Here is a 115,343-nt window from a genome sequence, read left to right on the forward strand (position 1 = left end):
CTCGGTGACCAGCTCGGGGCTATGCTCTCCCACGGTTCTTCGCTCGGCGACCAGCTCGGGGCCATACTCTCCCACGGTTCTTCGCTCGGCGACCAACTCGGCTCGAAACTCGGCTCCTCGCTCGGCGTTATACTCGGTTCCGGCATCTCACTTGGTGTGATACTCGGCACCGGTTTCTCACTCGGTGTGATACTCGGCATCGGTTTCTCACTCGGTGCGACGCTCGGACGATAGAAATTGTCATCATCGTCATCATCGTCTCCGGAATCATACTGATTTCCGCTGTCACTGTTGCCCTTGTTTCCGCCGAGACTCAGCGGGTTGGCGATGTCTGACACGACAGTGCCTTCCGGAATACTATGATGCTTATCCTGCGGATCATATTCCACCGTGTTTCCGTTGAAATCCGTAATCGGAACGCCATTCTCCGCGCATGCCTCATACGTTGTCAGAACACGCTGCTCCTCTGCCGCATGAAGGGCGTAATGCGTATAATAGCTTACGATGTCATCTCCGAATACATTTCGAAGATCTTCGTATGCAGAAAAATACGCATTTACGTCAAAATTTGCGTTGCAGCATCTCGCCTCATAGATTCCCTTTGTGACGAAATGTTCAAACAGCTTTTCCGGATCTGTCCCCAGCTGGTCCACAACATCCTTGTTTAATTCTGCATACACTTTTGCATCAAACATTAGCCGGAGACCGTCCATGTCCTCCGCCGTGACCTGATGCGGTGCGGCATTGACCATAAATGTCATCCTCGTGCCAATCAGCATCGCACTCAGACCGATCACTGCCAATCGCTTTGATAGCCTTTTTTTCTTCACCTTTTCATCCTTCCCTTGTTATAAATTTGTTTTTATATAAAAATAATAAAAACACTGATTCACCGAAATGATTCTCCTAAAACGGCTATCCGTCAGAGAATCCGCTTATCAATGATATATCTTGGCCTTTTTTTCGTCTCCATATAGATTTTTCCGATATACTCTCCGATCACGCCCAGAGAAAGCATCTGACAGCCGGAAACAAAACAGATGATACTCGTCGTACTTGCCCAGCCCCAAACAGTCTTTCCGCAAATGGCCTGGATCACAGCCCACATTACTCCGAGAAAACTGATGAGAGAAATAATGAAACCAAGAAGTGTCACAAGCCGGATCGGTTTGACAGAAAGACTCGTAATCCCGTCAAATGCCAGCGCCAGCATCTTTTTCAGCGGATAATGGCTCTCTCCGGCAATTCTTTCCCTGCGCTCATAGAATACGGTAGTGCTGCGGAATCCCACCAGCGGGATGAGCCCGCGAAGAAAAAGATTCACTTCCTCAAACTCCGCAAATTTCTCAAGAACCCGTTTTGAAATCAGTCGATAATCCGCATGATTAAAGACAACCTCCGCTCCCATGCGATTCATCAGATGATAAAAACCTTCCGCCGTTGTTCGCTTAAAAAAGCTGTCCGTATCTCTTTTGCTTCGAACACCGTAAACCACCTCATACCCTTCCATGTATGCGCGGACCATCTCATCCATGGCATCAATGTCATCCTGTCCGTCGCAGTCAATGGAAATGGTAATGTCACATCGTTCCTTCGACTCCATCAGTCCTGCAAGCAGAGCATTCTGATGTCCCCGGTTACGGCTCAGCGAAATTCCCCTGTAATGGGAATCCTGCTCCGTCAGTTTCTGAATAATGCTCCAGGTATCATCCCGGCTCCCATCATTTACAAACAGGATCCGGCTTTCATCCCGAATCATCCCCCTGTTCACAAGCGATTGAATCTTTTCCAAAAACATCGTACATGTAATTGGCAGAACTTCCTGCTCGTTGTAACAGGGAATCACAATCCAGAGTATTGGTTTCTCGTCCATGCTTTTTCCTAAAAAAATCAATTTTTATGGCAAAATTCTTTTATTCTATATTGTTATAGACTTTATGTACGATAGTGTCAATTATTTTCTTCGTATTTTTGTCTATATTGCACCAAAAAGCAACTTTTTGGTAATGAAATGCATTCAGATTTCTGATCTCAGCCATAAGGCACCGTAAAGTGGCATCTTCCCGGCAGCGGCGTGCGCATCCTCGCGGAGCGTTTTTTGTTTCATCGGGAATTTCGGAGAAATTTACGATGAAACAAAAAAAAAGAACGACAGGTTTTCTGCCGTTCTTCCCGATCAAATTCATCTTCTGTTTTCAGATGATATGCGCCAATTCGTCCGTGCTTCTCTTCGGCACGTAATAATTCCGGTTCTCATCCACATAATACTTCAATTCCCCGTTTTCCGGCACGTCAACGATATGGCTTTCACATGCCGGTTTTCCGAGCGCGATCATCATACGGATGCTGTATCCGTCCGGAAGATCCAGAATCTTCGCAATTGCCGGCGCATCAATCGCGCCCATGATGCAGCTTCCGATGCCCCGGCTGTATGCCGTCATGACCAGACTCTCCACCGCAATTCCGGCATCCACATCGGACCACGGACCGGATTCCGGGGTTTTCACGATTGCGATCCAGGCTGTCGGCTGTTCATGCTTCTTCGGCGTACCGATTTCTTTCGGAAGCATGGCCGCCCATTTTACCAGAGGCTGAATGCGTTCCACCGTCTCCGGTTCCCGGACTGCGACAAACCGCAGCGTCTGATGATTTCCCGCACTGGATACCATTCGCACGTTATCCAGCATCTCCAGAATCACTTCTTCCGGCACCGGTTCCTGCAGAAATCTGCGATAGGTTCTGCATCCCTGAAAAAGCCGGCCAAGTTCCATGTCCGAACCTCCCCTCTATGATCGAAAACCGTTATGTTTCTCCTGCATCCTTTGATCGGAGATCGCTGTCTGCGCGACCGTCAGACCTCTCCGGCGGCCTGCCACATCTGTCTTTTTCCGGCTCGCCTTTCATCACCCTTCTTCTTTTGCCTCACCTGCCGCCATCGGAATCTTTCCGCTCTCAAGACGCGCACGGATAATCTCCGGCAGAACCCCGGTGCCGAAATTCAGCATCCGGTTCACACGGCTGATTGTGGCGCTGCTGGCATTTGTCTTCTTTGCAATCTCCGTATACACCTCATCATTCATAAGAAGGGAAGCGACATCAAATCTCTGTTCCATCGTCTGAAGTTCGGTCGCTGCACACAGATCCTCAAAAAAACGTTTGCACTCATCGACATCCTTCAGATCCAGGATTGCCTCATAGAGTGCCATACTGTGTTCTCGCTTCTGGTTTCTCGGCATAGAATAACCTCCCAAACATCTTCTGTCATGTATCCGACCGTTCATCACGTTTTTCAATACGTATTATTTACTTTCGAATATGATACCTCTATTATATTCTCTTTGCTTTTCCTTTACAACGCTTAAATGCTTTAAAGCATGCCATGCAAAAATTTCATCTTTTCTCTAATTTCAAGTTATGTTCTCGTCATTCGGCAGGGCGTTATCGGAATTCCAATCACTGCAGCCGGTCAAGCGTTCCGAACGTATATCCCTGGTTTTCCCATCCGGTCAGTAATTCATCCAGAATTTCCGTGTTGGTCTTCGATACGGCGTGGAGAAGAATTACCGCGCCCGGATGAATTCTCCGGTTCAGCGTCGCCAGCGCAGACGCATGATCTGGCTGTTTCTTCGTATCGTAATCACCGTATGCGACAGTCCAATAGATCGTCTTATAACCCATGGCCTGTGCCTGTGCATAGATCGCATCCGAATAACCGCCCTCCGGCGCGCGGAAATACCGCGGCATTTCCAGTCCGGTAATCTCCTGAAAGAGATCGGAATTCTTCTTCAGCTGATTCCAGAATGCCTCATGTGTCGTGATTGTATTCATGTGCGGATGACTCCAGGTGTGATTTCCGACAATATGCCCCTCATTCACCATTCTCCTGACCAGCTCCGGCTGCGTCTGCATGAATTCCCCGGTGCAGAAAAATGTTGTCTGAATGCCGTGCTTCGCCAATGTGTCCAGAATTGCCGGCGTATATCCGTTCTCATATCCCTCGTCAAAGGTGAGATACAGCACTTTGGATTCCGTGTCCGAAGACCGGGAATATGCACCGTATGTGTGCATCTTTGCCTCGTCGTCATTGCCCTTCGGCACCGCATTCGGCGTCGGCTGGTAGTTGCCCCACTGGCCTTTCGCGCCACCCGCGGGAGCAGCCTGAAGATCGGCCCACGCCTGATCGTCCGGCTTGACCGCAGTCTGATAATCGTATCCGCCTTTCCGGTTCTCTGTATTCTGCCCGGTCACAATGCTTCCCGCCTGCCGGCCGGCCCCCGTGCTTTCCACGGCCGAACCGGTCCTGTCGCCTGCCGGAACATTTCGTTTTTCCGCCTCCAATGCCGGCCCCGTCGCCTGTTTTCCGTTTGTTCCCGCATATACGGTTCCCGCTGCCGCGGCGGTGATGGCCGCAGCCATTGTCAGTCCGATCCATCTCGTTTTCTTCATATTCCGGTTCCCCTCTTCGCACTCCCGTTCGGATGATACTGTCCGATTCCATCCACGGGAACTCTTCTGCATATATAGTATTATTGTACACTAATTTTCTTCGTCGGGGTAGGATTGCCGCAAATCACACAGACGGATTTGCGCCCGCTTCCTGTCTTTTGCGGTCCGGAATTGGCGGAGCATTTTTGTTCCACAGGAATTCCGAAGAATTTCTCCTGTGAAACGAGACAAAACACGCTTCTCGAATTTCGCTCGTCATCGCGGCAGTCACCAGAGTCTCGCACAAGCGCAGGCTTTTGCTCGTTGCTCGCGTACAGAAAAAAGAGGACCTCCGATTCAAAATCGGAAGTCCTCTCATATTCTCTGTTATAACAACGGACCGATGGTATCCGGGGATATTTTCCTGCGGATTACATCATTCCCGGCTGCGGTGCCGGCATAGCCGGAGCCGGCTCCTTGATGGTAGCAACCGCCGCCTCGGTTGTGAGGAAGGTGGAAGCTACGGAAGTAGCGTTCTGAAGAGCGGATCTGGAAACCTTGGTCGGATCCAGGATACCGTTCTCGATCATGTCAACATAAACCTCGTTGTAAGCATCGAAGCCCTGACCCTCGCCAGACTCCTTTACCTTGTTGACGATTACGGCGCCCTCAAGTCCTGCGTTGATGGCGATCTGAGTCAGCGGAGCTTCCAGTGCCTTCAGGATAATCTTCGCACCGGTCTTCTCGTCACCTTCCAGTTCTGCAGCAACGGCCTCAACAGCCTTCTCTGCGTGGATGTATGCGGAACCGCCGCCGGATACAACACCCTCTTCCACGGCTGCTCTTGCAGCGTTGAGAGCATCTTCCATTCTCAGCTTTGCTTCCTTCATCTCTGTCTCGGTTGCAGCGCCGACGCGGATAACCGCAACACCGCCTGCGAGCTTAGCCAGTCTCTCCTGAAGCTTCTCCTTATCGAAGGAAGAAGTGGTCTCCTCAAGCTGAGCCTTAATCTGAGCGATTCTGTCAGCAATTGCGCTCTTGTCGCCCTCGCCGTCAACAATGGTGGTGTTCTCCTTCTGGATCTTTACGGACTTGGCACGTCCAAGCTGCTGGATGGTTGCATCCTTCAGCTCAAGGCCGAGCTCGCTGGAGATAACCTCACCGCCGGTCAGGATTGCAATATCCTTCAGCATCTCTTTTCTTCTGTCACCGTAACCCGGAGCCTTAACCGCAACAACATCAAAGGTTCCTCTCAGCTTGTTGACGATCAGGGTTGTCAGAGCCTCACCCTCAACATCCTCTGCAACGATCAGAAGCTTCGCGCCCATCTTTACGATCTGCTCCAGAAGCGGAAGGATTTCCTGAATGTTGGAGATCTTCTTGTCGGTGATCAGGATGTACGGATCTTCGAGATTTGCCTCCATTTTCTCCATATCATTGCACATGTAAGCAGATACATAACCTCTGTCGAACTGCATACCTTCAACCAGGTCAAGCTCTGTCATCATGGTCTTGGACTCTTCGATGGTGATGACACCGTCTTTGGAAACCTTCTCCATTGCGTCAGCAACCATCTTGCCGACTTCTTCATCTGCGGAAGAGATAGCGGCAACTCTTGCGATGTCGTCCTGACCCTTAACCGGGTGGCTCATCTTCTTGATCGCCTCAACAGCAGCATCGGTAGCCTTCTTCATTCCCTTTCTGAGAACGATCGGGTTTGCGCCTGCTTCCAGGTTCTTCATGCCTTCGTTGATCATTGCCTGAGCAAGAACGGTTGCGGTTGTGGTACCGTCACCGGCAACATCGTTGGTCTTGGTTGCAACTTCACGAACCAGCTGAGCGCCCATGTTCTCATATGCATCGGCAAGCTCGATCTCCTTTGCGATGGTAACACCGTCGTTGGTGATCAGCGGAGCGCCGTATGCCTTGTCCAGAACGACATTTCTTCCCTTCGGTCCGATGGTTACCTTAACAGTATCTGCAAGCTGATTTACGCCGGCTGCCAGAGCCTTTCTGGCGTCAACTCCGAATTTAAGTTCCTTTGCCATGATCATTACCTCCGAATCACGATCCCGCTGTTTTCCGCGGAATCCTCTGTTCAATTTCTATGCTTATCTGTTCCGGTCAACAAATCAGTCCAGAACGCACTTGATGTCTTTCTGCTCAACAACAACGTACTTCTCGTCCTTGCTGATCTCGATCTCTGTGCCGCTGTACTTTCCATAGATTACCTTGTCGCCAACCTTAACCTGCATGGTAACCTTGGTTCCGTCTGCAAGCTCTCCCGGTCCTACTGCGACAACTTCTGCCTGCTGCGGCTTTTCTTTCTCTCCGCCCGGAAGAACGATGCCGGAAGCGGTCTTCTCCTCTTCAACGATCGGCTTTAAAACAACATTGTCAAATAACGGTCTTGCTGTCATTACTTGCTTCCTCCTCAGCTGTAAAAAATGTATGTGCCAAGGTCCCTTTCAGGGCCTTTTCTGATCACAAGACAAGTTATAGCACGCTTTGTTAGCAGTGTCAACATTTGAGTGCTAATAATTTTATAATCCTCTCAGAGCCGCAGGCCAGAGGCATCCATCGCATACGGATATCCGCTTCTCACGCCTTATCTGATACGGATCCGCGAACATTTTATCGGTAGGATATCAGTTCTTCCACTTCCTTGCGGAGCGGTGCTTTCGGCTCCTGTGCCGGATGTCCGATCAGAATGAGAGCGGATACACTCTGTCCCTCCGGAACATTGACCGTTTCTTTTACTTTGTCCTCATCGAACACACCGAGAATCACCGTGCCAAGACCGATGTCATGCGCTGCAAGGCAAAATGCCTCCGCCGCGATGCCTGCGTCAAAGGACTGCCAGTGAGTTCCCTTTGTGGTGGAAAATGAGCCGTCCTTCTCAAATCCGGAACGCTTCTCCACCGTTGTCTCCACAATCAGCGCCGCTGCGCTGTTAATGTTGTTGCGGTTGAATTCAAAATCGCACACACACTCGTTTGCGATCCGCTCTTTCATCTCCTTGTCAAAGACCGCAATATACCGCGTTGTCTGTGTATTCTTCCAGCTCGGCGCAAATCTCGCCGCTTCCACACAGCGCTTGATGTCCTCTCTGGTCACCGGTTCGTCCGTATATTTTCGAATGCTTCTTCTTGTGACAATATTTTCCATTGTTTCCATAAATAGTATCCTCCTCATCATTCTCTCACGGCAGTCCTCCCGGCCGTCCCGGGCGGATCCTAACGGCGAACCGTCTCCCTTCCGTTCCCGGCGCAGAAACACAGCAGTTCAACACCTCAGCAGCTCAGCAATTCATCTGCGCGGCAGTTCGGCAGATCCGCAGTTCAACAATTCTGCCGCACCGTAGCTCGGCTGTTCAGCAACTCAGCCGTTCAGCAGTTCCGAAACCGCCGCTTCGTATTCTGCCATCTTTTTTGCTTTCCGGACTTTCTTCAGCTTCTTTTCATCCTCCGGGAACCGGTCTCCGAGATACGCCCAGAGTTCCTTCATCCGGAACAGAATATTATTGTCTTCCGGAATCTCCTGACGGTAGCGTCGAAGGAGTTCTGCATGAAACCGACGGATCTCATCCCGCGACGCCGCTGCCCCTCCGGCACATTCCCTCTGAAGCGCCGGGTTCGCGACAATCCCGCGTCCCAGCATCACCGCCTCCAGCTTCGGGAAGTCCGACGCCGGAAACCTTGCTTCCAGATTCTGCATCTCTTCTTTTGAAAAAATGTTTCCGTTATAGCATACCGGCATGACCGCATCGCGGCACGCAACGGCAAATGCATCCAGATCCGGCTCTCCGCCGTATTTCGCGGCAAGCGTCCTCGCATGAATGCTGAGCTCCGCGATCGGATACCGGTTATAAATCTCCGTCAGTGTCTTCATCTCCGATGCATCGGTAATGCCGAGGCGCGTCTTGACCGAAAGGCGGATCCGTCCGGAAAGCCCTTTCTGATTCAATCCGTCAAAGGTGTCTTCCAGAAACATATCGAGCGCCGTCGGGTCTTTCAGCATTCCGGCGCCCTTTCCCTTGGTCACAACCGTCGGTGAAGGACAGCCGAGATTCAGATTCACTTCCCGGTATCCTTTTTCCGCAAAGATCTCCATCGCCCACACAAGGCTCTCCGCATGAGAGGTCAGAACCTGCGGGATCAGACATCCGGTCTCATCATTGGCCGGATCGGTATCCCGAATCTCCCGTTTCCGCATCGTCATGTTCGGACCGACAGCCACAAACGGCGTGTAATAGCGGTCCATCCCCGGAAAAATCTGTGAATGTGCATTCCGGAACGGATATCCGGTGACGCCCTCCATTGGCGCAAAATAATATCGCATAATTCTTCCTCCAAGCGATAACAGTATACCACGAAAAGTACAAGCCGTGGGAGCGCTTGTGCTCATACGGCGGCGCGACGTGACACCGGGCCCGAACGGTACCAATGTACCGTAAAAAACACGAGCCTCAGAGCCATATAATATAGTTTTGATATACTTTGTTTTTTATTCCAGGCAAATTTTCTGTTAGTTATTCAACTACAAACTATATTTTTCTTGTATTATATTCTATCTTATCTTCTGTTTTCATGTGACTATCATTTTCAACGTCCGATATTATCCTTTTTCTTGGGTATCATTCCAATCAAGTAGCAATATATGGTAAAAGACTATTTTATTTCCTCGCAATTCCGAAATAGTTTTGCATTCTATGATTGATAATATATTTTTTCTATCATATAATGAGAATGCATTATCAGGCGAGCATACATTTCCGTTTACGCTCACCTATTCACGCACCGAAACCAACACCAGAAAGGTCGTTCAGAAACCATGAGCCGCAAAGACGAATGCGGGCTGTTCGGAAGTCTCTACTACTATCTCAAGGAGAATGTTTCCATCTTCCGGCGCGCAGAGGAATTTTACAGTTTCATAACGTCTGACCGCAGCTCCGCCGGCAAAAATCCGAGAAAGATCAGTTACTTTATTCGGTATGACTGCCTGACGGAGAAGGTTTCGCACGCCCTGATATCCGAACTCCGCGACAAAGACACCTACATGAAACGTTTTTCGGATATCACTATGCAGATGAACTATATGCAGCTCTCGGTACTCTCCGCCTCTCTTGCGGAGTTCGTCCGGAAGACCGACGTATACTGCAGCCGGATCCCTCAGGGAAATGCGGCAAACAACGAATTTCTGCCGTATCCGCCTGCGCTGCGCGAGGATCTCGCGCTCCGTCTTTCCTCTTCCGGCCCGGCCGATCCGGCGGAGGCCGATCCGGATCATGCCGCCGAACTGCTGTATCTCTATATCTTTTTTGCCGCCTCGAAGATTCTTCCGGAAAAAGCCGCATCTGCCGCGTTTCCGGAATACGGCGCGGCGGAGTACGCCCGCCTCGTGACCGATCGATATCCTTCCGGTGGCGAAGCCGCGGTCCTTGCGGAAAAAGCACTCGCCGACCGCGATGAATCGCCCAATCCGACCGCGTCCTTCCACTGCGGCATACGCCTGCTCGTGGAAACCACGGGGCATAAGCAGACGACGGATCCCGGAGCAGCATTCCGCTATTTTTGCCGTTCTGCCGGAATCCTTTCGCCGGACGGACTCCGCAAAAACGCGCAGAAGACCGCCAAAACCGCTGCCATGCTTCCGAACAGCGGTGCCTACGGTCCGGCACTCTGGGGAATCGCGCACATTGTCTTCAGTTACCGCCGGCCTCTCGCCGGCCGGAATAACCCGCTGGAAAACTGTGCGGAAATCCCGGATCTGGAAATGTTTTCCGCCGAAGAGCGGATTCGCTGCGCGATATCCTTTGCCTCTTCGGCAGCGCAGTCTCCCGATCCGGGGGCGGCGCTCTGTCTCCTTGGCCGGATCAGCAGGGAAGTCCCGGAAAACCGCCGTGAAGAATTCTCTCTTCAGGCACCGGATTACTACTTCCGCAAATCTGCGGAAAGCGGATATATCTATGCGGAGACCAATGCCGCCGCTGAATGCGCGGACCGGATACGGTCCGGTTCCGCTGATGTCTCCCCGCTCCTTCAGGACTACGAGCAGCACCTGCTTCGGGCCGCAGACTTCGGCATCGGATGGGCCGCGAACCGGCTCGGCCTGTTTTATCTGGACGGCCGTATCTTTCCTTCCGTTCCGGAAGAATCTGCAGGCCGGAGCCGTTTTCCGGAGCATTCCGACCGGGAGCGGGCCCTCCGGTATCTGAACCGGGCCGCAGAAGGACTTCCGGGGAAATCCTCCTCCTGGGCGCTCGCAAACCGGCTTGCCTATATTCCGGAATACTACAGCGGAGATATGCCGTCCATCATGCGGGATCTGGAAGAGATTGCCTCGCTTGGCAATGCGGAAGCCCTGCGTTTCCTGCAGAAAGAGCTGAACACAGACTCCCCTTACAGCAGCCGGAATACCCCGGTCATTCTGCTCTATCTCGAGCAGCTGATCCGGGAAGAGTAAGGCTGCATTATATAGTTTTTTCTATATGGAAAATATAATTTTTCTATTTATATTTTTTTACTTTTGTGTTACCATGTGTGTGGCATCATAGATTTTATGATAGTTTTGGTTTATTGATCGTTCGAGGGCAAGGGCCATGGTCAGAAAAGATTATAAATTATGTACGACCTACTCCGTCGAAGGCAATACCGCGAGGGTCGTTAAAACACAAGTAATTGATCTCACCGAGCGAAGAAAAAAAGAACAGCAGAAGGCATCCGGTTTCCGATGCGCCAGAGTGCGCTCGATCGGCCCGGGTTACGCTGCCGTTTTTTTCGCAGCCTGCCTGATCACCCTTTTTATCTGTCTGAATTACATCCGCGTATATTCTTCCATCACGGCACATCAGCGAAGAATTGATGCACTTCAGACCGAAATCCAGACCCTGCACAGCGAAAATGTTGCCGCGCAGACCGATCTGGAATTGAAAACCGATCTCTCCTATGTTGCTCTCGCCGCAAAACGCGACCTTCATATGGTTGTGCCGAATGAGGATCAGCTGATGTACTATGACCGGTCGGAACAGGAATATGTCCGCCAGAGAGAAGATCTCCCGCCGCGTTAAAGAAGTGCTTTCGGCTTTCCGTTTCTCTGACATCGTTTACAGAAAAAACTTCTTTTGATATGACCACAGAAATGGCCCCTGCCGGTTCCCGGCAGAGGCCATTTCGCATCTGTTATTTCACATCTGATTATATGTTTTTATCTCTTTTATTATCCTATATATCTTTTATGTTATATGGTTTTATCCCCGTCACAGTTACCCGCTTTTCCGGCTCATTTGCCCTTTTTTCCCTCTTCCGCATTCTTCATGCTGAGAGAAATCTTCTTCCGCTCCACGTCAACCGAGAGCACGCGGACTTTCACCACATCTCCGACGCTCACCACATCCAGTGGATTCTTAACAAAGCGGTCTGCCAGCTGTGAGATATGCACGAGGCCGTCCTGATGCACGCCGATATCGACAAAAGCGCCGAAATCCACGATATTGCGGACCGTACCGGTCAGAATCATGCCCTCTTTCAGACTTTCCAGATCCATGACATCCTGACGGAGCACCGGTGCCGGCGCATCTTCTCTCGGGTCGCGTCCCGGTTTGGAGAGCTCGTCAATGACATCCTTCAGCGTGTATTCGCCGAGCCCTGTCTGCTCCGACAGTTTCTTCAGATCCTCCTTCCGGATCTTCTGCGCGATGGAACGGGTCACGCCGCTCGCAAGATCCTCCTCGCTGCATCCGAAATGTGCCAGCAGCGTTCTCGCTGCCTCATAGCTTTCCGGATGCACCCCGGTCATATCCAGCGGTTCTTTTCCGCCGCGGATTCGCAGAAATCCCGCGCATTGCTCATAGGCTTTCGGGCCCAGCTTCGGCACCTTGAGGAGTTCCTTTCGAGTGGAAAATGCGCCATGTTCCTCACGGTACTTTACAATATTCTCCGCCACCGTCGCGGAGATTCCAGAGATAAAGGACAGCAGAACCGCCGATGCGGTATTCAGATTGACTCCGACGCTGTTGACCGCATCCTCCACAACGCCGCGAAGCGCCTCATCCATCCGTTTCTCATTCATATCGTGCTGGTACTGGCCGACGCCGATGGCCTTCGGATCGATCTTCACGAGCTCTGCCAGCGGATCCTGAAGACGTCTCGCGATGGATGCGCTGCTCCGCTGACCCACATCAAAATTCGGGAATTCCTTCGCCGCCGTCTCACTGGCGGAATACACGCTCGCGCCCGCTTCGCTGACGATGGCATATTTTACCGGAAGTTTCGTTCTGCGCAGAAAATCGGCGATGATCTTCTCCGATTCTCTGGACGCGGTTCCGTTGCCCACCGAGATCACATCGACATGGTAGCGGCGGATCAGTTTCTCCAGAACCTCTTCCGCCTCTTTTACCTTATTCTGCGGTGCCGTCGGGTAAATGACGGTAGTCGCAAGAATCTTTCCCTCCGGGTCGGAAACCGCGAGCTTACAGCCCGTGCGGAATGCCGGATCCCATCCGAGAACCGTCTTCCCGGACAGCGGCGGCTGCAGAAGGAGCTGGCGGAGGTTCGCACCGAACACGCCGATCGCGCCCTCTTCCGCCTTCGCAGTGAGTTCCCCGCGCACTTCGGTCGTCACCTGCGGTAGGATCAATCTCTTCCATGCATCCTTCGCCGCCTCTTTCCGGTACGGCACGCCGCTTGCCCTGCGGTCGCAGTGAAGTCTTCTCTCCATGTGGCGCAGCACATCCTCTTCCGGCACGTCGATCGATACCGTGAGGAATTCCTCCTTCTCGCCACGGTTCAGCGCAAGAACCCGGTGTCCCGGAATCGAGCGGACCGGCTCGCGGAAGTCCTCGTAATTGGCGTAGACTGCCTCCCTCGCCTCGAGCTTCTGATTGACGGGAGCTTCCTCCGCCGCGCCTTTTGCCGCTCTGCGTTTTCTCTTTACCGTCACGATCTCGCCTTTTTCTTCCGCAGTCTTCCGGATCCATGTCCGCTCTTCCGGGCTGTCCGAGATCTCTTCCGCAATGATGTCCTGCGCCATCTGAAGCGCCTGCGCGGCATCTGCGATGCCCTTCTCCGCATCGACATACTTTCCGGCCTCTGCCTGCGCATCACCGTTCGCCCGGTCATCCATCAGGAATTTTGCCAGCGGCTCCAGGCCTTTTTCACGGGCGATCATCGCTCTGGTCCGCCGCTTCGGCCGGTACGGGCGATACAGGTCTTCCAGTTCGGCGTTCGTCTGCGCCTTCTCGATCGCCTCCGCCAGTGCCGGCGTCATTTTCCCCTGTGATTCGATCGTCGAGATTACCGTCCCCTTCCGGTCCTCCAATGCCCGCAGGTAGGTCAGTCTCTCCGCGAATTTTCGCAGTACCGTGTCATCCAGCGCTCCCGTCGCTTCTTTCCGGTATCTGGCGATAAATGGAATCGTGCTGCCTTCATCGATCAGGCGGATTACTGCCTCCGTCTGCCAGTTCTTGATTTCGAGTTCACCTGAAATAATTTTTGTAATATCCATAGCGACTATTTTACCTTACCGCGCGTTTGTGTGCAATCTGTATGATTCCACCCCCGCAGTCCTTGAATTTTAGCAGCCTTCGTATTAGAATTATGTAAAGAATGCGGTCATGTCTTTTGCCCGCATTTCCCGTATTTCTGGCGATATTGAAACATACATCATTTATAGAGAAGGAGATCTATCATGAAACGTACAGGAAAATTAGTTGTACTCGCCGCAATCGCCGGTGCTGTCGCTGCAGGAGTTTCTTATATCTTACAGTACAAGTCCTTTCATAAGGAGCTGAGTGAGGATTTCCACGAATTTGAGAATGACTTCGATGAGTTCGATGATGAGGAGGATCTGGCCGAATCCAAGAGCAGCAGAAATTACGTCTCTCTGAACTCCAAGAAAACAGACGATGCAGAGAACGGTGCGGATGAAAAAGCCAGCACCGCGGATGAGGCCTGCGAATGTCCGGAAAAGACCGGCGATACTGCTAAGGCTTCCGGTGACGCTGCAGTAACCGACAGCGAATGTGCTGCTCCGGCTTCCGCCGAGACTGCCGGCACAGCCGCTGAGGAAGCTGCTGACACTGCAGAGGTTTCCGCCGACAAGACAGAAGAGGTCTGATTATGGTTCAGAGCCTGAAGCGTTCCATGGAGATTCTGGAACTCCTCCGGGACAACACTCATAAATACACCATCGCGGAGATTTCCGCGAAGGCAGAGCTTCCGCCGAGCACTGTCCACCGCATTCTACAGACATTCTGTGAGATGCGCTACGTGACCAGAGACGAATCCTCGCATACCTACGAGCTCGGTCCGGCGCTGATACCGCTGGGCCGGTCGGCTGCCGGCAACTACAGGATTCAGGATGCGGCGCTCCCGCTCCTGAAAAAACTGGCATTCACCACGCGGGAAGACACCTATCTGGTCATCCGCGTCGGCGACAAGGGCCTCGTTCTTCAGAAAGTGGACGGCCCGAACCATCTGAAAGTCGTTGAAGAATTCGGCTATGAGCTGGATCTTCACTGCGGCGCGATCCGCAAAGTTCTTCTCGCCTTCCAGCCGAAGGACTATATTGACTACTATCTTGAAAAATGCGTCCCGAATCCGGACGCATTTCCGCAGATCAGCAGCCGCGCCCTGAAGGTCGAGCTGGATGAGATCCGCCGGGACGGAATCGCCTGTTCCTACGGCGAATATGTCCACGATGCCTGCGGAATCGGCTCTCCGGTCTTCGGGCCGGACGGAAAGATCGAAGCGTCGGTCGGCATCATTGTCCCGCACTCCAGAATTGCGGAAAAAGTTCAGCTGGATCGCCTGAAGAAAGAAGTTGCTTCCTGCGCCTCCGAGCTGTCGTATTTCCTTGGGAATGCGTTGCCGAGACGGTGACGGTAATTTCAATCAAAAATATTCTTTCACGAAAAAAATGGCCGAAGAGATCATCTTCAGCCATTTTCTTTTACGAAACCAACCGTTATAAGCCCATCATAGCGAGTACAATAAATATTCCGCAGGATACAAAGGGGATCACAATCTGTGTGACTGCAATATCAAAATAAGCTTCTTTATGAGTAAGCTTGCAGATATTAAGAAGCGTTATCTGAGCTCCCTGATGGGGAAGTGTATCCAGTGTACCTGCTGCAATTGTGGCAATACGATGAATATACTCCAGTTTTGCGCCAAGACTGACATACGTGCTTGTCAAAGCATTGAACGCAACTCCCATACCTCCGGATGCCGAACCGCAGGCGCCCGCACATACCGCTACGGTAATCATGACGAAAACTAATGACGGCATATGAAGTCCCTTAAGTATCTCAACAAGGTTTGCAAACGCCTCCGTGTTTTTTATAACACCGCCGAATCCGACAACGATGGCCGTGTTCAAAATAGAAACTCCGGAATCTGCTGCTCCTTTGTTGAAAATTCCAATCCACGCTTCCAATCCCCCTGTTACGTGGCGGAACATAAGAATGACAGCTAATACAATACCCGAAAATACAGAAGTTTCAACCGGTAGTTTTACGGCATTGAACAGCACCAGAATGAATATAATCGGAAGTAAAGCGAAAACCACATTCGGAAGATTCTCCCTCGCATTGCAGTTGAGATCTTCTGCCGTGAGCTGGGTCTTAAGTCTGCTGTCATCAAAAAAATACCCATTCTTTGTAAAACTTCTTGACCGCCACTCAAGCCATACAGAAATCATCAAAAACTCAGCTGCTGTCACGATCAGCGAAGGAACAAATGCTGCCATTGACGGTGTTTTAAGGCTTGTCATGGCAATAACGTTCTGAACAGACGGAGATCCCGGAGCGGTCATTGACCACGTCCAGCATCCTGCGGAGATGGCTGCCGGAATTAATCGTCTGGTCAGATTCGATTCTTTAAACAGGTTTACCGCGATCGGATAAACAACGAAAAAAACCACAAAACCACTGACACCACCAAATGTTAACACACCGGTGATAACCATAATGAGTGGAGCAACATATTTACCTTTGCACAGGCTGCTGATCCATCTTGCGATGGATTCAGCAGCGCCTGTGAACTGGTAAACAGCGCCAAAGATTGCTCCTACAAAGAACATCAAAAAATAATTTGAAACATATTCTGCCGCAGCCGGCATAAACATGGTTTTCAAACTGTCCAGTATCCCCATTTGGCTACAGATCAGTACAAATATCGTAACCACCGGAGCCAGGACCAGAGCACTTACCTGTTTGAATGCAAGAAGCGCAAACAGGATAACCGCAATTAATAGCGCAAAAATACCCACGTCCATAATTTTTCACTCCTATATAGTTTTGTACCCCCTTATCTAAACAGAGCACCTCCGACAATGAGCTGCTGAATTTCGTTGGTTCCTTCGTAGATCTGCGTAATCTTGGCATCACGCATCATACGCTCAACATGATACTCTTTCATGTAGCCGTTTCCGCCCATGAACTGTACTGCCCACTCGGTAACTTCCATAGCTACATTCGTACACATGAATTTCGCCTTTGCAGCAGACTGATTATAGCTCTTTCCCGTATCATGATCCGTTGCTGCTTTATAAAGCATATACTTAGCAGCCTCAATCTTCATGGAGAGCTCAGCCATCTTAAACTGAGGATACTGGAACTTGGCAATCGGTGTGTTGAACTGCTGTCTTTCCTTCATATAATTCTTAGCGATCTCAAAAGCACCTTCCGCAATTCCAAGTCCCTGAGCGGCCACGCCGATACGTCCGCAATCCAGTGTCTTCATCGCGGTCTTGAACCCGTTGCCATCCATAGCAACCTTGCAGGATGCCGGCACACGGCAGTTCTCAAAGATAACTTCCGAAACCTGTGCGCAGCGGATACCCATTTTATTCTCAATCTTTCCGGTTCTGACACCCGGGGTGTTTCTGTCTACGATAAAGCAGGCAAGCCCCTTCGACTTCTTTTCCGGCTCGGTCAACGCATATACTGCAGTATATCTTGCAAGCGGTCCGTTTGTGTTAAAGCACTTCAAACCATTAATGATGTAATCGTCTCCATCCTTTACCGCTGTTGTGATGCAGCCGCCAGCATCTGATCCGGCATTCGGCTCAGTAAGGCCAAATGATCCAAGGCACTCACCCTTCAGTACTTCAGGAAGGAATTTCTTTTTCTGCTCGTCCGTTGCATCGGAATTCCATACAGATCCGCCGTAAAGCGATGTTGTTACGGAATAAGAAATACCAAATGAAGCATCCACTTTCGAAACTTCCTCAACGGCAAGTGCGTACTCCATATATCCGAGTCCCTGACCGCCATACTCCTTCGGATACGGAAGACCGATAAGGCCAAGCTTGCCGGCTTTGTGAAATGCTTCCATCGGGAACTCCCCGGCCTCATCTCTCTCAATGACTCCCGGAAGTAATTCTTCCTGAGCAAATTTTCTGGCTGTCTCCTGGATTGCTAACTGCTGTTCTGTTAATTCGAAATTCATAATTCCCTCCTAAAGTCTGTTTTCAATATTCTTTCCGGTGGCTTTACCAAGTTGATATTTTTGATATTCTTATTCTTCTGATAAAGTTCTGATAAAGCCTCCATTGTCTCTCCGTTCTATGAATCAGACAATTCTTCGACTGTCTAATAGTTCGCGTGCTATTTGTTTGTGCTTACAATAGTCCAATAATTTTTGGTTGTCAATACAATTTTGTTTTTTTTTGTAATTTTTGGTATTGACATTTTGTTTTATATGGTCAATAATGACTACCGTAAACGATCTTTTTTAGATTGTTTTGTTTGTTTTTCTGATGTTTCGGTCATATAAGGCGCATATCGTTATAAGTTTTTATCGAAGACGAATGCGACCCGTACCATTCCGCTATTTCACCGGATTCATGGCCGTCATCAGAGTTTTTTACCCCATTTAGTTCGCGCGTAAACTATTTGTTCTATTAACTTTTTGCAAGGTTTTTAAGTTTATGGTTTTTTACAACCAAGGAGGATAAACCAAATGGAAAACCTGGTAATGGAAGTGGAAAATGAAATTGCTGTAGTAACGATCAACAGACCAAAGTCACTTAATTCGTTAAACAGCGCCACCCTGCAGGAGATATATGAGTGCTTCACTGATATCGCTTCCCGGAAGGATATCAAGGTTGTCATTCTCACCGGCAGCGGCCAGAAAGCATTTGTAGCCGGTGCTGATATTTCAGAGATGGTTAACGCGACCCCGGCCGAAGGAAAAACAATGGGCATGGTTGCCTACAAGGCGTTCAAGCAGATTGAAGAATGCCCGCAGGTTGTCATCGCTGCGGTAAACGGTTATGCGCTCGGCGGCGGATGTGAGATTTCCATGGCATGCGATATCCGTATCGCGTCTGACAACGCAAAATTCGGTCAGCCGGAAGTAAACCTTGGCATCCTTCCGGGATTCGGCGGAACACAGAGACTTGCCCGTCTCGTCGGTAAGGGACGCGCAAAAGAGCTCATCTTCACCGCAGATATGATCAGCGCAGAGGAAGCTTACCGAATCGGTCTCGCAAATCATGTGGTTCCGCAGGCAGAGCTCATTGATTACTGCAAGGAAATGGCGAAAAAGATTATCAGCAAAGCAAGTTATGGGGTATCTCTTGCAAAACAGTCTATTAACGTAGGTCTTGATGTTGATCTTGCCAGCGGCTTACAGCTTGAAGCCAACCTGTTCGGACTTGCCTTCTCTACTCATGACAAAAAAGAAGGCATGAATGCCTTTCTCGAAAAACGTCCGGCTGAATTAACCGACTTCTAATAAACCCATTTACTCCCCATGGCAGCGATTTCGCTCCTTTCGAAATCGCTGCCTTATATCATAAGAAGTTACATCGGGAAATTCCAAAAAGCATTTGGATTTGGAGGCAAACATGAGAAAAACTCCTATTATTTCAGCTAAAGAAGCTGCTGCCATGGTCAAGGACAACATGACGCTTTCCAGTTCGGGTTTTGTGGCAAGCTGCATGCCCGAGACATTAAATAAAGCCCTGGAGGCTCGTTTCCTTGAGACCGGTTCTCCCAGAAATCTGACACTGTTATATGCCGCTGCTCAGGGTAACCGAGACGGTTCCGGCGCGGATCATCTTGCCCATGAAGGACTTCTCAAACGTGTTGTCGGCGGACATTACAATATGGCTCCCAAAATCGGCGAGCTTATCCTTTCGGGTAAAATCGAAGGATATAACTTCCCGCAGGGCACACTCTCTCAGCTTTTCCGGGATATCGCTGCTCATAAACCCGGCACCATCACACATGTCGGACTGAATACTTTCGTCGATCCGAGACTTTCCGGCGGAAAACTGAATAATGTTACCAAAGAAGATCTTGTAGAAGTCATCGACGTTCTCGGTGAAGAGCGGCTCATTTATAAATCCATGAACGTTGACATTGCCTTTCTCCGCGGCACTTACGCCGACGAATGCGGAAACGTGACCGTTGAACATGAGGTCGCTTCCACAGAAGTAACCGCCATCGCTCAGGCGGCGAAAAACACCGGTGGCAAGGTCATTGTGCAGGTAGAAAAAGTTGTAAAAGCGGGAACTTTGGATCCGAAACTTGTAAAAATCCCGGGAATCTATGTCGATGCCATCGTGATCGCAGAATGCCCTGAAGATCATGAGCAGTGCAGAACCTGCGCATTTGACGGATCGATGTCCGGACAGTTTCATGTACTTCTTGATGCAGATTCTACCCCCGCCAAACTGGACGCAAAGAAAATTATCGGTCGGCGAGCAGCGCTTGAGCTTACCGAGGGTTCCGTCGTAAACCTTGGAATCGGCGCCCCGGAGTATGTTGCTGTTGTCGCTAACGAGGAAGGCATCGGCGACTATATGACAATGACGGTGGAAGCCGGTGCGGTTGGCGGAATTCCTGCCGGAGGTCCGAAATTCGGAGGATCGGTAAACGCAGACGCCATTCTGGACCAGAACGTTCAATTTGACTTCTACGACGGCGGCGGCGTTGATTTAGCCTTCCTTGGTCTTGCCGAAGCAGATAAAGACGGAAATATAAATGTCAGCAAATTTGGTCCCCGTCTCGCAGGATGCGGCGGTTTCATCAACATCACGCAGAATGCGAAAAAAGTATTCTATTGCGGAACCTTCACGGCCGGAGGTCTGAAAGTCAGATGTGAAAACGGAAAGCTGGTTATCGATCAGGAAGGGAAAAATGTAAAACTGAAAGATGCCGTTGAGCAGATTACTTTCTCCGGAAAATATGCCGTAAAAGTAAAACAACCTGTAATGTATATCACCGAAAGAGCTGTTTTTGAGCTTACAGAGAATGGAATGCGTCTCGCCGAGATAGCCCCCGGAGTTGACCTTCAGAAAGATATTCTCGATTTGATGGAGTTTAAGCCGATCATCGACAAAGATCTTAAAGAAATGGACCCGCGTATTTTCAAAGATGAGCTCATGGGACTTAAATAACAAGAAGAACGAAATATCACGTAAAAATGAACACACTTGTAATTCTGAGAAACCTCTTTAACAATCCTGATTTGTTCGATGAAGAACAATATCTGTCCACCAGCGATATCAACGTGATTCTTGAAGCCCTTCACTTGCGCAAGCAGTGTGGAGGGCTTGTCTCGGCAATACTTTTTGCCGAAGATGTTGAAGAAAGTCAAAAGACTCTTATGAAGGCATACACCTATGGCGTGGACAAAGCCGTACATGTTGCATTTCAGAATTTTGACTTTTCACGCACAGACCGACTGGGAGATATTATTGCAAAAACGATAGAAACACATTTTACCGATTATGATCTGATCATGTTTGGCAGACTGGCCTACGACGGTGATGCTGTAACACTGGCTACCCGTGTATCGGAAAAGCTTCACATCCCTCGTGTGACCTACAGTGAAAACTGTATATACAATGGCTCCAAAATGATGAACACAAAATTTATATCTGCGGACCGTCACCTGTCAACCTGCCACTCGCTTCCATTATTGGTACACTCCATCCGGAAAGACGGTTTGCGGCGCCAGCCTTATATATCGGATATCATCTCCACTTACAGTGAGAAAAAAATCATCAAATTAGCCGGTGATCCTATGGAAGAGCTTCTGCCTTCTTCTCTATATAGAAGCACCTGTGATTTTGTGTGTGACGAAAGCCTGGCAAAGTCGAATGCACAGACATTGACGATGTTAAACGGCTCCAATGATATGGAATCCGCACAGAATCTAATCAATCTATTAAAGGAGTTAGGTTACCGTGCAAAAGAATACAATCAATAAACATATCATATGTGTTGTGGAAACCGGCAATAGCTGCCAAAACTCCGCGTTATATAAAAAAGCGAAAGAAATCATTCCTCTCAATGCTGCTGCCGATGATTTCGAAATAATTAGTATAGCAACTCCGGACTATAAGGAGTATAATTATAACGATGATAACGCTGTAATTAATATTCTTACGCAAAAACTGGCAGCGGTTCATGCATCACTTGTATTGTTTCCGTCGACATTTATTTACAGAAGCATTGCTTCCGCGGTCGCTGCATGTCTGAGTCGCGCACTTTTAACCGACTGTACGGCAATCGATTTCAAAAACAATTCCTTTTATGGTCTAAAACCTTCACTGGACGGAAAAAGTATGTCCCGTTACATATTTCATGGTCTCACTCCATATATCGCCGTCATGAAAGATGTCGCAGGAAGCAGTGGGATCCAAAATGCGGAGATTATTTTTTCAGGTGGTCGAGGTTTAATGAACTCCGATTCGTTCAGTGCACTCAGAAAACTGGCCAATTGTTACGGCGCATCCGTAGGTGCATCAAGACCCGTAGTCGATCTTGGGTGGGCCGGTGCCGATGAACAGGTCGGTCAGACCGGAAGTTTTGTTCACCCCAGAGTTTACGTTGCTTTCGGTATTTCCGGAGCTATTCAGCATCTGGCGGGTATGAAAGACAGTCAATATATCATTGCTGTCAACAACAACAAATTCTCTCCAATTTTTCAATTCAGTGATTATGCCATTGAAGCAGATGATAATTCCATCATAAGGAATATGCTTCAGCTGTTAGGCGTAAAACTGTAAAAACTATTAGAACAGGATATCAAATATGAAGATTGAAGAATGTATCAATTACTTGTTGACAGGTGCTCAGCACAAAGTATTTCAGAAAATGAAAAATGAGCTCAAAGAGTACGATTTAACACCTATTCAGTATGGTGTTTTGAAATGTATCTGGCAATTTGGAATGACAAATCCCAAAGAGATCGCAGACTTTCACAACATCGAGAATTCCACCATGTCCGGGATTCTTGAACGCATGGAATCCAAGGGTCTCATCAAAAGAGAAATTGACGATAATGATCGCCGATACATAAAAATCACTCTGACCGAGACATCAAAAGCGCTGGAATACAGTGCAAACAAGGTTATTGACAAAGTCAATGCTCTGGCTTTGAAGGATTTCACTCCGGAGGAAACCGAGACACTAAAAAATATGCTCAGGAGAATAGTCGATACCGAGTATGACGAATAATTCAAAAAAGATCTGTCACATTCGTTGATTTAAAAGAACTTCCCGTGCTTTTGGCACTCTGGGAAAATTATCATTACCGGCCGTCAGTCTGTCGCAGATTGGCCGCCGGCATCTTTTTTTAACCGGCAGAGCCGGTATTCGATGTAGTTTCCGGCATGTGAGTTCCTGTGTTTTCTGTTTGTGGATTTAATTTGTCAGGACGGACATGTATTTTTTCTAAATACCGTTCTCTTGGATACATAGAATCGCTTCGTTTTTTTTGCGGATATCCGAAATTATTTCTTCCGCTTTTCTGGATCATTTCAAATGTAAAATCTCATTTCTGCAAGAATGATTGACAAACTGTCCAATTCGGATATATTCTCATTATATACTAACCGAATTGGATAGTATTCCATTTAAGAGAGGTTGAAAAAAAACATGGCATACGCGATCAAAGAATTACGGATGGCGACCGGTCTGTCGCAGGCAACGTTTGCAGCCGAATACGGCATTCCCGTCAGCACCCTCCGGAAATGGGAACAGGGCGAGGCGTCTCCGGCCCCCTACGTGGTCACACTATTGGCCAAAGCGATTCCCTCCGTGAACAAATCTCTCCGGTCCATCACCCATACCGACGGATCCCGGTATTTCTATGACGAAAACCGGAAAATGGTATACGACAAAACCGGAAACGGAATCCGGATCCGGGAAGATCTGGAAGGAGTCAAAGAGCAGAATCTCGGCCTTTATCTGCACGATCTGTTTGAATCATTTTATGAAATTCAGGATCGCTTCAACCGGGACTGCATGTATGACAAAAAAGACGATATTATCTGGACGTGAGAAAAGAGGTGGCACTATTGGCATCCGAAGCAAAAGAATACTTCTTAATGCACAAGAATATCCGTGTCTGCCTGATGCAGATCTCGGACGAAGGCATCCTGAGCAACGTGCGTCGAAATGAGGCTGCTGCCGCACATTTCCCGCTCGGTGGGCAGATGAACAATATGAGATTTCATGACTGGTGGCGGGATCGTGCCATTCCCAAAAGCCGGCACGGAGCAAAGACCGCTCTTCAGCGTCTGGGCTATTCTTCTACCAGCAATGCATTGGTTAATAACCTTGCTCTCAGCCTGTCCGACTGCTATTGGATTATGCCCCGCGGCGAATCGCTGACTTGGGAGGACGCCAATCTGTTTACCAACGATTTTGTTGACACATTCGGCGACATTACCCTAAACCGGGACCACATGATCGACCTGCGAAAAGAAACCCGATTCAACTGTGCCACTTCCCAAGGGGAGCTACAGAAAAAATGGTGCATCGCCAAAGACGGCCGTCGCTACATGATCAAGGGAAATTACGGTTCATCCTATCAGCAGAGTCTCAATGAGATCTTCGCTTCAAGCCTGCACGAAGCGCAGAACTGGAAGCAGTATACCCCGTATTATCCGGCCAAAGTCCAGGTGGACGGAAACCGGGAAGGCCTCGGCTGTATGTGCTACGATTTCTGCAGTGAAAATATCGAAAGCATCAGCGCATGGGAGCTGCTGCAGACCGTAAAAACCCGTCAGAACGAATCTCTGTATTATCCGCTGAGGGATGTATGCCTGAAACTGGGAATGTCAGAAAAGACATTCACCGATTTTATGGATTATCAGATCATGACGGATTATCTGCTGAGCAATACGGACCGGCACATGAATAATATTTCCGTCCTTCGGAATCCGGACACATTGGAGATCCTTGGTTTTACACCCATCTACGATTCCGGAAACTCTATGTTTTACAATGTCCCGTATGATCAGCTGAACTTCGTTCGATTCGACAGCATCCAAACCCATTCTTTCATCGAGAAAGAAGTTCGTCTGCTTCAATATGTACAAAACCGAAACCTGTTTGATCCGGAAAAAGCCGACCTGGATTTTTCCATCTATAAAGAGGATGTGACCGAAAATCAGATCCGAATCCCCAAGCTGCGGGAATTGTATCTGCGCAAACTGGAAAAACTCCGGATCTTCCAGAACGGAAAGGACATCTGGAAAACGCAGGGGCACCGTTAATTTTGAAGGCACCACTATTATCCATAAAAATCTGGATAGTGGTGCCTTTTTCCTGTCAAGAGCTCAGCTTCTTCTTTTTCTTTCCTTCTTGAAATCCTCTAAATCTTTATCCGTAATCATCTTAAACGGAATATAATCATATTCCATCGTATCTGGTTTATTTTTCTTGATATCTTCCCATGTACATATACAATCATGGAGTTTTTTGTTATCGTCCCGCTTTTCGTCGTATCTCCATCCATGGGTAATCTGGTAAATGACCCAACGCCTATGCTCGATTTTCGAGAGAATCTCTTTAAGTTCCTCTTCTCCCTTCTGCTTTTGTTTTTCTTTTATCATTATCCATTTTCTGTTGTCCTGGTTCATACTCTGATACAAGGTGGATTGACGCTTATAATTTCCATTAATGTTCTTCCATGCCTCTTCCCATTCTGTAAAATGTTTCTCGTCCACATCTGATTCTTCATTCGCTGAAACCTTTTCTCTCCGGCCCGAACTCAAATCATTATACTTACCGTGAAATCGAATCGCATTTTTGATGAGTGTCTTATTCTGTAATGCCTCATATGAAAAAACTGTCTTATCTCTTCCGAAAAAAGATACTCCGATATCCTCTGCTTTCTCTTTCCTGTCCAAATCAGACGCATCTTGTATCACAAAAATAATTGTTGCTTTATTATTACTATCCTGACTAATCTCTTTTTTCGGCTCACCACCTTTGGATTCGTCCCGATTCTCCGAATCTTTCCTTGGATTTAGTGTTCTTTCAATGTTCAAAATCAGTGATATTAAATCATTTTGTTTTCCCAACGTTACAACCACATATGAAAACGGCATATCCTCATTGCACTTTTCGAAAGCTTTCTTGAACTGAACATTCAGAATATCGGTTTCCCAAAAATGAATTTCTACCGTTCCATCCATCCTAAAACTCTTTCCATGCGGAAATTTCAGGATGTATTCATTTACTTCTTCGTCGCCATATAGTTTCGATCTTTTGTGTTCTATAATATCCGTGGCCTCTGTCGAAAATCTTGTCAAAAAATAGTCCAAGCAGTTTTTCACGGAGCGATCATAAACATCCACTCGTATCTTGGAATCCGCCGATAACACAGCCATATTTAACGCAGAAATAAGAATATTCTGGCCAAACACTCCGAAGCCGACGATTCCGATATGGACATCCCTGTTCTCGTTTATTCTCGAGTCATATATGGGGTAGTCCATCAACATTTTATTTGCTGCCTTTTCATTAATATTGACAGGAATAAAACGAATTGACTTATCATCCGGACACCTGAGTTTTTCAATTTTTTCTGCCCACTCTGTATTATTCATGCAAACATAGACATCTAATGAATCATTCTTGAGACAGTTGTTCTGGCATTCTACGATTATTTGAGCCATTTCGTAGTCTATCAAATCATTTTCATCGCACAGAACAATACCGGAATACTGACTCAACTCCCTGTTTTTTTTGAGCCAATCTCTCCCATCCCGATAACCGGTTTTCGCAGAAATTCCCCGTTCCATATATGAGATTCTTTTGTCACCGCTTATGGCCTCTGTCATAACGGTTGTTACATTGCAATCGTTCGATAAAGAATTCAAGAATTCTTCGTAGTCTTCTCCGCTTCCCAAAACAAGAAGTCTGTGCTGTTTAATCGAAGCCGACTTAACCATCCCCTTTAAGAACGCATATGGCCCTCTGATCAAAGCAAATAATGCTGCCATCGTACAGAACGGTGCCAGCAAAACAGCAACACAATATGCATACGTGAGGATCTCCAGCAGAATGCCGTCCATCCCATCCGTTCGATGCATTTTCAGGAATTCCACAGCCTGAACCTGTTTGATATCCGGATCAAGTTTAAACGCTTTGATAATGTTCTGAAGATTCAAAGAAACCCTAAGAAACAAATTTTCTGTTTCATAGTAGTATACAAAGCCTTCTGTCACGCAAAGCGCAAACACGAAGACCATCGCTATCCAAAGCCAATCTCTTGTTTTTCCTCTTTTCATATCCCATCCAATCTAAATAAGCCGGAATAATGAATTGGCATCCAACTCAAATTCCGGCTTATCTGTAATTACGGCAAGCAATTCAACTTGAAATTTTTAGATCTACCTGAAAACCTATCGATTATCTGTTGCTCAATCCTTTGATCAACTCCCAGCTCCTAAAAATCATCTCATTGTCCTTGGTATTAAACCCGACTTCTCGATTCTCATATTTTTTCAAGACATCTCCGATTGTCAGATTTCTAGGCAGTTTTTCAAAAATATCGCTGTTCGCTCCAAGTTTTCCGCTTCCTTTAAAGTTCCCATTCGCATCATAATAATCTGCCGGACGGTCTTCTGGCCGAACAGCTTTTCTTGCATTGGAAGACCAAGTCCACTGGCTTGCACCGAATCCAACAGTATTCGGATCGCAGTCTTTTGCTACCGCATACTTGCAGTAGTTATACACAGCTTTCCGCAATATATCTTCCTTCTTCATGGCAGGTGAATCACATCCGCCTAAAAGTGACGCCATAAAATAGTCAAAGAGTTGTGCTGTTACGGTTTTATCCTTCCTCACTTTTCTAAGCTCCATGCAGAAGTTAACATTTTCACAGATTTTTTCGAACTCTGCTAACGTAGTGTCTTCGTTGAACGAATCTTGTTCAACGGTAAATCCAAATGGATCATTGCCACCATCACTTTGACTAACCCCGAAACCAAACGGATTATTGCCACCATCATCTTCTCTAACGCAGAAGCCAAATGGATCATTGCTAGCATCGTCTTGAATATCTAAACCATTCCCTTCTGTTACATCTTCATTGAAATCTATATCTTCAAATTCAGTTTCATTTTCATTGAAATCTATATCTTCAAATTCAGTTTCATTTTCATTGAAATCTATATCTTCAAATTCAGTTTCATCGAAATCTATAACAGAATCATCCTCTGAATTTGAAAACCACTCCTTTATCTCATCTTTTTCTGCAAAAACGCTACCTTTACTTTGACCATATTTTTGATCCACTGACTCAATTGTTTTAATTAGGTTAGATATAAAGTTTTGATCATTTTCATCATAATAATTAATGTTTTTTGCAATAATTCCTTTATTATCATCAAACCAAGTTGCTACCCTCTTTTTGTCCAAATCCTGCAAATCTTTTATATTAAGTTCCTTATTGTCGATTTTAGATTTTGTAAATCCATTTTCTATACACTTCACAATTTGATCCCACTCTGTTTTTTGTATTTTACACTTTTCTTGAAAACTATCCACCGCCTGCTCTAAATAAGTTCCCATAGATGACGCATTTTCAGTGAAAATTGGAATGATCTCTAGTGGCGTTCTTTCCCCATCTATCCAATGATAACCAACAGTATTATCATCCTGAGAAATCAGCAATTCAATCATTGTTGCATAACTCAAAATATACTCTTTACTAAAAAATGCCAATACCGCGTGACACTTTGAATCCATTAAATGTTTGTTTACATTATTAAGCCAGCTATCATTATTGGTCTCAAAGTCGTTGTCACAGTATACTCTTAGTCCTTTCTCATGTAATTTGACTACTATCTTCTCAAATACTGTTCTCCAATTTGCGCTTGCGTAACTCACAAATACATATGGTTTTGTATAATCCACTTTCTCACAATGAATGTTTTTTTTCATGAATTCTGTTCGTTCGTTTCTTTCCTTTTTTTCCATTTCTATAATCCTCCCTTACATCCTATAAATTCTCAGCCCATCAAACATCCTCAACATCGCGAGCATACACTCCATAGGCTCTGTATCTTTGTCCTGCTCTTCTTTATCCAATCTCTTATAGTTTGCCAAAGCATCCTCATCAGAAACCTCAAAGCCTGTGAATTCCGGAATCATATCCTTATGCTGACGAACCAGTTCTCTCTTCTCTTTCTCCGGTGTTCCATAGGTCCATCCCATGTCATAGTGTTCCTGAAGCCATCTCTGATGCTCAAGAACACCGATCTTCAGAAGTTCATCCCTGTTAAAGTTCTCGATCCGGTCGTAATCCACATCTTTATTCGTGTAAAAGCAGCCGATCTCACTCAAATACTTTGCAAATGCTTTTGCCTGATTGATATTGGAAAGTTTGTATTCCAGAGAGAGCTTTTTAAAACTTTCAACATAGCGGTCTTTTACTTCATCGTTGTTCAGGAACTGCTCTTCCTTACCGGCCGCTTTCATTTTCTTCCAATCTGCGCTTTCCCAACGGGCATTCAGTACAACCGCAAAATTATAGAGGTTGATAAAACTGCTGTCAGACAGTGAACCTCGGTTGCCGACGTGAGGATTTTTCGTAATTCTTGTATCTACACCTAACGTGATTTCACTCAGATCGACAATCCGTTCAATATCCGCCTGAAACTCCGATTTGCCGTTTTCAGTAATATACATTCCGGAATACGCCTTTAATTTCGGACATTTTTCTCCTTTTCTCTGTCCATCCTGCATCCACTGAACGTAACGGTCTTTAAACAGATTTATTTTTCCGTTTTCACTTTCATCGTACAGGTACGTCGCCTGAATATGGTCGTCTGTAAAATCGAACGTACAACCCATCGGATGCAGTTCTTTTTTCGAATTTCTACCATAAGCGGTTCTGTCCCAGCACTGAAGTTCATCGCAAAGCATCAGCATATACGCAAGCGGATGGAATTCTGCTCTTAACGGATGAATCTTGTTCTTATAGTCTGCGATACAGAATTTATACAGACTGTTATGCATCAAGATCGCCGTCAGCGCATCCAGATGCTCCGGCTCCATCGGAAGCTGCATCTCCGCAAACAATTTCTTAAACAAGACCGTGGCGCTGAAATACGCATGATCCATGAAGAAATTGAATTTTTCAGGTTTCGTCGGCTTTTCTGTCAGATACTCCAGCATTTTATCTTCTGTAAAACCATACTCCTGGCCCAATTTGTCACTCAGAAGATAGGCATACAGCTCATTTGTCGAATCGAATTCTTTGTCATTAAAGATCTTTCTGAGCTGATTTCTTGCCGATTCCTCCTTAATCTGAACCAGACTGTCCAGAGATCGATATGCCACAAACGGTCGATCGCTTCGTTTTTCGTCCGAAACCTCAAAATAGGAACATACCTGTTCAAACGGCAATTCAAAGGGATATCCAATATCATGGAACAGAGACGCCAGTCCCCAGAATTTCAGATAATGAGCTGCCGCCTCAGCATCATCTGTAAGAGCATAGTTTTTTTTATACGTCGCCCGATACTTCGTATTGGTCTCATAGATTGCAAGGCCCAAAGAAAAGACGTATACCGAATGAACGTAATGATCGCGGTGCTTCATTAGCAGTCCGCTGCCATTTGCCTCAAATTCCGAGAGCAATTCGATCATCCGTCTTGTTTTTTCGTAATCGCCGATAAACATTTCCAGATAGCAGAAATAAACATCAAATGCATCGTCTTTTCTGCCGGATTTCAAAAATCGATCGAGCGCATTTTCAAGGCATAAACGGTCGATGTCCTTTTCCATATTCAACGGGATCTGATTTGCCTTCAGACTTGTTCCTTCAAAATCCGCAGGTTCTTCAGACCTTACTTCTGTTTTACTTTTATCGAATCTCAGTTTTGTACATCGCTCTCGAATAAAAGAGAGTACCGCTCCTTCCAGTGAATTCGGGAGCTGTTCGATCCGTTTAATTCTTGAATTATCAAGCATCGAATAAGCCATAGAATCCTCCACATTGTTATTTCATGACACTTTTTTAAGTGTACCCCCCCCCCGACTCACAAAAGTCAATTCTCATTCCAATATTCATACAATTTAAGATATGTTTTCAGCAGACTGCACAACACGTGAAAACATTTTTTGACATATGTATTTGGTATATATAACGATGTGAAGAACAATATCGAGCAACTCCGTGACACGCAAGCAGAGCTGCCAAGTGCTAACTGGAAGGAATCAACAATATTTAGCGATAGTCTCCAAGGTTTCTTGCAAGCGCGAACTTAGACTCTTTGCTCAAATAAAAACCTCCTGCACCGTATCGTTCCCAATACCGTGCAGGAGGTGTATCCTAATATTCCATAGAAAGAAAGTGACATCGTAAGAATCATTCAAAATGTCACTTACAATGTCACCTATGATGTCATTAATCAAAATGAATCTTCGGAAAGATTTCTGACCGGGCATACCAGTCGTATCCTCTCTTTTTATATAGTTCCTTCCGTACCGAATCACAGATATGTACAAATCCGATATGCCGCTTGTATCCGGAAAAATAGAATGCAACCACTTTATCCACCCAAATTACATCCTCAATCGGAATAAACTGATTTGCTAGTGCTTTTTTCTTGGCCTCGGGATCCTTGAAATTTTCAATTTCTCGGAGTTTTTCCGCACGGCTTCTCTCATAATCTCTTATCTCATCTGCGCCTGGTTTTGGAAAAACCGGGAGATGATTCATCTCCAGATCTTTTTTAACTTGTCTGAGCAGAAAACGATTGTATTCCTGAGATTTTTCTTTCTTCCGGTATATCTCCCGATGTGTCAACCAATTCTGTAGTTCGCATCGTTTACAGTCCGCATAACGAAAAGCTTTTTTTAGCAAATCCTGTATTCCCATATTCTGTCCTCACATTCATTCTCATGCTGAGAAGTCTTCTTATCCTCCTACTCATCATCCATCTCTACCGCTGTCGCGTAATCAGACAATGATATGTTTTCCCGACGTTTCTTATCCAATTGGATCCATTCATCCAACGTCAGCGGAACATAGTCCGAAAACATGCAGAAACAATTGATCATCTGGCATGGAATCCCGACCGGTTCATCATATCCCAAAACCGGCCGCTTATATTGTTCAATCCGCTTTTGATGTTCATTTACGATGTACTCATCAAAAGTATTGTGAACATGACCGTAAAGCATATACACTTTTGGCTCACCCTCACCGTTTCGGCGATACTGTCCGTTATAACACATGATGGGATAATGTGAAAGTATGATCTTCCGCTTGTTATCATTCAGTTCCTTATAATGCTCTATCCACTTAAATTTGCTTCTGTCGAACTCCTTGTTTTTGAGATATCGGTCATGGTTTCCTATGATCAAATACTTCTTTCCTTTAAGCCTTCCAAGGATCCTGTTCACCTCAGCAATATCTCTCGACATGCAAAAATCTCCTAGGATCACAACCTCGTCTCCCGAACGCACCCTTGAATTCCATTGCTTTATCATATATTCGTTCATGGCTTCACCGCTCTCAAAGCCACGGCGATCCATTCGCTGATTCAGATTGCTATGGCAAAAATGCAGATCTGCAATATAATAACGCATTCTAGATCCCCCTTCTTCTCCATCTCTTTTTTCAACATGGGCCCCATTCTCCTACTGAGCATAAACTTATCTGCATTTTATTGTACTCCTCAGAATGGTAAATTATACACCTTGCGTTCGGCTACATCCTTCTCACTACCGTACTCATTCAGGATCTTAACCTGTTAAAAATATGCGCCGTCAGAATCACAGAGAAAAAGCGGTCACCACGCCCGTTGACCGCTTTTTTCTCTGCAAATATTTCAAGTCCAATGCTTCTTTAACTCCTTGTAGAAATTTTCATGCGTACCCGCCAAAATGACAACCACGGTTTCATCATTTACATATTCTACAGTATACGCGACTCTATAATCCGTTTTGTTATATCTGAAAGCATAGGTTGAGATTCCTTCCAAATCTCCAACCTTCGCATCTCCTACCATTGGATCCGCAATTATTTCATCTATGGCATCTTTAAACAGACTTTTAAGTTTTTTGTCCTTTAACTTCTTTAGGTATTTACCTGCAGCAGGAGAAATAATCAGTTTCGCCACACATTACTCCTCCCCACCAAAGACATCATCATATGACATTGATTCGATCTCTCCGGTTGCCATCCTATGAGCATCGTCTATCATCTTTTTGACCGCAGGTCTTACCTTCGATTGTCTAGCCTTAAACTCTTCAAGTAATTCCTGACCAGAATACCCTTCTCTTATTAAATCTGAAAGTATTTCCTCTGCAAATTCTCCATTTGATTCTAACCGCGCCGGACGTATTACCAGCTCATTATCTCTTATAATACATTCTGCTTTATCTCCAAAACCAAGTTTTGCAAAAAAAGCTCCAGGAATAGTCAACTGCCTTTTCGAAGATATGCTTATTATTTTTCTATTCATCTCAGTTATCATAGTCATCCTCCCGAAAATGGCGCTGATATTTTCTTTGTTTCTTTGTTTCATTGTATCTCATTTTCTTTATCGATTCAATTGTCTTTACGTAAATTATCGTCCGAAAACGTAAAAACAAGTAGTCTAACGATTGGCCAAAGCGATCCCCTCCGTGAACAAATCTCTCCGGTCCATCACCCAAACCGACGGATCCCGGTATTTCTATGACGCAAACCGGAAAAACTTCGGATCTTCCAGAATGGGAAGGATATCTGGAAAACGCAGAGCTACCGACAAAAAAATCCCCGGCCAGACCGCTTTCGCGGCCCGGTCGGGGATTTTTAAACACGTCTCTTTTCAGAATTACTTCTTGATCGGAGCGTCCTTCTCTACGATGAATGTGTGAAGAGTATCGTTAGCCTTCAGCCATGCAAGATAGTTCTTTGCATCTTCCTCATCACGGAAGGTAGCCTTCAGGAACTTTGTCGGCTCAGCAAGAAGGCCGCACTTGTAACCTGTATCATTGGTCTGATAAAGTTTAAACTTGAAATCTGCCATTGTTGTTCACAACCTGCCTTTCTTACTTTCTGAGCTCAAGAACGTCTGCAAATGCCTGCAGAGATGTCTTAGCCTGACCGAAGTCGCGCATCTGCATAGCAACACCGAGTTTTACGTGCGGGATGTTTGCATCGTTGAGAGCCTTCTTCAGGTACGGATACTCCATCTCCTCCGGATCGCAGAACTGAGTCATGAATACAACTACACCCTGTGCGCCGTTATCCTGTGCAAGACGTGCAACGTGCTCGCCGCGGCGGTTCTCGTTGGACTTCTCGTCGAAGAGGATGGTATCGTAGTCCTGACGGCTGAACTGTACAGCCAGATCTCTCATCGGATCGTTGGTCTCCGGTGCATCGGTGCGGAAGGAACGTGTCCACTGAGCCACATCATCAGCAGCGATCGCAATGTTGTACTCATCAAACAGCTTCAGAAGCTCCGGGTTGTCGCAGATGATACCGGAAAGAACAACCTTTGTGCCCTTCCAGTCACATGCCGGAAGCTTAACCAGCTCTGCGTTGAGCTCGTTCAGCTTTGCGGTGTACTCATCTTTCAGCATGAAGTTTGCAGCCTTGAGAACTGCGCTTCTCATACATGCATTGACAACGTCGCAGTGATCATTTGCCAGTGTGGAGAAGAGGCGGCGTGCCTTGCGGCTCTGGTTGTAAACCTTGATTGCCTTCTTCAGAGCATCCATATCGGTTGCCTTGCCGGCGATCTTCTCAAGGTGCTCTCTTACGTTATTGTACTGATCCAGTGTGAACTGAATACCGAACTCCGGAACTCTGTTCTGCGGATGAGACAGGAAGATCGGTTCCGGCTTGCCGTACTTCTCAAATGCTGCCTTGAAGTTCTGGGATGCCGGACGAAGGGTATCACACGGAGTCGGGGTGATGATACCGGACAGGCCATCAAATGTGCCGTCCATGTACATCTCGAAGGAAGTCTGTACAAGGTCACAATAGAATGTAAGGAAATACTCTTTTGCCTTGGAAACAGTCTTTGTGTTGGAACCCCAGATTCCGAACGGAACCATATCAAGGGCATAAACCAGCTCTTCCGGTGCATAGTACGGAAGGATACCGATTACCTTCTTGCCCTGGTCCATGTATGCTTTCATCTGCTTGCCCGGATTGGAAGCAATCTCGTTAAACTCGTTTAATAATTCTTCAACTCTGCTCATGATTACGCCTCCTGTCCTTTCGCAGCCATTCTCTTCTGTCTGTTCTCTTCCATTGCCTCAACCAGACCCTGAACACGTGTCATGTACTGAGCCTCGTTGAAGTTACGCGGATCTGCCTGGTCTCCGTCGAAGGATACACACGGTACACCCATGTCGTCTGTGAATCTTCTCATCATCTCAGACATGTAACCGGACCACGGCTTGCAGGAACGGTTGTTGTGAATCAGAGCGCCGTCAACGTGGTTCGCCTTCATGAGGCCTTCACGCCATGCAACACCCTGCTCCATGGATACGGAGTTCGGAGCCTTGTAGTATGCTCTGCAGAGTCCGTCCAGGTTGTCCAGAGAATCGGAATCGTATACGAAACCGAATGCCGGAGCGTAAACAACGGCGGTAACGTTTACACCATTCTCCTTCAGCGGCTTGAACAGAGTCTTCAGCTCCGGCCAGCACGGAATTCCCTCGAAGAGAACTCTGTACTTCTCAGCGAACGGTGCTCTTGTCTCGCCCTTAGCCACTACTTCTGCAAGGTTCTGATCGAGAAGCTCAAATGCCTCTGCAGCTGCTACCTTACCACGAGCGGTAACGACATCAGCCATGTGGTTGAACAGATCGAAACCGGACATCGGAGCCGGATCGTACTGAAGATAATCACAGACTTTTAACCATGCCTTTGCGGTACGGTTTGCGTTATGACATGCCTCTTTGAACTTCTTCTCGGAGAACTTGGTTCCAGCGATCTTCTCAAGCTTCTTGATGGCATCGAGGAACTGACCCTTGATGTAAGCAACCTGGGAGTCATCTACTTCCATGTTGTTGTTGTACGGTACATCGATCATGATCAGCGGGATGTTGTGCATTCTTGCAATATTCTCATACCACTTTGTCATGTCGTTACAGATATTGTTACAGCAGAGTACGAAGTCCGGCATCGGAACACGGCGTGTCTCGTTTGTGGTCTCGTAACCAGCTGCATAAGCAAGAGAAATACGGGTATATCCGCAGATATCCGGATCATATCCCATGTCCTCTGCATACTCGCACATACGCTGACCATCGTGACGTGCGCCGATACCAGCAGCCTGGTTCTCCGGATATACAACAGCGAGGTCAAGAGCCTCACAGATCTCGCACGGGAACTTGGAAGAAGACCAACCTACCGGTCTGCCTGCCTTCTTAGCATCCCACGCTGCCTGATAAACATCGTTTACAACCTTGCGGAGTGCAAGTACGCCCGGAAGTTCCGGCTTCTTAACTTTTTTCGCCGGTGCCGGAGCTGCTGCAGCATTTACATTTTCTGCCATAATATAATTCTCCTTTCAAAAACATCCGCTTTCACCATGAAAACCGATGATTTTTAACGTGTTGCCTTCTGATAAGCGAACAGAGCCGCGCCCAGTGCGCCTACATACTGTGTCATCGGGTCTGTGTGAATCACATGGCCCAGTTCTTCCTCGAGAGCATTGACTACTCCGGAGTTCTGCGCTACACCGCCGGTCATCATGACATCGTCACGAACGCCGACACGATGTGCCAGTCCGACAACTCTTGCCGCAACGGAGTGATGAACACCATTGATGATATCGCATTTATGTGTACCGAGGGCAAGCTGGCTGATAACCTCACTCTCTGCAAATACCGTACAGGTGGAGCTGATATCAACCCGCTGAGTTGACTGCGCGCCCAGATCTCCGAGCTCGCTGGTCTTAACCTCCAGAACGCCAGCCATTACATCCAGGAATCGTCCGGTTCCGGCTGCACATTTATCATTCATCTGGAAATTGACCATTGCGCCATTTTCAATCTGAATTACCTTAACGTCCTGACCGCCGATATCGATAACTGTCTTGACCGACGGGAGAAGGAAAAATGCTCCCTTGGCGTGACAGCTCAGCTCGGACATGTTGTGATCGACAATTTTCAGGGAGTTACGGCCATATCCTGTACCCATAATGTATGCCATATCCTCTTTGGTCATACCGGCATCATCGAATACCGCCTGAATCGCTCTCTCCGGACCGGATGTACCGGTTCCCACGTCAATCAGAGATTTACCGACGATCTCTGTACCGTTCTTCAGCACGATTGCCTTGGAAGCGGTTGAGCCAACGTCGATTCCCATCGTGTAAATATCACCCATGATGCAACCTCCGTCTCTAAGTGATGTTTTATCGCCTGACTTTTTTCATTATATCATGTTCGCAACGTAAAACAGCCAAAAACAACAATATTATTGTGCATGTTCACCGATGAAATTATGGAATCGTTTTTCATTCCTTCAGTGTATTGCATAGGATATGCCGTTTTTTGCATTATCGTTCCGACATTAATTTCGTCAGTTTCGGATAAAATATCAGTAAACGAATGCAATGAAGAATAAAAGGAACGGACCGCATTTGCCGCATAGCCGGCAATATGCGGTCCGCATTGCTCTCGTCTTATCTCCGGAACCAGCCCCACCAACCTGCCTTAATTGCCGGTGTCTCGGAGCGGAACGAATAACTTATCCTTTTTATGTCCGTTCAATCAGACGGACTCATTGCTTCAAACGGGGCGAAACACGCTTCGCGGTTTTCGCTCATTTTCTGCGCAGATTACTTCTCGTAGTTCATCTCGAAATCACGCTGGGATCTCGGAGTGATCATCTGGTGCATCGGGCAGATGGACTGCGGGTTCTGATAAGCAGCCTCTGTGAATGCCTGCATGTACGGACGGATCTCTGTCATGTCAACGATCTCGTCTACCATACCCATCTTAGCGGTGTAAGCCGGAGCGGACTTTGTCTCGTAATCCTCGATCAGGTTGTTCATCTTATCGATAACCGGCTGAAGGTCGTTGCCAGCCTTCTGCTCCTTCACAAGTCTTCTGGAGTACAGAGCGTTTGCAGCTGTTACACCCGGCATTACATAGTACTTGGAAACTGCAGTACCAATGGAGAATGCGTTGTTGTCATTACCCTGCGGACCGCCAAGTACGTAGTGAGCCGCTGCGGAAGCAACACGGAGTGTTACCTCGAGAGACGGCATACCGGAGTTCTGGATGGAATAGATCAGGGACTGACCAAGACCAAGAAGCTCAGCCTTCTCTGCGTCATCACCTACATCGATACCGGTTGTATCCTGCAGCCAGATCAGCGGAATGCGGTCACGTGCGCACAGAGTTACGAACTCGTTCATCTTGATGAGACCTTCACGGTAAAGCTTACCACCTACGGAAACGTGGCCCTGGCCGCCGTTCTCATAGTACTTCGGATAGTTCATCAGAATACCCTGAACGTTTGCGATGATACCAACAAGGAGACCATTTACCTTTGCAAGACCTGTGGTCATCTCCGGTCCGTATGTCTTCTTGTACTCAAGGTACTGGGAGTCATCGACAAGACGAGCGATAACCTCGCGAACGTCGTACGGCTTCTTGCTGTTTGCCGGGATGAGGCTGTAAAGATCCTCAGCCGGGAACTTCGGAGCCTTCGGGCTGTCAACGCGGAAGAACTCAAGGTTGTATGCCGGCAGATAGCTTACATACTTCTTGATGCCCTCGATTACGCCGTAATCGTCCTGATATACCTCACGGAAGAATCCGGTCTCGTCGTAGTGAACCGGAACGGAACCCGGAGCCGGAACCTTGTTGTTCTTGTTAGCCTCAAGGTTATCGATGATACCCTGAGCAACTTCCATATCAACTCTGCCCTTCGGGTTCATACCGGAAAGGATACCAGCGCCGCCGACTGCCATGTTCGCATCCTTGTGAGCGATCAGGATGGTCGGGGAGATGGAGTGATAGCCGCCGCCTGCCGGGTTTGTTCCGTAGATACCTACGATTACCGGAAGACCGAGCTGGTTGAGTTCTGCATTGCGGAAGAACGGTGTACCGCCGCCGCGTCTGTTCGGATATACCAGATCCTGTACCGGGAAATCAACGCCGGAGCAGTTCAGGAGGTATACAACCGGAACGTGGAGGATCTTAGCAGCATCGGAAGCACGAAGAAGGTTCTCAGCCTGTCCCGGAACCCATGCGCCAGCGATCTTCTTGTTATCGGAAGCGATAACCATAACCCACTTGCCGCCAACACGTGCAAGACCCTTTGTGATGGATGTGTCACCAAACTTGTTGTCGCTCGGGTTGAACAGAGAGTTCAGGGAGCAGAATGTGCCCGGATCTACGAGAGCGTTGATTCTCTGCATAGCAGTGAGCTGGCCCTTTGCGTTCAGCTTCTCCTCGGTTGTGATACCAGCAGCGCGGGTAGCCTCAACCTTCTCCTGAATCTGCTTCTCAACAGTCTTGATCTCCTGCTCGTTCTCAGCGTTTGCTGCCGGAATAGCCTTTCCGAGTGTCGGCATATTCTGGAAGTAATTCGGCATAGAATAGAAATCCATTTTAAATCTCCTTATTTATACGGACGCCGGGGCGCTCTCGGGGAAATGTCTCCGAAAGCGCTCTGGCGCAATGCTTCGGCTTTGAAACATTGTTCTCTGTATGATATATCTGGTCTTCGATATCTGGTCTTAGTTTGCTTCCGGTACCGGAACCTTGATAAATACCTGATCCGGGTCGATCTCTTCACGGATCATCTTGATAACCTCCGGATCCGGTGCATCGAGCTTAACTGCTCTGGATACATCGATATCAAATCCGGTGTTCTCGATAACCTCTTCCGGAGAAGAAGACTCATAGTAACCTGCAAGGTACATTCTCTTTGTCTTCTCATCAAACTTCATAACACCGAGGTCAGTAACAACTGCCTGCGGGCCGCGGTTTGCCGGAAGTCCGAGTTTTGCACGGCCGTCCGGTCCGTCGATCCAACCCGGAGAAGTTACGTAATCGATCTTCTGCATGAATCTTCTCTTCTCGTGCTGGATCATGATTACGGTGTTGGTGAAGGTAGCGATTGCGTTTGCGCCGCCGGAACCGGTGAATCTTGTCTTCGGATGGTTGTACTCACCGATGCAGGTGGAGTTAACGTTTCCGTACGGGTCGATCTGAGCGCCGCCGATGAAACCGATCATTCTATCGGAATCGTGAAGCCACTCGTTTGTCTCGAATCCGATGAAACGGATATTCGGCCACTGAACGCCGCAGTGTGCCATGAAACGAAGGTCACCTACAGAACGCGGAACCTCGATCGGGGAGCAGTCCATAAGACCGGACTCTACGACAAGGTTGCAGTTCGGAGCGTAAACTCTCTTAGCTACGGAAGCGCCGATCAGCGGAAGACCGGTACCTACGATTGCGATCTGGCCATCATGGAGCATCTTTGCAAGGGTGATAGCCTGCATTTCCTTATTGGTGTAATTTGTATAATCTGCCATGATTAGTCCTCCTTAGCTACATCTGTATGATAACCATAGCCCTCTGTTACTTTCAGGTTGAGAAGGCGCTTAACACCCAGCTTCTCCAGGTACTCATCCTGGTCCTTAACGTCGTAGATCCACTCATTCAGGAATGTGTGGAAGTCTTCCTCTGTCTTGGAAGCTGCGCCATAAGCCTTAAGGAATGCGTTATCATAATCATAGTAATCGTAGCACTGTGTCGGATGAGCACCGTACGGAACTACGCAGACAGCGTCTACAGTGAAGCACGGAAGCTTTGTCTTGGTCGGATCACGACGGATCTCCTCGTTGCTTACGAGCTCTTCGCAAGTAACGATGGTCTTCTTTGCTGCAACAGCAATATCAACATCGTGGAACTCATCGCCGAGAAGTACGCAGGTACCGTCCGGGGATGCCTTCTGAACGTGGATGATTGCGGTATCAAGCTGCGGAACCGGAAGAGCAACAACCTTCTCGCCCTTCTTGAACGGGTTCTCTACGTATACAAACTTATCCTCGGTAAGGCCCGGGATCGTCTTACGTACTTCCTTGGAGATTCCCCACTCGTCTACAAGACCGGAACCGATCATGAAGCGAACCGGAAGGAACGGAAGTCCGAGAGATGCAGCGTGGAGCATGTACATGATAGCATCCTGAGAATAGTCCTCATAGATGAGCTCTCCAGACTCGATCTTCTTTCTGAAACGGCGGGAAACGTTGGTTACACCGGAATCTGCGGTATAGCAGTTGATGTAAGCTTTTACGCGGTTCTCACCGATCATCATATCCCAGTCAGATCCTGCCGGACCTGCCCATACGATGAAATCTTTCTGTCCCTGACGAAGGATTTCACGAACAGCAGCCATCGGCTTCTTGTTTGTTGTGAATCCACCGAAGGAGATCTGGTCGCCAGACTGTACGTACTTGGCAACTGCATCATGTAAAGACATTACTTTATTACTCACAATAAAGCCTCCTTTTGTAAAACTTTTAAAGCATCTTATTTATACAAACTGCGGGGCGTCTCCGCGCCCGGGCTGGCACACACCCCAGCCGGGCGCGCTTTACGCGCGTCTTCGTGTCTGCCTGTGAAGCAGCATATGAAGCGGTGGGAGTCATCAGCCTACGGCCGGTGACTACCCCGCAGTGCATAACAATTTAATATGGATTTGTGGCTCGCGCTTTGAATACTTCAGAACTGTACTCTTATGTATATCAGCCCTTGAAAAGAACCATGAAGAAACCGGCTGCAACCGCAGAACCGATAACTCCGGCAACGTTCGGGCCCATAGCATTCATCAGAAGGAAGTTTGCCGGATCAGCTTCGGATCCAACCTTCTGAGCGATACGAGCTGCCATCGGAACGGCAGATACGCCTGCAGAACCGATCAGCGGATTGATCTTCTTTCCTGTGCAGATGTACATGATCTTACCAAGGATAAGGCCGCCGGCAGTAGCAAAACCGAATGCAAGAAGACCAAGAGCAATGATAGCCAGGGTCTGCGGTCTCAGGAATACCGGACCGGTTGCAGTGGAACCTACGCCTACGCCAAGGAAGATGGTAACAATGTTGCACAGCTGGTTTGTTGCAGTATCAACAAGACGATCTACAACTCCGGACTCCTTGAACAGGTTTCCGAGCATCAGCATACCAAGAAGCGGTGCTACGGACGGAAGGAGAAGGGATGTGAAGAGAGCTACGAATACCGGGAATACAATCTTCTCTGCCTTTGTTACGGCACGAAGCTGCGGCATTCTTGTCTTTCTCTCTTCAAGAGTTGTCATTGCCTTCATGATCGGCGGCTGGATCATCGGGATCAGCGCCATGTAGGAATATGCAGCAACGGCGATCGGGGACATCAGCTCCGGCGCCAGGTTGTTTGCAAGGTAAATCGCGGTCGGGCCGTCTGCACCACCGATGATACCGATGGAAGCTGCCTGCTGCGGTGTGAACATTCCTGTGATGATTGCAAGACAGAACGCAACATAGATACCGAACTGAGCTGCCGCACCGAGGATCAGAGCGATCGGGTTCGCGATCAGCGGTCCGAAGTCTGTCATCGCACCGATGCAGAGGAACATCAGACACGGGAACAGGTTACATTTCTCACCCATGAACAGGATGTGAAGAAGTCCGGAATCATACCAGGCACCGCCGTTTGCTGTTGCATCGTATGCAAGGTTTGCAGCCGGAAGGTTTGTCAGGAGCATACCGAACGCGATCGGCAGAAGCAGAAGCGGCTCGAACTCCTTTACAATTGCCAGGTAGATCAGGATGAAAGAAACAGCGATCATGACGCACTGCTCCCACTGCAGAGACGCGAAACCGGACTCAGCAGCAAGACTCGTCAGAATTCCAATAAAATCCATTACTTGCCTCCTGTCAATTAGTTAAGGGTCATCAGAACTGCGCCGGTATCAACAGAATCGCCGGCCTTTACGTTAACGGAAGCAACGGTTCCGTCCTGCGGAGCTACGATCTCGTTCTCCATCTTCATAGCTTCCATGACAATTACGCACTCGCCGTACTTAACTGCCTGTCCAACATTTGCGTTAACCTTCAGGATCTTGCCCGGCATCGGAGCTTCAACGGAAGCTGCGCCTGCTGCTGCCGGAGCTGCCGCCGGAGCCGGTGCTGCCGCCGGAGCCGGAGCTGCTGCCGGAGCCGGAGCTGCTGCCGGAGCCGGTGCTGCCGCAACCGGTGCGGACTGCGGAAGTGCTACTGCCTGCGGAGCTGCAACACCGTTGCGGTCCAGAGACTTGTAGCCGTTCACCTGCTGTACTTCTACTTCATATTTTTTTCCATTGATGGTAGCAATGTACTTCATATCGTTTTTATCCTTTCCCTTGATTTCCTGCGGATCAATTCAGAGTAGCAAGGACAGCGCCGGTATCAACCATGTCGCCAGCCTTTACATTAACGGAAGCAACGGTGCCGTCCTGCGGAGCTACGATCTCATTTTCCATCTTCATAGCCTCCATAACGATGACACACTCACCATACTTAACTGCCTGTCCGGATGTAACATTAACCTTAAGGATCTTACCCGGCATCGGAGCTTCAACATTAACGGAACCTGCACCTGCCGGAGCTGCTGCCGGAGCCGGAGCTGCCGCCGGAGCCGGTGCTGCTGCCTGAACCGGAGCGGTAGCCGGAGCTACGGCCGGAGCCGGTGCTGCGATCGGTGCTGTCGGAGCTGCCTGTGCCTCACCGAATCTCGGGATCGGTGCATAAGCGTCAACTCTCTCTAATTCAACTTCGTAATTCTTACCGTTCAGAGTAGCTGTGTACTTCATAACTGCGGTAACCTTCCTTTCAAAAATCCTTCATTCCCAGAAATAAATTATCTGATCTCCGTAACTTTTGTGATCTGGAACTCATCCGGCTGACTGCCGAGATCCTCTGCAATGGTAGCTGCGAGAACTGCAAGAAGTTCCTTGTCTGCCTCGTCATTTACTACCGGAGCAGCAGCTGCTGCCTTAACCGGCTGCTGTTTCTTTGTTCCCGCAATGCTTCCGACTACGGAAGAAATGATTGCGATAGCGAACATCAGAATGAGCAGCATGATGAAAACGACAGCCAATCCGCTGACAGAGACAACCAGAGCGGTAGGAATGTTCATTGTGGTTGCTGTATACATCTGGACTACACCTCCTTTGAAATATGACCCGCGGCTGGAAAAGGCCGCAATGCAAAGTTAAGATTCCGTATTATGGAACGTATTCCATTTTCAAAAGGGCAAAATATAAAAAAGGGAGATTGCCCTCCTGCAAGATTTGTCCACATTCACAGAATCTGCCCTTTTTCCTTTTGGAATTATAGCGTATGTGCTATGGAAAGTCAACGAACTTCCTTACGAAATCATAATCTTTCATTAATCTACGGTAAACTTCAAATCGACTTTCCAGGAATACGCAATACTGCCCATAAATGAGCAGAAAAACACCGCATCGGCGATGATCTGCATTAGATATATCGACGGTGCGGTGATGGATTATTACTATATTATAGTGTTTATATTGGCAGGTTATCTCTCTGCATCCTTCTCCGTTTTGATATAGAGAAATTTCTATATATAAACACGGTCTTTGTCAGAGTTTCTTCCTTACTTCTGCACTTTGAAAGAGCTCTTCAGCGGAACAATTCGGTTGAATACCGGCTGGCCTTCTTTGCTGTCCTTGCAGTCAACGCAGTAGAAACCGTCGCGGACAAACTGGAAACGATCAAATTCTTTTGCCTTCTGAAGGCCCGGCTCCAGATATGCGTCCTCGATCACGGTCAGGCTGTGCGGATTCAGGTTCAGCGTGCCGTCGGCATTAAGCTTGCCCTTCTCTTCGTCAACCAGGTTTTCATAGAGACGAACCGTTGCCTTGAATGCGGTCTTTGCCGCAACCCAGTGGATGGTGCCCTTAACCTTTCTGGTCGCGCAGTCGCCTCCGCGGGTCTCCGGATCGTAGGTCGCGTGAACTGCGGTGATGTTGCCGTCCGCATCTTTATCAACGCCGGTGCAGGTTACAAAATATGCATTCATCAGGCGGACTTCATTGCCCGGATACAGTCTTCTGTACTTCTTCTCCGGAACTTCCATGAAGTCGTCCTGCTCGATCCAGAGTTCTCTGCCGAACGGAACTTTTCTGCTTCCAAGAGTCTCATTCTCGGTATTGTTGGAAACCTCCAGCTCCTCGATCTGATCCTCCGGATAGTTGTCGATGATCAGTTTCAGCGGATGAAGAACTGCCATGACGCGCTCCGCCTTCAGTTTCAGATCGTCGCGGATGCAGCTCTCAAGAGATGCGCTGTCGATGGAGTTGTCTGCCTTGGATACACCGGCAAGCTCTACGAACTTCTGAATGGACTCCGGTGTATATCCTCTTCTTCTCAGAGCGGCGATGGTAACCAGTCTCGGGTCATCCCAGCCGTCAACCACCTTGTCCTCAACCAGCTTTTTGATGTAGCGCTTTCCGGTCACCACGTTGGTCAGGTACATCTTTGCAAACTCGATCTGTCTCGGCGGATTCTCGAATTCACACTCCCGGACAACCCAGTCATATAACGGTCTGTGATCCTCGAACTCGAGCGTACAGATGGAATGGGTGATTCCCTCAACCGCATCCTCGATCGGATGTGCAAAATCGTACATCGGGTAAATGCACCATTTGTCACCGGTGTTGTGGTGATGCTGGCGAGCCACGCGGTAGATAACCGGGTCTCTCATGTTGATGTTCGGAGACGCCATGTCGATCTTCGCGCGGAGAACTTTCTCTCCGTCCTTATACATTCCGTTCTTCATGTTTTCAAAGAGTTCCAGATTCTCTTCCACGGAACGGTTCCGGTACGGGCTCTCTTTGCCCGGATGAGTGAAATCACCGCGGTACTCGCGGATCTCGTCTGCCGTCAGATCGCAGACAAAAGCCTTTCCCTTCTTAATAAGAAGGACCGCGCACTCATACATTTTTTCAAAGTAGTTGGATGCATAGAAGACTTCGTCGCCGAAATCCGCACCGAGCCACTTTACATCCGCGATGATGGACTGAACGAATTCGGTCTTCTCCTTTGTCGGGTTGGTGTCATCAAAGCGGAAATTGAACTTGCCGCCATATTCTTTCGCAAGACCGTAATTCAGAAGAATCGATTTTGCATGGCCGATGTGAAGATATCCGTTCGGCTCCGGCGGAAAACGGGTCTGGACATGGTCGTAAACTCCCTCCGCAAGGTCCTTGTCGATCTCTCGCTCGATAAAGTTTTTGCTTACCGGCTCTTTGGACTCCTCTTCTGTTTTTTTCGTAATGTCCTCCATACTCTTCCTCCCGTATTATCCGCACAGACAGCGGTAATTTGTATAAATATATCGAATAAATGATATCATATTTGCGCATCTGCCGCACCAACTTTTTTCCTTCGGAATATTCTGTTTCGGAAATTCTGCGCACCGCAATGCGGTATCTTTCACTCAGCGGCGTGTGCATCCCCGCGGACCGCATTTGGTTATACCGGAAATACGAAACGCTTTTCGTTATACAGACAATGTGGACCGTTTTTTCTGCTATGCCGGAAATGAGGAACGTTCTTCCGCTATACAGGAAATGAGGACCGCTTTTCCGGCACAGCAAAAAGGAAGCACCTTCGTGCTTCCTTCATCGTTTCGTGAGGCATCGGGGACTCGAACCCCGGACAACTTGATTAAAAGTCAAGTGCTCTACCACCTGAGCTAATACCCCGAATCATAAACCAGACTGGGCCAGTTGGATTCGGACCAACGCTGCAGGAGTCAAAGTCCTGTGCCTTAACCGCTTGGCTATGGCCCAAAATATTCTCCTTGTCCAGTAAGGAAAGGGTGGATAGTGGGACTCGAACCCACGATCTCCAGATCCACAATCTGGCGCGTTAACCGACTACGCCATACCCACCATATTTGATTGTCTTACAATCAATGACCCAGCGGGGATTCGAACCCCGGACACACGGCTTAGAAGGCCGTTGCTCTATCCAGCTGAGCTACTGAGTCATTCGCTGTCGATCGCTCAACAGCAAAAGTAGTATACTAAACATCCGAACCAATGTCAAGCATGTTTTTTATATTTTTTTAATTGGTTTGACATCTCCGACATTTTAAAGGTAATAATGCCCGATCTCCATCTCACCGTTTTCATCGATCTCGAGGATCGCAAACGTGGGTCTGCGCCCCTCCTGCCGCGGATAGGAGATGCTGCCCGGATTCAGCACAGTCAGTCCGTCTTCCCGGCCGAGATACGGCTTATGCGTATGACCGAACATGGCAATTTTTGCTCCTCTCGCCTCCGCTTCGTCCGCCAGACGCTCCGGTCCCATGGAGACACCGTACCGGTGTCCGTGCGTGATAAACGTGCGGTACGGACCGATCATAAACTCTTCCTCTCCCGGAAGTCCCGTAAAGAAATCATTATTGCCCTGAACCATATGGATCTCACATCCGGGGCTTGCCTCCTCGCACCAGCTGCGAATCATTTCATCGCTTCCCTCTCCGTCTCCGAGATGAATCATCATATCAAACGGGGCGGTTCCCTGTATCACTTCCAGCAGATTCCCGTCTTTTCGATGGGAGTCGCTCACAATCAGAACTTTCATCGGTTTTCCTTTTTCAAAATCCGCATGTTTTCGGTGACCGCTGCCTCAGCCGATCTCCAGCTTTTTCACGAGAATCTCCCGCATCGCGCGAAGCGCTTTTCCGCGGTGGCTGATGGCGTTCTTCTCCTCTTCCGTGATCTCGGCACTTGTCTTTCCGTATTCCAGAAGATACAGAATCGGATCGTAGCCAAAGCCCCCATTTCCGGCTACCTTCTCCGCGATCACGCCTTCCATTGTCTCCTCGGCGTGTTCCACCGATCCGTCCGGAAGGACTGCGCAGATATTGGCCACGAACCGTGCGGTTCTTGCGCCGCCGGCCTGATTTACACGCTCGATCAGATTTGCATTTTTTTCCTCGTACGAATGTCCCTCCATATATCTCGCTGACAGAACCCCGGGCTCACCGCCGAGGCAGTCGATCACAAGACCCGAATCGTCCGCGAGAACGATGCCTCCGGTCTTTTCCCAAACGGTCTTTGCCTTGATCTCGCTGTTGGCGGCAAAAGAGTCCGCTCCCTCTTCGATCTCGCCTTCAAAACCGGCTTCCCGCATCGTCATGATTTCAAAGCCGAGTCCGTCCATGATCTCACGGATCTCGCGGATCTTATTCTTGTTTCCGGTTGCAAATACGATTCTGTTCATTTCCAAATCCTTCTTTTTTCTCTTCGTGACGACAAGTGGATATCCCTATGGTTTTCCCTGCATTTTTTTCATTTTACCCCACTTTAATTCTTCCGTCACGTGTTTTTGAGAATGCTTCCGAAGGTCACCCCTCCGCCAGTTATTTTTTCGAAACCGCCCCTGATATCAATCTCCAACCGGTTGGTCTTTTCCGGATCGTCGCAATACGAGTATGCCATATTCTCTGCCGTACTCTTTAACATCGCGAGCGACAGTTCATTTTCCGTATTGTTGATATCAAACGCTTTCCCCCGGTATGTAACAGCAATCCGGCACTTTTCATCATGAGCCGCATACTCTACCTCTACATGGATATCCGGTTTTTCAAATTCCGGGAAAAGAATCTGCTGCAAAAGTTCCTCCAAGGAAAGGCGAATGCGGTATTTCAATGCCGGTTTGACATCATTCTGCATCAGATATTTGTCCAGCTCGGCATGGAAACCGATAAAGTCATAATCACGGCCGTCAATCACTTTTTCAAAGACCTTAAGTCTCTTAATAAACCGTCTGGTCCGCTCTTTCTTCGGGTTATCAAAAATCTCTTCCGGAGTTCCCTCCTCGTAGATTCCTCCCTGATCCATATAGAACACCCGGTTTGATATGGCCCTGGCAAAATTCATCTCATGGGTAACGATCATCATCGTCTTTCCGCTTTTTGACAGATCCCGGATGACCGCCTGCACCTCAGAGACCATGGCCGGATCAAGCGCGCTGGTAGGCTCGTCCAGCAAAATGACATCGGGATCCATGCACAAACACCTTGCAATCGCCACCCTCTGCTTTTGTCCGCCCGACAGTTCGTCCGGATAACGAAGCGCCTTTTCCCTGAGTCCCACTCTCTGAAGAAGTTCCATGGCTTTGTCATAAGCCTCCTGACGGCTTTTCCCTTTCAGCTCCATGGGCGCCAGCATCAGGTTCTCGATCACCGTAAGATGTCCGAACAGATTGAAGGACTGAAATACCATGCCGATCTTCTGTCTTGCTTTTTTTATATCATAGCCCTTAGCGGTTATATCCTCCCCTTCAAACAGGATCTGTCCGGAGGTCGGCGGATCCAGCAGATTGATGCATCGGATCAGAGTCGATTTTCCCGTACCCGACGGTCCGATCACCGAGATCACATCTCCCCGATGAATGGTCACCGACAGATCTTTCAGAGGAGTGGCCGTTTGAAATTGTTTGGTAATGCTTCTGATCTCAATCATCTGTCTTTACCCCCTTTAAAATTTCTGCCTCGCTTCGTTTTTTCGGGTTCGTGCTGATCTCGATCCGGCTTACAGCCGCCGTAAGTATACCGCCCAGAATAAAATAGATAATGGCGACCGCAATCAGCGGGAAGAACGCTTCATAGGTGCGTCCCCGAACGATATCTCCCATCTTCGTGAGATCCTGAACAGCGATATATCCAACTACCGCAGTCGCTTTGATCAGAGATATCACCTCAGCCTTGTAGGAAGGCAGAAAATGCGGGATGGCCTGAGGCAAAATGATCCGAAAGAACGTCCTCATATCACTGAACCCGAGGGCATACGCAGCTTCCTTCTGCCCGACGTCCACTGCTCCCACGCCCATTTTCAGCATTCCGAATACTGCAACTCCAAAGACTAGGGTAAATGCGATGACCGATACAACTGCGCCGTCAATGGAGGATTTTGCAAAAATGACATAATAAAGAATCATCAAAAGCACGACCACCGGCATCCCCTGTATCAGCCATACAAAAAAGTCCGCCGCTCTGTTCGGAATAACCCCTCCGTTTCTGCAGAGCATATACACCAGAAAACCTAAAATCGTACCAAGCAGGATGGAAGCGACGGTTATCACGACCGTGGTCAGGATCCCTTCCAGAAACAATTGATAACGGTTCTCCCGGATGAAGGTCTTTTCAAAACTTGAGATAATCTTTGAAAGGAAGGAAGCATCCGCAACCGGATCTTTCCGGAGAACAACGGCGATCGTTCTGCTGTCATAATAGGGCTCGCTGAAATACACGCTCTCCGCTCTCTCCTCCGTGATCGTGACTGCCGAGACCGCCAGATCACATTTACCGCTTTGAACCGCAGGAAGCACCCCGTTAAAATCCATATTCACAACAGAAAGACCATAACCGTATTCCTTACAGAACTTCGCTACGATATCGATATCAAAACCGACCGCACGACCGTCTTTCATATATTCAAAAGGCGGATAAGCCACCTCGCTCGCAACGCTCAGCATTCCCTTTTCAGCCGGAAGGGAGGAGTAATCCTCTCCAACCTTTATGGACTCATCATCAGAAAACCAGATATCGCTGATCTCTCTTAAACTTCCGTCCTCTTTTTTCTTTAAGAGGTAGGCGTCAAACTCCTGTTTTAAAGACATTCCCCTGTCATTTTTGGGAAATACCACGCCATACTGCATCTCTTCAAGGTATTCGGGAATATAGGTAAGCATGTTATCTTCCTTCATGACATCCCGGATGCTTGGCTCTTCCACAATAAAAGCGTCGATCTTTCCTGTTTTTAATGCCACGGTAAGATCAGCCAGAGTGGAAAAATAAGTGATATCCACTTCCCCTATCGTTTCTGCGGCAAGCGTATCAAAATAGGTTCCGGTCTGAACTCCTACCTTTTTTCCTTTCAGTTCCGCTAATTTCCCGTATACCCCGCCGCCCGGCACAATTTCAGGAGAAAGTTCCTTTTCATTGGAAGCGCCGGTGCCTTTCCCGTTGTAATCCTTCCAGCCGATCGCCTCCGATGTCCGGACTTCTTCGTTTTCTCCTTCCTGCCCCGCAGCAAAGACGGTCCGACCTGCGAAGGGCATAAGAAACAGAATAAAAAGCATCACAAGAAACATTATCCCCTTTTTCCCGCTATGATCCATGGAGTTCCCCATACCGTAACCTCCTTCTCAAATCGAGTCGACTTTTTCAGCAGTCTCACCGATCGCGCCGCCATATTGACTGATTATTGCATTGTTTTTTATATTTTTCCCTCTTTTTTTATATATTACAATATGTTTGTATGACAAATCAACGAGTCGAAACACGCTTCGCGAATTTCAAGCGTTTCGCGGCAGTCGCCAGGGCCTCACGTAAGCGTGGGTTTTGGCGAATTAGCCTCGCAAAAACAAAAATCGAGCAGGGACGGTTCCTCTGCTCGATTTCTGCTGAATCATGTCTTCTCTGAAATTGATTGATTCCTCTTTCGGATCCCCGGGCCGGTCAGCGGCGTGTGCATCCTCGCCGATCATTTTTATGGTTCACAGGAAATCTCTTTTTTTCTCTTCGGCGGTTTCTTTCCCATAAAGGAATAGAAGTAAGTCTTCATCATTCCATTGTAAATCTTCCGATTTTTGTCCGCCTTGCGTCCGATATCTTTCTCCGCCTTCTCGTAGGACGTAATCATAAACATGGACCAGTCGTCCAGATTACGGAACCGCTCACCAAGCGCGCGGTAGATCGCCGGAAGGTCTCTCTTCTCCTCCAGGCGCTCGCCGTACGGCGGGTTGGTGATGATAAATCCGTATTTCTTCGGATGGCTCAGGTTCGCCACCGGTCTCTGCTGGAAGTGAATCAGGTGATCCACGCCCGCTCTCTCGGCGTTCTCTCTCGCCACTTTGATGATATCCGGGTCAATGTCGTAGCCCTGAATGTCACATTCGACATCCTCTTTTACCTGATCCTGTGCCTCATCGATCGCATCGTACCAGCACTTTTTCGGAATCAGATGGTTCCAGTTTTCCGACAGAAACGACCGGTTCATCCCCGGTGCGATTCCGGCCGCGATCATCGCCGCCTCGATCAGGAACGTGCCCGATCCGCAGAACGGGTCCACCAGGATCCGGTCCGGATGCCACGGCGTAAGAAGAATCAGGGCTGCCGCCAATGTCTCCGTGATCGGAGCCGCTCCCTGCATCAGGCGGTATCCTCTCTTATGAAGGGAATCGCCGCTCGTATCGATGCCGACCACGCATCGGTCTTTCATAAAAAACACGCGCAACGGGAACTCGGCGCCGGTCTCCGGCATGCGGTCCATGTGATAGACATCCTGCATGTGATTTGCCAGCGCCCGTTTCATGATCCTCTGAATATCCGAGGTGGAAAAGAGCTTACTGTTGATGGAGGACGCTTTCTTCACCCAGCATTTCGCATCCTGCGGAAGATACTCCTCCCACGGAATTGCCCTGGTCTCCTCAAAAAGCTCATCGAATGTATTTGCATAAAAGTCGCCCACCTTCAGCAGCACGCGCTCTGCGGTCCGAAGGAAAATGTTGGCGCGGGCGATCGCCGACGCATCCCCGCGGAACGTTACTCTTCCGTTCTCGACTTCCACGATCTCATATCCGAGATCCGTGATCTCACGTTTCAGCACGGACTCAAGTCCGAAATGGCACGGTGCCAGAAGTTCAAATTTTGTCACTGTTTTCTCCCGTCTAAGACAGTATCCCGCCGGATAACGTCAACGTCTTTTTCCTGAATTATAACCTGGACTATAATATTAGCGTGTTCCGCAAAACGTGTCAATCTCGGCCATTTTCAGTTCAAACCAGAATTCCACACCGTCTTCCGTATTCGAGACGCCGTACGCCTGATGGTGCGCATCCATGATCGCCTTCACAATCGAAAGTCCGATTCCGCTTCCGCCGTACGCGCGGGTCCGCGCCTTGTCTACCTTATAGAACTTCTGCCACAGCTTTCCGAGTTCCTCCTGCGGAATATTCTTTCCGGAATTGTATACGGTCGTCCGGACAATGCCGCGCTCCGCGTCCTCTTCGGTCCGGATCGAGATCACCCTCTCGCCCTCCACGTGGTTCACCGCATTGTTCAGATAGTTCGTGATCACCTGTTCAATCTGGAATTCATCCGCGCATACCATCTCCGTCCCTTCCGCCTCAAAATCCACCTTCAGGTTCTTTTCTTTCAGTCGGATCTGGTTTGCGCCGATCACGCCGCGGACGACATCATTCAGATCAAAATTATGGAATTCCGAGCGCTCCCGTCCGAACTCGAGTGCCGTCAGTGTCAGGAGCTGACGGACCATCTTATTCATCTTGTTTGCCTCGTCCATGATCACACCGCAGTAATAATCACGGTTTTCCGGGTCTTCCGCCATTCCCTCGACCAGTCCTTCCGCATATCCCTGAATCAGGGCGATCGGTGTCTTCAGCTCGTGGGAGACATTCGCGATAAACTCTTTTCGGAGTTCATCGATCTTCTCTTTTTCTTCAATATCTTTCTGGAGCTGTTCATTGGCTCCCTTCAGTTCCTCAATCGTACGGCTCAGCCGATCGGAAAGAACATTCATATTCTTTCCGAGCGTCGTCACCTCCGCCGCCGCATTTTTCCGATCCTGATATTTTGCCGTAAAATCAAGTTTCGACATACGCTCGGACAATTTCGAAAGATCCGCCAACGGTTCCGTGATCCTGCGGGTGATCAGATAGATCAGGATACTGCCGACAATGATCACGATCAGGCCGACCCGCAACAGGAATCGGTTGGAAATGACGGACGACTCACGAATGGAGTCCAGCGGGATCGCCATGATGAAGACGGTTCCATTATCCGTAAAAAATCCCCAGCTCTCCAGCGATTTGGTTTTCGAAAAGGCATCGAACGCCGTCTGGATCTTATAGTTATCCTCCTCATACAGAACATCCAGGTCCTTCGGATACTGGCCGATGATGTAGCGCTGGACACGGTCGCGGAGTTTTCTCGCATCCGCCGTGGATGTGAGAAGCGTCTCGTTCCGAAGGCTGTCGTAGATCACAATCGAAATGCCGGAGGTGTCACGCAGACGGCGCACCGTTTCCGCCACCGTCGGATCGGTCGCAATACTGAAATCGTCATCCGGATCCTCCGGCCTCTCCTGTTCCTCTGTTCCGGCGGTCGTCTGCTCATCGGTTCTCCCGTCAGCCGCCTGCTGCTGTGCTGCCCCCGCGGTTGCCTGTTCATCTGTTCTCCCGTCAGCCGCCTGCTGCTGTGCTGCCCCCGCGGTCGCCTGCCGTTCCGATGTCCCGGCTGTTTTCTGTTCCTCCGCCGCGCCGGCCGTTTTCTGCTCATCTGCTGTCCCGGCCGCATCCTGCTCATCCTCCGCGGCCGTCGGATTCCGATGGTTTCCGCTCTGCTCCGGCATTTTCACCGTTCTGTCGTCATCCGGAAGCTGGTTCAGCGGCTTTTTTTCGAAGGGTCCGCGCGCATCATCTCCCGTAATCAGGGTCACCCCGTCTCCCGGCTCCGGCAAGCTTTCCATTTCCGCCGCCTGATCTTTCCCACCGCTTCCGGCCGAATTCTGTTCTCTCTCCACAGCGCTCTGAACGACGGCATTGATTTCCTCATATGCGTCTTTCAGGACCTGAACCTTATAATTCCGGTAATATCCCTCCAGAAACCAGGTATTTGCAGCCAGAACCGACCCAAACAGCACGACGGTAACGGCCACAAAGATCAATGTCACGCGAAACCGCAGCGATCTCGGATTTACTGTATTTTTCATAGAAAATGTCCTCGCATCTCCCTTTCAGGCAAGATTTTTCCGGGAATCCCTCCGGATCGTCTCCGAAAGGAGCCGTAAACGGATCAGTGTTCCGGAAGGAACTTATATCCCATCCCCCAGACGGTCTTTATGTAGTCGCCGTCCGGGCCAAGTTTACTGCGAAGCTTCTTCACATGGGTATCGATCGTTCGCGCGTCCCCATAGTAGTCATAATTCCAGACATTGTTCAGGATCTTCTCCCGGGAGAGTGCCTGACCCTGATTTTCCACAAAATACGTGAGAAGCTCAAATTCTTTAAAGCTCAGATCCACCACTTCGCCTTCCACGCGAACCAGATGAGCGGACTTATCGATGTTGATGCCGCCGACCTCGATCACATCCGAAGTTCCGCTTCCGCTCCGCCGAAGGATCGCCTCCACGCGGGCCACCAGAATCTTCGGGCTGAACGGCTTTGCGATGTACTCATCCGCTCCGAGTCCAAATCCGTTCAGTTCATCGTTTTCTTCCGTGCGTGCTGTCAGCATGATAACCGGCACCTGCGAGTATTTGCGGATCGTCCGCAGAACATCCCAACCGTCCATTCTCGGCATCATGACATCCAAAATGATCAGCTGGATATCCTTCTGGTCAAAGAAGATCTCTACTGCCTGTTCGCCGTCTTCCGCTTCCACGACCGTGAAATCTTTCAGTGTCAAAAAGTCTCCGACCAGCTTTCGCATGCGGGCCTCATCGTCAACAATCAAAATTTTCGGTTTATCCATAACGGTCACCTCTCTATTCTCATCTGCCGGATCCGCCGACTCCGGCTTTCCGACTCTGTAAATGTTCGCTGTGATCACATCATAGCAAAGGACCGCCCCGAATTCCATACGGTTCACAGAAACTACATAGTCTGCTTCCTTCCGATGTATGTGCGGAGCACATACATGAAGTTTTTGTCATAGGTTATTTCGGAAACGGAATATTTTAGATGGGTTTCCGGACAGAACAAAAATCCGGCCGATTATCCCTTAGGATTCATCGACCGGTGCAGAGCAAATGATAAAAACAGCATTATTCCGAAAGCTCGGAGGTGCAGTGCGGGCATCTGGTTGCCTCAAGCGGAATCTCTGTCTTGCAGAACGGGCAGATCTTTGTAGTAGGCGCCGCCGGAGCCTCTTCTTCCTTCTTTTTGGTCGATTCCACAATCCGGTTCACAATCTTGACCAGCCAGAATACCACAAACGCCATGATCAGGAAATTGATCACCGCCGTGATAAACTTACCGTAACTGATTACCGCCTCACCGGAAAGCGGAAGAACGTACTGATCGAAGTTTGCTCCCCCGAAAAGACCAAGGATCGGGGAAATGATATCATCCGTCAGCGATTTTGTGATATTGGAGAACGCGCCGCCAATGATCACGCCGACAGCCATGTTCATCACATTGCCGCGTGCGACAAACTCACCAAACTCCTTCATAAATCCCTTTTTTCCCTCTGCCATTCTCATACCTCCCCAAATTCGATTTCACGGAAAACTGCGTTCTGTCTCATATGATCGCGGAGCGTTTTTTCATAGGAAATGCGGAACACTTTCCTGTGAAAAAAACAAAAATTTTCCTTCAACACAGATATTATATATCAAATTCATTCTTACATACAGTTTTTTATGTAAATTTTCGACAAACACAAAACTCCCCCAAAGGAGAGGGAATCCACGATTCCTTCGCCCCCGGGGGAGTCCGTATGATGTTTCATGGTTCAAAACATCCGATCATTCTTTCGATTCGGTTTTTGTTCCGCGTTACGATATTCCGCGCTTTGTCAGCATCGCTTTTTTCCGCAATCTATCGGCATCGCGTTATTCTGTACTTTGTCCTTCCCACAGTTTTCCGCGGTTTATTCCGCATCCTCTGCGGTCTCATCCTGCGGCTTAACGGCAATGCCGAGCTCATCGAGCTGCTTTACGTCAACTTCGGACGGAGCCTCCATCATCAGGCAGGACGCATCCTTAACCTTCGGGAACGCGATGACATCGCGGATGGAATCCGCTTCCACCATCAGCATGACCAGACGGTCCAGTCCGTAGGCAAGGCCGGCGTGCGGCGGTACTCCGTACTTGAACGCGTCAAGCAGGAAGCCGAACTGCTCCTGAGCCTTCTCCTTGGTGAATCCCAGAACTTCCAGCATCTTCTCCTGAATGTGTCCCTGATGGATACGGACGGAACCACCGCCGATCTCATTTCCGTTCAGGGTGATATCGTAAGCCTTTGCGCGGACTGCACCCGGATCGGTATCAATCTTGTCCAGGTCTTCCTCCATCGGCATCGTAAACGGATGATGCATCGCGACAAAGCGCTCCTCCTCGTCGGACCACTCCAACAGCGGGAACTCGGTTACCCAAAGGAAACGATAGTCGTCTTTTCTGGTCAATTCGAGCTGACGCGCCATCTCCAGACGGAGTGCGCCGAGCACCTGGAATACGATCTTGTTGCGGTCAGCCGCAAACAGAAGAAGGTCTCCGGCTTTCGCGCCCATGGCCTCGATCAGGGCCTTCTCGATCTCCGGTGTCAGGAACTTCGCGAAAGAAGACTTGGTTGTGCCGTCTTCCTTCAGTGCCAGCCATGCAAGACCCTTTGCGCCGTTGCCCTTTGCGAACTCTACGAGAGCGTCGATCTTCTTTCTCGGCATCTCGCCCTGACCCTCGACATTGATACCGCGGACACTGCCGCCGGCCTCAAGCGCGCTCTTGAACACCACAAATTCGGAGTCTTTTACAACATCGGAAACGTTCTTCAGCTCCATGCCAAAACGGATATCCGGTTTATCGGAGCCGAAACGCTCCATACACTCTTTCCAGGTCATTCTCTGGATCGGAGTCGGAATGTCGATGCCCTTTACTTCCTTAAAGAGCTTCTTCAGAAAACGCTCATTGACATCGATAACGTCTTCCACGTCCACGAAGGAAAGCTCCATATCGACCTGTGTGAACTCCGGCTGACGGTCCGCGCGGAGATCCTCGTCACGGTAGCAGCGTGCGATCTGGAAGTAACGGTCATAGCCCGCTACCATCAGAAGCTGCTTTAAAAGCTGCGGAGACTGCGGAAGAGCATAGAAATTGCCCGGGTGCATACGGCTCGGAACCAGATAGTCTCTCGCGCCTTCCGGTGTGGACTTGATCAGCGTCGGGGTCTCCACCTCGAGGAAACCTTCCTCCGCGAAGAAGTTTCTCGCCACGTTCGCAATCTTGGATCGGGTCATCAGATTTCTCTGGATATCCGGTCTTCTGAGGTCCAGATATCTGTATTTGAAGCGAAGATCCTCTCTTGTCTTGGAGTTCTCCTCGATCGGGAACGGCGGGGTCTCTGCCTCGGCAAGAATGCGAAGGGTCTTCGCCACGATCTCAATGTGTCCGGTCGGGATCTTGTCGTTCACTGCGGAACGTGCTCTTACCTCACCCTCAACGGCGATGACGTATTCCGCATGAAGTTTCCCCGCCTTCTCATAATACTCATTTCCGCAGTTTTCTTCCTCGAAAACGATCTGAAGAATACCGGAGCGGTCTCTGAGATCCGTGAAAATGATGCTTCCTTTATTTCTGCTTCTCTGAACCCAGCCCATAACGGTGACGTTTTCGCCGATATTTGCCTCACTCAGCTCGGTGCACCGATGTGTGCGATGCAGTCCGGCCATCGATTCTGCCATGATATGTTCCTCCTAAATCATGAAATACAATCTATTCTCGAGCAGCGGGATCCCCCGCTGTCTGCTCTTCTTTCGAAGAACCTTTTTACAGATCCTTCTTATAGAACTCGACAAACTCCCCGAATCCGTTCTCCACGAACTGATCCTTCTGGAATTTCTTGTTCTTCGCCATCATTGCAAGCGCTACCTTGTGGCCCTTGCCGCGCTCTTCCTCGGCTGCCGCGATGACTTTGCGGAACTGCGCCGCGTCCAGTCCCTTCTCGTAAAGGAAAGCCTTTGCCACTTTCTTCTCCGGAACTTTGAAGCCCTGATCCATCAGGATCGTGATGATGCGCTCGAATCCGATGGAAATGCCGCAGGCCGGGGTGTCCTGGCCGGTGAATTTTCCGACAAGCTGATCGTAACGGCCGCCGCCGGATACGGATCCGCCGAAGCCTTCCATGGAAACCTCAAAAATGGTTCCGGTGTAATATCCCATACCGCGGACGAGGGTCGGGTCAAACTCAAGATTGAAATCGAGCGTGGTGACTGCCTTTGCCGTCTCCATGATCTCCGCCAGATTTGCGGCTTTGGCCGGATCCATAGCGGAAGCGATTCTCTCGCCGAGCTCACGGACGCCGTCCGGAGTGTTTTTGATGGAGCCGAGAAGATCCACATACCTGTCGACCGAATCCTGCGCGTATCCATTGTCCAGAAGCTCCTGTTTTACGCCGTCCAGCCCGATCTTGTCCATCTTATCCAGCGTGATGAAGACATCCATGGTCCTGTCTTCCGGGAAGCCGCAGTAATCCGCCATTCCCTTGAGGATGGCACGGTCATTGACACGGACGGTGAGCTTGTTGTCCGGAAGGATTCTCTTGAGCGTCTTGGTGATCGCAAGGATCGACTCGATCTCAACCTGATTGGTCGGATCGCCCAGAACATCGATATCGCACTGTACGAACTGACGGAAACGTCCCTTCTGCGGACGGTCCGCGCGCCATACGCTTCCGACCTGCAGTGCCTTGAACGGCTGCGGAAGGGAAGCCGCGTTGTTGGAGTAGTATCTGCACAGCGGAAGGGTCAGGTCATAGCGAAGACCGGAATCCGCGATTTCATCCCATTTGTTCTCATCCAGAGCACTCTGGAGCTTATCGCCTCTCTTCATGATCTTGAAGATCAGCTTCTCGTTGTCTCCGCCCTGCTTGCTGGTAAGGTTCTCAATATGTTCAACGCACGGTGTCTCGATGGTCGAGTAGCCGTACTCGCGGTATGTATCTTTGATAATGCCCAGAACGTAGTCTCTGATCTCCATCTCTGCCGGCAGAATGTCTTTCATGCCGGTAACCGGTTTCTTCTTTAAAGCCATGGTATCCTCCTTCGATTGCTCTCGGCGAAAAATTTCACAAATTTAAGTATAGCGGAATTGTCGCTATTTTCAAGTAAATGTTTCCCTGTACGCGCCGCGCTCCCCGCTCCGGTTTACGGCCTCTCTCTGCCGTCCGGATTCTGTCACGGGCTCTGTTACTGATTCTGTCGTGAGTCCCGTCACAGGCTCTGTCCCGGATTCTGTCACGGGTTCTGTCACGGATTTTCTAAGATTCTCTGCTTTTTTGTGAATTTTTACGCCTGTGCGTTTTGGAACAATCAACCGATCATCCCAAAAAGCTGTTCTTTTCGCCCGATCATCTCATCCACGCGGTCGATGTACTGCTGCACGTCTTTGCAGTTTTCGGCCCGCTCGTGGCGGTTTTCAGCCGGGATCAGGAACTTGGTTGTCGTGCCCGCTCCGCAGGCCATGATCGTCTGCTTTTCCTCCATAATCAGGATGTTGTAAAGGCACTCTTTTCCCGGTGCCGCATAGCCGACATTTTCAAAATTTCCCGCCATGTTCTTCTGACGGTAGAGATAATACGGAACAAGTCCCATCTCCTTCGCCGTCTTCCGGGTCTCGTCGATCATCTCGCCGGTATTCGTGATCCTGTAATCCTTATACTGATCCTTCATGGTATTGAGCCGGGCCGCACGCTTGATGGCCAGCGAGTGCACCGTCAGGCTGTCCGGCGCCAGTTCCCGGATTTTGGAGAGGGTCGTCTGCACCTGCTCCATATCCTCCCCCGGAAGACCGACGATGATATCCATGTTGATGTTGTCCATGCCGAGTTCCCGCGCGATGCGGAATTTCTCAATCACCTCGTCCACCGTGTGGTGGCGGCCGATGAGCTTCAGCGTCTCCTGATTCATGGTCTGCGGGTTGATGGAAATGCGGGTGATCCCGTGTTTTTTCAGCACGCGGAGTTTCTCTTCCGTGATGGAATCCGGCCGTCCCGCTTCCACCGTGAACTCCTGCACCCGGTCCATGGGAAATGTTGTCTTCACTTCCGTGATCAGACGGTCCAGATGCTCCGCGTCCAGTGAGGTCGGCGTGCCGCCGCCGAAATAGACGGTTTCCAGCGGTCTGCCTTTCATCTTCTCCGCCACATAATGAAGTTCTTTGAACAGCGCCTCGAAATAGCTGTCCAGCTTTTTCTGCCAGACGCCGATCGGAAAGGACGTAAAGGAACAGTAAAGGCAGGTCGTCGGACAGAAGGGAATGCCGACGTAAAGGCTGTATCCGTTCTCGTAATCCAGAGCGGAGAGAAGTTTTTTCTCCCGCGACGCCACTTCGATGGCAAGTTCCGTCTTCTCTTCTCCGGTGAAATACACGGTATGCATGTAGTCCCGGATCTCATCCTCCGTCTTTCCCTCTTCCAGCATGGTCAGGGCAATCTTCGTCGGACGGATGCCGGTGAGCGTTCCCCAGGGAAGCTCCGTTCCGGTGATAGCATGAAGAATCCGGTAAAGCCGCCGCTTGATCTCGTCTTTCGCGAGTTTCCGCACCGAGCGGTCAACCGCGAATTCCGCATTTTCCTTCCGGACCGTTTTTCCCGCGGCCTGCTCGCTCACTTCCAGCAGAAAAGTCCCGTCGCCCTGCGTTCCCTTTACAAGGATATGAGATGCCGCCGCATCCTTCTCCTCATGAGAGAAATCCTCTCCCGGAAAGAACGCCATCAGAAGTTCGCGGATGTCCTGCTCGAAAGAATTGTCATTTAAAAGGATGGTGATCATATATCTGTCTCCCAGCTCGCATATTTCGCGAGCACATTGTAAATCTTTTCGTATCCGATCTGCGTCTCGTTCATGTGGCCCGGATACGCGGTCACATCATCCGGCAGTTTGAAGAGAATCTGGCATACGGAATGCGCGATCTGCTGCATGCTTCCGGTCGGCATATCCGTGCGTCCGCAGGAGCGGTAAAAGAGAGTGTCTCCGCAGAAGAGAACCTTTTCCGCCTCTTCGTAAAAACAGCAGCTTCCCTCCGTGTGTCCCGGCGTGTGAAGGACCTTCAGTTTCAGTCCCGCCAGTTCCAGGACATCCCCGTCCTTTACCCACACATCGGCGGCATAGCTTGTTCCGCGTCCCGGTCCGAAGACATAGAGATCGCCGGAAAGATTCTTCGCCGGATCGGCCAGAACCGCCTTCTCTTTGTCACAGGCATATACCTTTGCATTCAGCGCGCTCCGTACTTCTTCCATCGCGCCGGTGTGGTCGTAATGTCCGTGAGTCAGAAGAATCGCCTCGATCTTCATATTTTTCTTTGCTATTTCGCGAAGGATCCGGTCCGCTTCCGCACCCGGATCGATCAGAATTCCCGGAACCGGGCCGTTTCCCGGCTTAAAACCGGACACCAGATAGCAGTTGGTATCAATGTTGCCGACACAGATGGTCTGAATAAACATATTTTGTCCTCCAGGCTCAAGCAGACAAGCTTGCTTGTCTATTTGAACCGTCAATCAAAGTTTGAAAGTTTTCTTTCAAACTTTTGTCCTCCAGGTTCAGGCAGGCCGGCTTGCCGGTCTGTCCGAGCCACTTGCCAAAGTCGGATAGTTTTCTTTCAAACGTTTTCTTTTGTCATGACACAGGAACGCCCGGCCCGGATGCCCACGGAAGACAGCCGGAACCGGGCGGTAATTTAATAGAATAACCCTCAAAGCGTGTTTCGTCTCGTTCGTCAGCCGGCGCTCCGGACAATGTCGAGAACGCCTTCGATCTGGCGGAGTTTCTCTGCGATCGATGCCAGTTCGTCTTTGCTGTGAATGTCGAAGGAACAGATGATCGTCGCTTTCCCCTGCTTGTTGACCTTGACATTCATGCTCTGGATATCGATATTGCGCTCGCTGAACACCTTGGAGATATCGACAAACATACCGACACGGTTGTTCGCGTAAATGCGGATCTCGGTGGTGTATTTCTCGGTACCGTTCGTATCCTCCGGTGCCTGCCACTCGGCATCCGTCATTCTCTCCCGCTCATCTTCCGGAAGGCTCAGGATGTTGATGCAGTCGCTCCGGTGAATCGTGATTCCGCGGCCTCTGGTGACAAATCCCTTGATCTCGTCTCCCGGAACCGGGTTGCAGCATTTTGCAAAACGCACGGACAGATCGCCGAGACCCTTGACGATAATTCCGGTCTTTGCCTTGCTTCTTCTGACCGGCGTGATCGGGATCTTGTTGCCGTCGGCCTGAATTGTATCCAAAATCGTCTCATCGGTGATATTCTTGCGCTCGATGGCCTTCTTGGCCTCGACCATCTTGTTGATGACCTGACCTTCCTTGATTCCCCCGTGGCCGACGGAAGCCAGAACAGATTCCCAGTCGCGGTAGGAATAGCGCTGGAGCACTTTTTCCTGATATTCCGGCTTGTTGATCGAACCGATCTCGATTCCCTTCGATTTACAGTAATGATCCAGAAGTTCGCGTCCCCGCTGGATATTATCCTCACGAAGCTCGGACTTGAACCATTGGTTGATCTTGTTTCTCGCCTGCGTGCTCCGCACGAAATTCATCCAGTCGCGGCTCGGTCCCTTCGAGTTCTGCGACGTGACAACCTCGATGCGGTCGCCGTTCTGAATCACATAGTTGATCGGAACCTGCTGTCCGTTGACGCGGGCGCCCACCATCTTGTTGCCGACCGCGCTGTGGATCGAATACGCGAAGTCGATGGGGGTCGATCCCTTCGGGAGATTCTTGACATCTCCGGTGGGCGTGAAACAGTAAACGCTGTCCTGGAACAGGTCAAGATCGCTCTTGAGCATGTTCATGAACTCGTGGTTGTCGGACATATCCTGCTGCCACTCGAGGATCTGACGCAGCCAGGACAGTTTCGCCTCGGTGTTGTCGATGTTGTTCTTCTCGAGGCTTCCGCCGCTCTCCTTATATTTCCAGTGCGCCGCGATACCGTATTCGGCGGTGCGGTGCATCTCATACGTGCGGATCTGGATCTCGAAGGGCTGGCCCGTCCGGCTGATCAGGGTCGTGTGAAGCGACTGGTACATATTCGGCTTCGGCATCGCGATATAGTCTTTGAAGCGGCCCGGAATCGGTTTGTACATCTCATGGATAACGCCCAGCGCCGCATAACAGTCTTTCACATTGTCCACCAGAATACGGATTGCGAACAGATCGTAGATCTGGTCCAGCGTCTTGTTCTGATTGACCATCTTTTTGTAAATGCTGAAGAAATGCTTTACGCGGCCGGTAACCTTGCAGCTGATCTCCTGCTTTTTCATCTCCTCGGAGACTTCATGCATGATCGAGTTGATAAAACTCTCTCTGCTTCCTTTACGGCTTGCGACCTTCTCCTCCAGCTCTTTGTATTTTTCCGGTTCCAGATACCGCAGCGAGAGATCATCGAGCTCCGTCTTGATCCGGCTGATACCGAGACGGTCGGCGATCGGAGCATAGATGTCCATCGTCTCTCTGGCCTTCTCCTGCTGTTTTGCCGGCGTCATGTACTGGAGCGTTCTCATGTTGTGGAGACGGTCGGCCAGTTTGATCAGAATAACGCGGATATCCTTCGCCATCGCGAGGAACATTTTCCTCAGATTCTCCGCCTGAATATCGAGTTTATCCTTGTGCCAGGAGATCTGTGTCAGTTTGGTGACGCCGTCCACGAGTTCCGCGACTTCCACGCCGAATTCGTCCTTCACCTGATCGTAGGTCATGGAAGTGTCTTCCACCACATCGTGCAGAATACCGGCGGTCAGAGTCTCCTTGTCCAGCTCAAGATCCGCCAGAATAATCGCCACACAGATCGGGTGAATAATGTAAGGTTCTCCGGACTTTCTCTTCTGATCCTTATGATTTTCAAAAGCGATGCGGTATGCCTTTTCGATCATGCTGAGATCATCCGACGGATGATATCTTCGAATAGCAGCAATCAGTTGCTCGTAAAGGACCTCCGGACTTGTGAAATCAGAAGGATGTTCGATCTTCTGCTCCGCCTTTGCAGGCGTCATTTCCACTTTCGTGGTCTGTTCCGTATTCTCCATGCAAAGCGCCTCCTATCCCCAAGTCCTGCATCGGACGGTACCATTTCCTCATCAAAAGTTTAAAGCATTGTAATGTTACTATTATAAATAATACCAGCTGAAAATGCAATATGCCGGGGATCTCCTCCCCGGCATAGCAAATGGTTTTCTGCGTTATTTTCCCGGATAGGTAATGAGCGCAGCCACCTCTGTATCTTCGTTTTTCTTTCTTCCCTCAAGGCCGGCCAGTTCCATGACAAAACACATCTTCACAACCTCGCCGCCCATTTTTCTCACGAGTTTTTTGATCGCTTCCACGGTTCCGCCCGTCGCCAGCAGATCATCCACAATGACAACCTTCTGTCCGGGCATAATAGCGTCCGCATGCATTTCCTGCTCCGCGCTTCCGTACTCCAGATCATAGCTGACCGACACGGTCTTCCACGGAAGTTTTCCCTTCTTTCTCACCGGAACAAATCCCTTACGCATCTTATATGCGACCGGAACGCCAAAGATAAATCCCCGCGACTCCGGGCCGACTACAATATCAAAATCAACATCCTTCAGCATGTCGCAGAGTCCGTCCACCGACATCTGCAGTCCGTCCGGATCCTTGATAAGCGTCGTGATATCACGGAAAATGATGCCCGGTTCCGGAAAATCCGGAATATTTCTGACGTACTCTTCAAGCTTCTTCATCAATGTGTTCTCCTTCTAATTCTGACTCCTCAGAGTGAATATTACCCTTTGATATCCGCGCGGTTCTCCGGTCTCTCCTTCGCCCGAAAACAGCCAGCAGTATCACCAGCAGTACCGCTGCGCCGCTGACCGCAGCGCCCGGGATGAGTCCCTGCGGCATATACCGGAGTTCAATCGTATGTGTGCCCGGATCAAGCTTCACTTTACTTAACGACCCAAAAGCCTCATTTATTATACTCTTTTTTCCGTCAACAGTCACGCTCCAGCCTTTATCATACGGAATGGAGAGAAGAAGATCCCCTCCCTTCGCCGTCGTGACGGTCCCCGAAAGAAAACTGTCCTTCCACTCCGAGACATCCAGCTGTTCTTTTCCGAGCACCGACGTGACCTGCTTCAGCGCGTCATAATCGTAGCGGTAGACGGTTCCGCGCGGCTCTTCATTGACCGGTGAGGTGGATTCGAGAGAGACATACTGCCCCGCATTCACATATCCTACCGGAATCAGATAATCCCGCTGCAGATCTTCATACGTCCTGGTCCGTCCGTTCACGGTCAGCTTCGCCTTTTTGACGGAACGGTTGCTCAGACGGATATAATACGTTCCCGACTCCTCTGCCGTAAAGGACAGCATTCCGGATTTTTCCTGAGAGATCACGCTGTTCATCAGAGGATCAAATCCGAGGATCTCCGCCAGATGATTCTGTACCTCCGGGGCAATGGAGCCGCTCAGTTTCCACTCTTTCTCAAGGCCTTCCGGCATCACAAAACCGACGGAGAGAACATCCGGATTCTCATACAGGTACATTCCCGCGGATTCCTGAATAAAGTGGAGATTCGGGTCATTCTGTTCGCTGTTGTATAAGGTATAACGGATTGAAAACAGACTGTTCACCAGCGGAGTCACGCCCTGCGTGCTGTATGCATTGACCGAACCCTCACATCCGAGTTTGGAAAACAGCGACGTCATATTGGCATCCGTCATGGACGAAAACAGCGACGGGGACGGAAAATTCATCCATGCGCCGTCATTTTTCGTGCGATAATCCCTCTTGTCAATGCGGTAGAAACCGACATCGGTCGGCCGTTCCCCGGTCAGCATCCGGATTCCGGCATTGTCCGCCGTGTAGGATGCCCGGCTTGTGGTCGGCACGCTGGTGATCATCGTGTTCGCCAGATTCTCACCGAACGCCGCAAGGATGAGAAGCACTGCCATTACCTCTGCCGAAAACCTTCTTTTTTCGTACAGATACATGAGCGCCGCGTACAGTCCGAGCAGCCCCAGCGCCGCGTAGAAGACCGGGAATTTAAATGCGTCATCCGTCACCGTCTTCTCTGCCAGCAGTACAAACACGATCCCTCCGGCAAGAAACATCCCGATCCGCCGTCCGCTCAGCTCATCCAGATTCTGATAGGCACGGCAGCACATGGTCAGAAGAAGCGCAATGTAGATGAACGACTGACGGCACGGAAGACTGTTCGGATAATGAAAACCGTGCCAGATAAAGTTCAGCATGTTGATCGAGAAGCTCGCATAAAAGAAGATCAGAAGCGCTCCATTGACCAGCTTCTGCTTCCGATCGATCCGGCGGCTCGCGAAATACATCGGCACCATCAGGAACACCGCGGTGCCGCAGAAAACATTCGGCCAGTGATCCAGTCCCGTCTCGACCGTAACGCCGCACATGTGTCGGGCGATCATATCAAAAATCGGGAAATACGTCTCCCAGGTCTTCGGAAAATCCATGTCCGCCGACGCCGTGCGCTGCAGCGCAGCAATCTCCGGAAACAGCATCACCGCCGCCAGCGCGCCGGCCAGAAGAGAATAGAAGACAAACCGGCCGATCGTTGCCCAGAATTTCTTCCACGGGCACATCCCCCGCAGAATCAGAAGACAGCCAAAATACACGATCATAAACAGGCAGATCATGATCGAAATATAGTAATTTGAAAGGATCGAGAAACCCAGCGTCACACCGTAAAAGAGTCCCTTACCCTCAAATACGAGGCGCTCCAGCCCGAGCAGAATCAGCGGAAAGATCAGGATGCAGTCGAGCCACATGATATTCCAGCTGTACGCCGCCTGATATCCCGACAGTGCATAAAACACGCCGAAGATCCCCGCGCCGAACATCGGCGCCCCCAGATGATGGTTCAGATAATAGGTGAAGGTCACGCCGGAAAGGGCAATCTTCAGCACGATCAGGGCCGTGATAAACTCGATCAGATGTGCCTTTGGAATCAGCGCGACGATCCAGTTGACCGGGCTCGCGAGATAATACGCGTAAAGGGCACTGAAATTGACGCCCATTCCGATATCCCAGCTGTAGAGAAGACTTCCTCCGTGCTGGAGCTTATACTGCAGTTCGGAAAAAAACGGCGCATACTGATGATACAGGTCCGTGCGCAGAAACTGATTGTCGCCAAACGGCCAGATTCTGCGGTTCACGAAGGTGACCAGCATCACCAGAACCGGCAGAAAGAATGCGACAAAATATCCTTCCTCCGCTTCCATTCCCGGAATGATGAAGAGATCTCTCAGCCAGCGGAGCACGCCGTTCTTCTCGCCGGTCATCCTCCGGCTTCGGATCTCCGTCTTCTGTTCCTCGTCCATGTCAACCTCCTTGGACATTTTTTATCATGTTTCAGGGCAAGTTTCCGTCGTTCCGCGGCAGCCGCCGGTCCCCCATAAAAGGCCTTTGCTCTGCCGCCGCAAATAAAGATCAAACGCCCTGATATTATAACATAAAGAGTAAAGTCCGCAAGCGGACTTCGGCTTCCCGTACCCTCACTCCGGAGGGGAGCCCATTAGGGCTTCGACTTCCCCCTCATTTCTCAGGGAACCCTGCGGACTTTGACTTCCCCATCCCTCATTCCTCAGGAGATCCTGCGGACTTTGCGCGCCTCCGGATCATTTTCCATCATATGCACTCAACTCGAAACCGGCATCGCCAAGTGCTCCAACATCTGAAAACGCGCCGGAAAATTCCGGCGCGCAGGATAGTCTGTTTCTTTGTTATTCTGTATTTATTCCATATTTTCAAGCATGACATCGATCGTGGTGATCCGTGCGGAAAGTGCAAAGATCTCCGCCGCCTTCTTCAGCTCTTCCAGAGACGGGAAGGACGGAGCGATACGGATGTTGCTGTCGTGCGGATCTTTGTGATACGGATAGGTCGCGCCGGCATCCGTCATGGTCACGCCGCACTTCTTGCAGCGGGCAACAATGCGCTTTGCCGTGCCGTCCATTCCGGTGAAGGAGATGAAATATCCGCCCTTCGGTTTTGTCCAGGAACCGATGCCGAGGCCTCCGAGCTCTCTCTCTAAAATCTCCTCAACCGCCTCGAACTTCGGCCGAAGGATGTCCGCATGTTTTCTCATGTGTTCATTCATGCCCTTGATATCGCCGAAGAACCGCACATGGCGAAGCTGGTTTACTTTATCGTGGCCGATCGTCTGAACCTTCAGCTGCTTCCGGATATCATCCAGATTGTTGTGGGATGCCGCGATCGCAGCGATACCGCTTCCCGGGAACGTGATCTTGGATGTGGAGCTGAATTTGTAGACAATGTCCGGATTGCCGGCCTTTTTACATGCATTGAGGATCTCCGGCACAAAATCATGATCATTGTCATACAGATGATGAATGCTGTAAGCGTTGTCCCAGTAGATTCTGAAGTCCGGTGCCGCCGGTTTCAGATGGGCAAAACGGTCAACCACCTCCGCGGAGTAAGAGTTTCCGGTCGGGTTCGAATACTTCGGAACGCACCAGATTCCCTTTACTTCCGGATCATTGTTGACATACATCTCAACCATATCCATATCCGGACCGTCCGGAAGCATCGGTATGTTGATCAGCTCAAAGCCAAAGAACTCGGTGATGCCAAAATGACGGTCATAGCCCGGAACCACGCAGAGCCATTTCACCTTGTCGAGTTTACACCACGGGGTATTGCCCATGACGCCGTGCGTGAACGAACGGGAGATCTGATCGTACATCACGTTCAGACTGGAGTTTCCATAGATGATAACCTGCTCCGGCGATACTTCCATCATATCGCTGATCAGCTGTTTCGCCTCCGGAAGTCCTTCGAGAACGCCGTAATTCCGGCAGTCGCTGCCATCATCGCTGCGCAGATCGCATTCGCTGTTCAGGACGTCCATCATTCCCATGGAGAGATCGAGCTGCTCGGAACATGGCTTTCCTCTCGACATGTTCAGCTGCAAGTTCTTGTCCTGAAACTCATGATACTTTACCTTGAGCTCTTTGCGGAGCACCTTGAGTTCGTCTTTCGTCATCTCGGAGAATGGCTTCATTATTAATTCCTCCTGCGTCATTCACTTGGTCAACAGGCTGCACGGCATCGATTGTAACAGAAAACTGTCAATTCTGTCATTTCAATGATGTTCAATTTTATCATTAAAACTTTTCATGTACAAGGGAATTTTCCGATGCGAAACCGCCTAAATCGCATTCCCGATTCCTTTCTTTTCTGTCAGAAAGCACCAATTAATGTAAGGAATTCTTATGGTGACGGGTCTGACCCCCGGTGATATGATAGGTGCGATGTAAACATCAAATCTTTTAATTTTTTATGTCTGGGGGATTAATTTATGAAATGTCCGAATTGTGGTGCAGAAGTGAAAGATGGCTCTTTATTCTGCGACGCCTGCGGTTACAAATTCGAAACCGCTGCAGCTAATTCAACCGCCGCTTCCGGTGTTCCGGCCGAGGAGAACGTTCCGGCAAAGAAAACCGGGAAAATGATTCCGATCGTGATCGGCGGCGCTGTCGTAGTCGGAGCTGCAGCATTTTTCGCCAGCAATTTCCTGAAGCCGAATAACAATAAATTCATTGATCTTCAGGCTGCAGCAATCAAATCCGCTTATCTTGATCCGCTGGAGACCATGTATAAGCCGATGAAGGATAAGGTCTCCACCGACCTCACTCTGACCGCAAAAATGCCTGGAGCAGGCCAGATGTCCGACGTTCTCGACAAGACCGCGCTCATCATGAAAATGGACGGAGACAAGCAGAACTGCACTATGAACGTTGCATTCCGCTACAACAACGCCGATGTCCTGACCGGTCTTCTCTACACCGACGGCAAGAAGATCGACATGGCTTCCCCGTCTCTGAACAACAAGGTTTACAGCGGCAATCTCGTTGAAATGACCAAGAAACTGACCGGCCATAACGATGACTCGATCAGCTTTGACGATATCAATGAGCTCCAGCTCAGCGAAGAAAAGCAGAAAGAGATCGCAAAGCGCTACGGCGATCTTATCCGCGGAGTTCTGACAGACAAGAACCTGACCATTGAGAAAAATCAGAAGCTCGATTTCTCCGTATCCGCGATCACTTCCGAGGACGCAAAGAATGCTCTGGACGGCAAGTCCTTCACAAAGTACACCTTTGTTCCGACTGAGGAGGATTACAAGACTCTGATGCAGAAGCTCGGTGATACGCTCGAGAAAGACACCGATCTCAAAGACTGGTACACAAAGTATCAGGAATACGAGAAGATGGCGTATCCGCAGATGCCGACCTATGACGAGATCCTGAGCAAAGTCAAAGAGAACGGAGACAATGCCTCCAAGAACCTGACCGACCTTGAACTGAAATGGACCGTATATGCCGATGACAAGCAGGCACGCTACATCCGCGTCGAGACAAAGAATGCCTCCGCATTTGAGATGGCCTTTGCAGAGGACGGTGCTCAGACGGCAGACTGCATCACCTTCGGAGATGATTTTGCCTTCTGCAACAGCTTCACCAAGAACGGTTCTGTATGCAGCGGTTCCATGAGCTTTAACAACTACAAGCTCAACTATAACAACGTCGACACTTCCAAGCCGTCTGTAATGGGTCTCTTCTATGGTTCCTACAATGCTGAGGGCGTATCTCTCGAAGTGAAGGAAGCAGACAACGCAACCGATTATGAAGTGAAGGTAATGGGCGCGACCATCAACCTGAATGCAACCAACTCTTCCACCGCAGTGAAGCCGGAAGGCGATGTGGTTGATATCTCCAACTACACCGAGGAAGACTATCAGAATCTTGTGATGGAACTTTCCAACGATTTCCAGCAGCTCATGATGAGCGATCCGAATCTTCAGGAGCTGGCAATGATTGCTTTCGGCGGAATGTTCTAAGCAGCGTTACCTCATCTTTTTCCGGTTTGTCAACGTTTTCCGGTCACTGGATCTCACAGAAAGATCCGGCGGCATAACGTCAGCGGCCTGTGCGGCCTGTACCAACAGGCAGCACAGGCCGCTCTGCATTTACGCGAGCAAAAAGCCAAAACCCACGTTCCAGTGAGGCCTTGGCGACTGCCGCGAAACGCTCGAAACTCGCGAAACGTGTTTCGACTCGTTTTATGAATCAACTATCCTAACTTTAAAATCAGTCACCAAAAGAAAGAACGATATGAATCACACTTACTGCACGCTCTCCGGCGTAACCAAAACCTTTCACTCCCGGTCCGGAAACCGGACGGTCGGTCCCATTGACCTCGAGCTCCGCGCGGGAGAAGTTCTCGGAATCCGGGGAATCAACGGCGCCGGAAAAAGTACCGTCATGAACATGATCGCCGGAATGATCCGTCCGGACCAGGGAACCGTCCGTTTTGCTCCCGAGGTCCGGAACCGGATCGGCTATGTCCCCCAGGAGCTCTCTCTTTACGAGACCCTGACCTGCCGCGACAATCTTCGTTTCTGGGGCCGGGCTGCAGGCCTGCCCGGAAAACAGATCGTCACCCGCGCATCCTGGCTCCTTCACGAACTGAATCTGGACGAATGGGCCGATGTGGCGGTCTCTGCCTGCTCCGGCGGAACAAAACGCCGGCTTCATCTTGCCACAGCGCTGATGCTTCTCCCGAAGATTCTTCTTCTCGATGAGCCGAGCGTCGGCGCAGATGAAGATTCCGCCGATTCTATCCTGCAGACGATTCTTCATTTGAAGACGCTCGGTCTCAGCATCATTCTGATCAGCCACCGGAAAGGCGATCTGGAACGGGTCTGCGACCGGATCCTGACACTGGAAAACGGCGCTATTTCTTCCGAAGAAACACCCCAGCACTGAGAAAGGTTCCGATATGTCAGGATTTAAAGCATGTTTATTCAAAGATCTGAAACTGTTTTTCAAGCGGGCTGGGATTCTCTCCCTTCTCCTGCCCCTTCTTCTCTACGCAGCCATGTACTTCGGCTTCCGGAGTTTTTCTTCCTCGGCGGCGGTTCAGCCGTTCCCGATCGCGATCCGCGACGAGGACAATACTCTGATGTCCCGCAATCTCATCCTGCAGATGAAAGACATCCCGATGTTCTCCGAAGTCCGCGTTTTAGAGAACGGTGAAACCGACCGGGAAGTTCTGGAGCAGGGAGCTGCCGCTGTGGTCACGATCCCTCAGTACCTTTTTTACAAAATGTATGCAGTGGAGGAGTGCCCGGTAGACGTCGCCATCAATGACCGCATGGAACTTCCGTCCGCCCTCTTCCGCTCGATTTTCGGTTCCATCATGAGTATCATGGAGAGTGATGAGAGTTCTTTCCGCGGAGCATACCGCTATATGTACACCCTTCAGCACGGTCCGGAAGCGGCGGAACGCGATCTCGAAGATCCGGCGATCCGCGAAGAGATCAACCGCAAGGCATCCGCCGAGCTCCTCTCTGATGCCCTCGGCCGCCAGACGCTCTTCGACACTGAATACTCCGCTTCTCGTATCATGATCACCTCCGTACTGAGAGATATTCTCGCCGGCATTTTCCTGATCATGGTTCTCGGTTATGCGGTGACCGCGCTGAAAACCATCCCGGAAGAACGCCGTCTCGGCGTGATACCCCGGCTCGAGGCTCTCGGACACAGCAGCATCGTCTTCTACCTGTCCAAACTGATCACGGTTTTCCTCCTTCTGCTGCCGATCCTTTTCGGACTCTTCTGTCTCCTCCCCCGGAAGGCATTCTGGATGATTCTTCCGTGGACGGCACTTTTCATCCTGCTCGGCTTTCTCGAAATCCTGCTGATTGCCGAGATTGCCCGTGACAGCCGTTGGATCCAGCAGATCGGAAATCTCTTCCTTTTGCTGATGCTCATCAGCGGAGGAACCTTCTGGCCGCGTGCCGCCCTGCCCGGATTTCTCCGCGCAGTTTCGGGTCTATCGGTCTCCTACTATTTTTCCGAGATTCTGGAGATCGCGTCGAACCGGATGCTGTACACGCCGGAACGCCTCATAAAAAACACCTGCACCCCGCCGATGATCCTCTGCGGAATTCTGGTCCTGCTCATCCTGATCATCAAGCTGACCCGGAAGCTCCGCCCCATCTCTTCATATGCGGTTTCTGCATCCGATATGACGTCTCCCGGCGCCCCGGATACCACCGTGGTCGATTCTGCAGGAGCCGGACACTCTTCCGACACAGGATCCGCCGCAACCGAAGGTCTCTTCCCGGTACTCTCTCTTTCCGGATGGAAAGCTCTGGTCTTCTTCGGAAGTCCGTTCCGGATGATTCTGATCCTTCTCTTCTCCGGCATTCTGCTCTTTTCGGTGGAGACAGCCGTCTCGAGAAGACAGAACTCCGTCCGGATCTCGGTTCGGGACCTGGACCAGACGGAATACTCGGAAGAACTGATCCAAACCCTCGGAGCGCAGGAGGGCGTGACCATCACCGACGCCGGCGGCATTTTCTCCCTTGAAGCAGAACCGGAAGGCACACTGACGATCCCACAGGGATTCGGAAATCTCATTGCAGCCGGAAAACCGCTGACCGTTCACTATGAAGCGGCGCGGGACACCTATTCCGAACAGAGCACACGGGAAATCATCTCCGGCGCGGTCATCTCGGAAAAAAGTCTGTACAAATCACGGGCCATGGTGGAAAAAGAGATCGGCCGGACACTGTCGGATGAGGAATTTTCTGACATGAAAGAAATGATCCGCGCGGAACGCGCATCCATGCCGGATTCATACCAGATCCGGACGCTTTCCGAGCTAAAAGAGGCCGGTTCTTCCGCCCGGGAGCCCGCCGTTTCCGATCCGGTACAGGAAGAGTTCTCCGGTAATGCAAGCGGTTCTGATCCGAACCCTTCACACACGGATTACTCCGACACATCCTCCCGCGGTTCAGAAAAGAAGGCCTCTCTCTCCTCCACCGGCATCGTGGAGACCTTCCTTCCGGATACCTGGACCTTCTCCATCTTAGTGGTGACGATCCTTTCGCTCACCTACACCTCTGTCCGGGGAAGCAAAAGCATGCGGGCGGCGGACCGGAGGCTCCGAACCATGCCGCATGGCCCGATCCGGGCAGTTGTTTCCGATACTCTGCCGATCGCAGGTCTTCTTCTGATCATCCAGTTTACGGGACTTGCCCTCGGCAAAAATCTGAATCCTTATGCGGCGTTTTCCTCCGTCCTGTTCTCCGTTCTCATGGCGCAGTTCGGACTCTGGATCTCATCCGTGGTTTCCACGGAAGGCCGCGTTGACGGCCTGGCCTGCTTTCTGTCGATTATGATCCTTCTGATCGGCGGATGCTTTCTCGATCTCTCGGTTCTCTCCGACGGGATTCGGACGGTTACCTGGATTTCGCCGGCAGGTCTTGCCCGTGCAGTCATGAAGAAAAATGCCCTGGCCGCAGGACTCCTTCTACTGGAGAATATCCTCCTGACCGTGATCCTGCTGAGAAAGCGGGACCTCGGTTAAGGAAAACGATCCGGTCTTAGCAAATGTTCCGCTAATTGTCGTGCCCATGCAGAAAGCCGCGCAGCTGGTTCCGATCCTCCAAAGGATCCGGTTCCCGCTGCGCGGCTCTTCTTATGTTCTGTATTTTATTTTGTTCCGCGCAATTTCAGATTGAGAATCTTCTTCCGGTAGATGCGAATCATCAGAATCGTGGTCATGATGACAGACACGATCTCCGCGATCGCAAAGGAATACCAAACCGCGTCCAGTCCAAACATCCGCGCCAGAATCCACGCGGCCGGAACCAGACAGAACAGCTGACGGGCTACCGAGACGATCAGGCTGTAGACGCCATTGCCCAGCGCCTGGAACATGGAGCCGGTAACAATCGCATATCCCGCAAAAGTGAAGGAAAGGCTGATGGTCCGGAGTGCCGGAACACCGATCTCCAGCATCTGATCCGACGCATTGAAGAGCAGAAGGAGATCTGCGGTCTTCAGCTGGAAGATGAGAAGTCCCGCGAACATGATGATGACAGCAATCACAACGCCAGCGCGGTATGTCTGCATGATTCTCTTCTTGTTGCCCGCGCCGTAGTTATACGCGACGATCGGGATAAAACCGTTGTTCAGACCGAAAACCGGCATGAAGATAAAGGACTGAAGTTTGAAGTATACGCCGAGGACAGAAACCGCCGTCTCGGAAAAGGTGATCAGAATCCGGTTCATAAAAAAAGTCATAACGGACACGATCGCCTGCATGATAATGCTCGGAACGCCGACCGCATAGATGGTGCGGATCGTGCGCAGATCCGGGTGGAAGTCCTTCCAGGAAATCTGCACATCCGGATTCTTCCTGTGGTTGATGATGATCGCCATGATGCCCGCGACAAACTGGCCGCAGACCGTCGCATACGCCGCGCCCGCAATGCCGAGTTTCGGGAAACCGAACAGACCGAAGATCATAATCGGATCCAGAATAATATTCGTGATCGCACCGGAAAGCTGAGTGACCATGGACAGCAGCGTCCGTCCCGTAGCCTGCATGATTCGTTCAAAACACATTTCCGCAAATATGCCGACGGACAGGACCAGACAGATCCGGAGATAGGTTGTACCCATCTGCGCAACTTCCAGCGTCGGGGTCTGGCTGTGAAAATATGCCTTCGCGCCGAAAAGGCCGATCAGCGCGAATACGATCGCTCCGCATCCGGCAAGGAAAATGCCGTTTTCCGCCGTGATGTTGGCCGCCGCCTGATTCTTTTCCCCGAGCGAGCGGGAAAGAAGCGCATTCATGCCGACGCAGGTACCCGCGCTCACCGCAATGATCAGCGCCTGAATCGGGAACGCCAGCGAAACCGCCGTCAGCGCATTCTCACTGATTCTCGCGACAAAAATGCTGTCGACAATGTTATATAACGCCTGAACCAGCATTGAAATCATCATTGGAAGGGACATGCCGATCAGCAGACGGTTGACCGGCGTGGTTCCCATTTTGTTTTCTGCCATTGTTCTTCCTCCTGTTTTTCTTTTGTTCACATCCCAGTTCATATTTATGCGCACCGGCAGTGCGTCTGTGCCGGAAAATCCATATCCGAAACCGCATCTCATGATCTCTCATGAATTATTTCGTTGAATTCTGTAGATGTTCATAACCGTAACCATTCTATTATAGATGAATCCATCCCTCTGTCAATAAAGAGGTTCTGCCTGTTTTTTCCGGCTTCCGTGTTATAATATGGGAACGTGTAAAAAAAGGTGATGAAAGGAAAACCAATCCATGAAATACGAATACCCCTCTGTCTATGAAACCTTCCGGTGTATCGGCGGCGCCTGTCCGGACACCTGCTGCGCCGGCTGGGAAGTCGACATCGATCCCGATACCTATGACTATTATATGGAAACGGAAGGCGAATTCGGCCGGCGTCTCCGCAGTCACATGACCGAAGATGAAGACGGGGACATCTTTTTCCCTCTGACGCCGGAAGGTCGGTGCCCGTTCCTGAACCGGCAGGATCTCTGCGACATCTTCTCTGAACTTGGCGAGGAAAGTCTCTGCCGCGTCTGCACCGAATATCCTCGCTACTATCTCCCGGTGGGAGACTACGAGCAGATTGACATGAGTCTTTCCTGCATGGAAGTCGGCCGCCTCTTTTTCTCCGATCCGGAACCGGTCCGCTATCTCACACAGGAAGATATCATGGACGGTGATCCGATAAGCGCGGAAGAAACTGCCAGACGGGACGACATTCTCGAGCGCCGGAACGAAATGCTCTCCTTCATGCAGGAGGCAGCTTCCGGAACAGCTGACGAGCGCTTTGAAGCTCTTCTTTCCCGCTTTCCGGAACTTTCCCCCGAATCGGACGAAGAACTCCTCACAGCCATGGATCAGCTCGAACTCATCGACGAACGTTGGAACGATATCATGATCCCGATCCGCGCAAATCTCACAGCCATCCAAAGACAGGAACCGGCGTTTCTGGACCATGCCGACCCGGAATTTGACCGGTGGACCGGAAAGCTCATCTCGTATTTTCTCTTCCGCTACTGCCTGAATGTCTTCTCAAGCGGAAACTGGGAGAATGAAATGCGTTTCATTCGCCGCAGTCTCCGTTTCATCCGTCTGATGTGCATTGCCCGGGCAGCAGGACTTCTTCCGCGGTCTTCCTACGACGGACGCCTTTCCGGACAGGAAGAGAAAAACCACTGCAACAGTTTCACGCAAAATGATATGATCGACATCGCCCATCTCTATTCCAAACAGGTGGAACACTCGGACGGCAATGTGGAACTGCTGCGGAAGTTTATTAAATAACAGGAATTATCCTCAAATTATTAGTAATTTTTGGTATTTACTTACCAAAAATTTTCCATTAATTTCATTAATCATCACGAAATGTTAGTTTTACATCTGTACATTGGTATCATCAAAAGGTATAATGAGCATAATGTAAATACAGCAAATTATATAACAAATATATTTTGAATCCCGTTTCTTTGATAAATTCAAAAAATAATTCTTTTCATTATTTTATCGTGCGGTTGACTATCATATTTTTTGTTATAAAATTTATTTTATGATTATAATGTTTTGAGATTGGTTTTCCATTTCAGGCACAAACACAACGACTCTGAGGAAATGCGTTCGAACCGCTATAACACAACAGTTCGGACGCTGTTTTTATACATTGGGAAAAGGAGGCAGGACAGATGGCGAATACACCGCACGGGCTCGATTTTATGGAACCGACATTCATCCGTGAATCGGATCGCAATGATTTCTATCGGGCAAAATTTCGACGTTTCTGTCATTCATCCTTCGTGTCCATGACGCTCTCCATGCTCGTCGCTTTCGGTTTTTTCTTTGTCAACATCGCAACAGAGAAAATATCCAATGTGGCACTTCTTCTTTTCATGGATGCCCTGCCGCTCATCTCATGGCTCATCCTTTATTTCGCTCTGATTCGCCGAAAAAATATTCATTACCGCTGGAAGATCAAATCGATGTATTTCTGTGCCTGGCTGACACTGCTCTGCATCCTGATTTCGCATTATGCGCTCGATTTCACGGGTGCCCTGGTCGTGGATCTCACCCTCGCACACCTGATCGTATTCGGAATCGGCATCAGCGCGCCGGTCAGGGAAATTTCAAAGCTCTCCATTTCCTTCTCCATCATCGAGCTCATGGCGTTGTTCGCATTTCCGGGCATCTGTGCCAGTTTCATCCTCGCGGTCTGTATCACGATGTCTTCCGGAATCTCTGTCATGCTCTATAATCTCGAAGAGGCCTATGCGGACCTGTATCTTTCCAAGCGAAAGATCGAGTATGATATGTTCCACGATCCGCTGACCGGAACCTTCAACCGCAACAAATGGAATGCGCTTTCAGCGGACCGCCGCGTCAACCGCCGAAACGAAACGGTTCTTCTGATGATGGACATTGATAAATTCAAGTCGGTCAATGACTGCTACGGCCACGACATCGGCGACAAGACACTGCAGCGGACGGCCAATATCGTTCAGTCCTGCCTGCGCAATGAGGACATCATCATCCGGACCGGCGGCGAGGAATTCCTGGTCATCCTTTACAACACCACCGTCGCAAAAGCCTATCAGATCGCGGAGCGGATGCGCACCGCCATCGAGGGCGCATCCTTTGAAAAGGTGAAGCACATCACCATTTCCATCGGTCTGAGCGACAATACGAAATCCGATTTTGACGACGCCTTCAAAAAAGCGGACATCGCGCTCTACCAGTCCAAGAAAAAAGGCCGCAACTGCGTTACGGTCTATGATCTGACGATGGATGAAGACTGTGCCCTGTCCACGATCTGATGAAGCCGTGGCGTGGCTTTGGCGAGTCAGCCGCGTAAATACAATACGCTCTGTTGTGAACTTTCCTTCACAGCAGAGCGTATTTTTCACTTCTGAAACAGATGATATTTACAGGATGTAATGTTTACAAGGTCTTGCCGGGTCCGAGTCTGTCTCCTCAGCCTTCCGTTGCAAGTTCCGCATATTTTGCTTCGTTCTTTTCCTTGTAGTGGTGTGCGTCCTCCAGCATCATCGCTTTCACCTTCATGAGACGGATCTGCGTGGATCGCTCATTCTCATCCAGTTTCATCGTGATGTACTTGATGATCCTCTGGCACTCCGGAATCGTCACATGCTCCAGCGCATTTACACGCCGGCGTGTCTTCTCGATCTCGGAAGCCATCAGCTGACAGGATTTCTCGATCTCCGCCAGTCTCAGCATATCCGGAAGAATATCGGCGAGGGATTTGACCGCCCCGTCGAGATCGCCGGATGTAAATGCGAAACCGTAGGAGTAAATGTCATTGGCGTCCGCCGTCTTCGTCTTTGTCGTATAGACCGGGATATTCACGCTCATGACGTTCTTGTATCCGATGTCCAGATCGACGGCCTGCTTCGGCGTCATCAGCGCGGTAGACAGGGTCTGCTGGTCCATTCCGGCCTTGGCAACAACAAAATTCCGGTTGGCGTCGCGGATTCCTTCTTCCACTTTCAGACGAAGTTCCATATTTTCACGTACCAGATCGAAGAACTGGCGCATCAGCTCATCCCGCTTATCCTTGAGGAGCTTGTGGCCCCGGAGGGCCATCACCAGCTTCTTTTTGGTCTTCGCGAGCTCCATTCTGGTCGGTATGATCTGTGAAGATGCCATAATCCTTCACCTCCTCAGACTTTTCCGTAATACTCATCCAGGAACTTATCGTTAATTCTCTTCAGCTCGGTTCTCGGCAGCTCACTCATCAGCTTCCAGCCGATGGTCAGCGTCTCTTCGATGGAACGGTCCGTGGTATATCCCTGGGAAACATATTCCTTCTCAAAATTATCCGCAAACTTTGCATACTTCAGGTCAATCTCGGTCAGCGCCGCCTCGCCGAGGATGGTCATAAGCTCTTTCGCATCTTTTCCTCGCGCGTATGCCGCGAACAGCTGGTTCATGACATTGGCGTGATCGGCACGGGTCTTTCCCTCACCGATACCTTTATCCTTCAGTCGGGAAAGCGACGGCAGAACGTCAATCGGCGGCTGGATTCCCTTGCGGTAGAGATCACGGCTCAGCATGATCTGTCCCTCGGTGATGTATCCGGTCAGATCCGGGATCGGATGGGTCTTATCGTCCTCCGGCATGGTCAGAATCGGGATCATGGTAATGGAACCGTTCTTTCCTCTCTGACGGCCGGCACGCTCATACAGCGTCGCAAGGTCGGTGTACATGTATCCCGGATATCCGCGGCGTCCCGGAACCTCTTTACGGGCTGCGGAAACCTCACGGAGCGCATCGGCATAGTTTGTGATATCGGTCAGGATAACCAGAACCTGCATATCCTTCTCAAACGCCAGATACTCCGCTGCGGTCAGTGCCATTCGCGGGGTGGAAATACGCTCGATCGCCGGGTCATTTGCCAGATTGACAAACATAACGGTACGGTCAATGGAGCCGGCCTCACGGAAGGACTGCTCGAAATAGTTCGCCTCCTCAAAGGTGATTCCCATCGCGGCAAAGACTACCGCAAACTTCTCATTGTCGCCGCGAACCTTCGCCTGACGCGCGATCTGCGCCGCCAGATTCGAGTGCGGAAGACCGGAAGCCGAGAAGATCGGAAGCTTCTGACCTCTTACCAGTGTGTTCAGGCCGTCGATGGCGCTGACACCGGTCTGAATGAACTCCTGCGGATAGGCGCGGGCTACCGGGTTCATCGGAAGTCCGTTGATATCGCGGCGCTCCTCCGGAAGAATCTCCGGACCGCCGTCGATCGGTCTGCCCAGACCGTCGAAGACACGGCCGAGCATATCTTCGGATACGCCAAGTTCCATGGCGCGTCCAAGGAATCTTACTTTACTGTTGGAAAGGTTGATACCGGTCGCACTCTCAAAGAGCTGAACCAGAGCATTTCCGCCGTCGATCTCGAGAACACGGCAGCCTCTGGTCTCTCCGTTGGCAAGCTCGATCTCACCCAGTTCCTCATATGCGACGCCCTCGACGCCGTGTACCAGCATCAGCGGGCCGGCAACTTCCTGTATCGTCCTATACTCCTTCGGCATGATCAGTCACCCTCCTTCACTGCTGCTGCGATTTCATCGATAAGCTGCTGCTGAACCTTCTTGTAGGTATCTTCGATCTGGTCCTCCGGAACGTATTTGAAACGTCCGATCGCCTCTCTCACCTCGAGATCGATCAGCTTCTGCAGCGGCGCGTTCTTACCGAGTGCCGCCTCGGACTCGGTGTAATATGCGATAACCAGCTTCTCAAGAAGATACTGTTTCCGAAGCGATGTGTAAGTGTCGACATCGTCGAAAGAGTTCTGGTGCAGGAAGTCCTCACGGATCGATCTTGCCGCCTCCATCTTCAGACGGTCTCTCGGTGAGAGCGCGTCCATGCCGACCATCTGCACAATCTCGTTCAGCTTCGACTCATCCTGAAGGATGCTCATCATCTGCTGGCGGTTGCTCATCCAGTCATCGGATACATTTTTGTCAAACCACTTTCCCATGTTGTCGAGATACAGGGAATAGGATGTCAGCCAGTTGATCGCCGGGAAATGTCTCTGGTACGCAAGGTTTGCGTCCAGCGCCCAGAATACCTTGACGATTCGCAGCGTCGCCTGGGATACCGGCTCGGAGATATCACCGCCCGGAGGCGAAACCGCACCGATAACGGAAAGCGCGCCTTCTCTTGCATCGCGTCCAAGAGCGACAACCTGTCCCGCTCTCTCGTAGAACTGGGCAAGTCTCGATCCAAGGTAGGCCGGATAACCTTCCTCACCCGGCATCTCTTCCAGTCGGCCGGACATCTCTCGGAGCGCCTCGGCCCATCGTGAGGTGGAATCCGCCATCAGCGCGACAGAATAACCCATGTCGCGGAAATACTCCGCGATCGTGATACCGGTGTAAATGGATGCCTCTCGCGCCGCTACCGGCATATCCGAGGTGTTCGCGATCAGAACGGTTCTCTCCATCAGGGAGTTTCCGGTCTTCGGATCCTTCAATTCCGGGAACTCATTCAGAACGTCGGTCATCTCATTTCCACGCTCGCCGCATCCGATGTAGACGATGATATCCGCATCGGCCCATTTTGCCAGCTGATGCTGGATAACGGTCTTGCCGGATCCGAACGGGCCCGGTACGGCTGCTACGCCGCCCTTCGCGATGGGGAAGAATACGTCGACAACACGCTGACCGGTTACCAGCGGGGTCTGCGGCGGAATCTTCTTCGCATACGGTCTCTCTTTTCGAACCGGCCATCTCTGCATCATGGTCAGCTCGCGCTCGGAGCCGTCTTTCAGTGTCACAACCGCCACCACGTCATCCACGTGGAAGCTGCCTTCTTTGATTTCTTTAACCGTTCCGGTGACTCCCACCGGTACAAGAATCTTGTGAAGTACCGCGCGGGTCTCCTGAACGGTTCCGAATACGTCGCCCTCGGTGACTTCATCACCGACCGCAACCTGCGGCTTGAAATCCCATGCGGCTTCTCTCTTTAAGGACGGAACCGCAACACCTCTCTGAAGGCTGTTGGAGCCGGCTGCTTTCAGGATATCATCCAGCGGACGCTGAATTCCGTCGTAAATGCTGCCGATCAGTCCCGGTCCAAGTTCTACCGACATCGGTGCGCCGGTGGACTCTACCGGCTCACCCGGTTTCAGCCCTGCCGTCTCCTCATATACCTGAATGGACGCCTGGTCTCCATGCATCTCAATGATCTCGCCGATCAGTTTCTGGTCGCTTACTCGAACGACATCGAACATGTCGGCATCGCGCATGCCCGTGGCGATAACCAGCGGACCGGCAATTTTTTTGATCAGACCTGTACTCATATCGAATCTCTCCCTTTCTTGGCTAAGCTCTGCTTTTCCGGTGCGGAAATCCTCCTCACCGGATCTCTTCCGGTCAGTTCTGTCCGCCGAACAGGATATCGGAACCGACTGCCTGTTCTACCGACTTCTTTACGTTTTCCACGCCTGCTCCGGTGTTGCCCGAAACGCCCGGGATCGGTATGATCGCCGGAATCGCGCTCTCCGCATATTTATCGGCTTCTGACCCCAAAAGCGTCTTGGCCTTTTCGGTGATGTAGATTATTCCATAGGTTCCGGAAGCCAGCTCATGAAGCTTTTCCACTGCCTCTTCCGCGGTTTTGACAGGGAAGATATCAAGACCGAGCGAGGCGAACCCATAAACACTGTCATAGTCCCCTAAAACTCCGATCTTATACATACATTTCCCTTACCCTTTCCCGGATTGCTTCTTCCTTCAGTCCGTTCTCTTTTCCGGAAAGAATGATTCTTACCGTCTTGATCTCATTCTGTCTGGCGATGACCCATGCAAACACCGGTCCGATCGTGAACGGGTTGTATTTCTGCGGTTTCATGGTCTCGATAACCCGGTTGTCGCACCAGCGCTCAAAGGCGGACATCGAATCGGAAAGCGCTTCCGCACCTTCGCTGTACGAGGTCTGGCCAATGTATTCTTTCACGCTGTCAAATCCGCCTGCTGCCGCTCTCGCCAGATGTCCCGCATCCAGCGATCCGCAGGCCGCGAGGGCCCGATTCAGAAATTCCAGTGATTTTCCGGTCTTCGCGCCGCGCACGGCAGTGCGGATATCCGCCACCGCCACGGTCTCCTCCGCGTAATCGCGGACAATACTCTCTTTCGCGTTCTTTCCCGCCGAAAGGATGGCCTCCAGACACGCCCGATCGATAATCATATCCGAGAGCTGGGCATCTCCCGTATGGAGCAGCGTGTCCGCCGCCTCCTGCGCCGCTTCGCGCATGGAATCCGGAAGTCTGTCCCAGTTTTTTCCCTGTGCGATCTCTTCCATCGCTTTTCCCGGGATGGCTGCATCCTCATAATAGATTCCCGGAACCGAAACGCCGGTGCAGCTGCTCCGGACGGCCGCTTTCAGATTGTGAAAGGTCTTCGGAAGAGACAGCACATCGAAATTGTCCAGTCCGACGCGAAGTTCGGAGACAACTTCCCAGATCTTGCTCTCTTCCGCAGCGAGGAGCTCATCGGCCCCCTCCGACTCGGAAGGATGGCCCCAGCCGCGTTCCCTCAGGAACTGCAGGCTCGCTGCCATATCCGGCATTGCGATCAGCTGATCGATCACCGAACCCGTGAAGAGCGAGACCTCCAACGCGCGGATGCGTGCAACCGCGTAGGTATATTTTTCGCTCATTCTTTTCCTCCTGATTATGATGATTTGTTTCCCTGCGGACATGCCGGCATCCGGCATTTTCCGCACGGCGGAAACGGTTGTCAGATATCAATAATACTTTTATTGGAAAAGAATCCTGCGCACGCAGTCCGAGAGCTCATCGCGGCGGGTCTCAAAAATAGTCCGCAGCGTGCAGTTCTCCTCCATGCCGTCATAGTCGAGGACGAAGCCGCCTCCGACCGCCTTGTCCGAGCGCTCCACCGTGAGCTTTCCGCCGGCCTTCTGTGCCAGTTCGGAAACCTGCGCCGGGAAGTCTGCCGGCATGTTATCGTAATCCTTCGCGGAGAGAAGGAATCTGCCTTCCCTTCCGGAAGCATTTTTTGCCAGAAGTTTCAGAAGGAACGGATAATAGCGGTCCGGAGCCATATTGGCCAGCTCCGCCTTTGCCGCTTCAAGAACTTCCGTGATGGCATTCTGACGGGCAGTCAGACGCGCGGTTCTGCGCTTCATGTCTGCTCCGGAGATTGCTCTCTGGCGCTCCCCCTCCGCTTTTGTCTCCGCGTGGGCTTTTGCGTCCGCAATCTCCTTCTTTGCCTCTTCCTCTGCCAGTGCCACGGTCTCCGCTGCGCCCTTTTCCGCTGCAGCGATCTTCTGCTCCGCTTCTTCCTTCGCCTCCAGCAGGATACGTTCCTTAATCTTCTCTATTCCTGCCATATGATGCTCTCCTTCCTCTATCAAACGTTGATCGCAGATACCGAAAGGATGGAAATCAGGAGTGCCAGGATGGCATAGGTCTCAACCATGGCCGGGAACAGCATTGCCTTACCGAACTGATCCGGCTTCTTTGCTACGATGCCGATACTTGCCGCTGCGGTCTGTCCCTGGGATCTTCCGGAGATCAGGCCTACAATTCCGATCGGCAGGCAAGCTGCAAGGATCAGAAGTCCGGTCTGTAAATCCATCGCTGCCGGTGTTCCGCCGAGAAGGCCGATCTTGGAGAGCGTGATGAATCCGACCAGAAGGCCGTAGATACCCTGAGTACCCGGAAGAAGCTGAAGAATCAGAACCTTCGCGAACTTACCCGGATCTTCGGTTACAACTCCTGCTGCCGCCTGACCTGCGACCGCTACACCGAGAGCGGAACCCGCACCTGCCAGAAATACTGCGATTGCTGCGCCAAGTAATGCAAAAAATACTCCTAAGTTTTCCATATGATTTTTCCTCCTGAACTCTGTGTTCTGAGTAGCTTTAACGTTATTTATAATGTTATTTGGTGTCATCCACCGGCACCGTCACATATTTGGTCTCCGCATGGAACGGATCAAACGGCTTGCCGCTTCCGTCATAGAACTTGCCGAAGAACTCGACATACTGAAGACGGTTGGTGTGAACGTATGCGCCGAGAATATTGATTGCCATATTCAGCAGATGTCCCGCGACAAAGACGATCGCAAAGATCACCGCCCCAACGACTCCGCTTCCTGCCATCGATCCCATCTGGTTGATAACCGATGCGATAACGCCGGTTGCCAGTCCCAGTGCGAGAAGTCTGGAATAGGACAGAACATCCGACAGCCAGCTTGTCACGCCATATACTTCATAGAGTCCCAGAAGGAGCCGGAGAACCGGATTCTTCTGATCTCTCTGTGAAAACAGGATCAGACCCACAAGACCGATGATCGCCATCGGCTGCGCCGCCGCTCCCAGACCTGCCGGGAGAGTGATCTGTCCGCCTGCAATGGATGCGAAGAGGCTGCTCGGAAGAAGCATCAGGATGAGGCCGCCCAGGAAAATGTACCAGAGCACCACATCACAGAAGAATCCGACCGTATCGCCCATCTTCAGCTCGTTGTATCCCTTGATTCCGAGACCCACAAAAAGATGAATCAGGCCGAACAGCATGCTGTAGAGAAGAAGTCTCATCGGATCGTTCAGCGGTACGAACCAGAGCGCCGGAATCGAAACCGTCTTTCCGAAGAATACTCTCGCCACCACATCAACCACATCGCCGAAATATCCTCCGAAGAGGACGCCCCAGACGAGGGTTGAGATACCGCAGTATCCGAACATGGTCATGGTTTTCTTCATTCCCGGATCCATGTCTTTGTACTTCCCGATCAGGAAAAAGCATGCGATCGCGATAATCGCTCCGTATGCCGCATCCGAGAGCATCATTCCGAAGAAGAACACATAGAAGAACGACATGATCGTCGTCGGATCCATTTCTTTTCGGGACGGAAGTCCGTAGGATGCGACCACGCCCTCCGTTGTCGCGGAGAACGCATTGTTGCTGAGGATCGTCGGAGCGTTTTCATCGTCCGGCGGAACCTCGTCCGCTTCAAAGGAACAATCAAACGGCTTCACCAGCATCGCCAGAAGCGGAACATTGTCTTCCGCCGCATAGCCGGTAATCACGAATGCGGATTTTGACCGCGGGATCTTTCCGAGAGCGTCGTAATTCACTGCCCGTACGCGGCCGAGATCGCTGACGACCTCCAGATTTCCGCGTATCTGCGCCTTTTCGGCTATCTTCATTTCAAGATCTTTTGCTTTCTGATCCAGATCTTCCGCCTGTTTCAGGAGATGCTCGATCTTTCCGGCCGGCGTCTCATCCGTGTTCTGCCAGAATTTCGAAAATCCCGCGCTCCGCAGCGCATCTTCCACACGGCCGGCATCCGACTTCATGCAGATGATTGTCACACAGGTCTGATCCTGATCTTCCGTGATGATGCTCGGATCGACGGCATCAAGCCCGTCGCACTTCTCCGAAATAATCCGGAAAATCGCTCCGACATCCGTTCCGGGCGGCATGGTTCCCGCAAAATATGCGGTCCGCTCCGTGCCCGACAGATTCATCGGAACGCCGAGGTTCTTCCACGGTTTCAGTGTTTCCGCCTGATTCCGGAGTTTTGCGGCTTCCGCATTCGCCGCGGCAATCTCTTTTGCGAGACCGGTGATCTCCGACGCGGCGTTCAGAACCGTTTCCCGATCTTTTTCGGCGTTCTCCCACTCAGCCGGCGATACCTTCCGCTTTCCTTCCAGGCTTGCAAACATCGACTTTTTTACCGGCGCGTACTGGTCGAGGACTGCCAGAGCCTGCTCGCAGGCCGCTGTCTCACGCTCGCTTTTCGATTTCTCGTCCGCGGCGGAGATCACCTCAAACCCGTCATCCTCCGGAACATCCGCCAGCTGCATCAGACCGCTGGACTGCAGTTTCCTGAGGATCGCCTTCCGATCCTGATTCAGCGCGCAGATCACGATTTTACGTATCTGCAAAACCGCCATACACGTATCCTCCTTTGTTCTTAAACTCCAACTGCTTCGAACTTACTCCGTCAGAATACGGAGGACCGCCTCGACAGCCTCACTCTTTTTTGCTTCCGCTGCCCTGACCAGATCTTCTGCTTCCTGCGCGGCTTCTTTTTCCGCGTCATTTCGCATCCGCTCTGCCTCCGAAGCAGCTGCCTGCGCGATCTCCGCAGCAGTCCCGGCGGCTTTCTGCTTCGCATCTTCTTTGATGTGCGCCGCCTTCTCGTCCGCCTCCTGCATGAGACTGTGACATTTGTCCGCTGCCTCTTTCAGAATGCGTTCCGCTTCCGTCTCGGCTTCTCTGACTGCCTTCATGGTATCTTCCACCATAAATCCGCATCGCCTCCTTGTTGTTTTCTTGTCACTACCATGTCATACCCGAAGAGTGCGGGATACCGTCTCCTCTTGCTGCTTTGTATCCAATATAATACAATTTCGTATTTTTGTACATGAAATTCTCGTTTATTTATCAGATTTAAACATTATATTTTGATAGTACGCATCTTTTATCGTTTTGCATCTGACAATTAAACATGATTATATCGGATACCCCCTTTTTTTCTTGTCTTTCGTCCCTTATACTCGGAATTTGCAGATATGTACAGTTGTATTTCGTAACCATATCCAATAATTCATTTTATAATGACTGCTGACAGAAAACTCAATATACAATTATATCGGCAGTTTCATGCAGAATATTCATTCTTTTTCTCATCGGATCCGTTTCTGCCATCCGCCCTGCGCTCTCCCGTCCCCGGATCCCCGGCAGATCCGGATTTTCTTTCCCGAAAAAAGCCCGATCTTTCCCAAAATCAAATTGACGAAGCATCACTCTGGGTTGTATATTATAGAAAGTACGGTTATGACTTTTATCCTTTAAAGTTATGTTCATAAAAAGTGCTGAATTGATTTTTGCAGTTCATTTCTTCCGCCGCATGACGAACTGGCCGCATACCGTGCAGAGCCGTTCCTGCGGCAGAACCAATTCCGTTCGCCAATGGAAAAGTCCCGACCGGACAAATAATATCTTGGGAGAAAACAAATCTATGAAAGAAAGAGAGAAACTTGCATCCCGACTGGGCTTCATCTTCCTGTCGGCAGGATGTGCCATCGGACTCGGCAATGTCTGGCGGTTCCCTTACATCACCGGACAGTACGGCGGCGCCGCCTTCGTTCTGATCTACATCCTCTTCATGCTGCTTTTGAGCGGTCCGATCATGGTAATGGAATTCGCGGTCGGACGCGGCTCCGGAAAGAGTGTTGCAAAATCGTTCCACGTTCTGGAACCTGCGGGAACGAAATGGCACATTTTCAGCTATTTCGCAATGGCCGGAAATTACCTCCTGATCATGTTCTATTCCACGATCTCCGGCTGGGTCATCGCCTACCTTTATAAAATGCTGCGGGGCGAGTTCACCGGAAAAAGCAGTGAGGAGATCGCGCAGATCTTTGCCGACCTGACCGTTGATCCGGTCCAGTGTGTGTTCTGGATGATCGTCATCGTCTCCATCGGCTGCGCGGTATGCGCCCTCGGTCTTCAGAACGGCGTTGAAAAGATCACAAAAGTCATGCTGATCCTTGCGATCCGCTCCGTCACACTGTCCGGCGGCGGAGAAGGCATTAAATTCTACCTCATCCCGGACTTCAACCGAATGAGGGAGGCCGGCATCGTCAATGCCATCTATGCGGCCATGGGGCAGGCATTCTTTACGCTCTCCGTCGGCATGGGCGGTATGGCCATCTTCGGAAGCTACATCGGCAAAGAACACTCCCTGACGGGTGAGTCGGTCAATGTCGTCATTCTGGATACCTTTGTGGCTCTGACCGCAGGCTTCATCATTTTCCCGGCGTGCTTCTCCTACGGTGTCGACGCCGGCGCGGGACCGGGCCTCATCTTCATCACCCTCCCGAATATCTTCAAAGATATGCCGGGCGGACAGATCTGGGGAGCGCTGTTCTTCGTGTTCATGAGCTTTGCGGCCCTCTCCACCATCATCGGCGTATTTGAAAACATCATGGCCTTCGGCATCGACCTCTTTGGCCTGACCCGAAAAAAGGCCGTAGCGATCAATTTTGTCGCTCTCATCGTTCTGAGTATTCCGGCTGCCATCGGCGGAAGCGTACTCGCCTGGTTCCAGCCCTTCGGCCCGGGAAGCGCGGTGCTCGATCTGGAAGATTTTCTGGTCAGCAACTGCATCATGCCGCTCGGAGCGCTCCTCTACCTCTTCTTCTGCACCCGCAACATCGGCTGGGGCTGGAAGAACTTCCTTGCAGAGGCCAATACCGGAAAAGGACTTCGCTTTCCGGCGGCAATGTATCCGTTTGTCGCTTATATTCTTCCGGTCATCGTGCTTGTGATCTTCGTGTTTGGCATTGTTCAGAAGTTTGCCTGAACGCCGGACAGAAACAATATCCGCAGAACGTCTGCGAAAAAAACGGCATCCGCCGCGGGGATGATTCTTCCCGCGGCGGATGCCGTTTTTGTGTTATATCGTCTTTGTGATATCCTTTCGATGCGCTTTATTTTGCGGTTATTCCGCCACCGGTCTCTGAACAACCGGTACGTCTTCCTTGAGATTTCTCTCGATCCGCTTTCCTCTTGCCGCTCTTGCAACCACCGCATTCAGTGCGATCAGCGCTACAAGGTTCGGCAGAACCATCAGACCGTTAAAGAGATCCGACAGGTTCCATACCAGATCGACCTTCAACAGGGATCCGAGGAAAATGCAGGCAACCACGATCACGGAGAACGGCTTCACCGCACGGCTTCCGAAAAGCTGTGTCACATTGGCTGCCGCAAAGAAATACCAGCCGATGATGGTGGAAAATGCAAAGAACAGAAGGCAGAGCGCCACGAAAACCGAACCGAATCCGCCAAAGGCCGTGCCAAACGCCGACTGTGCAACCGGGGTACCGCTGACACCGTTCGAGATCATTCCGTCCAGAACTCCGGAAGAAAGAATGACCAGTGCCGTAACCGTAAGAACGATAAAGGTATCCAGGAATACGCCGACCATCGCGGTCTCACCCTGCTCCTGCGGGTGCTTAACCTTTGCCATCGCGTGAGCATGAGGGGTGGAACCCATACCGGCTTCGTTGGAGAAAAGGCCTCTCGCCACGCCGAAACGCATTGCCATACGGATAGTCATTCCGGCAACAGCACCGCCGACTGCCTTCGGGCTGAACGCGCCGATGAAAATGGATGCAACCGCTCCCGGAAGGTTGCGGAAGTTGATGGCAAGAACGATTACGCTTCCGATCAGATACAGTGCTGCCATCATCGGAACAACCTTCTCGGTGAAGGAAGCGATTCGTCCGATACCGCCCAGGAAAATGAAGGCTGCGATGACTGCGATCGCAATGCCGACTGCGAACTTCGGCGCGCCGAACGCGGTATAGAATGCGTCACTGATGGAATTGGACTGAACCATGTTGCCCATGAAACCAAGCGCACAGATGATGGCTACAGAGAAGAATCCGCCGAGGAACTTTCCGAAGCCGCCCGGAAATGCCTCCCGGATATAATATACCGGGCCGCCGGTGATGTTGCCATCATCGTCTCTGACACGGGTCTTCTGTGCCAGAATCGCCTCACCGTAGATGGTCGCCATGCCGAAGAATGCGGCGATCCACATCCAGAAGATTGCGCCCGGTCCGCCGGATACCAGAGCTGTCGCACAGCCGGCGATATTGCCGGTGCCGACCTGCGCCGCAATCGCGGTGGAAAGCGCCTGGAACGAGCTCATGCCGTCCTTTCCGGCTTTCTCTCCGTTCAGGCTGAAGCCGCCGAATACGCGATGCCACGCCTGCGGGAATCTCCGGATCTGCACAAAGCCGGTGCGGATCGTGAAGAAGATGCCGGTTCCGACCAGAACATACAACAGAATGTTGTTCCAGACGAAATCATTGACCAGTACTACGATGTCATTCAGTTTGTCCATGTTTGTCCCCCTCTGAGAAATGTGATTGCAGGTGGGACGCAGAATTAAGCGGGAATCGTTCGGGACTGTTTTACTAAGTGCTGTAAACGCGGAAACGTAGCTCCACTAAACTCGGCTTCGCCTGCCTCAGCACGCTATTTCACTAAGGCGGCATAGCCGCCAAGTGAAATATGTGTCGTTAAGGGTCGCTGCGTGGCTCGCACTAAGCTCGGAAATACCTGCCTCAGCACGCTATTTCACTAAGGCAGCACAGCTGCCAAGTGAAATATGTGTCGCTAAGTGCTCTGCACAAAAAAACCGGCATTTCCGCACAAAAACACGAAAATCCGGCTCTGAAAAACAGCCCTGCTGAATAGATCCAGCAGAACTTTTCCTAATACTCTGTCCTTTTGCCTGAGAGATTCGGCATGCATATCAGCATGTTTCCTTGCACCTTCGGCACTCCTTTTCGGAGATTCTCCAGAGCCCACTCCGTTTTTAGTCCTCGTCTCCTGAGAGACACCTGAGAGTTTTACTCCTTCGGCGGAGGCCGGAGCCTCACTTTTCTAAAAACTTCTACGTCGCTTGTATTAAATTGACATCAACATACCATAACATCCGGTTCATGTCAAATATAATTTCATGTCTCTGTCGGCACTCACCGTATCTGACGTCAGGGAAGGTTTGAAAGTTTACTTTCAAACTTTCGCCTGCGGAATCTGGTATAATAAACAGAGAGCATTCTTGAGAGTTAACAAATCTTGGTTTCCTGTCGATGAATTACAGTGATCGAACAACACAATTTTTGTCAGGCAGTTTTATTAAAACAGGATATGTATCATACAAACGAAAATCAACTCACTAAATTTAAGCGATTGGGAGATCTTTCCCTTTTTAAGTTCATTGAATATCTGCCATCCATGGTTTTATCCAATATATCTGCGTTACTTATGGTGACGGTAAACGGGCTGGTGGTCGGCAATTTTTTAGGAAATGATGCTCTTGCGGCTGTCACGGTTTTTGCCCCCCTGATCTTAATCGTCGGGGCCTTTTCGGTAATGGTTTCCTATGGAATCGGAATAAGTCTGTCAACATCGATCGGCAGTAATGAAGTCACACAGATTCACCAGGTCAAGACCGCATCCTTCTGGCTGATCATCTGCTGTTCTGTTTTTGCGGCCATTTTCCAGATACCGCTTTTCTGGATTCTTCTGAAAGCATACCGGCTTCCGGACTCAATTTATGCTCTGTCATGGCAGTATGCATTCGGAGCCATGCTTTCGACTCCGTTAAGCATGATTTCAACAATCGGTTCCAATATGCTGCAGATTTCCGGCAACCCCAAAATACTGACCAGACTTACTGTCCTGGAGGGATTCGTCAATCTTCTTCTTAATCTTTTGTTTGTCGGCTTACTGCACACGGGAATAGCAGGCGCAAGTCTGGGAACAGCCTGTGCCAACTTCATCAGGGCCGGTGCAACTCTGATTTGTCTGCTGCGATATACCGATATGATTTGCTGTCGGCGATGCAGCTATGGTTTTGCAGAATATATCCGAATCCTGAAACTGGGCGTACCCAATGCAGTATCTTCACTTTTGAATGCATTTCAGGATTACCTGTTTATGCAGATTTTGATTTTGGTTTTCGGAAAAAATGCTGGGACGATCGATGCCATCTGCACATTCAGTTTTTCCGTTTTAAATGGCCTGACTATGGGAATCCTTGACGCACTGCGGCCGATCGCAGGACTTCTTAGCGGTGCCGGTGACCGGGATGGATTGAAGATTTTAATGCGTCAGACTGCGCAATTCATTGCCGGAATAATCGGTGCGATCACGTTGGCAAATGAACTTTTTCCGGGTTTTCTGTTTACACTTCACGGAATCAAAGATATTCCTCCGGGCGGTATCGCTTCTTTTCGTATTTTTTCATTGTATCTGCTGCCATATGCGTTTGCCAACTTTTTCCTTCTTTTTCTTGTAACCAGAAAGGATGTTGAGTATACCACAAAAATAACCGTAATAAGTAACATTTTTCAGCCCCTCGTTGGTCTTCTCATCATGAAAGTATGCAGCGCACCATGGGTATATCTGTCATATAGCATAACCGCCGTTTTGCTGCTCATTCCTTATATGCTTCGTTATCGCTGTTTATCCGAACGGGAAAAGCGTGAAGCGGAAACCTGCAGGGACACTGTCCTTTATATGAGTGTGAAACCTCACGAGGCTGTGGAGGCGTCCCGTGCGATCCGAGAATTTGCCGATGAACAGAGAATCCATAAAAAAATCGCGTACCGGATTGCATTGTGTATGGAAGAAATGGTTGCTTATGTGGAATATGTCAACAAAAAAAATATTGCCGCCCAGATCATCATCCGGTTCAAAGAAAGCGGGGATGCGACCTTTGCCATCATGGACAATGGAAAATGTATCGCATACCAAATGGAAGAAGATCGTGAAAAGGGGCTGAGCACCAATAATTATGTACTCATGCAGCGTTTGGCGAAAGATGTGAAATATCAATATGTGCTGAATATGAACTATACCATTCTGGAATTCGCTTAAACACACGGTATGATCTGCAAAGACGATACTGATTTTGGCAAATGTCTTCCTATGACTTTGCATGGACATCCAGCAGTTATCGTGCGCTGAAGCCACCCGCAATCGCGGCACAATTTGATCTCAATCAAGGAAATAATCCGGAATTAATTCAAAATAAAGGATGTGCATTCCGTCACAGAAACTGTCGGCCATCACTTGCATTCAGCAAAAAAAGACTTATACTGAAACTGTTATCTGCGAAAAACGGCTCAGTCTAAGGCTGCTATCTAAGGAGAAATGTATGAAGGAATTCAAACCGTTCAAGGAAGGCAAAGTAAGAGAGATCTATGATATTGATGACGCGCTCGTTATGGTTGCAACCGACCGTATCTCTGCATTCGATGTCATTCTGAAGAACAAGGTTGTCGGAAAGGGCAAAGTACTGACCCAGATGTCCCGCTTCTGGTTCGATCTCACAAAGGACATTCTTCCGAACCACATGAAGAGTGTTGATACAAAGGATATGCCGGAATTTTTCCAGCAGCCTCAGTTTGACGGAAACAGCATGCTCTGCCGGAAACTGAATATGATTCCGATCGAGTGCATCGTTCGCGGATACATCACCGGAAGCGGTTGGGAGAGCTACAAAAAAGACGGAACGGTCTGCGGAATCCGCCTTCCGGAAGGTCTGAAAGAATGCGACAAGCTTCCGGAACCGATCTACACCCCGTCCACCAAGGCCGAGATCGGTGATCACGACGAAAACATCAGCTATGAGCAGTCCATCTCCGTGCTGGAGAAGGCATACCCGGGTCACGGTGAGGAATACGCCGCAAAGATCCGCGACTGCACCATCGCTCTTTATAGAAAATGCGCCGATTACGCCCTCTCCAAAGGCATCATCATCGCCGATACCAAGTTTGAGTTCGGCCTGGACGAGAACGGAAATGTCGTCCTCGGCGACGAGATGCTCACCCCGGACAGCAGCCGCTTCTGGCCGCTGGAAGGCTACGAGGCAGGCCATTCCCAGCCGTCCTTCGACAAACAGTTCGTCCGCGACTGGCTGAAGGCAAATCCGGACAGCAACTACGATCTTCCGCAGGAGATCATTGACAAGACCATCGCAAAGTACAAAGAGGCCTATAAGCTTCTGACCGGAAAAGATCTGTAAGAACGAGACGAAACACGCTTCGCGGGTTTCGCTCGTTATCGCGGCAGTTGCCAAGGCCTTGTGCAAGCACAGGCTTTGGCTCGTTGATCGCGCAATAAAAAAATCCGCTGGACTCCGAATCCGGAATCCGGCGGACTTTTTTTACGCGGCTGACCTGCCCCGTTCAGAAATCATCCCGAAAATCCACTCGATGCGCATACCACAGCGCATCGATCGCAACGCCTTCCTTCCACTCTCTCTGTTTCCGGATCATTTCCTCACGCATACTGAGATTCGCGCTGATGCCGATCATCACGGTCAAAAGCGCCGCCGCCCAGACATAATTGGCCCGGATCGACAGAAACTCGAGAATCAGAAACATAATCATCAGAAGCATCGATACCGCAAAGGTCGTCCAAAGAACCCAGCGGCAATACCGTTCCATCCGTCTTTCACTCATCGGTTCCAGCACTGCGGCTCTTCCGGTCTGTCCGTTCATCACAAACCATACCTTCCGTTTCCCCTGCGGGGCAACTGTAAAATACACCGGAAGATACGCTCTCTCAAAATCCATATTGGTTGTGTGGAGCCGTGAACTGCGCGCCGTCATCCCGTCCGGTTCTTCCTGGTCCAGCACAAATGCCGATCTGGCCGCGCTCTCCATCTTTGAGCGGATCCGTCCGCTCATCTCCCGAATCGTCTCGGTTGCCACCGAAGCCGGATGTTCAAACAGGTGCTCGGTGCGGAACCGCTCTTTACAGCGGCTGTCAAACGGGCCGATGGTGTCGATCATTGTATCCGGAAGTTCATTCAGCGCATCCTGCGGAACGCCCCTGAGAGTCACGCCGCCGAACCGGTTCAGTTTCACCGGCATCTCATGCGTCCCCCTGTAGTTCCGGTGATACTCCACTCTGCCGCTGACGTCGCCGCTGCACAGATAGAACGGAATGTACATACCGTAAATGTTGCGCTCCATACGCGTCGGCGATTTGGACGTCCGGATCAGTCCCTGACGCTCCATTCTCCGAAACGCTTCCACTGCGTCCTCTCTTGTCTTCCGGAACGGAACAATATAGGACGCCCAGTTTTCCGCGCGTTTCTTCGGTTCCACTTCCATCAGTCCGTTGCAGAACGGGCATAGAAACCCTTTAAAATCCTTTGCTCCCAGCATTCTGGATCCGCACCGGCCGCACTCCCATACCGCGATTCCGTCATCGGGCATTTCTCCCGACCGTTCATTGAAAATTCGATCCGGCCGCTCATCGGACATTCTTTCCGGCTGTTCCTCGGACATTCCATCCGGCCGCTCATCCCGGTCCGGTTCCTCGGCTGCCGCTTCCGGTATCTCCCCCGGCGGAAGTTCCGATTCCCGATCCCCTGCTGAATGGCCGGCGTTACGCTCCGAATCCATATATTCTTCTTCCCCGAACCCCGGCTCGTTAGACTGTTCCGACAGTTCTTCCGCCTCGGCATAGGACATTTTTTCAAAAGCGATTCCTTCGGCCAATGTCCCCTGCGCATCTCCTCTTATGCGCTCCGCCAGAACATCCTCATAATCATTCAGCCCGTCATAGACCGCCGCTCTCGCATGCTTCCTGTAATCCAGTGTAAGCGCCGATCTTGGCTTGTCCGCCGATCCTGTATCTGTCTTGTTCTCTGAACTCATGTTTCTCAGATTCCACTTCTATTGTTATTTCTGCTGGCCGGTCCCCTCAAAGATCGCATTGAAGAGATGATCCACATCATCCTTCGTCCATGTGATCTCTCCGGTATAACCCGCATCGGCCAAAAGGCTCTTTCCGCCTTCTCCTGCCGTCTCTTTCGCGCTGTCATAGATACGCTGCACCGCGATTGCAAATGATTTCCTGTCCGCGGTCGCGTTGGTAAATTTCTCCGTCTCGCGCATGATACTGTCGCCCGACGGCTTCGTCTTCACATACCATTCCATCAGAGATGCCGCACGGGACGCTGCTCTCAGCGAGATTCCCGCCGCTCCCTCGGCATAATTCTCCCGGATATCGCTCAGAATCTCCGTCAGCTTTCCGCCGCCTTCCGGCACCTGCTCCGCCACCGAGCTCGCCACCGTCTCCTGCGCGTCCTGCGTCGTGGTTTCCGCCGGAACAAGCTCCGTGCTCTCTTTTGCCTCCGCCTCAGTGGTCTCTGCCGCCGATGCGGTATCCGCCTTGCTTCCGCAGGCAGTTCCGGCCGCCGCAAGCACGACGAACGCCGATGCCAGCATCATATTTCTCAGAACGGGTCTGTGCTTTCTCATTTTATCAAAAAAATACATTCCTGCCATGATTCTCCTCCTCTGACGTGCGCGGAAACCGCCGTGTGCCATTTCTCCTTTTCCATCCTAACACACAATGGTGAAGGAAACTTTAACGGAAACTTACGATTCGGCTAATCCGCAGGAAATTCTTCGTCAGTCTCTTCCGAGTGAGAGGTCATAGGTCTCCGGCGCGTAGTAGATCACGCGGGTTCCGCCGTCCTCAAAGGAAAACGGCACATACAGGAGATCCTTCATCGCTTCCATCACGGCTTCGCGGTGTTCCGGCGTGACATAGAACAGCACAAATCCGCCGCCGCCCGCGCCCAGAAGTTTTCCGCCGAGCGCTCCGGCCTCGAGGCCCTTCTGATAGATTCCGTCGATCGAATCCGTCGAAACCTTGCTTCCGGTCTGCCGCTTCAGTCTCCAGGTCACATCCAGAAGACGCCCGAACTCGTCGAGATCCGCATGGCGGTCCTCCAGCACATGCTCCGCCTCATCCACCAGACGGTACATTTCGAGAAGCTGCGCTGTCTTGTCGCCGCTTGTGATATGATTGGTCTTCTGCACTTCCGAGGAAAGGCGCGTGAATCCGGTAAAGAACAGCATCAGATTCTCGTTGAGCTGCCGCTTTCTCTCCGGGGAAATGATGACCGGCTTCACTTCATACCGGTCCCCGGAAAAGTTGATGCGGTTCAGACCGCCGAAGCTTGCCGCAATCTGATCCTGCCATCCGCCGGCTTCCCGGCAGAGTTCCCGTTCCAGATAAATGGCGTCGTCCGACAGTTTCTTCTTGTCCGCATATTTTCCCTTCAGCGCGTAAAACGCGTTCAGCATGCCGACCGCGAACGAACTGCTGGTCCCGAGTCCGCTTCTCGCCGGAAGATCCGCCTCATAGGTCAGACGGATCTCATGCATGTCCAGCATCTTCATCGCATTCCGAACGGCCGGATGATCGATCTCATCCACCGCTTTCACGCGCTCAATCCTCGAATAGGACAGCTCTGTCGTGTAGTCGAAGAAGCGCGGAAGATGCCGCACATTCACATAACAGTATTTGTCAAATGTCGTCGACAGCACCGCGCCGCCGTGTTCCCGGAAAAACTCCGGTATATCGGTACCGCCGCCGAAAAACGACATTCGAAACGGCGTCTTGGTAATGATCATTCGGTTGTCTCCTCCTTATCCGGTTCCAGTGTTATTTCCGCTGCCGGCTCCGGTTTCTGTTCTGTCTCTTCCGGGTCTTTTCCTGCTGCCGGCTCGGTTTTCTGTTCTTCCGGTTCCGTCTGCGCCGCAGCCATGTCAGATGCGGCCGTACTCTTCTGTTCTTCCGTGTCCATCCGGCGGAAACCAAGTCCGACGGCAATCAGAAGCCACAGAATCGGGGCAACGATCGGAAGGTTGATATTGACGCTTGCCTGCGAAAGGTAAGCGATGCAGCCTGCGGCAATCGCAAAGATATACGGTCTTCTTCCCGCCGACTTCAGCATTTCAGCAATGGAACTCAGCATAAACGCGATATACGAAACGGTTCCGACAATGCCGATCGTCAGAAGAAGCTGAATGTACTCATTGTGCGCCGCATCGTAGTACTGTCTGGTATATTCGATGGTCTCTTCGCGATAGGCATACGTCACGATGCCAAATGTCTCCGGACCGTAACCGATCAGCTTTTTCAGAAACGGCAGCTGATGAAATACATGCATGCTGATCCTCCAGACGATACCCCGGTTCGTTCCCCAGGAATCGCTGAAAACCAGATACTGGGCAAACTTTGCATACCGCTCCGCATGTCCCGCGAAATTGGCGTCATACAGGACAAAGCAGAATCCTGCCGCGCAGACCGCAATAAAGCCGCCCCAGAGGCGAACCATCCATTTCGGCATTTCCGGCGTCTTCGCCCGGTATGCGAAAAAGCAGGTGATGGCACAGATCACGGCCTCAAGCCAGAACAGTTTCTTCAGTCCTCCGCTCTTGATCAGATGAACGATCAGACCGTCGATTATTCCGTGGTTTCTGACCGGAACGGTTTCGCTGATGTACCGCATCCACAGCACCGCGCCGAGAAAGGCGAGAATCACCATGAGATAGCTGAACACACCCTTTTTCGTGCGGAAGGCCATAAACGGCAGAACCGCAAAGATCACACCGATGGAAATCCAGGCATTGTCGCTCTGTCCGGTAAAGAGAGCGGCAAACGCAAGAGTCAGAACCACAAAGTAAAAAAGCCTTTTCCACAGTTTTTCCGTCACGCAGAAAAGTCCGGCCGAAACCGCCAGCACAATGCCGACGTAAGCAGTGTAATTATTGACATTTCCGATGGATGATGTGAACAGACCGATCGCGGAATCCGCGATATACTGCGCCTTGAAGCGGAAAATATCCATGTTGAAAAAGTCAGTCAGCCCCCAGATCATGACCGGAAGACTTCCCAGACAGAAGACGTCCAGAATCCACGGACCGCTCTTCCAGTTTTTCGCGATCAGAACCGTCGTGAGCGCATACAGGGAAAGCAGGAAAAGCCCCGTAAAGCGGCCTTCATTTCCCCAGAAAGACTCGTAGAGATAATCCGATGTCACCGTTGAGAGAACAATGACAATGTAATACACCAGAAGAAGTTTCCATGGAAGTGCAAGTTCCCGGAACCATCCGGCAATCGCCGTTCCAAGCGGCTTCTTACCGGAAGCAGTCCCGGCTTCCCTCTTTCTTTGCACCGCCATCAGGATCAGCGACACCGCGCTGAAGATTGCGGCGGATCCCCAATACAAAAGGTACCGGAAGGACATAATATCCGTATAATAGTGATTACACCAGAGCAGAAAGACAGTTGTCAGAAAAACCGCAAACACGGCCGTCACAGCCGCCAGCGGCTCCATCCGCCTCTCCTTTTTTGTTTCATTCAGCATTTCTTTATCCTCTTTGTTTCGTTCATTCTGTTTTGCCGGCCGGAATCCATGTCATTCCGCCTCTTCCGGCACGATCATCCGGATCCGTTTCGGGCAGACCGAGATGTCGATTTCTTCCGGCGCTCCGCCGTACTCTCCGTCCAGCGTCCAGGCCGCGCCGTCCACAACTCTGATGTGAAGGCGGTCCGTGCGGAACACCTTGACATAATCCCCGTCCATTTTTCCGGAGGCAAGCGCCGTCAGAATCTCACGGACATCCCCCAGAGAATCCGGGGCCTGAATCAGTGTCACCTCGAAGACCCCGTCGTCCATCTCCGACTTGCGGATTAACGGGGACGGTATCCCTGCGATTGACGTCGTATTGCTGATGGCGCCGTAAAGGTATTTCCCCTCCTCGCGTTCGCCGTCATGTTCAATCACCAGATGGCACCGCATGGCGATGGACTCCGGAAACGTGACAATACTCTGCAGAAGATACGCCGCATAACCCAGGACATTCTTGGATGCCTGATTGGTCTCGTAACTCACCTGCGTGAACGCCCCGAACGCGGCGACATAGTTGAAATACCGGTCGTTGAACCGGCCGATATCATAGGCAAATGTCGTTCCCGCCGACAGCGCCCGGCAGTATTCCTCGGGCTCGGCCGGAATTCCGAGGCTTCGCGCGAAATCATTCGTGCTTCCCGTCGGAAGATACGCAATGGGCTCACGGATTCCCGCCTGAACCACACTGTTTACCACATGGTTGAGCGTTCCGTCGCCACCGACGCACATGATGATGTCAAAGCGTCCCACGCACTGCTGAATGATCTTCTCCGACGTCATTCCTCTGTCCGGAACGATCGGATATGTCGTCACCTCAAAGCCGGCAAGTGTCAGTTCTTTCAGAATTTCAAACATCCGGTTCTTTGCCTGCCCCGTCCCGGAGCCTGCATTGAGCAGCAAAAGAACTTTTTTCATATCCGTCACCTGTTTCTTTCCGCGTTCCTTACGGTTACGCCAGTTCCTCGCGGCATTTCGCCAGCGCGGCCGCGATCACCGCGTCCATATCGTAATACTTGTACTCGCCGAGTCTTCCGCCGAAGATGATCTTCTTCTCATCCGACGCCATTTTCCGGTACTCCTCGTAGAGTGCGCCGTTTTTCGCGTCATTGACCGGATAATACGGCTCATCTCCCGGTTTCCACTCCGAGCTGAACTCCCGGCTGATCACCGTCTTCGGGAGATCATTTCCCTGGCCGTCTTTTCCGAATTCAAACCACTTGTGCTCAATGATGCGGGTCCACGGCGTCTCGCGGTCCGTATAATTGACAGCGGCATTGCCCTGGAAATTCGGGATGTCCAGAAGTTCCGTTTCAAAACGGACGGAGCGGTACTCCAGCGCGCCGAGAGCATAATCAAAATACGCGTCGATGGCGCCGGTGTACACCACGCGGTCTGCCATCGCGTCGAATTCCTCTTTGTTCTTCAGATAATCCTCACCGAGGCGGACCTCCACACCCTCCAGCATGTTCGCCACCATTCTGGTGTATCCACCGACCGGAATTCCCTGATAGAGTGCGTTGAAATAATTGTTGTCAAACGTCAGGCGCACCGGAAGTCTCTTGATGATAAAGGCCGGAAGCTCCGTGCACGGACGCCCCCACTGCTTCTCGGTATATCCCTTGATCAGCTTCTCATAAATATCCGTTCCGATCAGAGAAATGGCCTGTTCCTCAAGGTTTTCCGGCACAAATTCGCTGTCCACGGAAAATCCCCGCTCGGTCTGCTTCTCCGCGATGTACTCGCGCTTCTGTTCCTCGATCTTCTCCCGTGCCTCTTCCGGCGTCACAACACCCCACATCTTATTGAAGGTATACATATTGAACGGAAGAGAATACAGCTCACCGCGGTAGTTGGCCACCGGCGAGTTGGTGAAACGGTTGAACTCCGCAAACTTCGTCACATAATCCCACACTTCACGGTTATTGGTATGGAAAATGTGTGCGCCGTATTTGTGAACATGAATGCCCTCCACATCCTCCGTATATACATTTCCCGCGATGTTCGGGCGGCGGTCAATCACCAGCACCCGTTTTCCCGCCTTCTTTGCCTCCTGAGCAAAGACAGCACCGTAAAGCCCTGCGCCTACAATCAGATAATCGTATTTCATGGCTTTTCTCCTCTTTCTGTAATTTATCTTTATTATCCTTTATTTATCTCTATTATCTTTAATTTGTGTTTATGATGCGTCCGGACCGGAATCCTTCTGTCTCCCCGGACTCCGCCCGGAGCTATCGTCGATCGGCCACGGTCAAAATCCGCTCCCGCAACATTCCACGGATGAAATTCCCATCACCGGATCAACAATCCGGATGAATTTTCCTATATGCTCCCGGCAGTCTATCTTAAAAAGTATACCACAGCGAAGGTTTTCTGTGTTCATCTTTCGAATTTTGCAAGATTTATCCCGGAATCCCATCTTTTCACGCGAAGGTCTCTCTTTTTGCCATGCGGAAAAAGAACACATTTTTTTCACATTTCGAACATAATTCGGAAACATTTTCGGGATAAGATTAGGCCATGATAACGAACAGCCAATCGTTATCACACCACAATTTTTTTCATAACACGGTGGGCGCTTCACGGTGCCCACCCCTCCCCTGTTTTCATTACAAAATTCTGTCCGTTTTACGGAAACTGTTTTATTCCTCCCGAAACTTTTTTATAATAGAGTGACACAAGGATAGAAGCCGTGCTTTCCGTCTGCCTTCCGCATCCGGGACCGGCCTGAAATCACACAGGGAGGAATTCGTTATGACAATTCGCAGCATCCGCCTGACCGCGCTTCCGGTTCTGATCGCCGCCATGCTGTTTTCATCCGGCACATCGGCGTTCGCAGCATCCAAGGACGACAGAGAAGTGGTCAAGGTTGTTTCCGTAAGCCTTAATTTTTCCAATCCGGAGCCGGGCGATCCCGTCGATAAGGATATGGAAGACTCCGTCTCTGTCGATGACGGCACTTATGAGATCTCGGAAGCGGAGTACACCACCAAAAAAGAAGAGTGGGAATACAATGACAAGCCGGTTCTGAAGATCAAGGTCAAGATCCCGAAGGACGATCAGGATGACTATAAATTCAAGAGCAAAGCAAAGCTGAAGCTGGAAAAGGGCGATGTGAAGGTCGACCGGAGTGAGATTTCCAACAGTTCCACCTCCGCCACCGTTACAGTCTATCTGAGACCGGTCAGCGGAAAGGCCGAGGCAACTTCCGATCTCCGCTGGGATGAGCGTTACACCGCAAACTGGGAGAAGGTGGACAATGTGCAGTCCTACACGCTCCGCCTCTACCGCAATTCCACCCAGATCGCGGATATCGACACCACGGCAACGCACCTGAATCTGGCTTCCTATATGACCACACCGGGCAAGTACAGCTTCCGCATCCGCTCCAACGCCGGCGGCACAGCCAAGGACAACAGCCGGTTCACCGAGAAGAGCGATTACAAGACGATCACACAGGAGAACATTCCGACGGAAGAAGACATCCGCCAGGGCGACATTTCCCTGCCGGTCTGGGTTCGTGACGGCGACAGCTGGTACATCGACCAGGGCGGTCAGAAGCTCCACAATACCTGGTTCCAGGATACGGACGGCAACTGGTATTATCTCGGTGCCGACACCTACATGAAGACCGGATTGTTTAAGGACAATGACGGCAATCAGTATTATCTGAACACGCAGGATCAGCCGGGCGATAACATTCCGCTCGGAGCGATGCGGACCGGCTGGCTGACCTACCACGACCGTACCTACTATCTGAATCCGAACGAGGGCGGACCGAAGGGGTCCATGCTCGTCAATACAACCGTCACCATCGACGGAAAAGAATGCACTTTCAATGAGGATGGCGTTCTTCAGCAGTAACCCAACGATCCGACGCTGTTTCACAGACAGTCTTCTCCCCGCAGGTCCTCCCGGTCCTGTGGGGATTTTTATGTCATCCAAACATCTTCCCGGCACCCTATGCCGTTAAAAACGCTCATTGCAGATGCGTTCATCGCAGGTGCTCCCATGGCGGTTCTCCTGTTTTTCACATTTTTTCCACACTTCACCCACGCTTCCTTCACATTTTTTCGATAGACTTCAGACATCTCATAAATCACACTCCTAAAACAAACTGTCGAAACAAACAAGGAGGCCCCTATGAAAATGAATAAATTCAAGGCAACCGCACTTACCCTGATGACTGCCGGAACCCTTGCCGTATCCGCATTTCCGTCACTCGCCTCAACATCCGGCGAGAAGGTTTCCACCGTCAAAATCAACCTGAACCTCGAGAACATCCCTGCAATGGGCGATGAGGTCGATGACGATCTGGACGGCGAAGTTACCTCAGCCGAAGATGCCTACAGCATTACCGATGTCGAGTATTACAACAGTGATGATGAATGGGAATACGGCGATAACCCGGTCATCAAGGCAGTTGTCGAAATCAATGACGAGGATGACTACTATTTCCCGTCTGGCGTCAAAGTGAAAATCTCAAACAAGAACGTTTCCGTCAGCAGTGTTTCCATCAGCCGTTCCAGCTCCAGCAAGGCAAAGATCACCATCAAGCTGAAGCAGATTGACGGCGATCTGGATGCACCGGAAGAACCGGAATGGTCTAGTTCCGGCGTCGCGTCCTGGTCGGAGAGCGATTACGCATCCTCTTATTCCGTAAAACTCTACCGGGGAAGCAGCACTGTCACCACCATCTCCACCACATCGACCTACTATGATTTTTCCAGCTATATGACCACAGCCGGCTATTACACCTTCAAGGTCAAGGCCGTCGCCAGCGATACCAGCGACAACAGTAGCTGGAGTGACGAATCCGACGAGCTCTATGTCAGCAGCGATACCGCGTCTTATAACAAAACGCACGCCTCAACGACCCTTTCCACCGCCAGTCCCGCATCCACCTCTTCCGGCTGGCAGTCCGACTCAAACGGCTGGTACTATGTCCAGAACGGAACGGCACTCCGCTCCACCTGGTTTCAGGATTCCGACGGAAGATGGTACTATCTGAACTCCAACGGCTATATGCACACCGGATGGTTCCAGGATTCTGACGGAAGATGGTACTACATGAACCCGAACGCAGGCGGCCCTCAGGGTTCCATGATGACCGGACTTGTGACCATCGGAAACTATACCTACTATCTCAATCCGAATTCCGGCGGACCGAAGGGTTCCATGGTGACCGGCTATGTCACCATCGACGGAACACAGTATTACTTTGATCCGGTCAGCGGTGCCGCGCGATAATACATACTCTCATAAAAGCCCCCTGTCCTCTGCGGCGGGGGGCTTTCGGCATTGTCCAAACAGCGGAAAACGTAGTAAAATATCCTCATACTACTGAAATGACAAAAGAGGAAGATTCCATGAACCCGATTTCATCATTTTTCCGCATTTTCTCTGTCTGTATTTCCGGCACATGCCTGATTATTCTCTGTGTTCTGACTTCCTGCGCTTCTCCGGCAGATTCATCCTCGATGGCTGCCGGAAAGGATCATCTTCTCGTTGTGCATATGCCATTTCCGGACCGGACCTACACGCCGATCATCCGCGAATTTGAACGTCGAACCGGCATCTGGGTCGAGACGGATACAGCGGAGCATGCCGATCTGATCCTCGGAGGTGACAGTTTTCTTCTTCGCTCCGAGCCGGGCCGCTATGAACGCATCATTCCATTTTCCGCATCTCCGATCGTCATCGTCTATAATCCCCGCCTGATCCGGATGGCACCGCCCAACGGCTGGCTGAGCCTTTTTGACGCTATGTGGACAGGCCGGATCGCATACGAGGATCCTTCCGTCTCTGCGGTATCCATGGCTGCTCTGTGCGCCATGGCGCAGTCACTCTCCGCCGAGTCCGTCGAAGATCCGGATGCTTTGGCAGCCTACGGCATCGGTGCAAATCCGGCCGGAATCGCCTCGTCCTGGTTTCACCAGTTAGACCGGAAAACCGTTCCGGACGCGGATTCCGTCATCACCTCCGTCACAGACGGATCCTGCTATGCGGGGATCACCTCCGAAGCCCGAGCCCTGAACGCAAAATGGGCCGGTCTTGACATCACCATTGTCTATCCGGCCGAGGGCACGTCCGTCCACACCTCCTGCACGGCGATCGTCAAGGGATGTTCACATCCGGAAAATGCTCGAAAATTCGAAGAATTTCTGCAGACCGACGATGTACAGCGCTATCTTCCGGACCGTATCGGAAGCCGGAGTCCGTACTCGGCGGCGGAATATCTTACTTCCGCCTATGATCAGTCCGACAATTCCATGCTTCTTCACCGAGAGACAGACGACACCTCTTCCCTCCGGATAGAACCGAAGCTCAGGCCTCTCTCCAAAATCCCGCTTCTCCGCGACCACGAAGAATGGTCGTCGGGACAATGGAAAACACTTCTAAGTGCCTGGCTTTCCGCCTCCGGCGATGAAAACATGAAACGGACCGGCCGCCCGGCCGTTCTTTCCGACCACCCGGGCGATTACGAAGGCGCAGCGGATCCGGCGTACATTTCGTCCGGACTTCTCTCCTCAAAAGGAGGTGTGCGATGAACCTGAACAACTGGATCCGAAGTTCCTTCCGCCACCGGCTTTTCGCCGCAACGATGCTCTCCGTCCTCCTTCCGGTCCTTCTCTGCAGTATCCTGGTATTCACCGTTTCGCTCCGTCAGAGCCGTCTTTTCCTTCGGGGACACGCGGAATCCGACCTTTCCGATGTATCCGCCGCGGTAACCGGATTTTCCCGCGATCTTTCCGAAGCCGAGGACTTTCTGCAGAAAAGCACGCTCGTCCGGAGCACACTCCGATGCGAAACCTGGAATTCCGGCGCGCTCTACTCCGTGCTTCTGAAAAAGACACATTCCATCCGCAGGTATGCCGATTTTTCGATTCTTGACCGGAGCGGAACCGTGCGCTTTACGACCGCCTCCGCCTCGCCTGCCGTCTCGGAGTCTCTCCCTCTCGACTGGGGCATTCTCCGGCTCGCCCGGGAATACCATCGCAAAACAGGAGCAGAAACCATCGTCACCGGAGCCGGCGAAGACGGCGGTCTGGATCAGGCGGTTCTCCTGACCTCCTATGACGGTGAGGAACTCGGCTACATTTTGATCCACAGTTCGATCGATCAGATGGCATCCCTTTTGACCGGCACCTACTCGGACGGCAATGATGTCTTTCTTCTGGATTCCTCCTGGCGGCTGATCTACAGTTCCCGTCGGCCGGCGGACGATAATCTGATCAACCGGCTCCGGTCCGCATATCTCCGGAGCGGGGCAGACGGGAACCGCCCGTATGAGCTGGACCCGGCCGAGAGTTACAGTGGCTCCTATAATTACACGTTCACGAACATTGACCCGACCGGAATCACGGCAGTCCTTCAGCAGCCGAAACTCTTCACCACCGCAGTCACACAGACGTTCATCTTTATCAGTGTTTCGATTGCACTCACCGGGCTTCTTCTCGGTCTGTTCACGACCTGGAAGCTCAGCCGGCTTATCTCGGAGCCGGTCCTCGATCTGGACCGTGCCATGAAACAGGCGATGAACGGGGATTATTCGGTCCGGATCGACAGCAGCCGCACCGATGAGATGGGGCATCTTGCCCGCTCCTTCAACCATATGCTAAAGGAACACGCGCTCAACCTTGAGCGCTCCGTTCAGCGCCAGAAAGAGCTGAATGAGACACAGATCCGCATGCTTCAGGCACAGCTGAATCCGCATTTTCTGTACAACACGCTGGATACGTTAAAATGGCTCGGCGTTTCTCACGGTGTTCCGGATATCGCGGCGTTGTCCACGTCCCTCGCGACTCTGCTCCGCGCCAGCATCTCGGACTCGCGGCTGATCACCCTCGATGAAGAACTCGATCTCGTGGAACGCTATCTCGCCATCCAGTCCATCCGGTTCGAGGACCGTTTCACCTGTGAGATTGACGTGGACGAGCGGTTCCGCAGCTGTCTGATTCCCAAGCTCGTCCTTCAGCCCGTTGTGGAAAATGCGGTCGTTCACGGTGTCGCCGACATGGACGAAGGTTACATCAAGATCACAGCGGAAGAGAAATTCGAGGACGCCAGCCGCCATGTACTCGTCCTCACGGTATCCGACAACGGAACCGGCATGCCGCCGGAAACCCTGAACATCATCAACAGCGGCGGTTCCCTGAAGCCGCGGGGACATCTCGGATGCTACAATGTCGGAAAAATCATCCGGCTCTACTACGGAGAAGCCTACGGGCTCTATGCCGCTTCGTCTTCCGGGCGCGGAACCGTGATCACCCTGCGGCTTCCGCTGGAGACACCAGATCCTGCGGGAGATCCTGCCGCTCATATCTATCCGCAATAATCTTCTGTAAGAAACGCAGCCAAACCCTGCGTCTGCAATCTGAATCGGAAACGGAGAAATCATCATGCTGAAAATACTGATTGTGGACGACGAAGCCGTCGTCCGTCACGGAATCGCGCTCGGCATTGACTGGGCGCAGGAAGGCTGTGCCGTCGTAGCGGAAGCAGCCAACGGTACCGACGGAATTGAAGCCGTGCACCGGTATCATCCGAATCTCATCATCACGGACGTCCGTATGCCCCATATGGACGGGCTGGAGATGATGAAGCAGCTCCGGGCTGAGGGATGTGAGGCCCACGCCATCATCCTGACCGCCTACAGCGACTTCGAATACGCCCGCAGCGCCATCCAGTTCGGTGCGGTGGACTATCTTCTGAAGCCCTTCGAAAATGAAGACCTGATCGCTTCCGTCCGAAAAGTTCTCGAACTCGACCGGCGGCAGGCTTCCGTCGGCACCGATCCGCTGAAAGCTCTGCCGAAAGGCGACAAGAGCCGCATCGTCATGCAGGCCATGAGCTACATCGCGGAACATTATGCCGATCAGGGCATCAACATCAGCACCATCGCCGAGGCAGTCAGCGTCAGCGAAGGTCATCTCAGCCACGCCTTCAAAAAGGAGACCAGCTACACCGTCAACAATTATCTGACCGGTTACCGCGTACATCAGGCCATCCGGCTTCTGAAAGATCCGACCATCCGCGTCTACGAGGTGGCAGAACAGGTCGGTTACCGGGACGTTGCCTATTTCTGCAGTATTTTCAAGAAAAACACCGGTGTCTCTCCGTCGGAATATCAGGATCACTGGCACGCACCGGTGGACGGATTCTGATGGATCCTACGGGGCCGTTTGGCTCCGTTTTTTTATCTATTATTTCTATATTTTCTTTGTTATATTTTTGCCCGTTGTGCATTTTGATGGCAAAATCGCAGAATCCTTCTATAAATCGCAGTTTTCTCCCATTCAATTTTGCCATCCGTTTGGATAAAATGTGATTATACGCGGGATCAATGGTGGTCCCCGAAAACAAAGGGAGGAAATGTATATGAATTTCAAGAAATTTACAGCATTATCACTCACCGCCGCCATGGCAGCATCCATGGCCGCATGCGGAGGATCTTCTTCCACCGCCACCACAACGGCAGCTGCACAGCAGCCGTCCGAGTCTGCAGCAGAGACAACGGCGGCCGCTTCCGCAGAGAAGAAGGATTATTCCGACTACACCATCCGCATCTATTCCAACTCCAACTCCACCGAGCGCACCACATGGCTCATCAAGGAAGCGGAAGACGCGGGATTCAAGATCAGCATCGACGATAACTCTGTTATCTCCGGCGATACCGCAGCCGTTCAGGCAGCCAACGAGAAGAAGGACGGCGACATCGTCTTCGGTCTGAACGAGACCAGATGGTCCCAGATCATCGGCGGCGAATACGAGAACTTAAAGCTCGTGGACTGGGCTCCGTCCTGGAAAGACAAAGTCGGCTCCTACAAATTTGACAACGCGGCATACGGCCTGGTTGTTCAGGGTTCTCTCCTTCTGTACCGAACCGATGACCTCGGAACCAACGGCAAAGAGCTCAAGTTCGACCACTGGGCGGACATGATGGATGCCGGCTACAGCTGGTACCGTCAGAACAAGGTCGGCGGAACCACCAACACCAACATCAACAACTCTCTTCTCTACGCATACGTTGATCCGAGTTCCCCGGCCGGCGGCATTTCCGTTGACGGATGGAAGATGCTGTGGAAATACTGCGCAGACGGAAAGTTCTCCTCTGACGACACCTACAAATACGGCTTTGACCCGCTGAACAAGGGCGATGTGGCAGTATCTTCCTTCTACACCTCTTCCCTCTACGGAAAGATCGATGCGGCGGCAGAAAACTCCGACAAGCCGTTAAAGGGCACCACAAAACCGGAGAACTGGGCACTGGCAGATGTCAAGGACGGCGTATTCTACATCGCAGAGTACATCGGCGTTCTGGACAAAAAGGATCGTACCCCGGAGCAGACCGAGGCAGTCAAGGCATTTGCTGACTGGTTCGGAAGCGCTGATGTTCAGGCTGCATGGGGCGAAGAATTCGACTCCTTCCCGTGCAACGAGGACGCAGCGAACACCCTGTATCCGGACGGCATTCCGGCGCTCTACACACAGCCGAACATGGCCCAGCAGACGGTTGACGGCATGACCTACGCCGAGTATGCTTCCAAGCACAACGCAGAGTGGACCAACATCGAGACCAACCTCGGCTACTTCTGGGCAGATGCAGCCGGCGCAGCAAAAGAGCCGGATTGGGACAAGCTTGACTGGGCTACCCTGACACAGAAGAAGGGCAACTGATCCCTCGAATGAAAGAACAAAGTCCGCATGAGGACTTCGGCTCCTCGTCCCCTCTTTCCGGAGGGGATCCTGACGGACCGTGTGAGACGGCGGGCGCAGATGCCCGCCGTTTTGTGTTTCATAGGAAATTTCTCCGAAATTCCCTATGAAACACAAAACGCCCCGCGGACTTTGTTCTCTGAAAAGCCTCCATGGAAGGCATTTTGCCGCATCCCGAAAGAGCCTTTTGAGAATGTTTTCGGTCCGGAACCATCCGGAGCCATCCGCAAACTTCCTTCCATGGAAGCTTTTCCCGAACCAGCAAACGGATATGACTAATACCAATAGTAGGAGAACCATCTATGTCAATGATCGAATTAAAGAATATCGTCGTAAAATTCGGCGATTTCACGGCACTCCGTGACATCAACATTCAGGTTCAGGAAGGAGAATTCTTTACCTTCCTCGGGCCGTCCGGCTGCGGAAAAACCACCACGCTCCGGACCATCACCGGTTTTATCGAACCGGCAGAGGGCCGGGTCTTTGTCAATGACCGCGACATCACGAATGTCCCCATCGAACAGCGCAACGTCGGCATTGTCTTCCAGAGCTATGCGCTCTTCCCGACGATGACCGTATATGATAACATCGCCTTCGGTTTAAAGCTCAAGAAACTCTCCAAAACCGAGATCGCCGAAAAGGTGCGCACCATCGCGAAAAAAGTCGATCTCACCGAAGAACAGCTCGGCAAGGCGGTTTCCCAGCTTTCCGGCGGACAGCAGCAGCGTGTCGCCATCGCGAGAGCTCTGGTCACCAATCCGGCCATCATCTGCATGGACGAGCCCCTGAGCAATCTGGACGCCAAACTCCGCGTCCAGCTCCGGAATGAGCTAAAGAAAATGCAGAAGGAATTCGGCATCACGACCATCTACGTCACCCATGATCAGGAGGAGGCCCTGACGCTCTCCGACCGCATCGCCGTCTTCAACAAGGGCGTGGTGGAGCAGATCGGAACTCCGAATGAGATCTACAATCACTCCAAAAGTGAGTTCGTCTGCAACTTCATCGGCGACATCGATCCGATCGAGCCGCAGCTCGGCAGGCGAATCGCGGAAACGATGCAGGCGAATCCGACCGCTTATCCGCCGGAGCTTCCGATCCTCAGCACCTCAGACCGCAACTACATCCGCCTCGAGCGTCTTCACGTCAATGTGCCCGCAAAACCGGGCCAGCTGGAGATCCCGGGCGTCGTGGAAAGCATGGAATACTATGGTCTCTACATAAAGTATTATATTCATGCCGAGGGTCAGACTGTCAAAGTAATCGAGAAAAATGACGGAATCAATATCTATGGAGCCGGAGAACATGTCCATATTGTTCTCGATCCGAAGGATATCATGTTCTATAAGCCGACTGATTATTCCGAAAATATGTAGACAGTCCGGTTTATTCCGAACAGACTGGAGGAAATGATATGAATACTGCCAAAACGAATTCCATCACGACCGATTACATCGTCCGGATGGTCGGCATCGCATTTTTTGCCTACCTTTTCTTCGGCTTTATGCTGATGCCGTGTCTGAATACTCTTTCCAGCATCTTTCTGACGAAAAATGCCTCCGGCGAGATCGACCCGTTTGCGGTAATCCGGTTCTTCCTGGCCGGAAGCATGGGCAAATATGTCTGGAATGCTTTAAAGCTCGCGATCTGTCTGGTCATAACCGTCAATGTCGTCGGCATCAGCCTGGTGCTCCTGACCGAATACTTTGACATCAGGGGATCCAAAATTCTGCGTCTCGGATATGCGACGACGATGATCTATTCCGGAATCGCACTCGGAACCGGATACCTCTTCCTCTATGCCCAGGACGGCGTGGTGACCGGTTTTCTCTCACAGATTTTTCCGAATATGAACACAGAATGGTTCACCGGATTCCGGGCCGTTCTCTTCACCATGACCTTCGCATGTACCAGCAACCATATGCTTTTTCTAAGAAACGCAATCCGCGGGATCGATTACAACACGGTGGAAGCGGCCCGCAATATGGGGGCAAATCCCTTCCAGGTTCTGGTCAGAGTAGTCATGCCGACTCTGATTCCGACCCTCTTCTCACTGACCATCATGACCTTCATCACCGGTCTCTGCGCCATGAGTGCCCCGACCCTGATGGGTTATGACACCATCAATCCGGAGATCGTCCGTCTGGCCGGTTCCTCCGTTGCGGACGAATCCTTCCCGCAGGCAAGAGCAGCGCTCCTGTCCATCATCCTCGCCTGCTTCACCATTGTCCTGCTCACCGTGCTCTCCGCCTACGAGCGGCGCGGCCATTACCTCTCCGTCTCCAAGACGAAAGCCCGGCTCCAGAAGCAGAAACTCAACAACAAGGCGGTCAATGTGCTCATGCACATTTATGCCTACGTACTCTTTGTCATCTACATGATGCCGGTGGTAATGATCGTCATCTTCTCGTTCCAGACCTACTCGGCTGTCCGCAACCGCCAGCTCGACCTGACACAGTGGACCACCCTGAACTTCTTCGGAACCGCAGATTACGAATACATGACAAACCGCGGAAAATACAAGACCAGACCGGGTTCCATCTCCGGTGTCTTCAGCAACGAGGCAACGCTCGGCGGCATTAACCTCAGCTTTATCCTGTCTGCTCTTGCGGCAGCCATCGCCTGCGTCATCGTCGTTGCGGCCTGCACCTATATCTTCAACAAATACCATAAAAAACTCGGCATCATCATGGAGTACGCCCTGCTCTTCCCGTGGTTGCTTCCGACCATTCTGATCTGCTATTCCTACCGGACATTTTTCAACAGTTCCGATGTATGGTATGTCGGCTTCCAGAATCTCTACTTCGGAAATAATGTCCGGTTCCTCCTGGTCATGGCCTACATCGTGACGAAACTTCCCTTCTCGCTGCGAATGGTCAAAGCCTCGTTTTATGCGATCGATGAGGAACTCGAAGATGCCGCCAAAAATCTCGGTGCATCTTCCATCTACACCTTTATGAGAGTAAAGCTTCCGATCATTCTGCCGAGCGTTCTCGCGGTATTTGCGCTGAATTTCAACGCACTCTTTACCGAGTACGATATGTCGGCGACTTTCGCCAGCACGCAGGCCACCTCCTACGCCATGATCATTCAGGCGATGACGAGAGAAGAAGGCCTCTACGGTTACAACATCAACGCATCCGGCCGCCGGTGCGCTTCCACCGTCTTCATCATGATCATTTCCGGCCTGATCCTCTATCTGGTCTACGGCGTCGGCGCGCGGGATCTCGGTGAAAGACTGGAGGCAAAAGAAAAGAGAAAGCGCCGGATCGCGAAGTTCACCCGGTTCTTTGGATTTTCATCCGGAAAGTCTTCCGAGAACCGCGTTGAAAAGATCGAAACAACGTCGGAGCAGAAAAAATCAGAAATCTGACCGGAAGGTGACATCTTCCATTTCCGCAGCATGCGCATCTTCGCAGATCGTTTTGTGGTATAGGGAATCCGGAATTTCGGAGAGATTTCCTATACCACCAAAAAAGCTTCGCCGGGTTTATCCCGTCGAAGCTTTTTTGGTCTTACCGAATCTTCAAACACCTGTCTTTTTACCTGTCTCCGGATCCGAATGCGCCGTTCCCCGCGATTCTTTACCTCTCTTCCGCAACCGCAATGCCTCTTTCCCGCATCTCTCTGCGGAGTCTTTTCGCATCGCCGTAAAAGACGATCCCCTGCATGCCGGTGATTATCGCGCCCTCAATATTCCACGGCGCGTCATCCACAAACAGTGATTCCTTCGGAACCAGCCCGAAGTGCGCGCAAAATGCCTCATAGATCTCGTGCGACGGTTTCATCAGTTTCCAGTCCGCCGAGATAAATTTCCCGTCAAAACAGTCCGATGCCGGCAGGCGATCAAAAAACTCATGCACATGCGACGATGCATTGGAGAGCAGATAGATCCGGTATCCGTTCTTCTTCAGTTCACGGACAAGCTCCTCCATTCCCGGAATCTTCGGACTCC

General features: G+C 50.7%; 90 protein-coding genes, 4 tRNA genes, 2 pseudogenes and 1 riboswitch (1 of these 97 only partly in view). Of the genes and pseudogenes, 27 read left to right on the forward strand and 69 right to left on the reverse strand.

Annotated elements, in window-relative coordinates:
• The 9 genes and pseudogenes from BR86_RS16105 to BR86_RS0113800 all read right to left on the reverse strand — a co-directional run.
• Positions 1–830, reverse strand: a pseudogene (locus BR86_RS16105) (hypothetical protein); the annotation flags it as partial.
• A gap of 92 nt (positions 831–922) precedes the next feature.
• Positions 923–1,873: a glycosyltransferase family 2 protein gene (locus tag BR86_RS0113755; RefSeq protein ID WP_031474844.1), complete on the reverse strand. Its 951-nt coding sequence runs from the start codon at positions 1,871–1,873 to the stop codon at positions 923–925.
• A gap of 322 nt (positions 1,874–2,195) precedes the next feature.
• Positions 2,196–2,771: a nitroreductase family protein gene (locus tag BR86_RS0113765; protein ID WP_031474848.1), complete on the reverse strand. Its 576-nt coding sequence runs from the start codon at positions 2,769–2,771 to the stop codon at positions 2,196–2,198.
• 132 nt (positions 2,772–2,903) lie between these two features.
• Positions 2,904–3,236 (reverse strand): YerC/YecD family TrpR-related protein, encoded by a 333-nt coding sequence (locus BR86_RS0113775; protein ID WP_031474850.1) that lies wholly within the window; start codon positions 3,234–3,236, stop codon positions 2,904–2,906.
• A 217-nt stretch (positions 3,237–3,453) separates the two neighbouring features.
• Positions 3,454–4,446, reverse strand: a complete 993-nt coding sequence (locus BR86_RS15420; protein WP_161767337.1) for a polysaccharide deacetylase family protein — start codon at positions 4,444–4,446, stop codon at positions 3,454–3,456.
• A gap of 410 nt (positions 4,447–4,856) precedes the next feature.
• Positions 4,857–6,473, reverse strand: coding sequence for a chaperonin GroEL (gene groL, locus BR86_RS0113785; protein WP_031474854.1), 1,617 nt, complete (start codon positions 6,471–6,473; stop codon positions 4,857–4,859).
• Between the two features lie 84 nt (positions 6,474–6,557).
• Positions 6,558–6,845 carry a co-chaperone GroES gene (locus BR86_RS0113790; RefSeq protein ID WP_031474856.1) on the reverse strand — a complete coding sequence of 96 codons (288 nt, stop codon included), beginning with the start codon at positions 6,843–6,845 and terminating at the stop codon, positions 6,558–6,560.
• A 214-nt stretch (positions 6,846–7,059) separates the two neighbouring features.
• The gene (locus BR86_RS0113795) at positions 7,060–7,602 is read right to left on the reverse strand and encodes a nitroreductase family protein (protein ID WP_031474858.1); all 543 of its coding nucleotides are present in this window, start codon (positions 7,600–7,602) and stop codon (positions 7,060–7,062) included.
• Between the two features lie 204 nt (positions 7,603–7,806).
• Positions 7,807–8,766: a tRNA dihydrouridine synthase gene (locus tag BR86_RS0113800; RefSeq protein ID WP_038288888.1), complete on the reverse strand. Its 960-nt coding sequence runs from the start codon at positions 8,764–8,766 to the stop codon at positions 7,807–7,809.
• Positions 8,767–9,258: 492 nt separating this feature from the next.
• Here BR86_RS0113800 and BR86_RS0113805 point away from each other — a divergent pair, with 492 nt between their 5' ends.
• Positions 9,259–10,890, forward strand: a complete 1,632-nt coding sequence (locus BR86_RS0113805) for an SEL1-like repeat protein (protein WP_031474862.1) — start codon at positions 9,259–9,261, stop codon at positions 10,888–10,890.
• 136 nt (positions 10,891–11,026) lie between these two features.
• Positions 11,027–11,494, forward strand: a complete 468-nt coding sequence (locus tag BR86_RS15425) for an FtsB family cell division protein (RefSeq protein ID WP_051684832.1) — start codon at positions 11,027–11,029, stop codon at positions 11,492–11,494.
• A 212-nt stretch (positions 11,495–11,706) separates the two neighbouring features.
• Here the strand turns inward: BR86_RS15425 and BR86_RS0113815 are convergent, their stop codons facing one another.
• Positions 11,707–13,929, reverse strand: a complete 2,223-nt coding sequence (locus BR86_RS0113815; protein WP_031474866.1) for a Tex family protein — start codon at positions 13,927–13,929, stop codon at positions 11,707–11,709.
• Positions 13,930–14,112: 183 nt separating this feature from the next.
• Here BR86_RS0113815 and BR86_RS15430 point away from each other — a divergent pair, with 183 nt between their 5' ends.
• Both BR86_RS15430 and BR86_RS0113825 read left to right on the forward strand, forming a co-directional pair.
• A complete protein-coding gene (locus BR86_RS15430) occupies positions 14,113–14,541 on the forward strand; it encodes a hypothetical protein (protein ID WP_051684833.1) in 429 nt (142 codons plus the stop codon).
• Positions 14,542–14,543: 2 nt separating this feature from the next.
• On the forward strand, positions 14,544–15,305 hold the full coding sequence (locus BR86_RS0113825) for an IclR family transcriptional regulator (RefSeq protein WP_031474870.1): 762 nt from the start codon (positions 14,544–14,546) through the stop codon (positions 15,303–15,305).
• Positions 15,306–15,390: 85 nt separating this feature from the next.
• Here BR86_RS0113825 and BR86_RS0113830 read toward each other — a convergent pair whose 3' ends face one another.
• Entirely contained in the window at positions 15,391–16,701 is a 1,311-nt protein-coding gene (locus BR86_RS0113830; protein WP_031474871.1) for a GntP family permease, read from the reverse strand.
• A 32-nt stretch (positions 16,702–16,733) separates the two neighbouring features.
• Positions 16,734–17,876 (reverse strand): acyl-CoA dehydrogenase family protein, encoded by a 1,143-nt coding sequence (locus BR86_RS0113835; RefSeq protein ID WP_031474872.1) that lies wholly within the window; start codon positions 17,874–17,876, stop codon positions 16,734–16,736.
• Between the two features lie 513 nt (positions 17,877–18,389).
• Here BR86_RS0113835 and BR86_RS0113845 point away from each other — a divergent pair.
• The 7 genes from BR86_RS0113845 to BR86_RS0113875 all read left to right on the forward strand — a co-directional run bounded on the left by BR86_RS0113845 (position 18,390) and on the right by BR86_RS0113875 (position 24,948).
• On the forward strand, positions 18,390–19,166 hold the full coding sequence (locus tag BR86_RS0113845; RefSeq protein ID WP_031474873.1) for an enoyl-CoA hydratase-related protein: 777 nt from the start codon (positions 18,390–18,392) through the stop codon (positions 19,164–19,166).
• A gap of 112 nt (positions 19,167–19,278) precedes the next feature.
• Positions 19,279–20,835 (forward strand): acyl CoA:acetate/3-ketoacid CoA transferase, encoded by a 1,557-nt coding sequence (locus BR86_RS0113850; RefSeq protein ID WP_031474874.1) that lies wholly within the window; start codon positions 19,279–19,281, stop codon positions 20,833–20,835.
• Between the two features lie 26 nt (positions 20,836–20,861).
• Positions 20,862–21,650: an adenine nucleotide alpha hydrolase family protein gene (locus BR86_RS0113855; RefSeq protein WP_031474875.1), complete on the forward strand. Its 789-nt coding sequence runs from the start codon at positions 20,862–20,864 to the stop codon at positions 21,648–21,650.
• Positions 21,628–22,452: an electron transfer flavoprotein subunit alpha/FixB family protein gene (locus BR86_RS15435; RefSeq protein WP_051684834.1), complete on the forward strand. Its 825-nt coding sequence runs from the start codon at positions 21,628–21,630 to the stop codon at positions 22,450–22,452. Before BR86_RS0113855 ends, BR86_RS15435 begins: the two co-directional genes overlap by 23 nt.
• 25 nt (positions 22,453–22,477) lie before the next feature.
• Positions 22,478–22,903: a MarR family winged helix-turn-helix transcriptional regulator gene (locus BR86_RS0113865; RefSeq protein ID WP_031474877.1), complete on the forward strand. Its 426-nt coding sequence runs from the start codon at positions 22,478–22,480 to the stop codon at positions 22,901–22,903.
• 420 nt (positions 22,904–23,323) lie between these two features.
• Entirely contained in the window at positions 23,324–23,728 is a 405-nt protein-coding gene (locus tag BR86_RS0113870; RefSeq protein WP_031474879.1) for a helix-turn-helix domain-containing protein, read from the forward strand.
• A 17-nt stretch (positions 23,729–23,745) separates the two neighbouring features.
• On the forward strand, positions 23,746–24,948 hold the full coding sequence (locus BR86_RS0113875) for a HipA domain-containing protein (RefSeq protein WP_143099322.1): 1,203 nt from the start codon (positions 23,746–23,748) through the stop codon (positions 24,946–24,948).
• A 63-nt stretch (positions 24,949–25,011) separates the two neighbouring features.
• On the opposite strand, the gene BR86_RS15440 is transcribed toward BR86_RS0113875, so the two are convergent.
• From BR86_RS15440 to BR86_RS0114090, 39 genes and pseudogenes are all read right to left on the reverse strand, one after another.
• Complete coding sequence (locus tag BR86_RS15440; protein ID WP_143099323.1) at positions 25,012–26,970, reverse strand: hypothetical protein; 1,959 nt, start codon at positions 26,968–26,970, stop codon at positions 25,012–25,014.
• A gap of 121 nt (positions 26,971–27,091) precedes the next feature.
• A complete protein-coding gene (locus BR86_RS0113885) occupies positions 27,092–28,663 on the reverse strand; it encodes a toll/interleukin-1 receptor domain-containing protein (protein WP_031474885.1) in 1,572 nt (523 codons plus the stop codon).
• 15 nt (positions 28,664–28,678) lie between these two features.
• Positions 28,679–30,673 carry a hypothetical protein gene (locus BR86_RS16175; RefSeq protein ID WP_038288890.1) on the reverse strand — a complete coding sequence of 665 codons (1,995 nt, stop codon included), beginning with the start codon at positions 30,671–30,673 and terminating at the stop codon, positions 28,679–28,681.
• A gap of 424 nt (positions 30,674–31,097) precedes the next feature.
• Complete coding sequence (locus tag BR86_RS0113900) at positions 31,098–31,571, reverse strand: hypothetical protein (protein WP_143099324.1); 474 nt, start codon at positions 31,569–31,571, stop codon at positions 31,098–31,100.
• A 47-nt stretch (positions 31,572–31,618) separates the two neighbouring features.
• Complete coding sequence (locus BR86_RS0113905) at positions 31,619–32,284, reverse strand: metallophosphoesterase family protein (RefSeq protein ID WP_031474889.1); 666 nt, start codon at positions 32,282–32,284, stop codon at positions 31,619–31,621.
• Positions 32,285–32,526: 242 nt separating this feature from the next.
• Entirely contained in the window at positions 32,527–32,817 is a 291-nt protein-coding gene (locus BR86_RS0113910) for a type II toxin-antitoxin system RelE/ParE family toxin (RefSeq protein ID WP_031474891.1), read from the reverse strand.
• 3 nt (positions 32,818–32,820) lie between these two features.
• On the reverse strand, positions 32,821–33,174 hold the full coding sequence (locus BR86_RS0113915) for an AbrB/MazE/SpoVT family DNA-binding domain-containing protein (RefSeq protein WP_038288930.1): 354 nt from the start codon (positions 33,172–33,174) through the stop codon (positions 32,821–32,823).
• Between the two features lie 342 nt (positions 33,175–33,516).
• Positions 33,517–33,711 (reverse strand): hypothetical protein, encoded by a 195-nt coding sequence (locus BR86_RS0113920; RefSeq protein WP_031474895.1) that lies wholly within the window; start codon positions 33,709–33,711, stop codon positions 33,517–33,519.
• A 22-nt stretch (positions 33,712–33,733) separates the two neighbouring features.
• Positions 33,734–34,891 carry a (R)-2-hydroxyglutaryl-CoA dehydratase subunit beta gene (gene hgdB / locus BR86_RS0113925; RefSeq protein ID WP_031474897.1) on the reverse strand — a complete coding sequence of 386 codons (1,158 nt, stop codon included), beginning with the start codon at positions 34,889–34,891 and terminating at the stop codon, positions 33,734–33,736.
• 2 nt (positions 34,892–34,893) lie between these two features.
• Positions 34,894–36,195, reverse strand: coding sequence for a 2-hydroxyacyl-CoA dehydratase subunit D (locus BR86_RS0113930; RefSeq protein WP_038288891.1), 1,302 nt, complete (start codon positions 36,193–36,195; stop codon positions 34,894–34,896).
• 53 nt (positions 36,196–36,248) lie between these two features.
• Positions 36,249–37,031 (reverse strand): (R)-2-hydroxyglutaryl-CoA dehydratase activase HgdC, encoded by a 783-nt coding sequence (gene hgdC / locus BR86_RS0113935; protein ID WP_031474901.1) that lies wholly within the window; start codon positions 37,029–37,031, stop codon positions 36,249–36,251.
• A 454-nt stretch (positions 37,032–37,485) separates the two neighbouring features.
• A complete protein-coding gene (locus BR86_RS0113940) occupies positions 37,486–39,267 on the reverse strand; it encodes an acyl-CoA carboxylase subunit beta (protein ID WP_031474903.1) in 1,782 nt (593 codons plus the stop codon).
• 129 nt (positions 39,268–39,396) lie between these two features.
• Positions 39,397–40,200, reverse strand: a complete 804-nt coding sequence (gene gctB / locus BR86_RS0113945) for a glutaconate CoA-transferase subunit B (RefSeq protein WP_031474905.1) — start codon at positions 40,198–40,200, stop codon at positions 39,397–39,399.
• 2 nt (positions 40,201–40,202) lie between these two features.
• Positions 40,203–41,165 carry a glutaconate CoA-transferase subunit A gene (gene gctA / locus BR86_RS0113950; protein ID WP_278245611.1) on the reverse strand — a complete coding sequence of 321 codons (963 nt, stop codon included), beginning with the start codon at positions 41,163–41,165 and terminating at the stop codon, positions 40,203–40,205.
• Between the two features lie 250 nt (positions 41,166–41,415).
• Positions 41,416–42,570, reverse strand: a complete 1,155-nt coding sequence (locus tag BR86_RS0113955) for a sodium ion-translocating decarboxylase subunit beta (protein ID WP_031474909.1) — start codon at positions 42,568–42,570, stop codon at positions 41,416–41,418.
• Between the two features lie 17 nt (positions 42,571–42,587).
• Positions 42,588–43,028 carry a biotin/lipoyl-containing protein gene (locus tag BR86_RS0113960; RefSeq protein WP_031474911.1) on the reverse strand — a complete coding sequence of 147 codons (441 nt, stop codon included), beginning with the start codon at positions 43,026–43,028 and terminating at the stop codon, positions 42,588–42,590.
• A gap of 34 nt (positions 43,029–43,062) precedes the next feature.
• On the reverse strand, positions 43,063–43,497 hold the full coding sequence (locus BR86_RS0113965) for an acyl-CoA carboxylase biotin carboxyl carrier protein subunit (protein ID WP_031474913.1): 435 nt from the start codon (positions 43,495–43,497) through the stop codon (positions 43,063–43,065).
• Positions 43,498–43,544: 47 nt separating this feature from the next.
• Positions 43,545–43,841 carry an OadG family protein gene (locus tag BR86_RS0113970; RefSeq protein ID WP_031474915.1) on the reverse strand — a complete coding sequence of 99 codons (297 nt, stop codon included), beginning with the start codon at positions 43,839–43,841 and terminating at the stop codon, positions 43,545–43,547.
• A gap of 465 nt (positions 43,842–44,306) precedes the next feature.
• Positions 44,307–45,998 (reverse strand): glutamine--tRNA ligase/YqeY domain fusion protein, encoded by a 1,692-nt coding sequence (locus BR86_RS0113975; RefSeq protein ID WP_031474917.1) that lies wholly within the window; start codon positions 45,996–45,998, stop codon positions 44,307–44,309.
• Between the two features lie 348 nt (positions 45,999–46,346).
• Positions 46,347–46,419, reverse strand: a tRNA-Lys gene (locus BR86_RS0113980).
• A gap of 15 nt (positions 46,420–46,434) precedes the next feature.
• Positions 46,435–46,506 (reverse strand) — tRNA-Gln (locus BR86_RS0113985).
• Between the two features lie 28 nt (positions 46,507–46,534).
• Positions 46,535–46,608, reverse strand: a tRNA-His gene (locus tag BR86_RS0113990).
• A 24-nt stretch (positions 46,609–46,632) separates the two neighbouring features.
• Positions 46,633–46,706: transfer RNA gene (locus BR86_RS0113995), tRNA-Arg, on the reverse strand.
• A gap of 104 nt (positions 46,707–46,810) precedes the next feature.
• Positions 46,811–47,305, reverse strand: coding sequence for a YfcE family phosphodiesterase (locus BR86_RS0114000; protein ID WP_031474919.1), 495 nt, complete (start codon positions 47,303–47,305; stop codon positions 46,811–46,813).
• Positions 47,306–47,350: 45 nt separating this feature from the next.
• Positions 47,351–47,947, reverse strand: a complete 597-nt coding sequence (gene rdgB, locus BR86_RS0114005; protein WP_031474921.1) for an RdgB/HAM1 family non-canonical purine NTP pyrophosphatase — start codon at positions 47,945–47,947, stop codon at positions 47,351–47,353.
• 527 nt (positions 47,948–48,474) lie between these two features.
• Positions 48,475–49,191: pseudogene (locus BR86_RS16715) on the reverse strand (amino acid ABC transporter ATP-binding protein); the annotation flags it as partial.
• Positions 49,184–50,860 carry an ABC transporter substrate-binding protein/permease gene (locus tag BR86_RS0114020; protein WP_031474925.1) on the reverse strand — a complete coding sequence of 559 codons (1,677 nt, stop codon included), beginning with the start codon at positions 50,858–50,860 and terminating at the stop codon, positions 49,184–49,186. The gene BR86_RS0114020 and the pseudogene BR86_RS16715, both read right to left, overlap by 8 nt.
• A 359-nt stretch (positions 50,861–51,219) precedes the next feature.
• Positions 51,220–52,386 (reverse strand): THUMP domain-containing class I SAM-dependent RNA methyltransferase, encoded by a 1,167-nt coding sequence (locus BR86_RS0114030; RefSeq protein WP_031474927.1) that lies wholly within the window; start codon positions 52,384–52,386, stop codon positions 51,220–51,222.
• Between the two features lie 78 nt (positions 52,387–52,464).
• Entirely contained in the window at positions 52,465–54,462 is a 1,998-nt protein-coding gene (locus BR86_RS15445) for a sensor histidine kinase (protein ID WP_051684836.1), read from the reverse strand.
• Positions 54,463–54,545: 83 nt separating this feature from the next.
• On the reverse strand, positions 54,546–55,223 hold the full coding sequence (locus BR86_RS0114040) for a response regulator transcription factor (protein WP_031474931.1): 678 nt from the start codon (positions 55,221–55,223) through the stop codon (positions 54,546–54,548).
• Between the two features lie 292 nt (positions 55,224–55,515).
• Positions 55,516–55,947 carry a large conductance mechanosensitive channel protein MscL gene (gene mscL, locus BR86_RS0114045; RefSeq protein ID WP_051684837.1) on the reverse strand — a complete coding sequence of 144 codons (432 nt, stop codon included), beginning with the start codon at positions 55,945–55,947 and terminating at the stop codon, positions 55,516–55,518.
• A gap of 395 nt (positions 55,948–56,342) precedes the next feature.
• Positions 56,343–58,148 (reverse strand): aspartate--tRNA ligase, encoded by a 1,806-nt coding sequence (aspS, locus tag BR86_RS0114055; RefSeq protein ID WP_031474935.1) that lies wholly within the window; start codon positions 58,146–58,148, stop codon positions 56,343–56,345.
• A gap of 85 nt (positions 58,149–58,233) precedes the next feature.
• Positions 58,234–59,496: a histidine--tRNA ligase gene (gene hisS / locus BR86_RS0114060; protein WP_031474937.1), complete on the reverse strand. Its 1,263-nt coding sequence runs from the start codon at positions 59,494–59,496 to the stop codon at positions 58,234–58,236.
• 278 nt (positions 59,497–59,774) lie between these two features.
• Positions 59,775–61,235, reverse strand: a complete 1,461-nt coding sequence (gene hemZ, locus BR86_RS0114065; protein ID WP_031474939.1) for a coproporphyrinogen dehydrogenase HemZ — start codon at positions 61,233–61,235, stop codon at positions 59,775–59,777.
• Positions 61,232–61,906, reverse strand: coding sequence for an MBL fold metallo-hydrolase (locus BR86_RS0114070; RefSeq protein ID WP_031474941.1), 675 nt, complete (start codon positions 61,904–61,906; stop codon positions 61,232–61,234). Before BR86_RS0114070 ends, hemZ begins: the two co-directional genes overlap by 4 nt.
• Before the next feature lie 272 nt (positions 61,907–62,178).
• A complete protein-coding gene (locus BR86_RS0114075; protein WP_031474943.1) occupies positions 62,179–64,497 on the reverse strand; it encodes a RelA/SpoT family protein in 2,319 nt (772 codons plus the stop codon).
• A 153-nt stretch (positions 64,498–64,650) separates the two neighbouring features.
• Positions 64,651–65,175: an adenine phosphoribosyltransferase gene (locus BR86_RS0114080; protein ID WP_031474945.1), complete on the reverse strand. Its 525-nt coding sequence runs from the start codon at positions 65,173–65,175 to the stop codon at positions 64,651–64,653.
• Complete coding sequence (locus BR86_RS0114085) at positions 65,162–67,786, reverse strand: YfhO family protein (RefSeq protein ID WP_031474947.1); 2,625 nt, start codon at positions 67,784–67,786, stop codon at positions 65,162–65,164. Before BR86_RS0114085 ends, BR86_RS0114080 begins: the two co-directional genes overlap by 14 nt.
• A 413-nt stretch (positions 67,787–68,199) precedes the next feature.
• Positions 68,200–69,489: an aspartate aminotransferase type Ic gene (locus BR86_RS0114090; RefSeq protein ID WP_031474949.1), complete on the reverse strand. Its 1,290-nt coding sequence runs from the start codon at positions 69,487–69,489 to the stop codon at positions 68,200–68,202.
• A gap of 297 nt (positions 69,490–69,786) precedes the next feature.
• Between BR86_RS0114090 and BR86_RS0114095 the strand changes: the two genes are divergently transcribed.
• From BR86_RS0114095 to BR86_RS0114105, 3 genes are all read left to right on the forward strand, one after another.
• Positions 69,787–71,328 (forward strand): zinc ribbon domain-containing protein, encoded by a 1,542-nt coding sequence (locus BR86_RS0114095; RefSeq protein WP_031474950.1) that lies wholly within the window; start codon positions 69,787–69,789, stop codon positions 71,326–71,328.
• A gap of 274 nt (positions 71,329–71,602) precedes the next feature.
• Positions 71,603–72,256: an ABC transporter ATP-binding protein gene (locus BR86_RS0114100; protein WP_031474952.1), complete on the forward strand. Its 654-nt coding sequence runs from the start codon at positions 71,603–71,605 to the stop codon at positions 72,254–72,256.
• Between the two features lie 13 nt (positions 72,257–72,269).
• Positions 72,270–74,867 carry an ABC transporter permease gene (locus BR86_RS0114105; RefSeq protein WP_031474954.1) on the forward strand — a complete coding sequence of 866 codons (2,598 nt, stop codon included), beginning with the start codon at positions 72,270–72,272 and terminating at the stop codon, positions 74,865–74,867.
• 125 nt (positions 74,868–74,992) lie between these two features.
• On the opposite strand, the gene BR86_RS0114110 is transcribed toward BR86_RS0114105, so the two are convergent.
• On the reverse strand, positions 74,993–76,354 hold the full coding sequence (locus tag BR86_RS0114110) for an MATE family efflux transporter (RefSeq protein WP_031474956.1): 1,362 nt from the start codon (positions 76,352–76,354) through the stop codon (positions 74,993–74,995).
• A gap of 271 nt (positions 76,355–76,625) precedes the next feature.
• Here BR86_RS0114110 and fliB point away from each other — a divergent pair, with 271 nt between their 5' ends.
• Entirely contained in the window at positions 76,626–77,660 is a 1,035-nt protein-coding gene (gene fliB / locus BR86_RS15450) for a flagellin lysine-N-methylase (RefSeq protein ID WP_031474958.1), read from the forward strand.
• Between the two features lie 395 nt (positions 77,661–78,055).
• On the forward strand, positions 78,056–79,180 hold the full coding sequence (locus BR86_RS15455) for a GGDEF domain-containing protein (protein WP_051684839.1): 1,125 nt from the start codon (positions 78,056–78,058) through the stop codon (positions 79,178–79,180).
• A gap of 157 nt (positions 79,181–79,337) precedes the next feature.
• On the opposite strand, the gene BR86_RS0114125 is transcribed toward BR86_RS15455, so the two are convergent.
• From BR86_RS0114125 to BR86_RS0114165, 9 genes are all read right to left on the reverse strand, one after another.
• Complete coding sequence (locus BR86_RS0114125; protein ID WP_031474962.1) at positions 79,338–80,030, reverse strand: V-type ATP synthase subunit D; 693 nt, start codon at positions 80,028–80,030, stop codon at positions 79,338–79,340.
• A 14-nt stretch (positions 80,031–80,044) separates the two neighbouring features.
• Complete coding sequence (locus BR86_RS0114130; RefSeq protein ID WP_031474964.1) at positions 80,045–81,418, reverse strand: V-type ATP synthase subunit B; 1,374 nt, start codon at positions 81,416–81,418, stop codon at positions 80,045–80,047.
• Between the two features lie 2 nt (positions 81,419–81,420).
• Complete coding sequence (locus tag BR86_RS0114135) at positions 81,421–83,190, reverse strand: V-type ATP synthase subunit A (protein ID WP_031474966.1); 1,770 nt, start codon at positions 83,188–83,190, stop codon at positions 81,421–81,423.
• Positions 83,191–83,263: 73 nt separating this feature from the next.
• Positions 83,264–83,587 carry a V-type ATP synthase subunit F gene (locus tag BR86_RS0114140; RefSeq protein WP_031474968.1) on the reverse strand — a complete coding sequence of 108 codons (324 nt, stop codon included), beginning with the start codon at positions 83,585–83,587 and terminating at the stop codon, positions 83,264–83,266.
• Positions 83,580–84,548 (reverse strand): V0D/AC39 family V-type ATPase subunit, encoded by a 969-nt coding sequence (locus BR86_RS0114145; RefSeq protein WP_031474970.1) that lies wholly within the window; start codon positions 84,546–84,548, stop codon positions 83,580–83,582. The genes BR86_RS0114140 and BR86_RS0114145 overlap by 8 nt, the downstream gene beginning before the upstream one ends.
• Positions 84,549–84,647: 99 nt before the next feature.
• Complete coding sequence (locus tag BR86_RS0114150) at positions 84,648–85,241, reverse strand: V-type ATP synthase subunit E (RefSeq protein ID WP_031474972.1); 594 nt, start codon at positions 85,239–85,241, stop codon at positions 84,648–84,650.
• A 20-nt stretch (positions 85,242–85,261) separates the two neighbouring features.
• Entirely contained in the window at positions 85,262–85,738 is a 477-nt protein-coding gene (locus BR86_RS0114155; RefSeq protein WP_031474974.1) for a V-type ATP synthase subunit K, read from the reverse strand.
• Between the two features lie 55 nt (positions 85,739–85,793).
• Entirely contained in the window at positions 85,794–87,812 is a 2,019-nt protein-coding gene (locus tag BR86_RS0114160) for a V-type ATP synthase subunit I (protein ID WP_031474976.1), read from the reverse strand.
• 42 nt (positions 87,813–87,854) lie between these two features.
• The gene (locus BR86_RS0114165) at positions 87,855–88,166 is read right to left on the reverse strand and encodes a hypothetical protein (RefSeq protein ID WP_031474977.1); all 312 of its coding nucleotides are present in this window, start codon (positions 88,164–88,166) and stop codon (positions 87,855–87,857) included.
• Between the two features lie 716 nt (positions 88,167–88,882).
• Between BR86_RS0114165 and BR86_RS0114175 the strand changes: the two genes are divergently transcribed.
• Positions 88,883–90,229 (forward strand): sodium-dependent transporter, encoded by a 1,347-nt coding sequence (locus tag BR86_RS0114175; RefSeq protein ID WP_031474980.1) that lies wholly within the window; start codon positions 88,883–88,885, stop codon positions 90,227–90,229.
• Between the two features lie 138 nt (positions 90,230–90,367).
• Here BR86_RS0114175 and BR86_RS0114180 read toward each other — a convergent pair whose 3' ends face one another.
• The gene (locus BR86_RS0114180; RefSeq protein ID WP_051684840.1) at positions 90,368–91,777 is read right to left on the reverse strand and encodes an alanine/glycine:cation symporter family protein; all 1,410 of its coding nucleotides are present in this window, start codon (positions 91,775–91,777) and stop codon (positions 90,368–90,370) included.
• A gap of 371 nt (positions 91,778–92,148) precedes the next feature.
• Positions 92,149–92,250, reverse strand: a riboswitch (glycine riboswitch).
• A gap of 291 nt (positions 92,251–92,541) precedes the next feature.
• On the opposite strand from BR86_RS0114180, the gene BR86_RS0114185 reads away from it, so the two are divergent.
• Together BR86_RS0114185 and BR86_RS0114190 are read left to right on the forward strand one after the other, a co-directional pair.
• On the forward strand, positions 92,542–94,323 hold the full coding sequence (locus tag BR86_RS0114185; RefSeq protein ID WP_143099325.1) for an MATE family efflux transporter: 1,782 nt from the start codon (positions 92,542–92,544) through the stop codon (positions 94,321–94,323).
• A 280-nt stretch (positions 94,324–94,603) separates the two neighbouring features.
• Positions 94,604–95,473, forward strand: coding sequence for a phosphoribosylaminoimidazolesuccinocarboxamide synthase (locus BR86_RS0114190; protein ID WP_031474986.1), 870 nt, complete (start codon positions 94,604–94,606; stop codon positions 95,471–95,473).
• 163 nt (positions 95,474–95,636) lie between these two features.
• Here BR86_RS0114190 and BR86_RS0114195 read toward each other — a convergent pair whose 3' ends face one another.
• The 6 genes from BR86_RS0114195 to glf form a co-directional block, all read right to left on the reverse strand.
• Positions 95,637–97,118, reverse strand: a complete 1,482-nt coding sequence (locus tag BR86_RS0114195; RefSeq protein WP_031474987.1) for a transcription initiation factor TFIID subunit 7 family protein — start codon at positions 97,116–97,118, stop codon at positions 95,637–95,639.
• Positions 97,119–97,142: 24 nt separating this feature from the next.
• Complete coding sequence (locus BR86_RS0114200; protein ID WP_031474989.1) at positions 97,143–97,751, reverse strand: hypothetical protein; 609 nt, start codon at positions 97,749–97,751, stop codon at positions 97,143–97,145.
• A 126-nt stretch (positions 97,752–97,877) separates the two neighbouring features.
• Positions 97,878–98,888 (reverse strand): GHMP family kinase ATP-binding protein, encoded by a 1,011-nt coding sequence (locus tag BR86_RS0114205; RefSeq protein ID WP_031474991.1) that lies wholly within the window; start codon positions 98,886–98,888, stop codon positions 97,878–97,880.
• Positions 98,885–100,627 carry an O-antigen ligase family protein gene (locus tag BR86_RS0114210; protein ID WP_031474993.1) on the reverse strand — a complete coding sequence of 581 codons (1,743 nt, stop codon included), beginning with the start codon at positions 100,625–100,627 and terminating at the stop codon, positions 98,885–98,887. Before BR86_RS0114210 ends, BR86_RS0114205 begins: the two co-directional genes overlap by 4 nt.
• Positions 100,628–100,678: 51 nt before the next feature.
• A complete protein-coding gene (locus BR86_RS0114215; protein WP_031474995.1) occupies positions 100,679–101,587 on the reverse strand; it encodes a diacylglycerol/lipid kinase family protein in 909 nt (302 codons plus the stop codon).
• Between the two features lie 34 nt (positions 101,588–101,621).
• Positions 101,622–102,779, reverse strand: coding sequence for a UDP-galactopyranose mutase (gene glf, locus BR86_RS0114220; RefSeq protein ID WP_031474997.1), 1,158 nt, complete (start codon positions 102,777–102,779; stop codon positions 101,622–101,624).
• A gap of 644 nt (positions 102,780–103,423) precedes the next feature.
• Here glf and BR86_RS0114225 point away from each other — a divergent pair.
• The 8 genes from BR86_RS0114225 to BR86_RS0114265 all read left to right on the forward strand — a co-directional run bounded on the left by BR86_RS0114225 (position 103,424) and on the right by BR86_RS0114265 (position 114,761).
• Positions 103,424–104,533 (forward strand): N-acetylmuramoyl-L-alanine amidase family protein, encoded by a 1,110-nt coding sequence (locus tag BR86_RS0114225; RefSeq protein ID WP_031474999.1) that lies wholly within the window; start codon positions 103,424–103,426, stop codon positions 104,531–104,533.
• A gap of 279 nt (positions 104,534–104,812) precedes the next feature.
• Entirely contained in the window at positions 104,813–105,919 is a 1,107-nt protein-coding gene (locus BR86_RS15460; RefSeq protein WP_051684841.1) for an N-acetylmuramoyl-L-alanine amidase family protein, read from the forward strand.
• Between the two features lie 119 nt (positions 105,920–106,038).
• On the forward strand, positions 106,039–107,220 hold the full coding sequence (locus tag BR86_RS0114235) for an extracellular solute-binding protein (RefSeq protein ID WP_031475003.1): 1,182 nt from the start codon (positions 106,039–106,041) through the stop codon (positions 107,218–107,220).
• The gene (locus tag BR86_RS0114240; protein WP_031475005.1) at positions 107,217–109,007 is read left to right on the forward strand and encodes a sensor histidine kinase; all 1,791 of its coding nucleotides are present in this window, start codon (positions 107,217–107,219) and stop codon (positions 109,005–109,007) included. The genes BR86_RS0114235 and BR86_RS0114240 overlap by 4 nt, the downstream gene beginning before the upstream one ends.
• A 64-nt stretch (positions 109,008–109,071) precedes the next feature.
• The gene (locus BR86_RS0114245; protein WP_031475007.1) at positions 109,072–109,836 is read left to right on the forward strand and encodes a response regulator transcription factor; all 765 of its coding nucleotides are present in this window, start codon (positions 109,072–109,074) and stop codon (positions 109,834–109,836) included.
• 214 nt (positions 109,837–110,050) lie between these two features.
• Positions 110,051–111,349, forward strand: coding sequence for a type 2 periplasmic-binding domain-containing protein (locus tag BR86_RS0114250; protein WP_031475009.1), 1,299 nt, complete (start codon positions 110,051–110,053; stop codon positions 111,347–111,349).
• A gap of 341 nt (positions 111,350–111,690) precedes the next feature.
• Complete coding sequence (locus tag BR86_RS0114260) at positions 111,691–112,764, forward strand: ABC transporter ATP-binding protein (protein WP_330372153.1); 1,074 nt, start codon at positions 111,691–111,693, stop codon at positions 112,762–112,764.
• A gap of 38 nt (positions 112,765–112,802) precedes the next feature.
• The gene (locus BR86_RS0114265) at positions 112,803–114,761 is read left to right on the forward strand and encodes an ABC transporter permease (RefSeq protein ID WP_051684842.1); all 1,959 of its coding nucleotides are present in this window, start codon (positions 112,803–112,805) and stop codon (positions 114,759–114,761) included.
• Between the two features lie 211 nt (positions 114,762–114,972).
• Here BR86_RS0114265 and BR86_RS0114270 read toward each other — a convergent pair whose 3' ends face one another.
• Positions 114,973–115,343: the 3' portion of an HAD family hydrolase gene (locus BR86_RS0114270; protein WP_038288949.1), read on the reverse strand. 265 nt of this gene lie beyond the right edge of the window; 371 of the gene's 636 nt are visible here — the last part of the coding sequence; its start codon lies off the right edge, out of view; it ends in the stop codon at positions 114,973–114,975.

The sequence above is a fragment of the [Clostridium] aminophilum DSM 10710 genome, from assembly GCF_000711825.1.
Lineage (GTDB): Bacteria > Bacillota > Clostridia > Lachnospirales > Lachnospiraceae > Clostridium_R > Clostridium_R aminophilum.

What these genes read in the sequence shown, in the direction of transcription:
- BR86_RS0114200 (WP_031474989.1), bottom strand. Translation starts at nt 97,751, where the DNA reads ATGGCAGGAATGTATTTTTTTGATAAAATGAGAAAGCACAGACCCGTT.
- BR86_RS0114245 (WP_031475007.1), top strand. Translation starts at nt 109,072, where the DNA reads ATGCTGAAAATACTGATTGTGGACGACGAAGCCGTCGTCCGTCACGGA.
- rdgB (WP_031474921.1), bottom strand. Translation starts at nt 47,947, where the DNA reads ATGAACAGAATCGTATTTGCAACCGGAAACAAGAATAAGATCCGCGAG.
- BR86_RS0113765 (WP_031474848.1), bottom strand. Translation starts at nt 2,771, where the DNA reads ATGGAACTTGGCCGGCTTTTTCAGGGATGCAGAACCTATCGCAGATTT.
- BR86_RS15425 (WP_051684832.1), top strand. Translation starts at nt 11,027, where the DNA reads ATGGTCAGAAAAGATTATAAATTATGTACGACCTACTCCGTCGAAGGC.
- BR86_RS0113960 (WP_031474911.1), bottom strand. Translation starts at nt 43,028, where the DNA reads ATGAAGTACATTGCTACCATCAATGGAAAAAAATATGAAGTAGAAGTA.
- groL (WP_031474854.1), bottom strand. Translation starts at nt 6,473, where the DNA reads ATGGCAAAGGAACTTAAATTCGGAGTTGACGCCAGAAAGGCTCTGGCA.
- BR86_RS15455 (WP_051684839.1), top strand. Translation starts at nt 78,056, where the DNA reads ATGGCGAATACACCGCACGGGCTCGATTTTATGGAACCGACATTCATC.
- BR86_RS0113805 (WP_031474862.1), top strand. Translation starts at nt 9,259, where the DNA reads ATGAGCCGCAAAGACGAATGCGGGCTGTTCGGAAGTCTCTACTACTAT.
- BR86_RS0113800 (WP_038288888.1), bottom strand. Translation starts at nt 8,766, where the DNA reads ATGCGATATTATTTTGCGCCAATGGAGGGCGTCACCGGATATCCGTTC.
- BR86_RS0113865 (WP_031474877.1), top strand. Translation starts at nt 22,478, where the DNA reads ATGAAGATTGAAGAATGTATCAATTACTTGTTGACAGGTGCTCAGCAC.
- BR86_RS0113825 (WP_031474870.1), top strand. Translation starts at nt 14,544, where the DNA reads ATGGTTCAGAGCCTGAAGCGTTCCATGGAGATTCTGGAACTCCTCCGG.
- hgdC (WP_031474901.1), bottom strand. Translation starts at nt 37,031, where the DNA reads ATGGGTGATATTTACACGATGGGAATCGACGTTGGCTCAACCGCTTCC.
- hisS (WP_031474937.1), bottom strand. Translation starts at nt 59,496, where the DNA reads ATGGCTTTAAAGAAGAAACCGGTTACCGGCATGAAAGACATTCTGCCG.
- BR86_RS0114195 (WP_031474987.1), bottom strand. Translation starts at nt 97,118, where the DNA reads ATGAGTTCAGAGAACAAGACAGATACAGGATCGGCGGACAAGCCAAGA.
- BR86_RS0114125 (WP_031474962.1), bottom strand. Translation starts at nt 80,030, where the DNA reads ATGGCATCTTCACAGATCATACCGACCAGAATGGAGCTCGCGAAGACC.
- mscL (WP_051684837.1), bottom strand. Translation starts at nt 55,947, where the DNA reads ATGGCAGAGGGAAAAAAGGGATTTATGAAGGAGTTTGGTGAGTTTGTC.
- aspS (WP_031474935.1), bottom strand. Translation starts at nt 58,148, where the DNA reads ATGGCAGAATCGATGGCCGGACTGCATCGCACACATCGGTGCACCGAG.
- BR86_RS0114175 (WP_031474980.1), top strand. Translation starts at nt 88,883, where the DNA reads ATGAAAGAAAGAGAGAAACTTGCATCCCGACTGGGCTTCATCTTCCTG.
- BR86_RS0113830 (WP_031474871.1), bottom strand. Translation starts at nt 16,701, where the DNA reads ATGGACGTGGGTATTTTTGCGCTATTAATTGCGGTTATCCTGTTTGCG.
- BR86_RS0113900 (WP_143099324.1), bottom strand. Translation starts at nt 31,571, where the DNA reads ATGGGAATACAGGATTTGCTAAAAAAAGCTTTTCGTTATGCGGACTGT.
- BR86_RS0114240 (WP_031475005.1), top strand. Translation starts at nt 107,217, where the DNA reads ATGAACCTGAACAACTGGATCCGAAGTTCCTTCCGCCACCGGCTTTTC.
- BR86_RS15430 (WP_051684833.1), top strand. Translation starts at nt 14,113, where the DNA reads ATGAAACGTACAGGAAAATTAGTTGTACTCGCCGCAATCGCCGGTGCT.
- BR86_RS0113870 (WP_031474879.1), top strand. Translation starts at nt 23,324, where the DNA reads ATGGCATACGCGATCAAAGAATTACGGATGGCGACCGGTCTGTCGCAG.
- BR86_RS0114135 (WP_031474966.1), bottom strand. Translation starts at nt 83,190, where the DNA reads ATGAGTACAGGTCTGATCAAAAAAATTGCCGGTCCGCTGGTTATCGCC.
- BR86_RS0113835 (WP_031474872.1), bottom strand. Translation starts at nt 17,876, where the DNA reads ATGAATTTCGAATTAACAGAACAGCAGTTAGCAATCCAGGAGACAGCC.
- BR86_RS0114040 (WP_031474931.1), bottom strand. Translation starts at nt 55,223, where the DNA reads ATGGATAAACCGAAAATTTTGATTGTTGACGATGAGGCCCGCATGCGA.
- BR86_RS0114205 (WP_031474991.1), bottom strand. Translation starts at nt 98,888, where the DNA reads ATGATCATTACCAAGACGCCGTTTCGAATGTCGTTTTTCGGCGGCGGT.
- BR86_RS0113965 (WP_031474913.1), bottom strand. Translation starts at nt 43,497, where the DNA reads ATGAAGTACACAGCTACTCTGAACGGTAAGAATTACGAAGTTGAATTA.
- BR86_RS0114070 (WP_031474941.1), bottom strand. Translation starts at nt 61,906, where the DNA reads ATGTTTATTCAGACCATCTGTGTCGGCAACATTGATACCAACTGCTAT.
- BR86_RS0113970 (WP_031474915.1), bottom strand. Translation starts at nt 43,841, where the DNA reads ATGTATACAGCAACCACAATGAACATTCCTACCGCTCTGGTTGTCTCT.
- BR86_RS0114140 (WP_031474968.1), bottom strand. Translation starts at nt 83,587, where the DNA reads ATGTATAAGATCGGAGTTTTAGGGGACTATGACAGTGTTTATGGGTTC.
- gctB (WP_031474905.1), bottom strand. Translation starts at nt 40,200, where the DNA reads ATGGCAGATTATACAAATTACACCAATAAGGAAATGCAGGCTATCACC.
- hemZ (WP_031474939.1), bottom strand. Translation starts at nt 61,235, where the DNA reads ATGATCACCATCCTTTTAAATGACAATTCTTTCGAGCAGGACATCCGC.
- BR86_RS0114020 (WP_031474925.1), bottom strand. Translation starts at nt 50,860, where the DNA reads ATGGGGAACTCCATGGATCATAGCGGGAAAAAGGGGATAATGTTTCTT.
- BR86_RS0113905 (WP_031474889.1), bottom strand. Translation starts at nt 32,284, where the DNA reads ATGCGTTATTATATTGCAGATCTGCATTTTTGCCATAGCAATCTGAAT.
- BR86_RS0114190 (WP_031474986.1), top strand. Translation starts at nt 94,604, where the DNA reads ATGAAGGAATTCAAACCGTTCAAGGAAGGCAAAGTAAGAGAGATCTAT.
- BR86_RS0114210 (WP_031474993.1), bottom strand. Translation starts at nt 100,627, where the DNA reads ATGCTGAATGAAACAAAAAAGGAGAGGCGGATGGAGCCGCTGGCGGCT.
- BR86_RS0114155 (WP_031474974.1), bottom strand. Translation starts at nt 85,738, where the DNA reads ATGGAAAACTTAGGAGTATTTTTTGCATTACTTGGCGCAGCAATCGCA.
- BR86_RS0113930 (WP_038288891.1), bottom strand. Translation starts at nt 36,195, where the DNA reads ATGGCAGAAAATGTAAATGCTGCAGCAGCTCCGGCACCGGCGAAAAAA.
- BR86_RS0113815 (WP_031474866.1), bottom strand. Translation starts at nt 13,929, where the DNA reads ATGGATATTACAAAAATTATTTCAGGTGAACTCGAAATCAAGAACTGG.
- BR86_RS0113920 (WP_031474895.1), bottom strand. Translation starts at nt 33,711, where the DNA reads ATGGCAGATTTCAAGTTTAAACTTTATCAGACCAATGATACAGGTTAC.
- BR86_RS0114265 (WP_051684842.1), top strand. Translation starts at nt 112,803, where the DNA reads ATGAATACTGCCAAAACGAATTCCATCACGACCGATTACATCGTCCGG.
- BR86_RS0114150 (WP_031474972.1), bottom strand. Translation starts at nt 85,241, where the DNA reads ATGGCAGGAATAGAGAAGATTAAGGAACGTATCCTGCTGGAGGCGAAG.
- BR86_RS15440 (WP_143099323.1), bottom strand. Translation starts at nt 26,970, where the DNA reads ATGAAAAGAGGAAAAACAAGAGATTGGCTTTGGATAGCGATGGTCTTC.
- BR86_RS0114250 (WP_031475009.1), top strand. Translation starts at nt 110,051, where the DNA reads ATGAATTTCAAGAAATTTACAGCATTATCACTCACCGCCGCCATGGCA.
- BR86_RS0114075 (WP_031474943.1), bottom strand. Translation starts at nt 64,497, where the DNA reads ATGGAGAATACGGAACAGACCACGAAAGTGGAAATGACGCCTGCAAAG.
- BR86_RS0114095 (WP_031474950.1), top strand. Translation starts at nt 69,787, where the DNA reads ATGAAATGTCCGAATTGTGGTGCAGAAGTGAAAGATGGCTCTTTATTC.
- BR86_RS0114110 (WP_031474956.1), bottom strand. Translation starts at nt 76,354, where the DNA reads ATGGCAGAAAACAAAATGGGAACCACGCCGGTCAACCGTCTGCTGATC.
- BR86_RS0114215 (WP_031474995.1), bottom strand. Translation starts at nt 101,587, where the DNA reads ATGAAAAAAGTTCTTTTGCTGCTCAATGCAGGCTCCGGGACGGGGCAG.
- BR86_RS15420 (WP_161767337.1), bottom strand. Translation starts at nt 4,446, where the DNA reads ATGAAGAAAACGAGATGGATCGGACTGACAATGGCTGCGGCCATCACC.
- BR86_RS0114130 (WP_031474964.1), bottom strand. Translation starts at nt 81,418, where the DNA reads ATGCCGAAGGAGTATAGGACGATACAGGAAGTTGCCGGCCCGCTGATG.
- BR86_RS0114105 (WP_031474954.1), top strand. Translation starts at nt 72,270, where the DNA reads ATGTCAGGATTTAAAGCATGTTTATTCAAAGATCTGAAACTGTTTTTC.
- BR86_RS0113790 (WP_031474856.1), bottom strand. Translation starts at nt 6,845, where the DNA reads ATGACAGCAAGACCGTTATTTGACAATGTTGTTTTAAAGCCGATCGTT.
- BR86_RS0113755 (WP_031474844.1), bottom strand. Translation starts at nt 1,873, where the DNA reads ATGGACGAGAAACCAATACTCTGGATTGTGATTCCCTGTTACAACGAG.
- hgdB (WP_031474897.1), bottom strand. Translation starts at nt 34,891, where the DNA reads ATGAGCAGAGTTGAAGAATTATTAAACGAGTTTAACGAGATTGCTTCC.
- BR86_RS0114080 (WP_031474945.1), bottom strand. Translation starts at nt 65,175, where the DNA reads ATGAAGAAGCTTGAAGAGTACGTCAGAAATATTCCGGATTTTCCGGAA.
- BR86_RS0113845 (WP_031474873.1), top strand. Translation starts at nt 18,390, where the DNA reads ATGGAAAACCTGGTAATGGAAGTGGAAAATGAAATTGCTGTAGTAACG.
- BR86_RS0114260 (WP_330372153.1), top strand. Translation starts at nt 111,691, where the DNA reads ATGTCAATGATCGAATTAAAGAATATCGTCGTAAAATTCGGCGATTTC.
- BR86_RS0113850 (WP_031474874.1), top strand. Translation starts at nt 19,279, where the DNA reads ATGAGAAAAACTCCTATTATTTCAGCTAAAGAAGCTGCTGCCATGGTC.
- BR86_RS0114085 (WP_031474947.1), bottom strand. Translation starts at nt 67,786, where the DNA reads ATGGACGAGGAACAGAAGACGGAGATCCGAAGCCGGAGGATGACCGGC.
- BR86_RS0113915 (WP_038288930.1), bottom strand. Translation starts at nt 33,174, where the DNA reads ATGATAACTGAGATGAATAGAAAAATAATAAGCATATCTTCGAAAAGG.
- BR86_RS0113855 (WP_031474875.1), top strand. Translation starts at nt 20,862, where the DNA reads ATGAACACACTTGTAATTCTGAGAAACCTCTTTAACAATCCTGATTTG.
- BR86_RS0114000 (WP_031474919.1), bottom strand. Translation starts at nt 47,305, where the DNA reads ATGAAAGTTCTGATTGTGAGCGACTCCCATCGAAAAGACGGGAATCTG.
- glf (WP_031474997.1), bottom strand. Translation starts at nt 102,779, where the DNA reads ATGAAATACGATTATCTGATTGTAGGCGCAGGGCTTTACGGTGCTGTC.
- BR86_RS0113795 (WP_031474858.1), bottom strand. Translation starts at nt 7,602, where the DNA reads ATGGAAACAATGGAAAATATTGTCACAAGAAGAAGCATTCGAAAATAT.
- fliB (WP_031474958.1), top strand. Translation starts at nt 76,626, where the DNA reads ATGAAATACGAATACCCCTCTGTCTATGAAACCTTCCGGTGTATCGGC.
- BR86_RS0113955 (WP_031474909.1), bottom strand. Translation starts at nt 42,570, where the DNA reads ATGGATTTTATTGGAATTCTGACGAGTCTTGCTGCTGAGTCCGGTTTC.
- BR86_RS0113885 (WP_031474885.1), bottom strand. Translation starts at nt 28,663, where the DNA reads ATGGAAAAAAAGGAAAGAAACGAACGAACAGAATTCATGAAAAAAAAC.
- BR86_RS0114235 (WP_031475003.1), top strand. Translation starts at nt 106,039, where the DNA reads ATGAACCCGATTTCATCATTTTTCCGCATTTTCTCTGTCTGTATTTCC.
- BR86_RS0114165 (WP_031474977.1), bottom strand. Translation starts at nt 88,166, where the DNA reads ATGGTGGAAGATACCATGAAGGCAGTCAGAGAAGCCGAGACGGAAGCG.
- BR86_RS0114090 (WP_031474949.1), bottom strand. Translation starts at nt 69,489, where the DNA reads ATGAAGCCATTCTCCGAGATGACGAAAGACGAACTCAAGGTGCTCCGC.
- BR86_RS0114100 (WP_031474952.1), top strand. Translation starts at nt 71,603, where the DNA reads ATGAATCACACTTACTGCACGCTCTCCGGCGTAACCAAAACCTTTCAC.
- BR86_RS0113975 (WP_031474917.1), bottom strand. Translation starts at nt 45,998, where the DNA reads ATGGAGGACATTACGAAAAAAACAGAAGAGGAGTCCAAAGAGCCGGTA.
- BR86_RS15445 (WP_051684836.1), bottom strand. Translation starts at nt 54,462, where the DNA reads ATGAAAAATACAGTAAATCCGAGATCGCTGCGGTTTCGCGTGACATTG.
- BR86_RS0113775 (WP_031474850.1), bottom strand. Translation starts at nt 3,236, where the DNA reads ATGCCGAGAAACCAGAAGCGAGAACACAGTATGGCACTCTATGAGGCA.
- BR86_RS0113940 (WP_031474903.1), bottom strand. Translation starts at nt 39,267, where the DNA reads ATGGATTTCTATTCTATGCCGAATTACTTCCAGAATATGCCGACACTC.
- BR86_RS15460 (WP_051684841.1), top strand. Translation starts at nt 104,813, where the DNA reads ATGAAAATGAATAAATTCAAGGCAACCGCACTTACCCTGATGACTGCC.
- BR86_RS0114225 (WP_031474999.1), top strand. Translation starts at nt 103,424, where the DNA reads ATGACAATTCGCAGCATCCGCCTGACCGCGCTTCCGGTTCTGATCGCC.
- BR86_RS0114145 (WP_031474970.1), bottom strand. Translation starts at nt 84,548, where the DNA reads ATGAGCGAAAAATATACCTACGCGGTTGCACGCATCCGCGCGTTGGAG.
- BR86_RS0114180 (WP_051684840.1), bottom strand. Translation starts at nt 91,777, where the DNA reads ATGGACAAACTGAATGACATCGTAGTACTGGTCAATGATTTCGTCTGG.
- BR86_RS0114160 (WP_031474976.1), bottom strand. Translation starts at nt 87,812, where the DNA reads ATGGCGGTTTTGCAGATACGTAAAATCGTGATCTGCGCGCTGAATCAG.
- BR86_RS16175 (WP_038288890.1), bottom strand. Translation starts at nt 30,673, where the DNA reads ATGGCTTATTCGATGCTTGATAATTCAAGAATTAAACGGATCGAACAG.